Annotated in this window: 110 protein-coding genes, 1 tRNA gene and 1 riboswitch (2 of these 112 running past the window's edge); of the genes, 47 read left to right on the forward strand and 64 right to left on the reverse strand. The window is 68.8% G+C overall.

Features of this window, described 5'->3' with window-relative positions:
• Both BLQ49_RS14025 and BLQ49_RS14030 read right to left on the reverse strand, forming a co-directional pair.
• Positions 1-628 carry the 5' portion of a UbiH/UbiF family hydroxylase gene (locus BLQ49_RS14025; protein WP_091716588.1) on the reverse strand. It extends 587 nt beyond the left edge of the window, so the window shows 628 of its 1215 coding nt (coding positions 1-628); the start codon lies at positions 626-628; its stop codon lies beyond the left edge, outside the window.
• Positions 629-912: 284 nt separating this feature from the next.
• Positions 913-1809, reverse strand: coding sequence for an alpha/beta fold hydrolase (locus tag BLQ49_RS14030; protein ID WP_091716589.1), 897 nt, complete (start codon positions 1807-1809; stop codon positions 913-915).
• Between the two features lie 86 nt (positions 1810-1895).
• Between BLQ49_RS14030 and recG the strand changes: the two genes are divergently transcribed.
• On the forward strand, positions 1896-4112 hold the full coding sequence (gene recG, locus BLQ49_RS14035) for an ATP-dependent DNA helicase RecG (RefSeq protein WP_091716590.1): 2217 nt from the start codon (positions 1896-1898) through the stop codon (positions 4110-4112).
• Positions 4113-4386: 274 nt separating this feature from the next.
• Positions 4387-4713, forward strand: a complete 327-nt coding sequence (locus tag BLQ49_RS14040; protein WP_091716591.1) for a hypothetical protein — start codon at positions 4387-4389, stop codon at positions 4711-4713.
• Between the two features lie 185 nt (positions 4714-4898).
• Here BLQ49_RS14040 and BLQ49_RS14045 read toward each other — a convergent pair whose 3' ends face one another.
• Positions 4899-5690: a DUF502 domain-containing protein gene (locus BLQ49_RS14045; RefSeq protein WP_091716592.1), complete on the reverse strand. Its 792-nt coding sequence runs from the start codon at positions 5688-5690 to the stop codon at positions 4899-4901.
• Positions 5691-5819: 129 nt separating this feature from the next.
• On the reverse strand, positions 5820-6749 hold the full coding sequence (locus BLQ49_RS14050; protein ID WP_091716593.1) for a sugar kinase: 930 nt from the start codon (positions 6747-6749) through the stop codon (positions 5820-5822).
• Positions 6750-7315: 566 nt separating this feature from the next.
• On the opposite strand from BLQ49_RS14050, the gene BLQ49_RS14055 reads away from it, so the two are divergent.
• The gene (locus BLQ49_RS14055; RefSeq protein WP_091716594.1) at positions 7316-8341 is read left to right on the forward strand and encodes a PAS domain-containing protein; all 1026 of its coding nucleotides are present in this window, start codon (positions 7316-7318) and stop codon (positions 8339-8341) included.
• A gap of 362 nt (positions 8342-8703) precedes the next feature.
• Here the strand turns inward: BLQ49_RS14055 and BLQ49_RS14060 are convergent, their stop codons facing one another.
• Positions 8704-9126 (reverse strand): Ros/MucR family transcriptional regulator, encoded by a 423-nt coding sequence (locus BLQ49_RS14060; RefSeq protein ID WP_091716595.1) that lies wholly within the window; start codon positions 9124-9126, stop codon positions 8704-8706.
• A 992-nt stretch (positions 9127-10118) separates the two neighbouring features.
• On the opposite strand from BLQ49_RS14060, the gene BLQ49_RS14065 reads away from it, so the two are divergent.
• Positions 10119-11435: an HdeD family acid-resistance protein gene (locus BLQ49_RS14065; protein ID WP_244507591.1), complete on the forward strand. Its 1317-nt coding sequence runs from the start codon at positions 10119-10121 to the stop codon at positions 11433-11435.
• Positions 11436-11479: 44 nt separating this feature from the next.
• Here the strand turns inward: BLQ49_RS14065 and BLQ49_RS14070 are convergent, their stop codons facing one another.
• Entirely contained in the window at positions 11480-12706 is a 1227-nt protein-coding gene (locus BLQ49_RS14070; RefSeq protein ID WP_091717020.1) for a serine hydrolase domain-containing protein, read from the reverse strand.
• Between the two features lie 326 nt (positions 12707-13032).
• On the opposite strand from BLQ49_RS14070, the gene BLQ49_RS14075 reads away from it, so the two are divergent.
• Positions 13033-13359, forward strand: coding sequence for a DMT family transporter (locus tag BLQ49_RS14075; RefSeq protein ID WP_091716597.1), 327 nt, complete (start codon positions 13033-13035; stop codon positions 13357-13359).
• Between the two features lie 12 nt (positions 13360-13371).
• Here BLQ49_RS14075 and BLQ49_RS14080 read toward each other — a convergent pair whose 3' ends face one another.
• On the reverse strand, positions 13372-15525 hold the full coding sequence (locus BLQ49_RS14080; RefSeq protein WP_425283998.1) for a TonB-dependent receptor: 2154 nt from the start codon (positions 15523-15525) through the stop codon (positions 13372-13374).
• 107 nt (positions 15526-15632) lie between these two features.
• A riboswitch (cobalamin riboswitch) is annotated at positions 15633-15830 on the reverse strand.
• A 205-nt stretch (positions 15831-16035) separates the two neighbouring features.
• On the opposite strand from BLQ49_RS14080, the gene BLQ49_RS14085 reads away from it, so the two are divergent.
• The 3 genes from BLQ49_RS14085 (at position 16036) to BLQ49_RS14095 (ending at position 17704) form a co-directional block, all read left to right on the forward strand.
• Complete coding sequence (locus tag BLQ49_RS14085) at positions 16036-16611, forward strand: cell wall hydrolase (protein WP_091716598.1); 576 nt, start codon at positions 16036-16038, stop codon at positions 16609-16611.
• Positions 16612-16791: 180 nt separating this feature from the next.
• A complete protein-coding gene (locus BLQ49_RS14090) occupies positions 16792-16956 on the forward strand; it encodes a hypothetical protein (protein WP_244507592.1) in 165 nt (54 codons plus the stop codon).
• 331 nt (positions 16957-17287) lie between these two features.
• Positions 17288-17704 carry a hypothetical protein gene (locus tag BLQ49_RS14095; protein WP_091716602.1) on the forward strand — a complete coding sequence of 139 codons (417 nt, stop codon included), beginning with the start codon at positions 17288-17290 and terminating at the stop codon, positions 17702-17704.
• A gap of 33 nt (positions 17705-17737) precedes the next feature.
• On the opposite strand, the gene BLQ49_RS14100 is transcribed toward BLQ49_RS14095, so the two are convergent.
• From BLQ49_RS14100 to BLQ49_RS14185, 18 genes are all read right to left on the reverse strand, one after another.
• Positions 17738-18283 carry a transglycosylase SLT domain-containing protein gene (locus BLQ49_RS14100; RefSeq protein WP_091716604.1) on the reverse strand — a complete coding sequence of 182 codons (546 nt, stop codon included), beginning with the start codon at positions 18281-18283 and terminating at the stop codon, positions 17738-17740.
• Positions 18243-19817 (reverse strand): flagellar hook-length control protein FliK, encoded by a 1575-nt coding sequence (locus BLQ49_RS14105; RefSeq protein WP_091716606.1) that lies wholly within the window; start codon positions 19815-19817, stop codon positions 18243-18245. The genes BLQ49_RS14100 and BLQ49_RS14105 overlap by 41 nt, the downstream gene beginning before the upstream one ends.
• Positions 19814-21139, reverse strand: coding sequence for a chemotaxis protein (locus BLQ49_RS14110; RefSeq protein ID WP_091716608.1), 1326 nt, complete (start codon positions 21137-21139; stop codon positions 19814-19816). The genes BLQ49_RS14105 and BLQ49_RS14110 overlap by 4 nt, the downstream gene beginning before the upstream one ends.
• A complete protein-coding gene (locus BLQ49_RS14115) occupies positions 21136-22476 on the reverse strand; it encodes a flagellar motor protein MotB (protein WP_091716610.1) in 1341 nt (446 codons plus the stop codon). Before BLQ49_RS14115 ends, BLQ49_RS14110 begins: the two co-directional genes overlap by 4 nt.
• A gap of 2 nt (positions 22477-22478) precedes the next feature.
• A complete protein-coding gene (locus BLQ49_RS29690) occupies positions 22479-23126 on the reverse strand; it encodes a hypothetical protein (protein WP_091716612.1) in 648 nt (215 codons plus the stop codon).
• Positions 23126-24784, reverse strand: coding sequence for a flagellar basal-body MS-ring/collar protein FliF (gene fliF / locus BLQ49_RS14125; protein ID WP_091716614.1), 1659 nt, complete (start codon positions 24782-24784; stop codon positions 23126-23128). The genes BLQ49_RS29690 and fliF overlap by 1 nt, the downstream gene beginning before the upstream one ends.
• A 171-nt stretch (positions 24785-24955) precedes the next feature.
• The gene (locus BLQ49_RS14130) at positions 24956-26167 is read right to left on the reverse strand and encodes a flagellin N-terminal helical domain-containing protein (RefSeq protein ID WP_091716616.1); all 1212 of its coding nucleotides are present in this window, start codon (positions 26165-26167) and stop codon (positions 24956-24958) included.
• Between the two features lie 277 nt (positions 26168-26444).
• On the reverse strand, positions 26445-27182 hold the full coding sequence (gene fliP, locus BLQ49_RS14135; protein ID WP_091716618.1) for a flagellar type III secretion system pore protein FliP: 738 nt from the start codon (positions 27180-27182) through the stop codon (positions 26445-26447).
• Between the two features lie 52 nt (positions 27183-27234).
• Entirely contained in the window at positions 27235-27714 is a 480-nt protein-coding gene (locus BLQ49_RS14140; RefSeq protein ID WP_091716620.1) for a flagellar basal body-associated FliL family protein, read from the reverse strand.
• Positions 27715-27891: 177 nt separating this feature from the next.
• Positions 27892-28599: a flagellar basal body L-ring protein FlgH gene (gene flgH / locus BLQ49_RS14145; RefSeq protein ID WP_425284004.1), complete on the reverse strand. Its 708-nt coding sequence runs from the start codon at positions 28597-28599 to the stop codon at positions 27892-27894.
• Between the two features lie 131 nt (positions 28600-28730).
• Entirely contained in the window at positions 28731-29336 is a 606-nt protein-coding gene (locus BLQ49_RS14150; RefSeq protein ID WP_091716625.1) for a MotE family protein, read from the reverse strand.
• Positions 29333-30445: a flagellar basal body P-ring protein FlgI gene (gene flgI, locus BLQ49_RS14155; protein ID WP_091716627.1), complete on the reverse strand. Its 1113-nt coding sequence runs from the start codon at positions 30443-30445 to the stop codon at positions 29333-29335. The genes BLQ49_RS14150 and flgI overlap by 4 nt, the downstream gene beginning before the upstream one ends.
• A complete protein-coding gene (flgA, locus tag BLQ49_RS14160; RefSeq protein WP_091716629.1) occupies positions 30445-30936 on the reverse strand; it encodes a flagellar basal body P-ring formation chaperone FlgA in 492 nt (163 codons plus the stop codon). Before flgA ends, flgI begins: the two co-directional genes overlap by 1 nt.
• A gap of 4 nt (positions 30937-30940) precedes the next feature.
• A complete protein-coding gene (gene flgG / locus BLQ49_RS14165; RefSeq protein ID WP_091716631.1) occupies positions 30941-31729 on the reverse strand; it encodes a flagellar basal-body rod protein FlgG in 789 nt (262 codons plus the stop codon).
• A 60-nt stretch (positions 31730-31789) separates the two neighbouring features.
• Positions 31790-32125, reverse strand: coding sequence for a flagellar hook-basal body complex protein FliE (gene fliE, locus BLQ49_RS14170; protein ID WP_091716633.1), 336 nt, complete (start codon positions 32123-32125; stop codon positions 31790-31792).
• A complete protein-coding gene (flgC, locus tag BLQ49_RS14175; protein WP_091716635.1) occupies positions 32125-32541 on the reverse strand; it encodes a flagellar basal body rod protein FlgC in 417 nt (138 codons plus the stop codon). Before flgC ends, fliE begins: the two co-directional genes overlap by 1 nt.
• Entirely contained in the window at positions 32538-32924 is a 387-nt protein-coding gene (gene flgB, locus BLQ49_RS14180; RefSeq protein ID WP_091716637.1) for a flagellar basal body rod protein FlgB, read from the reverse strand. The genes flgC and flgB overlap by 4 nt, the downstream gene beginning before the upstream one ends.
• Before the next feature lie 225 nt (positions 32925-33149).
• Complete coding sequence (locus tag BLQ49_RS14185) at positions 33150-33833, reverse strand: response regulator transcription factor (RefSeq protein WP_091716639.1); 684 nt, start codon at positions 33831-33833, stop codon at positions 33150-33152.
• Positions 33834-34147: 314 nt separating this feature from the next.
• On the opposite strand from BLQ49_RS14185, the gene BLQ49_RS14190 reads away from it, so the two are divergent.
• Entirely contained in the window at positions 34148-36805 is a 2658-nt protein-coding gene (locus tag BLQ49_RS14190; RefSeq protein ID WP_091716641.1) for a hypothetical protein, read from the forward strand.
• A gap of 312 nt (positions 36806-37117) precedes the next feature.
• On the opposite strand, the gene BLQ49_RS14195 is transcribed toward BLQ49_RS14190, so the two are convergent.
• The 16 genes from BLQ49_RS14195 to BLQ49_RS14270 all read right to left on the reverse strand — a co-directional run bounded on the left by BLQ49_RS14195 (position 37118) and on the right by BLQ49_RS14270 (position 50998).
• Positions 37118-37567: a hypothetical protein gene (locus BLQ49_RS14195; RefSeq protein ID WP_091716643.1), complete on the reverse strand. Its 450-nt coding sequence runs from the start codon at positions 37565-37567 to the stop codon at positions 37118-37120.
• A gap of 6 nt (positions 37568-37573) precedes the next feature.
• The gene (locus BLQ49_RS14200; RefSeq protein ID WP_091716646.1) at positions 37574-37909 is read right to left on the reverse strand and encodes a flagellar protein FlgN; all 336 of its coding nucleotides are present in this window, start codon (positions 37907-37909) and stop codon (positions 37574-37576) included.
• 24 nt (positions 37910-37933) lie between these two features.
• The gene (locus BLQ49_RS14205; RefSeq protein WP_091716648.1) at positions 37934-38407 is read right to left on the reverse strand and encodes a rod-binding protein; all 474 of its coding nucleotides are present in this window, start codon (positions 38405-38407) and stop codon (positions 37934-37936) included.
• Positions 38404-38925 (reverse strand): hypothetical protein, encoded by a 522-nt coding sequence (locus BLQ49_RS14210; protein WP_091716650.1) that lies wholly within the window; start codon positions 38923-38925, stop codon positions 38404-38406. Before BLQ49_RS14210 ends, BLQ49_RS14205 begins: the two co-directional genes overlap by 4 nt.
• Positions 38926-38937: 12 nt before the next feature.
• Complete coding sequence (gene fliR, locus BLQ49_RS14215; protein WP_091716652.1) at positions 38938-39684, reverse strand: flagellar biosynthesis protein FliR; 747 nt, start codon at positions 39682-39684, stop codon at positions 38938-38940.
• Between the two features lie 6 nt (positions 39685-39690).
• The gene (flhA, locus tag BLQ49_RS14220; RefSeq protein WP_091716654.1) at positions 39691-41781 is read right to left on the reverse strand and encodes a flagellar biosynthesis protein FlhA; all 2091 of its coding nucleotides are present in this window, start codon (positions 41779-41781) and stop codon (positions 39691-39693) included.
• A gap of 108 nt (positions 41782-41889) precedes the next feature.
• Complete coding sequence (fliQ, locus tag BLQ49_RS14225; protein WP_091716656.1) at positions 41890-42156, reverse strand: flagellar biosynthesis protein FliQ; 267 nt, start codon at positions 42154-42156, stop codon at positions 41890-41892.
• 16 nt (positions 42157-42172) lie between these two features.
• Positions 42173-42610, reverse strand: coding sequence for a flagellar hook assembly protein FlgD (gene flgD, locus BLQ49_RS14230; RefSeq protein WP_091716658.1), 438 nt, complete (start codon positions 42608-42610; stop codon positions 42173-42175).
• 104 nt (positions 42611-42714) lie between these two features.
• On the reverse strand, positions 42715-43137 hold the full coding sequence (gene flbT, locus BLQ49_RS14235) for a flagellar biosynthesis repressor FlbT (RefSeq protein WP_091716660.1): 423 nt from the start codon (positions 43135-43137) through the stop codon (positions 42715-42717).
• Complete coding sequence (flaF, locus tag BLQ49_RS14240) at positions 43134-43481, reverse strand: flagellar biosynthesis regulator FlaF (RefSeq protein WP_091716662.1); 348 nt, start codon at positions 43479-43481, stop codon at positions 43134-43136. The genes flbT and flaF overlap by 4 nt, the downstream gene beginning before the upstream one ends.
• Before the next feature lie 89 nt (positions 43482-43570).
• Entirely contained in the window at positions 43571-44641 is a 1071-nt protein-coding gene (locus tag BLQ49_RS14245) for a flagellar hook-associated family protein (protein WP_091716664.1), read from the reverse strand.
• Between the two features lie 4 nt (positions 44642-44645).
• Positions 44646-46106, reverse strand: coding sequence for a flagellar hook-associated protein FlgK (gene flgK / locus BLQ49_RS14250; RefSeq protein ID WP_091716665.1), 1461 nt, complete (start codon positions 46104-46106; stop codon positions 44646-44648).
• Between the two features lie 23 nt (positions 46107-46129).
• Positions 46130-47359, reverse strand: coding sequence for a flagellar hook protein FlgE (locus BLQ49_RS14255; protein ID WP_091716667.1), 1230 nt, complete (start codon positions 47357-47359; stop codon positions 46130-46132).
• A gap of 106 nt (positions 47360-47465) precedes the next feature.
• Positions 47466-48785 carry a flagellar protein export ATPase FliI gene (gene fliI / locus BLQ49_RS14260; RefSeq protein ID WP_091716669.1) on the reverse strand — a complete coding sequence of 440 codons (1320 nt, stop codon included), beginning with the start codon at positions 48783-48785 and terminating at the stop codon, positions 47466-47468.
• Between the two features lie 52 nt (positions 48786-48837).
• On the reverse strand, positions 48838-49578 hold the full coding sequence (flgF, locus tag BLQ49_RS14265) for a flagellar basal-body rod protein FlgF (RefSeq protein WP_091716671.1): 741 nt from the start codon (positions 49576-49578) through the stop codon (positions 48838-48840).
• 1 nt (position 49579) lies between these two features.
• Positions 49580-50998: a DUF1217 domain-containing protein gene (locus tag BLQ49_RS14270; RefSeq protein WP_091716673.1), complete on the reverse strand. Its 1419-nt coding sequence runs from the start codon at positions 50996-50998 to the stop codon at positions 49580-49582.
• A gap of 173 nt (positions 50999-51171) precedes the next feature.
• On the opposite strand from BLQ49_RS14270, the gene motA reads away from it, so the two are divergent.
• From motA to flhB, 6 genes are all read left to right on the forward strand, one after another.
• The gene (gene motA, locus BLQ49_RS14275) at positions 51172-52059 is read left to right on the forward strand and encodes a flagellar motor stator protein MotA (protein ID WP_091716675.1); all 888 of its coding nucleotides are present in this window, start codon (positions 51172-51174) and stop codon (positions 52057-52059) included.
• 2 nt (positions 52060-52061) lie between these two features.
• The gene (locus BLQ49_RS14280; protein WP_091716677.1) at positions 52062-52991 is read left to right on the forward strand and encodes a flagellar motor switch protein FliM; all 930 of its coding nucleotides are present in this window, start codon (positions 52062-52064) and stop codon (positions 52989-52991) included.
• Positions 52975-53310 (forward strand): hypothetical protein, encoded by a 336-nt coding sequence (locus tag BLQ49_RS14285; protein WP_091716679.1) that lies wholly within the window; start codon positions 52975-52977, stop codon positions 53308-53310. Before BLQ49_RS14280 ends, BLQ49_RS14285 begins: the two co-directional genes overlap by 17 nt.
• A gap of 73 nt (positions 53311-53383) precedes the next feature.
• Positions 53384-53770 (forward strand): flagellar motor switch protein FliN, encoded by a 387-nt coding sequence (gene fliN / locus BLQ49_RS14290; protein WP_244507594.1) that lies wholly within the window; start codon positions 53384-53386, stop codon positions 53768-53770.
• A gap of 14 nt (positions 53771-53784) precedes the next feature.
• Positions 53785-54813 (forward strand): flagellar motor switch protein FliG, encoded by a 1029-nt coding sequence (locus tag BLQ49_RS14295; RefSeq protein WP_091716681.1) that lies wholly within the window; start codon positions 53785-53787, stop codon positions 54811-54813.
• A 77-nt stretch (positions 54814-54890) separates the two neighbouring features.
• On the forward strand, positions 54891-55952 hold the full coding sequence (gene flhB / locus BLQ49_RS14300; protein ID WP_091716683.1) for a flagellar biosynthesis protein FlhB: 1062 nt from the start codon (positions 54891-54893) through the stop codon (positions 55950-55952).
• Positions 55953-56129: 177 nt separating this feature from the next.
• On the opposite strand, the gene BLQ49_RS14305 is transcribed toward flhB, so the two are convergent.
• Complete coding sequence (locus BLQ49_RS14305; RefSeq protein WP_091716685.1) at positions 56130-58283, reverse strand: malate synthase G; 2154 nt, start codon at positions 58281-58283, stop codon at positions 56130-56132.
• 125 nt (positions 58284-58408) lie between these two features.
• Between BLQ49_RS14305 and BLQ49_RS14310 the strand changes: the two genes are divergently transcribed.
• A complete protein-coding gene (locus BLQ49_RS14310) occupies positions 58409-59308 on the forward strand; it encodes a LysR family transcriptional regulator (RefSeq protein ID WP_091716687.1) in 900 nt (299 codons plus the stop codon).
• Positions 59309-59586: 278 nt separating this feature from the next.
• Here the strand turns inward: BLQ49_RS14310 and BLQ49_RS14320 are convergent, their stop codons facing one another.
• From BLQ49_RS14320 to BLQ49_RS29695, 6 genes are all read right to left on the reverse strand, one after another.
• A complete protein-coding gene (locus BLQ49_RS14320; protein WP_091716689.1) occupies positions 59587-60390 on the reverse strand; it encodes a class II aldolase/adducin family protein in 804 nt (267 codons plus the stop codon).
• Between the two features lie 567 nt (positions 60391-60957).
• Positions 60958-61260, reverse strand: a complete 303-nt coding sequence (locus tag BLQ49_RS14325; protein WP_143012258.1) for a hypothetical protein — start codon at positions 61258-61260, stop codon at positions 60958-60960.
• Positions 61261-62525: 1265 nt separating this feature from the next.
• Positions 62526-63809: an amidase gene (locus BLQ49_RS14330; RefSeq protein WP_091716693.1), complete on the reverse strand. Its 1284-nt coding sequence runs from the start codon at positions 63807-63809 to the stop codon at positions 62526-62528.
• Positions 63810-63860: 51 nt separating this feature from the next.
• A complete protein-coding gene (locus BLQ49_RS14335; protein WP_091716695.1) occupies positions 63861-64640 on the reverse strand; it encodes an SDR family oxidoreductase in 780 nt (259 codons plus the stop codon).
• An 86-nt stretch (positions 64641-64726) separates the two neighbouring features.
• A complete protein-coding gene (locus tag BLQ49_RS14340) occupies positions 64727-64939 on the reverse strand; it encodes a hypothetical protein (protein WP_091716697.1) in 213 nt (70 codons plus the stop codon).
• 148 nt (positions 64940-65087) lie between these two features.
• Positions 65088-65237, reverse strand: coding sequence for a hypothetical protein (locus tag BLQ49_RS29695; RefSeq protein ID WP_167627706.1), 150 nt, complete (start codon positions 65235-65237; stop codon positions 65088-65090).
• A gap of 297 nt (positions 65238-65534) precedes the next feature.
• On the opposite strand from BLQ49_RS29695, the gene BLQ49_RS14345 reads away from it, so the two are divergent.
• Positions 65535-65789, forward strand: coding sequence for a hypothetical protein (locus BLQ49_RS14345; RefSeq protein WP_091716699.1), 255 nt, complete (start codon positions 65535-65537; stop codon positions 65787-65789).
• 43 nt (positions 65790-65832) lie between these two features.
• Here the strand turns inward: BLQ49_RS14345 and BLQ49_RS14350 are convergent, their stop codons facing one another.
• The 3 genes from BLQ49_RS14350 to BLQ49_RS14360 form a co-directional block, all read right to left on the reverse strand.
• Positions 65833-66294, reverse strand: coding sequence for a hypothetical protein (locus BLQ49_RS14350; RefSeq protein WP_244507595.1), 462 nt, complete (start codon positions 66292-66294; stop codon positions 65833-65835).
• Positions 66291-66800 carry a hypothetical protein gene (locus BLQ49_RS14355; RefSeq protein ID WP_091716701.1) on the reverse strand — a complete coding sequence of 170 codons (510 nt, stop codon included), beginning with the start codon at positions 66798-66800 and terminating at the stop codon, positions 66291-66293. Before BLQ49_RS14355 ends, BLQ49_RS14350 begins: the two co-directional genes overlap by 4 nt.
• A gap of 141 nt (positions 66801-66941) precedes the next feature.
• Complete coding sequence (locus tag BLQ49_RS14360; RefSeq protein WP_091716703.1) at positions 66942-67307, reverse strand: RMD1 family protein; 366 nt, start codon at positions 67305-67307, stop codon at positions 66942-66944.
• A gap of 184 nt (positions 67308-67491) precedes the next feature.
• Between BLQ49_RS14360 and BLQ49_RS14365 the strand changes: the two genes are divergently transcribed.
• The gene (locus BLQ49_RS14365; RefSeq protein ID WP_091716705.1) at positions 67492-68436 is read left to right on the forward strand and encodes an SMP-30/gluconolactonase/LRE family protein; all 945 of its coding nucleotides are present in this window, start codon (positions 67492-67494) and stop codon (positions 68434-68436) included.
• Between the two features lie 95 nt (positions 68437-68531).
• Here the strand turns inward: BLQ49_RS14365 and BLQ49_RS14370 are convergent, their stop codons facing one another.
• A complete protein-coding gene (locus BLQ49_RS14370) occupies positions 68532-68801 on the reverse strand; it encodes a glycosyltransferase family protein (protein WP_091716707.1) in 270 nt (89 codons plus the stop codon).
• A gap of 90 nt (positions 68802-68891) precedes the next feature.
• A tRNA-Val gene (locus BLQ49_RS14375) sits at positions 68892-68966 on the reverse strand.
• A gap of 432 nt (positions 68967-69398) precedes the next feature.
• Between BLQ49_RS14375 and BLQ49_RS14380 the strand changes: the two genes are divergently transcribed.
• From BLQ49_RS14380 to BLQ49_RS14420, 9 genes are all read left to right on the forward strand, one after another.
• Positions 69399-71585: a glycosyltransferase family 2 protein gene (locus tag BLQ49_RS14380; RefSeq protein WP_091716709.1), complete on the forward strand. Its 2187-nt coding sequence runs from the start codon at positions 69399-69401 to the stop codon at positions 71583-71585.
• Between the two features lie 156 nt (positions 71586-71741).
• Positions 71742-73073, forward strand: a complete 1332-nt coding sequence (locus tag BLQ49_RS14385; RefSeq protein WP_091716711.1) for an MFS transporter — start codon at positions 71742-71744, stop codon at positions 73071-73073.
• 116 nt (positions 73074-73189) lie between these two features.
• Positions 73190-74410 (forward strand): ubiquinol oxidase subunit II, encoded by a 1221-nt coding sequence (gene cyoA / locus BLQ49_RS14390; protein ID WP_091716713.1) that lies wholly within the window; start codon positions 73190-73192, stop codon positions 74408-74410.
• Positions 74411-74520: 110 nt separating this feature from the next.
• Positions 74521-76521 carry a cytochrome o ubiquinol oxidase subunit I gene (gene cyoB / locus BLQ49_RS14395; RefSeq protein WP_091716715.1) on the forward strand — a complete coding sequence of 667 codons (2001 nt, stop codon included), beginning with the start codon at positions 74521-74523 and terminating at the stop codon, positions 76519-76521.
• 4 nt (positions 76522-76525) lie between these two features.
• A complete protein-coding gene (cyoC, locus tag BLQ49_RS14400) occupies positions 76526-77158 on the forward strand; it encodes a cytochrome o ubiquinol oxidase subunit III (protein WP_091716717.1) in 633 nt (210 codons plus the stop codon).
• A complete protein-coding gene (gene cyoD / locus BLQ49_RS14405) occupies positions 77155-77553 on the forward strand; it encodes a cytochrome o ubiquinol oxidase subunit IV (protein ID WP_091716720.1) in 399 nt (132 codons plus the stop codon). The genes cyoC and cyoD overlap by 4 nt, the downstream gene beginning before the upstream one ends.
• Before the next feature lie 14 nt (positions 77554-77567).
• Complete coding sequence (locus tag BLQ49_RS14410) at positions 77568-78338, forward strand: SURF1 family protein (RefSeq protein WP_091716722.1); 771 nt, start codon at positions 77568-77570, stop codon at positions 78336-78338.
• A 56-nt stretch (positions 78339-78394) separates the two neighbouring features.
• Positions 78395-80560 carry a methylmalonyl-CoA mutase gene (gene scpA / locus BLQ49_RS14415; protein WP_091716724.1) on the forward strand — a complete coding sequence of 722 codons (2166 nt, stop codon included), beginning with the start codon at positions 78395-78397 and terminating at the stop codon, positions 80558-80560.
• Between the two features lie 230 nt (positions 80561-80790).
• Positions 80791-82425, forward strand: a complete 1635-nt coding sequence (locus BLQ49_RS14420; protein ID WP_091716726.1) for an alpha-D-glucose phosphate-specific phosphoglucomutase — start codon at positions 80791-80793, stop codon at positions 82423-82425.
• Positions 82426-82498: 73 nt separating this feature from the next.
• Here BLQ49_RS14420 and BLQ49_RS14425 read toward each other — a convergent pair whose 3' ends face one another.
• The 3 genes from BLQ49_RS14425 to BLQ49_RS14435 all read right to left on the reverse strand — a co-directional run bounded on the left by BLQ49_RS14425 (position 82499) and on the right by BLQ49_RS14435 (position 84177).
• Positions 82499-82870 (reverse strand): VOC family protein, encoded by a 372-nt coding sequence (locus BLQ49_RS14425; protein ID WP_091716728.1) that lies wholly within the window; start codon positions 82868-82870, stop codon positions 82499-82501.
• Between the two features lie 67 nt (positions 82871-82937).
• The gene (locus BLQ49_RS14430; protein ID WP_091716731.1) at positions 82938-83633 is read right to left on the reverse strand and encodes a helix-turn-helix transcriptional regulator; all 696 of its coding nucleotides are present in this window, start codon (positions 83631-83633) and stop codon (positions 82938-82940) included.
• A 52-nt stretch (positions 83634-83685) separates the two neighbouring features.
• Positions 83686-84177, reverse strand: a complete 492-nt coding sequence (locus BLQ49_RS14435) for a GNAT family N-acetyltransferase (RefSeq protein ID WP_091716733.1) — start codon at positions 84175-84177, stop codon at positions 83686-83688.
• Between the two features lie 191 nt (positions 84178-84368).
• Between BLQ49_RS14435 and rpsD the strand changes: the two genes are divergently transcribed.
• Positions 84369-84986 (forward strand): 30S ribosomal protein S4, encoded by a 618-nt coding sequence (gene rpsD / locus BLQ49_RS14440; protein WP_091716735.1) that lies wholly within the window; start codon positions 84369-84371, stop codon positions 84984-84986.
• Between the two features lie 111 nt (positions 84987-85097).
• Here rpsD and BLQ49_RS14445 read toward each other — a convergent pair whose 3' ends face one another.
• Positions 85098-85394, reverse strand: coding sequence for a hypothetical protein (locus BLQ49_RS14445; protein WP_091716736.1), 297 nt, complete (start codon positions 85392-85394; stop codon positions 85098-85100).
• Between the two features lie 101 nt (positions 85395-85495).
• Between BLQ49_RS14445 and BLQ49_RS14450 the strand changes: the two genes are divergently transcribed.
• The 5 genes from BLQ49_RS14450 (at position 85496) to BLQ49_RS14470 (ending at position 89395) form a co-directional block, all read left to right on the forward strand.
• Positions 85496-85846: a DUF2293 domain-containing protein gene (locus tag BLQ49_RS14450; protein WP_091716738.1), complete on the forward strand. Its 351-nt coding sequence runs from the start codon at positions 85496-85498 to the stop codon at positions 85844-85846.
• Between the two features lie 78 nt (positions 85847-85924).
• Positions 85925-86134, forward strand: a complete 210-nt coding sequence (locus BLQ49_RS14455) for a TOBE domain-containing protein (RefSeq protein ID WP_091716741.1) — start codon at positions 85925-85927, stop codon at positions 86132-86134.
• Positions 86135-86493: 359 nt separating this feature from the next.
• Positions 86494-87558 carry a tRNA (adenosine(37)-N6)-threonylcarbamoyltransferase complex transferase subunit TsaD gene (tsaD, locus tag BLQ49_RS14460; protein ID WP_091716743.1) on the forward strand — a complete coding sequence of 355 codons (1065 nt, stop codon included), beginning with the start codon at positions 86494-86496 and terminating at the stop codon, positions 87556-87558.
• Positions 87555-88406, forward strand: a complete 852-nt coding sequence (locus BLQ49_RS14465) for a GNAT family N-acetyltransferase (protein WP_091716745.1) — start codon at positions 87555-87557, stop codon at positions 88404-88406. Before tsaD ends, BLQ49_RS14465 begins: the two co-directional genes overlap by 4 nt.
• Positions 88403-89395 carry an NAD(P)H-dependent glycerol-3-phosphate dehydrogenase gene (locus BLQ49_RS14470; RefSeq protein ID WP_091716747.1) on the forward strand — a complete coding sequence of 331 codons (993 nt, stop codon included), beginning with the start codon at positions 88403-88405 and terminating at the stop codon, positions 89393-89395. The genes BLQ49_RS14465 and BLQ49_RS14470 overlap by 4 nt, the downstream gene beginning before the upstream one ends.
• 14 nt (positions 89396-89409) lie before the next feature.
• On the opposite strand, the gene BLQ49_RS14475 is transcribed toward BLQ49_RS14470, so the two are convergent.
• From BLQ49_RS14475 to BLQ49_RS14485, 3 genes are all read right to left on the reverse strand, one after another.
• Positions 89410-92493: a bifunctional diguanylate cyclase/phosphodiesterase gene (locus tag BLQ49_RS14475; RefSeq protein WP_091716749.1), complete on the reverse strand. Its 3084-nt coding sequence runs from the start codon at positions 92491-92493 to the stop codon at positions 89410-89412.
• 217 nt (positions 92494-92710) lie between these two features.
• Entirely contained in the window at positions 92711-93184 is a 474-nt protein-coding gene (locus BLQ49_RS14480) for a type 2 periplasmic-binding domain-containing protein (RefSeq protein WP_091716751.1), read from the reverse strand.
• A 230-nt stretch (positions 93185-93414) separates the two neighbouring features.
• Positions 93415-95793, reverse strand: a complete 2379-nt coding sequence (locus BLQ49_RS14485; RefSeq protein WP_091716753.1) for an EAL domain-containing protein — start codon at positions 95791-95793, stop codon at positions 93415-93417.
• A 257-nt stretch (positions 95794-96050) separates the two neighbouring features.
• Here BLQ49_RS14485 and BLQ49_RS14490 point away from each other — a divergent pair, with 257 nt between their 5' ends.
• Both BLQ49_RS14490 and BLQ49_RS29015 read left to right on the forward strand, forming a co-directional pair.
• Positions 96051-96467 carry an EVE domain-containing protein gene (locus tag BLQ49_RS14490; RefSeq protein ID WP_091716755.1) on the forward strand — a complete coding sequence of 139 codons (417 nt, stop codon included), beginning with the start codon at positions 96051-96053 and terminating at the stop codon, positions 96465-96467.
• Positions 96468-96607: 140 nt separating this feature from the next.
• On the forward strand, positions 96608-97750 hold the full coding sequence (locus BLQ49_RS29015; RefSeq protein ID WP_143012259.1) for a hypothetical protein: 1143 nt from the start codon (positions 96608-96610) through the stop codon (positions 97748-97750).
• A gap of 126 nt (positions 97751-97876) precedes the next feature.
• On the opposite strand, the gene BLQ49_RS14495 is transcribed toward BLQ49_RS29015, so the two are convergent.
• Positions 97877-99406: a sensor histidine kinase gene (locus BLQ49_RS14495; protein ID WP_091716757.1), complete on the reverse strand. Its 1530-nt coding sequence runs from the start codon at positions 99404-99406 to the stop codon at positions 97877-97879.
• Between the two features lie 269 nt (positions 99407-99675).
• Here BLQ49_RS14495 and BLQ49_RS14500 point away from each other — a divergent pair, with 269 nt between their 5' ends.
• From BLQ49_RS14500 to BLQ49_RS14525, 6 genes are all read left to right on the forward strand, one after another.
• Entirely contained in the window at positions 99676-100131 is a 456-nt protein-coding gene (locus BLQ49_RS14500; protein ID WP_091717028.1) for a (2Fe-2S)-binding protein, read from the forward strand.
• A gap of 61 nt (positions 100132-100192) precedes the next feature.
• Positions 100193-102388: a xanthine dehydrogenase family protein molybdopterin-binding subunit gene (locus BLQ49_RS14505; RefSeq protein ID WP_091716759.1), complete on the forward strand. Its 2196-nt coding sequence runs from the start codon at positions 100193-100195 to the stop codon at positions 102386-102388.
• Between the two features lie 135 nt (positions 102389-102523).
• Complete coding sequence (locus BLQ49_RS14510; protein WP_091716762.1) at positions 102524-103138, forward strand: uracil-DNA glycosylase family protein; 615 nt, start codon at positions 102524-102526, stop codon at positions 103136-103138.
• A gap of 164 nt (positions 103139-103302) precedes the next feature.
• A complete protein-coding gene (locus BLQ49_RS14515) occupies positions 103303-103575 on the forward strand; it encodes an usg protein (RefSeq protein WP_091716764.1) in 273 nt (90 codons plus the stop codon).
• 126 nt (positions 103576-103701) lie between these two features.
• On the forward strand, positions 103702-104394 hold the full coding sequence (gene pyrF, locus BLQ49_RS14520; protein ID WP_091716766.1) for an orotidine-5'-phosphate decarboxylase: 693 nt from the start codon (positions 103702-103704) through the stop codon (positions 104392-104394).
• Between the two features lie 58 nt (positions 104395-104452).
• Positions 104453-104797 carry a DUF1330 domain-containing protein gene (locus BLQ49_RS14525; protein WP_091716768.1) on the forward strand — a complete coding sequence of 115 codons (345 nt, stop codon included), beginning with the start codon at positions 104453-104455 and terminating at the stop codon, positions 104795-104797.
• Positions 104798-104871: 74 nt separating this feature from the next.
• On the opposite strand, the gene BLQ49_RS14530 is transcribed toward BLQ49_RS14525, so the two are convergent.
• Positions 104872-105186: a hypothetical protein gene (locus BLQ49_RS14530; RefSeq protein WP_091716770.1), complete on the reverse strand. Its 315-nt coding sequence runs from the start codon at positions 105184-105186 to the stop codon at positions 104872-104874.
• Positions 105187-105199: 13 nt separating this feature from the next.
• Here BLQ49_RS14530 and BLQ49_RS14535 point away from each other — a divergent pair, with 13 nt between their 5' ends.
• From BLQ49_RS14535 to BLQ49_RS14545, 3 genes are all read left to right on the forward strand, one after another.
• Positions 105200-105709 carry a ferritin-like domain-containing protein gene (locus BLQ49_RS14535; RefSeq protein ID WP_091716772.1) on the forward strand — a complete coding sequence of 170 codons (510 nt, stop codon included), beginning with the start codon at positions 105200-105202 and terminating at the stop codon, positions 105707-105709.
• A gap of 182 nt (positions 105710-105891) precedes the next feature.
• Entirely contained in the window at positions 105892-106536 is a 645-nt protein-coding gene (locus tag BLQ49_RS14540) for a cysteine hydrolase family protein (RefSeq protein ID WP_091716774.1), read from the forward strand.
• A gap of 193 nt (positions 106537-106729) precedes the next feature.
• The gene (locus BLQ49_RS14545) at positions 106730-106927 is read left to right on the forward strand and encodes a hypothetical protein (protein WP_091716776.1); all 198 of its coding nucleotides are present in this window, start codon (positions 106730-106732) and stop codon (positions 106925-106927) included.
• Between the two features lie 63 nt (positions 106928-106990).
• On the opposite strand, the gene BLQ49_RS14550 is transcribed toward BLQ49_RS14545, so the two are convergent.
• A complete protein-coding gene (locus BLQ49_RS14550) occupies positions 106991-107761 on the reverse strand; it encodes an SDR family NAD(P)-dependent oxidoreductase (protein ID WP_091716778.1) in 771 nt (256 codons plus the stop codon).
• Positions 107762-107914: 153 nt separating this feature from the next.
• On the opposite strand from BLQ49_RS14550, the gene BLQ49_RS14555 reads away from it, so the two are divergent.
• The gene (locus BLQ49_RS14555) at positions 107915-108544 is read left to right on the forward strand and encodes a TetR/AcrR family transcriptional regulator (protein WP_091716780.1); all 630 of its coding nucleotides are present in this window, start codon (positions 107915-107917) and stop codon (positions 108542-108544) included.
• Between the two features lie 483 nt (positions 108545-109027).
• Positions 109028-109204 carry a hypothetical protein gene (locus BLQ49_RS29700; RefSeq protein WP_167627707.1) on the forward strand — a complete coding sequence of 59 codons (177 nt, stop codon included), beginning with the start codon at positions 109028-109030 and terminating at the stop codon, positions 109202-109204.
• Between the two features lie 6 nt (positions 109205-109210).
• On the opposite strand, the gene BLQ49_RS14560 is transcribed toward BLQ49_RS29700, so the two are convergent.
• Positions 109211-109810 carry a PAS domain-containing protein gene (locus tag BLQ49_RS14560; RefSeq protein WP_091716782.1) on the reverse strand — a complete coding sequence of 200 codons (600 nt, stop codon included), beginning with the start codon at positions 109808-109810 and terminating at the stop codon, positions 109211-109213.
• A 535-nt stretch (positions 109811-110345) separates the two neighbouring features.
• Here BLQ49_RS14560 and BLQ49_RS14565 point away from each other — a divergent pair.
• On the forward strand, positions 110346-110757 hold the 5' portion of the coding sequence (locus BLQ49_RS14565) for a hypothetical protein (RefSeq protein ID WP_143012260.1). The gene runs 131 nt beyond the window's last position; only the first 412 of its 543 coding nucleotides appear in the window; the start codon lies at positions 110346-110348; the stop codon falls past the right edge of the window.

Here is a 110757-nt window from a genome sequence, read left to right on the forward strand (position 1 = left end):
CCGAGCGGGTGTGAAACTCGGTGGAGACGTCCCGGTGCGGGCGCGTATGCGCCAGGATCGTCGTGATGGCGCTCTGCGGATAGGTCCAGTCGCGGACACGCAGGCCGCTCGCGGCTCGCAGCGGCGAGCGCCCTCCGTCGGCGCCCACCACCAGCCGGGCCTCGACCGTCCCGCCCCCGGCCAGGGCGATGCGGGCGGCCGATTCACCCGCCACCGCACCCGCGCAATCCGCCTCGACCAGGGTCAGGTTCGGCTGGGTCCGGGCGCAGGCGCGCAGGCTCTCTACGAGGCGCGCGCTCTCGACGTTCCAGCCGAAGGCGTCGAGACCGATCTCGGCGGCCTGGAAGCGCACCGGCGGCGGCCGGAACAGGCTACCGGTGTCGTCGATGATCTGCAGGGTGCAGAGCGGGCTCGCCTGCGGCGCCACCGCCGCCCAGGCGCCGAGCGCCTCCAGGAAGCGCACCGACCCGTCGAGCAGCGCCACGGTCCGCCCGTCCGCCACGGGGGCGTGCCGGCCGACGAGGGCCGTGGGGATCCCCTCCCGGGCGATGGCGAGCGCCGCGGCGAGGCCGGCGGCTCCGGCGCCGACCACGGCGACCTCGAAGGGGGTGTTGGTATCCTCGGACATGATGTCCCGCACGATTGAGGCGTCCCGCCCGGAAAAGTCTGGCGTCGGGCTGTTCACGGCTTCGGTTGAGGCGCGTCCCCGTCCTTGCGAGCGGCGCGAAGCGACCCAGGGCAGCGGGACATCAAGAAGCGTGGTGCCGCCCTGGATTGCTTCGCGCCGCTCGCGAGGACGGCGGTGTCGAAGCCATCAACCGGAAACCTGTTCGCGAGCCCGGCGCGCCTCGTATCTGCGCTTTTCGCCGTCCCTGCCAAGAGCAGCGGCGCGGGGCCACGGCGCCGCAGCCCTCATCCCAGGAATGCCGAGAGTTCGGAAAAGACCTCGTCCGGCCGCTCCTCCTGGAGGGTGTGACCGCAATCGAGCGCCCGCCCCGAAACATCGGTGGCCTTCTCGCGCCACGTCTCCAGCACGTCGTAGGTCTGACCGACCGTACCCTTCGCGCCCCAGAGCGCCAGCAGCGGCGCCGTGACCCGTGCTTCCGAATCGGCCGCGTCGTGCTCCAGGTCGATCCCCGCCGCCGCCCGGTAATCCTCGCAGATCGCGTGCCGGCAGGCGGGATCGGAATAGCAGCGCAGGTACTCGGCGAAGAGTTCTGGCGGCGTCGAGCCGGGGGTCTTCGACTGGCCCTCGACGTGGTGGCGCAGGAAATACTCCGGATCGGCCCCGATCAGCGTCTCCGGCAGGGGATGGGGCTGGATGAAGAAGAACCACCAGAAGTAGCGGGTGGCGAAGGCCTTGTCGGTGCGCGCGTACATGGTCGCGGTCGGCGCGATGTCGAACAGGGCGATCCGCTCCACGGCTCGGGCATGATCCAGGGCGAGGCGGTGGGCGACGCGCCCGCCCCGGTCGTGGCCGACCACCGCGAATCGTTCGTGGCCGAGCGCCCGCATCACCGCCACCGCGTCGGCCGCCATGGCGCGCTTGGAATAGGCGACGTGGCGCTCGCCGCCCGGGGGTTTTGACGAATCGCCGTAGCCGCGCAGGTCCATGGCCACCACGGTGCGGGGCTCGGCCAGGCGCGGGGCGACGTGGAGCCATGTCGACAGGGTCTGCGGGTGGCCGTGGAGCAGCAGCACCGGCGGTCCGGAGCCGGCCGAGCGCGCGTGGATCGTCACCCCGGGGGCGGTCTCGATCCGGTGTCGCGCGAAGCCCGGCAGGAAGTCGCTGGCGAAGTCGCTGGCCATGGGGGTCGGTCTCCATCCTGACGCACTGGCGCGCCGGGATGCACCGGATGATAAGGCGCCTCCGGCACCATGTCCGCCGAACCGCCATGACAGATGCACACGCGACTCAGGACCTGTCCGTGAACGAGCTCGACGCCGCCGAGGCGCCGGAGGCGGCGGACGCGCGCGCCGACGCGTCCACGCTCCGCCCGAGCATCCTCGATCCGCTGTTCGCGCCGGCCCGCTCCCTGCCGGGGATCGGCCCGAAGATGGCGCCGATGATCGAGAAGCTGCTCGGCACCCCCGAGCGCGAGGCTCGTGTCGTGGACCTGCTGTTCCACCTTCCTCAGGGCGGCGTCGCGCGCAAGCTGATGGGCTCGGTCGGCGAGGCGCCCGTGGGGGAGCCGGTGACCCTCGGCGTCACCGTGGTGGAGCACCGCCCGGCCCAGATCGGCTCGGGCAAGCGCCCGCACCGGGTGCTGGTGGAGGATGCCTCCGGCCACGACATCACGCTCGTGTTCTTCGGCATGCCCCGCCCCCGGGTGGAGAAGATGCTGCCGCTCGGCGCGCACCGCTACATCACCGGCCGGATCGACCTCTGGGACGGCACCCGCCAGATGGTCCACCCGTCGCGGATCGTGGACGAGGCGGGCTTGGCCGAATTGCCCGCCGTCGAGCCGGTCTATGGCGCCACCGAGGGGCTGACCTCCCGGGCGATCAACAAGCTCGCGGTCGCGGCCCTCGATCGGCTGCCCATCCTGCCGGAATGGCAGGATGCGGCGTGGCTGGAGAAGAACCGCCTTCCGGCCTTCGCGGACGCGCTCCGTCTGGAGCACCGGCCCGAGGAGGCACCGCCGAAGGCCGAGGACCCGCTCCAGCCGCCGCCCGCGACCCCGTCCCGGAAGCGGCTCGCCTACGACGAGCTCCTCGCCTCGCAACTGGCGCTCGCCCTTCTGCGCGCCCGTCAGCGGCGCAAGGCCGGGCGGGTCAATGCCGGCGACGGCACCTTGAGCGCCCGGATCGAGGCCGCCCTCCCCTTCGCGCTGACCGGCGCCCAGGCGCGGGCGGTGGCGGAGATCCGCGCCGACCTCGCCGCGCCCCGGCGGATGCTGCGCCTGCTCCAGGGCGATGTCGGCTCGGGCAAGACCGCGGTGGCTTTGCTCGCCATGGCGTCGGCGGTCGAGGCCGGGCGTCAGGCCGCTCTGATGGCCCCCACCGAGATCCTGGCCCGGCAGCATTTCGAGCGGCTGAAGCCGCTCGCCGGATCTTTACGCCTGCGCCTGATGACCGGCCGCGACCGGGCCGCGGAGCGCAAGAGCACGCTCGCCGACCTCGCGGCGGGCGAGATCGACATCCTGGTCGGCACCCATGCCGTGTTCCAGGAGGCCGTCACCTTCCGCGATCTCGGCCTCGCCGTGGTGGACGAGCAGCACCGGTTCGGCGTGCATCAGCGGCTGGCGCTCGGCGCCAAGGGCGAGGCGGTCGACTTCCTGGTGATGACCGCGACGCCGATCCCCCGCACCTTGGCGCTGACCTTCTTCGGCGACATGGACGTCTCGATCCTCGACGAGAAGCCCGCCGGCCGGCAGCCGATCCGCACGATCACCCTGTCGACCGAGCGGATCGACGAGGTCGTGGCCGGCCTCGCCCGGGCGATCGCCGGGGGTGAACGGGTCTACTGGATCTGCCCGCTGGTCGAGGAATCCGAGTTCATCGACCTCGCGGCCGCCGCCGAGCGGTTCGACGACCTGAAGCAGCATTTCGGCGACGCGGTCGGGCTGATCCACGGCAAGATGCCAGGCCCCGAGAAGGATGCCGCCATGGCGCGGTTCGCCGCGGGCGAGACCAAGCTCCTCGTCTCGACCACCGTGGTGGAGGTCGGCGTCGACGTGCCCGAGGCGACCATCATGGTGATCGAGCACGCCGAGCGGTTCGGGCTGGCGCAGCTGCACCAGCTCCGGGGCCGGGTCGGGCGCGGCTCCAAGGCGTCCTCGTGCCTGCTGCTCTATCGGGGCCCCCTCGGGCAGGTGTCGCGGGCGCGGCTCGAGATGATGCGGGCGAGCGAGGACGGGTTCCGCATCGCCGAGGCCGATCTGAAGCTGCGTGGCGAGGGCGAGGTGCTGGGCACACGGCAATCCGGCCTCGCGGCGTTCCGGCTCGCCCGGATCGAGAGCGACGGCGCCCTGCTGGAGGCCGCCCGGGACGATGCGCGGATGATCGTCGAGCGCGACCCCGGCCTGAAGAGCCCAAGGGGGCAGGCCCTGCGGGTGCTGCTCTACCTGTTCGAGCGGGAGGCCGCGATCCGGCTGATCGGCGCTGGCTGAACGAAGCCGTTCAGGAAAGTCCCCCGTTCAGGAATGGTCCGGCGCCTGCGGTGCGGATCCGCACTTTGGTGCGCCGATGTCACAGATGGTCCGGAATACCGTGCCGGATCAAGGGTTTAACCGCGCTGTGCGGAAGCCTGGCCGGACCCGCCATGGCGCTCTGCGGGGCCCGGACAAGGGCTGTGACCTTGCATCAGCCACAATCTTCCCTTAACTGCAGATGAACGAATGGCCCGGTAAGCCGGGACATCACGGACGAATCTGGAGGACGAACATGTCGAACGGACTGTTCCATAGCCTGCCGGGCTCCAACGAGATGGCCGGTCTTCACGCCCTGCCGACGGAGCCGTGGCTGCTGCCGATCTCGGACCGCGCCGCCGAGGCTGCGGGCAAGACGGCCGAGGAGCTTCAGGCCGCCGTGCGGCGGGCCGCGCGCCCGTTCTGGATGGCCGCCAACGGACTTTGCATCGCCCTCGGCCTCGCCCTGGTCATGCAATGCGCCACCGGCTGGATGCCGACGACGACGCCGCGCAGCGCCGTGACGGTCGCGCAGGCGACACCGCCGACCATCGCGCCGCAGACGGCTTCGCTGCAGCGCTGAGACGTTTCAGACTTCCTGGAGCTTGAGGGCCGTCCCGTTGGGGGCGGCCCTTTTTCGTAGCCGGTGGCGATGCGTGCCGCCCCGTCCTTGCGCGCGCAGCGGCGCAATCCAGGCGGCGCCACGCGCGCCGAGGTCGCGCTGACGCTGGGTCGTTTCGCTGCGCGCGATGACGGGAAGCGGGCCGGTTACGCGTCCTGCGGTTCCCGCTTCGCCGCACTGTCCGCCTGCTGGGCCGCCCGTAGGGAGGCCGCCATACTGTTCAGCCGGCCCTGCGGATCCTCCGGCTGGATCACGCCCGCCGACATGACCAGCTTGGCGGCGTCATCGACGCTGATGTGAAGCTCCACCACCTCGGCCCGGGGCAGGTAGAAGAAGAACCCCGTCGTCGGGTTGGGCGCGCAGGGCAGGAACACGCCGACCAACTCGTCCGCGGCGGCGCCCCGGGCCTTGAGCGCGCCCTCGACCTCCGGCGCCGCCGGGGCCGACAGGAACACCACGGACCACGTCCCCTTCACGGGGAATTCCACCAGCCCGACCGTGCGGAACGAGGTGCCGTTGGCCGAGAACAGGGTCTCGAAGATCTGGCGCAGGCCCTTGTAGAGGCCCGAGATCACCGGGGTCCGAGCGAGCAGCACCTCGCCGAACTCGATCACCGAGCGGCCGACGAGGTTGGCCGTGAGGAAGCCGAGCAGCGTCACCGCCAGGAACGCGATGACGAGGCCGAGCCCGGGGATCGAGAACGGCAGGTAGTGGTCCGGCAGGTAGCTCGCCGGCACCAGGGGCTTCACGAAGGAATCGATCAGCGCGATGAACCACCACGTGATGTAGGCGGTGATCGCCAGCGGCCCGGCCACGATGATGCCGGTGAGGAAGTAGGTGCGCAGCCGGCCCCGGGCGCTGACCCGGGTCTTGGGGGCGCCGCCGGGCGCGGGCGCATCGGGCTCGGGGACCTGGATGGGCGGGGGACTCGACGCCACGGGTGCCCTCTCGGCCGCACGACGCGCGGCGCTTTTGCTGCGGGGGACATCCCGCAATGGCACAGGTAGCGGCTGCGCTTGCCGGTCTCAAGGGCGGCCGGTTTCCAGGGGGGCTGTCCGGCGCCGCGGTCAGGCGCTGGGTCCGGGACGATCGAGGGCCGGCATCGCGTCCCGGGGAATCACGGCGCCGCGATGCCCGATCACCGTGCCGGCGAGGCGGTGCGCCCGGGTCGCCGCCGCCTCCGGGGCCTGGCCGGCGATCCGGGCGGCGAGATAGCCCGCCGCGAAGCTGTCGCCCGCGGCCGTCGTATCGACCACCCGTGCGGCCGGTTCGGCCGGCACCACCGTGTCGGAGGTGCTGTGCAGCACCCGGGCCACGGGCTCGGGACCGGTCGAGGCCTTCAGCACGATCTCGGCCCTGCCGCGGTGGCGCAGCACCTCGCCGTCGCCCGCGTCGCCGAAGAGCCAGTCCAGATCTTCCACCGAGGCGAAGATCAGGTCGGCCTGCGCCAGGGCCGTCCGGAAGGCGGCCCGGGCGACCTCCCGCACGGGCCAGCCGCGCGGCCGGTAATTGGTGTCGAAGGCGACGCGCCCGCCCCGGCCGCGCAGGGCCGCCAGGGTCTCGAACAGGGCGGCACGGCCGGCCTCGCCGTAGAGCGAGAGGCTGATGCCGGACAGGTAGACGAGGTCGTAGGCTGCCAGGGCGGCCCGGGTCTCGGCGGCGCCCGGTTCGGCGAAGAGATCGCGGGCCGCGGCCTGATCGCGCCAGTAGTGGAAGCTGCGCTCGCCGGCCGCGTCGGTGCGGATGATGTAGAGGCCCGGCATCCGGCCGGGCAGCCGGCGGACCCGGCCGAGGCCGATCCCCTCCCGCCCCCACGCCGCCGCCATCTCGTCGCTCCAGACGTCGTCGCCCAGCGCCGTCACGTAGTCGACCGCGACGCCGAGGCGCGCGAGGTAGAGCGCGGTGTTCAGCGTGTCGCCGCCGAAGCCGCGGGCCAAGCTCCCGTCCGATTGCTCAGACAATTCGACCATGCACTCGCCGATGCAGGCGATTCTCATGCGGCTCTCCCGGTTCTCGATCCCGTATCCTACTTTTGGGCCGGGCCAAGTCTCGTGTCGATTGCCCCGTCGATCCTACCCATGGGTCAAACTCGGCGGCGGTATTGGGACCGAACGGGGCGCGTCGATTGACGGAAATCCTGTTCCGGTTCCGTCACAACTGACGCCGGAGGCCCAGGAAGATCGAAATCAGACCTTGGCCGTTCGTCCGGACCGCTGGGCGGAGGTTAGGAAATTCTTGATCGTATCTGGCGCATAGCGATCAGAACGCTTTAATAGGCAATGGTATGAGTTATAGAGTTGGGCAGCCCCATCCGATTCGACGTTCGGCCGCCGGCGCCGGGCTCGGGGGCGCGGCGCGCGGGGCGTCCCCGGCACTGGTGTGAGGCGGCCTCATCGCGTCGCCATATTCGTTGTTGCGAGGCAATAGGTGTCGTGAAATGCTCATCTGCGAAGAACCACCTTTGAATTTCCCTCGCGGGCAGTGATCTATCGCACGGTCGGTTCCTTGGCGGGCCGGTTCAATCCCGACGCAGCGTTCGCGAGAACGCTCTAGGTTTCCTGGTATGTTTCATTCTGCTTTGAGTGCGCTGACATTCTCGGCCGGAGAATTTCTGACGATTACCGAGAGCCGGGGACTCAGTGGGGCCTGGAGTTGGGTTTTCACGGGCGGTGAGCAGGTCTGGTCGCCGGGTTTCTACCGCCTGCTCGGCCTCGTCCCCAATGCCGCGAAGGCGAGCTACGACCTTCTGCTCTCCCTGATCCATCCGGATGACCGGCACCTGCTGCCGTCGCTCGCCGATGTCCGGCAGGGGCATGTCCCACGGGAGGTCATCGTCCGCGTCATCCGCCCGAACGGCACGCAGCGCATTCTGTCGCTCACCATGGAGGTGCGCTTCTCGGCCGAGGGGCGGCCCGTGGCCATCAACGGCACCGCCTTGGACGTGAGCGACCGCGAGCAACTGGCCCATGTCCGGTATGAGGAGCGGCGGCGGCGGGGGGCGCTCTACCTGACCGAGCATATCGCCACGTTCTCGATGGGGCTCGATCAGGTCCGCGAATTACCGTTCGAGATGGCGCAGGTCCACAATGTACCGTTCGGCGACATCTGCATCGACCCCTTCCTGCTGATCGTGCCCGAGGAGCGCGCGGCCTTCCAGGCGATGGCCGAGGCACATATCGAGCAGCGGACGATCTATCAGGGCACCGCCCACGAGCGCCTCGCCAATGGGGAACTCTGGCACTTCCGGATCCTGACGATGCCCGTTTGGGATCCCGACGGCACGTATCTCGGCCGGTGCGGTCTGAAATACCCGGTCGGCGCTGGCTCGCGGGTGCCGGCTCCCATGCGCGCGGGTCTCGAACAATCTGTGACGGGCCATCATCTGCGCGCCGCGCGCGCGCTGCTGGACTGGTCGATGATGGATCTGGCTCAGGCGAGCGGCCTGTCGCACTCGACGGTCCGGCGCCTGGAGGAGGGCAGCGAGCAGCGCGGGAGCCGCTCCCGCCTCCATGCCGTCGAGGCGCTGCGCCGCGCGGGGGTCCGTTTCGTGGTCACGGATGACGGAAGCCTGGCAATCGCCAGGAACTGACGCCAAGGAACTGACGTCAAGAGCCGACACCAGGAGCTGAAGGCCGCTGCTTCCTGACGGGGCGATCCGTGCTGCAGCGCGGGCCGATCCCCGGCTGGTCCTGAATCGTGTCGCGATGCAGCGGGTTTCGTCGTCGCGGACCGCCGATCGTAGGGCCGCCTCCCGGTCGCTCGGCCGCCTCGGCAGCGCAACGGTCGGGCCGGCCGCAGCGCCGGGCACCCTGCCGGGCCCCTGGTCGGCAAGGTGTCGTCCGGATCTTCCGAGCTGGCGTAGTCCGGCTGCGCGCCGCCCGGGTCCGATTTGCCGGCGGCCGAAGCAGGCCGTCGGCCGGTGGCGACGCGACCGTTCAGATCAGGCTGCCCTCAGGCTGCCTTGTGACCGAGCTGGATCGCCTTGGCGATCTGGGAACGCTTGGCGGCGTAGCCCGGGGCGACCATCGGGTAATCGGCCGGCAGGCCGTACTTGGCCCGGTAACGCTCCGGCGTCAGGCCATGGGCGGTGAGGTGGCGCTTCAGGGTCTTGTAGGAGCGGCCGTCGATGAAGCTGATCAGTCCGTCGTGCTGGATCGAGGCCTCGATCTGCGCCGCGCTCGGTCCGGTCCAGCCGGAGCCCGCGGTGCCGTTCTGCAGGACCGAGATCGCCGAGTGCACCTGATCGATCAGAACCGGCAGTTCCCCCACACCCACCGCGTTCCGCGACACGTAGGCCGCAACCAGAGATGCCGTGCACTTGATCAGGTCCGTATTAAGATCTGCGGACTTTTCGTAGAGATCAATCGTGTTCATGAGGTCCCCCGGTTACGCTTCCTTGAAAAACGATCCGGCGGGGATCGAATGACCGATGTTTCAATCGGAATTCCCCCAACCGATCCCCGCCGAATTGCTTCTGACATGCCAAGATTGGCACCTAATGATACAAAATCTGGAACAAATGTCTATAGTTTATCTTAGGATGAGCTTTGAACACAATTGGCTCTTGCCGATCAACATGAGGTTGCTTGCCGGAAGAGCGTAACAAATATTGCGCACCCTTCGCGATTGAGCGGCATCGCCGGTTCGATGACTGCAAATGTGCATGCGATGACCGGCTGTGAGCGTACGAATCAGTCCCCGAGACGTGCGCCGGCCGCCGATGTCCAGCCGCGGGCTGCTCGCACGACCGGCCCGGCCGATGCCGCTACGGCCGCGGTCGCGGCGAATATGTGCGGTGCATCGCCTGCGAGACGACCACTCTCCCCGCAGTCGAACACTGAGTATGGTCGGCGCGTTCGTGGTTGGATATTTCTACAGATCTTCGAATAAACTCTCGTGCAGAGAGGGACTGAAACCTCGTCCTCTTTCAGGGTGCGAGCCGCAGGCCGACCGCCGATGTCCATGATCCAGCGGGTTAGATAGTATTCCTGATGCGCATGGCCGGGCGCCTGCCCGCCCCGACCGCGCGGGCGCCGGCCTCAGCCTGCCGGTGCTGACCGGGACGCCGGTGTTCAGATGTCGTAAAGAATATCCGGGACCAGATCGCGCGCGCGGCCCGGTTTCCAGAATCACTTAAGGAAATTCTCAGGGCCGTCAGGGATGTTGTCGCCGGAGAACCTTCTGGGACTCCCGATCATCGCACCGTTCTGTGTCCCGCTGTTTCGGCGCGGTCGCATTTGTGCGAGAGGCATTGCGATGCGCAGTTGCGAGGGCGAAAGCTCATGTCCGGACCGGGTTCGACGTCTCTTCCGCGCGCCGTCCCAGCACTGGCCGAGCCGGCGAACGCGGATCTGATCGGTGGCCGGATGGCCCCCCTCTGGCTGCTGCTCGTCGGGCGTGCGGCGGTGGGACGGCACTGGCACCTGATCCTGTCGGTCGGCCTGCTGTGGGCGCTGCTCGGTATCGTTGTCGTGGTCGATTCCCTCGACGGGGCGATCCATGTCCCGGACCGGTGGTTCGGCCTCGTCCTCCTGGCCGACGGCGTGATCTCCCTCGCGGTCGGCGCGACCATCACCGGGACCGCGCGCCGGATGCGCGTCTTCCAGGGCGTGCTCCTGACGATCATGGCTGTCCTGATCCTGATGGCGACGCGGCACAGCAACTTCCTGCTCGCCATGATCTTCGGCATCGCCTTCACGGTGGATGGTCTGGTCCGGATCACGATCGCGAGCCTGCTGAAATTCGCCGGCTGGCGGATCGCGGTGGCGTTGGGGGCGCTCAGCGTCGCCTTCGGACTGTTCCACCTCCAGCCGTGGCCGACGTGGTATGCCGGCACGGTCGGCTATTGCATCGGGATGTTCCTGATCCTGAGCGGTGCCAACCTGATGTTCATCGGCCTCCGGGCGCGGCACCTGCGCGTCGCCGGGCCGGTGCCGGAGGCGGTCGAGCCCGGCAGCCTGACGGTCTATGTCTGGACCCCGACCGGACAGGCAACCACCCCCGCCAGCCAGCGGCTGATCCGGCGCTACGTCGCCTCCGTCGATCAGGCCGGCCGGTACTCGACGGGCCATGCGGCCCTGGGCCAGGGGGACGATCTCTATATCAGCCACTACCCCGCGGTGGAGATCGACCGCTCCCCCGCCAACTTGCGCTCAAGCCTGCGCGCCGGGCCCGAGAACGACGTGCCGGGGCGCTTCCTGCCCTCCCACGCGGCGGAGGTCGCCGATTGGTGTCCGCCCACCGTCGCGGTCACGTTGCACGGCATCGATGCCGCCCTGCTCCGGGCGTTCTGGGCGGGATACCACCGGGACACGACCTACAACTTCATCAGCCGCAACTGCTCGACCACCGTGGCCCGGGCGCTCGATGTCGCGATCGAAGGCGCGTTCAGCCGCGGCGGCCATCCCTGGCGGCAGCTCGCCACGGCGCTGACCACCCCGGAATTCTGGGCCGCTGCCCTGCTGCGCACCGGCGCCCGGTCGATGACCTGGACGCCCGGTCTGGTGCTCGACTACACGCGGGCGCTCAGTGCCCTCATCGATCCCGGCTCGCCGGTGCCGACCATCGCCTGGAAGCGCGTCGGCTGGCGGCTCCTCCGCAACTGGCGGGCGCGGTCCCTGGCGCGCTTGCACCAGATCACCGGGCGCCCCACCCTGCCGGATGCCGGGCCGACCGAGGCCTGAGCGATCCCGTCCGGCCCCCGGCGGGACCGCACGGCGCCAGGGGCTCAGCGCGCCGGCTCGGCGGCGAGATCGGCCGCGATGGCCTGCATCACCGCGAGCGTGTCGATCTCGTCCTGCTCGGCCCCGTGGTCGCTGAGCTTGACGATCACCGTGCCGGTCCGGCGGTTGACGTAGACGTACTGGCCGTAGACGCCGATCGCCGAGATGTCGTCGTCGTCGCCCCCGGGGGCGTGCCACCATTGGGCCGAGTACGGCCAGCCGTCGACCGCGCGCTTGGCCGGGGTCATGATCCGCTCGATCCAGCGGGCCGGGATGATGCGGGCCCCCCCGGCGCGGCCCTGATCGGCCACGAGCAGCCCGAGGCGGGCGAAATCGCGGGCGGTGGCGTTGATGCAGCAGAACGCCTTCTCGACGCCCCCGGGCCGGTCGAGGTTCCAGGTGGCATCGGCCTGGGCGCCCATCGGCTTCCAGATCCGGTCCGAGAGAATGTCGGCGAGCGGCCGGCCCTCGGTGCGGGCCAGGATCAGGCCGAGGAGTTCAGTGTCGATGCTGCGGTAGCGGCCCTGGCTGCCGGGCTTGAACGCGAGATGCGCGTGGTCGCGCACGAAGGCCGCGATGTCCCGCGTCAGGTACATCCCGGCGGTGCCGGTCAGGGGGCGGCTGGGATCGTAGTTCTCCGGCACCGCGATCCCGCTCGCCATGTCGAGCAGGTTCCGCACGGTGATCTGGCTGAAGACCGCGGCGTTCTTCAACTCCGGCAGCAGGGCCGAGACGCGGTCCGTCTCCGCGAGCTGACCCCGGGCCACCGCCGCGCCGACCAGCAGCGACACGATGGATTTCGCCACCGACCAGGACGGGAACAGCGTCTCCGGTCCCGTGCCGGGCCGCTGCCATTCGTGGATCAGCACCCCATCCTGCACCACCAGGAAGGCGTTGGTTCGGGTTGCCGCCAGCACGTCCATGAGCGGCACGGTCCGCCCCTTCCAGGGGACCCGGTCGAGGATCGGGCGCGCCCGGGACGGCAGGTCCCGGGCCTGATCGGGGGCCTTCACCACCCGGCTCGGGAACCACGGGCCCACCGACGACGGCTCGATCACGGCGAGCGCCGCGAGGGTGACGGGGTTGGGGATGTTCAGCAGCGCGCAGGCCGCCCAGGCGCAGCCCGCGGTCGCGACGGTGCCGGCCGCCGCGATGAGGCCCCGACGGCGGACCCAGGGGCGGTCCCTGCACGGGCGAGCCGGGCTGTCCGGGATCGCGGAGGACGCGGTCATGTCGAATCGGTATCGCTCTGGATCGTTACGGTCGTGGGGCCGGCCACCCTGATCGGGCGAGTTTAACGAAAGCTCCACGCCGCCGGGTGAGCGGTCCGCGATGGTTCGCGCCGGCGGCGTCGGTTCGGGAATGTTCACGGATTCCATGGATGCGGTATCGTGCGGCGGTCCCGCAAGTCCTGACGACGAACCGTGCCGACGAACCGAAGCAGATCTGTTTCAGAGGTTCGGTGCTTCGTCTGCCGGGGCGTCCGATTCCCGACAGGTCTTACACCGGTCCCACGCCGAATTCACGAAGCCGCCAGGCGCAGAAAGTTCACCGTGCCATGAATCCGTTCCTGATCCTCGGGCTCGCCATCGGCGCGGAGGTCACCGCCACCCTGGCCCTGAAGGCCGCCGACGGCCTGACCCGGCCGGTCCCGACGCTGATCGTGGCGCTCGGTTACGGGACCGCCCTGTGGCTGATGTCGACCAGCATGGACATGCTGCCGATCGGGGTCGTCTACGCGATCTGGTCCGGGATCGGCATGATCGGCGCCGCGATCGGCGGTGCGTGGCTCTACGGCGAATCGATGAACCCGACGATGCTGGTGGGCATCGCGGTGATCGCCGTCGGCGTCACCATCCTGGCCGCCGGCCAGGGGCAGCATTGACGGGACCGGCCCTCAGAACCGGCCCGCGATGGTGAGGCGCACGGCGGGGGGCTCCACCGGGTGGAACACCCGGTCGATCAGCCCCTCCGCCGGCTCGCCGGGCAGGCGCGAGACATAGGCGTAGGTGATCTGGTCGGACTTGCTGTTCGTCAGGTTCAGCACGTCGAGCGAGACGCTGACGCCGTTCTCGAAGGCGTAGCCCACCCGGCCGTTGAACAGCGCGGTCGGGCGCGAGCGGATCGAGTTGTCCTCAATCAGCGGGCGCGGGCCGAAATAGCGGAACCGCAGGGATCCGAACCAGCCGAGCGGCTCGCCGAATGTGAGGCCCGCCGAGGCGATGGTGGTGGGCGCCTCCGGCACCCGGTTGCCCACCGGGTCGTAATCCGAGAAGCGGGCATTGGTGATCGTGAGATCGCCCTCCAGCGACAGGAAGGGGGTCAGCGCGTAGCGGTTCGTCCATTCCAGGCCGAAGCGCCGGGTCGGGCGGCTCGGCTCGGTGGTGCCGGTATCCCCCTGGAACAGGTTCTCGGAGGCGAAATCGAGCCGGAACAGGGCGAGGCTCGTCTCCAGCCCGGCGATCGAGCGGTTGCGCAGGCCGATCTCGTAGCCGGTGGACGGGACGAGGAACGGCGAGCGGGTCGTATTGAACAGGGACGACGTCGGATCGACCGTGGCGGTTACCCCGCGCACGTCGTTCGAGTGGAAGCCGCCGCCGTAATTCACGTAGAGCTCGGTGTCGAACCACGGCCCCAGCGTCAGGCCGAGCTTCGGGTTGACGATCCCGTCACGCGCCCGGCCGGAATTCGCCGGCGTGTCCGACGCGACCCGGGCGGAGTAGCCGTCCGCCCGGACGCCGAGGCTGGTGCGCAGCCAGTCAGTCCAGCGCACCCGGTTGTCGACGTAGAACGCGCCGCTCGTCTCCAGAACCCGGTCGTCGAGGACGCCCGAGCGGTATTGCCGGTTCGTCGTGTTGAACAGGCCGACGCGGATCGAATCGGTGCGCGTCTGGACGCCGATCTCGTTCTCCATCGGCATCCCGAACAGGTCGCCCTGGAAGATATGGAGCGCCTCGCCGCCACCGATGATGCGCTGGTCGAGCTGGTGGAATTGATCGCCGTTGACCGGATCGTTCAGAAAATACGTGAAGTCGTTGAACAGGTTGAGCTGCGAGCGGATCACGTAGGCCGAGGCCCGGGTGAGGCCGGTGGCGTCCGTCGCACTGAACCGGCCCGACAGGGAGAAGCGCGACGTATCCCCGCCATCGGTCGGGTTGAGCGTGCCGTAACGGCCGATCAGCCCGGAGACGACGGCGCGCTCGGGAACCTGGTTGGTGGCGGTCCAGCGGGCCGCGTAGGCCATGCCGGTGACCGAGACCCCGTCGAGCGCCGTGCCCTGGCTGTAGCGGGCGACCGTGCTGATCTTGCGCAGCGCATCCGGCACGGTCCAGGGCCCGTCATAGACCTGGGCGTCGGCGGCCACGAGGAGGTTGCCCTCGGCGAGCGGCGCGGAGGCGATGCTGAGCGCGCGCTTGTAGCCGAACGACCCGATCGAGGTCAGCGCGAGGGTCTTCTGCACGCTGTCGAGGTAGTCGATCCGCACCGAGCCCGCCGAGGCGAAGTCGCCGTCGCGCACGAAGTACGGGCCCTTGTGGAACTCCACCGCGCCGACGAGTTCGGGGATCAGGAAGTTGATGTCGGCATAGCCCTGGCCGTGGGCGTGGATGCGCATGTTGAGCGGCATGCCGTCCAGGAACAGGGCGATGTCGGTGCCGTGGTCGAGGTTGAAGCCGCGCAGGAAGAACTGGTTGGCCTTCCCCTCCCCGCTGTGCTGCGTGACGATCAGGCCCGGCACCGCCTCCAGCACCTCGCCGGGGCGGGTCACCGGCCGGTTGTTGATCTGCGCCCCGGTGAGGATCCCGGCGCTGGCCGAATCCACGGTGAGCAGCGGGCCGCCGATCCCGGTCACGCCGCCGACGAAGCCGGCACTGGCCACCGGCCCGCCGGTCGGGATCGGCGCGGCGCCTTCGGCCGTGACTGAGATTTCATCGAGCCGCGCCTCGGCGGGATCGGGGCCGGGCCGCTCCCGAGCCGCAGCGGTCGCGATCAGGGCTGCCGATGCGGCCAGGGCGAGGAGGGGCGGCGTAGAGCGCGCGGATGGACGGGACACGGGGACCTCGGGCGGCGGCAGTGGCACGTCACCGCGAACGAGGCCGCGCCGGCCGCCATGGCGACCGTCTTGGCATCCCCCGGAACACCCCGCCCGATGGACCTCGCGTGTGACCACGGCTGACGGCAGGTCTCCTGGCTCGCGGGTCGCCGCCCTCCCGTCGTCTTCCCGGGCGAGGCCGCCCAGTGACGTGGTGACGAGAGGACTCACCGCTTACAGTTGCGGGGGCAGCCGCGGCTTCGGGACGAATCCCTCACCGCGTTCCCTTTTGATCCCCGAGGGGAACCGTCCCCGCCACCATCGGCCGGGGGGCCGGCCGCGGTCAACAGGCCGGGGTCGGTTGTCCGCCCCTGTGATCCGCCGGCGACAGACGGGTCTCCGGTCCCACGTGCCACATCCTCGCCGCGAATGTCCGGTCAAGCTTGACCGAGGTCCGATCGAGGTGGGCGCCGGCGGAACGCGGGCGGTCGCCGGACGGGACAGGGTTGAAACAGCACGGAGCGCGCCTGCATGCAGGGTAGCGAGCGGACGAAGATCGGTCCTGTCCTGATGGCTGCGGCTGCGGCCTGTGGGCTGGGAGCCTGCAACACGGCCGGCCCGGTGCTCACGACGGGATCGATCCCCGGCCACGCTGCGCCGATGGCGGTCAGCGATGCCGACCGGGATTGCCTGGGCCGCGCCATGTACTTCGAATCGAACCGGAGCGACGAGCAGGGGCTGATCGCGGTCGGTACCGTGGTCATGAACCGGTTGGAGAACGCGATCTTCCCGGGCGGCATCTGCGCCGTGGTCGGCCAGCCGGGCCAGTTCGCCGCGGGCGTCCTGACCAAGCCGATGCAGGAGAAGGACCTGCAGAAGGTGGCCGACGCCGCCGACGCCGTCTTGGCGGGCGAGCGTCACCCGCAGGTCGGGAAGGCGATGTATTTCCACACGGCGGGGCGGCATTACCCCTACACCAATATGCACTACGTCGCCGTCGCCGGCGGCAACGCCTTCTACGAGAAGCGCGACACCCGCACGGCCAAGCCGGCGGCGCCGGCCTCCATCCCGACCTTCGCAGCCGCCTCGATGGTGGCCGCGCCATAGCGCCGCGGAGCCGTCGGGCGGTTCCGGGCCTCCGCCCAAGGGCCGCCCGCACCGACGCGGCTCCGCCGCGATCCACCGTCTCTGCGCGAGCGATCGCTGCGATCAATAGCCTTTAGGTTGTATTCCGCCGGACGATCAGGCTATGGCATCGCCATGCCAGATGACGCTGGTTTTGACCGAATGGTGAGGGCTGCCATCCGCGCGCATCGGCTGCTGCACGCCCACGGGACGCCGGCGATGCAACTCCTGTCGCGGCTGCTGCTGATCCAGATCGGACGCGAGATCGCAGCGCGACCCGATGGCGAGGGGCCGGCCAACGACAACCCGGACGAGACCGAGGATTAGGGCATTGTCCGCCGGAATAGGTGTCGGTTCGGCGTCGGAGAAGGCCGTCCAGACGCATGGACGCGTCCTCCGGCGGAGGGTCTCGGTTCGCCTTTGGAGCGCGGCCGCAGGAGCCTGATCGAGGCGCGTCGAGGGCGCTCGCCCGCCCCTCCCCCCGGTCGCCCCTATCACCGAAGGGCCCGGATCGACTGCCGGTCATCGCGCCCATGATCGCGACCGTCATCGAGAAACTGTTGATTGATCTGCTTCGCCAAACATGCGGCATTTACACCGGGGGACGACGGTCTAGCGTATTGGTAGAAACGACACACGAGTTCCGGATGTCGCGCCGATGATCGCCGACCGGGTCGCGCTCGCCGGCGCGCTCCTCCTGCTGAACATCGCACCCTCGGCGGCCCAGCTGCGTCGTCCCCTGACGTGCACCGAGGCGGCGTCGGTCGGTCTCGGTCTCGACACGGCCGGCGTGCCGGAGGGGGCGAAGCCGCAGCCGCGCAAGGCCCGGACCTTCTCCCTGGTCTCCAGCGGCGGCCTGCTGACCGTGATCTCCGCCGGACGCTCGGACTACTACGAGTGCCAACCCGCTTCGCCGCGCCTGAACGAGCGTTCGCCGCGCAACGCGCTCAAGTGCCAGAACGGCGTCTACTTCCTGCTGATCGATCTCAACACGCTGAACTTCGTCGAGGCGCAGCTCAATCCTGAGGATCTCACGGAGGTCAAGGTCAGTTCCGGAAGCTGCCGGGGTCTGTGATCCCGGTTCGCCAATCGCGGCGCCCGGCCGGGCTTACCGGCAGAACTGGGTCGCGGCCGGGGTCCACTGGCCGAAGCCTGTCGCGACCATGTTGGTCATCACCCGGCAGATATAGACCTTCTGCGCCGCGTTGTTGTTCGGTCCGGCGTGGTAGCGCGCCACCGCCAGCGTCCAGCTGCCCTCCCGCTGCTTCAGCTCCTTGAGGAACTGGGTCGCATATTCGACATTCGCGTGCGGGTCGATCATCGCCTCGACCGAGCCGAACTTGCCGCCGTGGTAATGGTGGTTGATCTGCATGCAGCCGAGATCGATCAGGCGCGCGCCCTTGCGGCGCGCCTCCTTGAAATGGGCGATCACATCCCCCGGGCCGGTCCCGAAATAGGCCGACCCCTCGATGTTCATGGCATAGGGCTGCAGCGAGCCGCGCTTGCCCGTCTCCGTGAGCCCGACCGCGTAGAGCACGCCGAGCGGCACGCCGTAGCGCGCGGAGGCGCGGCCCATCTCGGCTTCGCAGACATTCGCCGCGGCCGGGACCGCGCTACAGATAAACGCCGCTGTCGCGAGGACGTATCGTTTCATCCCCCCGCTCTCCCTCCCGTCTACCGGCGGCCGGGCTCCGGTCCGCCTGTCGCTGCCTGTCGCCGCCCTGCCCTGGACGGGCGCCTCCGTCGGAGAAGCCGGGCTGCCCCTGCGAGGGGGCATTCCCGGAAAAGCCGCCCGAGTCGGACGCGCGCGCTTGGCTGACGGTGACCTCGGGCTGATAATTGGCCTGCTTCAGCAGATCCGTGAGGATCGCCGCATCCCTGTGCAGGAGGGCTGCCGTCTCGGCTTGCGAGGCGCGCAGGTGTGTTTCGAGCTGGCCGTTGGCCAGCCGGAGCTCCACCGTGACGGTTCCGAGGTCGTCCGGCCTGAGCTGGATCCTCAGCACGCGCAGCGGGCCGTCCGGGGCGGCCGGGACCGCCGGATCGGTCTGGGAGGCCCGGGCCGCCGGTTCGGAGGCGGCTGCGCGGTCGATTTCGTCCCGGATGGCCGCCGCGATCGTCGGCAGGGTACCGGCGGGCAGGCCCAACCCGGTCGCGCTCGGCGTCGGCGGGTCGGCGGCTTCCGTCTCCCCGGAGCGCTTGTCGGTTGCGAGGCCGGTCCAGGCGATCCCCGAGACCGCACGGATATCCGAGAGCGCGGTGACGTCCGCCTTCTCCAGCCCGGCGCCGGTGGCCCTGACGGCCGCTCCGGCGGGATCGGACACCGTCTGGGACGGGCTCTGGACTGGGCCCGGGGCCGGCGCCTTGAGCGCCGCAGCGGCGACCAGGGCCGGCACTTCGGTCTGGGCGCGCTGAAGCTTGGCCCCGGCGCCCTCCGCGGGGCCCGGTGCCGGTTCCCGGCCTGACACCGGCGCCGGAGGGGGGGAGAGCGCGGGCTCGCCCGGCGCCGCATTCGGCAGGACGGGTTTGAAGTGCGCCGCGCGGTCGAGCACCGTAACCTTGGGCGGCGCGGCCGGGATCGGGCCAGCAGAGAGCGGGCCGGCGGAAGGCTGGCGCGCAGGGATCTGGCCGCCGAGGGAGGGGTCGGTCGGGTCGGTGCCATCCCGCCGCGGCACGGCCGTGGCGGCCGCGTTCGTCAATCCGAGGACGGTGTCGTCCAGTGGGACGGAGCCCGGTCCGTTGGTCGCGCCCGGCGCGGAGGCGGCGATGCGCAGAGCGCTGCCCGCGGGCGCAGGCCCGTCCGTAGCCGCGCCCGCGGCGCCGGCACGGCCATCCGCACCGGCCACCGGGAGGGCAGCAGCGGCCGGCGTCGCGCTGGCATTCAGGATATTGGCGAGGATCGCCGCTGCGGCGCCCGCCGGATCGGCCGCGGGCGAGGCCGCCGGGATTCCCGGGACCGCCTGCGTGGAGTCGTTCGTCCCGGTGGCATCGTCCGACGCCGCCGGCTCGCTGCCGCCCGTGCCGCCCCGGGGCGAGGCTGACTGTCCTGAGGCCGCGCGCAGGGCGTCCGCGAAGCCGCGCCGGCCACCCGCTTGCGGCGGGTTTTGGACATCGGCCTCCGGCTGGGACGCGTTCACCTCGCGGTCGGGCTGCGGAGCCGGCTGCTTGAGCGTGGCGGAGATCGGGTTCACGGGTTCGCCCTTTTGAGGAGCAGGTCGATCCGGTCGATCGTGGCCTGGGCTCGGGGGATCAGCTTGGCGGGTTCATCGGCGGCGTTCGCCGCGGCCTGCGCCGGCTTCGGCGCGGCCGTGTCGGCCTCCGGCAGGCCGGGCTTGCCGTTAAGCCCACGCCTGATCTCCTCGGCCGTCGCCAGCGCCGTGTCGAGGAGGTGGGCGTCGCGCTGGGGCAGCTTGGCCCTGTCGATGGCCTTCAGCGTCCGCAAGCCCGTTTGAAACGTCGTCAGGCTCACGATCTCGGCGGCGGCCCGGTAGAGCCGGGCCTGGACCGCTTCCGGGCTCTCGGGTCCGCAGAGGGCGAGCGCCCGGTCGGCTGCCATCAGAGCCGAGCCCGTCTTGCCCTCCTGGATCGCCGTCCGGGCGACCGGCAAGTACAGGTCCTTCTGGCTCTCGGTGTTGAGCTCGTCCAGAATCCCGGTGAGCACGGTGAAACGCCCCTCATCCTGGCCCACGTCCAATTTCGTCAACTGATAGGCGAGGCGCTGGCGGAAATTCCCCGCGTAGATCGAATGCGGGAAGCGGCGCAGATACTGGACCGCCAGGGCCTCGAACTTCTTCAGGTCGCCCGACTGCCCGAGGGTGAAGATTTCCCGGCGCAGGGCGCCCTCCTCCGCCAGCGTCCCCGGGAGGAGCAGGCGGACCTGATCGAGGAGGCCGATGGCCCGAGTTGGATTCTCGGTCACGGTGAGCGCGGCCTGCGTCAGGCCGATGGCGCCGGCCAGCGTCAGCGGCAGGGTGGCGATGTCGACATCCTTGAGCAGGCGGCTCGCCTCGGCCTCCCGCCCCTCGACATAGGCGAGGGCGCCGCGCACGAGCGTCGCCTCGGGTTCCCCGAGGCCGTCGCGCTTGGCCAGGCGCCGCAGGATGGCCGGGCCGCCGCCGCTCAGGGCGAACACGATGGCGGCCCGGAGGTTGTGCGGGTCCGTCCACACCTCCGGGGCCGCATTCAGGATATCGCTGTTGATCCGGGCGATCAGCACGGACTGGCCCTCGTGGGCGGCGAGGGAGCCCGCCGCGATCCGGTCCTGGAGCAACTGCAGGGTGCGCACCCACGCGACCGGGCCCTCCTTCCGGGGCTCGGGCGCGGGCGCGGGTGCGGGATCGGACGGCGCCGCGTCGGACGGCGCGGGGTCCGGCGGCGCGGGGTGCTCCGCCTGCGCGGCCGCAACCGGCGCGGCGGCTGGCTCCGTGGCAGCCGGCTCCGCGCGCCCGGTCACGGGAAGGGCGAGGAGACACACGACGAGGAGACCGGAAAGCCCCTGCGGGATCCGCCTCATCCTGGGGCTCCCTGAAGGAGGATCTCGATCCGCCTGTTCTCAGGCGCCTTGGAATCCGCGGTGTTGCGCGGCGTCCGGTCGGCAGCCCCCTCGATCCGCCAGATCCGGCTCTCGGCGATCCCGGCCCGGGTCAGCATGTAGGAGGCCATATGGGCGCGCGCGGTCGAGAGCCGCCAATTGTCGTAGACCTCCGAGCGGAACGGGCGGCTGTCGGTATGGCCGCGGACGACGATCCGGCCCGGGCGCGCGGCGAGCACCTTCGCGAGGCGCTCCATGGCCCGCACCATCTCCGGGCGGGGCTCGGCCGAGCCCACCGCGAACATGCTGAAGTTCAGGTCGTCCGTCACGTTGATCAGGAGGCCTTCCGGCGTCCCCTGGACCTCGACATGCGGTCCAGGGGCGGTCGGCGGGAAGATCTTCGCAATCTCGGCCTTCAGCGCGGCCTGACCCGCCGCCGTGTCCGGACCCTGGCCGATCCGGTTCGCGGACGCCTCCGTGGCCTTGACGTCACCTGTCTTGACCTCGCCCGCCTTCTCCGCCGACGCCTTGATCTCGGCGTTGGTGGTCGCACCCGCCTTGCCCTCAGTCGCCTTGCCCAAAGCTGCCTTGCCCGCAGTCTCCTTGGCTTCGGTGACCCCGGCGCTGCGGGCATCGGGCGTGGTCTGCTCCGGCGGCGGCGTGATCCCGGCGGAGGCCGGCCGGTCAGCCTTCGCGGGCGACAGGGTGGTCACCTGCCAGTAGAGCGGATCGAACGGATCGCGCGGCGCGTCGCCGCCGCGCCGGCCCGGCTCGCCGAGTTCACCGATCGTGGCGCTCTGCGGCTTGTCGGGCTCGGTCTCGGCGGCGAGCGTCGCCAGGACGGAATAGGGGTCCTGGAACAGTTCCCGCTCCCGGGCCACCGATCCCGGCGGCAGGACGCCGGCCTTGTCCTGCATCGCCTCCGACCCGCTCGGCGCCTTGCCGGGAACCGGATCCGATGTCGGGTGGCCCGGGACCGGATCCACGGTGACATGGCCCCCCACCGGGTCCGCCGATGGATGGCCCGCCTCCGGGTTTGCCGCGGGACGCCCCTGTGACGGTTCGGCCAGGGCCGGTGGCTTCGGATCGGCCAGACCCTTCCGGGTCGGCATGGCGTCCGACAGGCTGATCGGATTGAAGTAGTTGGCGATGCTGGTCTTCGTCTCTTCGTTCGAGGCCTTGATCAGCCATAGGACGAGGAAGAGCGCCATCAGGGTGGTCATGAAGTCGGCCAGCGCGATCTTCCAGACCCCGCCGTGATGGGCGTGGTCCTCCTCCGCCACCCGGCGGACGATGATGATCTCTCCACCTTCAGCCATGCTCAGCCCTCCTCGACCAGGGCCGCGATGCGCTCACCCCAAGCCCCGAGCCGCGTCTCGACCAGGGTTCCGTTCAACCGCACCCGCAGGTCGGGGCCGCCATGCGTGGTGACCGCGATTCGGCCGGGCGGCAGGTCGAGGCGCTGCGCGAGCGCCTCCGAGAGGTCCGCCGGGCCTGTCACCGCGAGCGTCCCCGCCTGATCGTCCGCCACCAGGGATGCGAGCGTCGCGTGCAGGTCGCGGATCGCCTCCTGCCGCAGGGCCGCCGTCAGGAAGGGGTGGAGGACGCGCGTTAGACTCTCGGCCAGCCGCTCCTCCAGCGCCCGGGCCTGGTCCGCGATGGCGCTCGCCAGGACTGCCGATTCGGCCTCGACCCAACGCTGCCGGGCCTCGGCGAGCGCCGCTGCGGCCGCCTCCCGCTCCGCCGCAGCGTCCGCAGCCGCAGCCTCCCGGGCGGCGGCCTCACCCTCCCGGTAGCCCTCCGCCCGGGCCGCAGCCGCGATGGCGTCGAGATCCGGGGGCGGCGGTGGCGCTGCCGCTGCCGCTGCCGCCGTCGTATCCGCGCGCTTTGGGGTCAGCGCCGCGAAGGCGGAGGAGGTACGTTGGCCGGTGCCCGAGAAGACGGTCCAGACCGGAGGGGCCGCCGCCATCACGCAGCCTCTTCGCGGGTGAGCCACTGCTTCAGGATGTTGGCGACCTGCTCCTCATCCAGCTCGACCAGCTGTTCCAGCCTGCGGATCGGCGAGCGGGCCATCTGGTCCGTCAGATCCTCGATGAGGTTGGGCGGCGGCGCCGCGGCAGATGCCGCGTCCTGCTCCGCCTCCAGGGCCGCGAGGGCGGCCTCCTCGTCCGGGCTGGCAAGCGCAAGCTCGGTCTCCATCTCGGGCGAGCGGGCCAGGATGGCGTTCACGGCCGGGCGCAGGCCGAACCAGATCAGCAGGCACCCCACGATCAGGATCGTCGCGGCGTTGATCAGGGTCCCGGACTGCCGCATCAGCACTTCGCTGAAGCTCAGGGGCGGCACGGGGGTGAGCGGCTGGCCGTCGTTCAGGAAGCTGACCGCCGCCACCTTGATCTGGTCGCCCCGCGCCTTGTTGAAGCCGGAGGCCGAGGCCACGAGCTGCTCGATCTCGGTGATCTGCGGCTCGATCTCGATCTTGGCCGCGTCCTTCGCCGGATCCTTGGCCCCGCCGGAGAGGGCTTCGAGCCGGGTCCGGTTCACCAGAACGGCGACCGACAGGTTCTTGACCGAATAGCCGTCGCTGATCGTCTCCACCTTCTTCGTGGAGACCTCGAAATTCGACAGCTCCTCGCGGCGCTGGCTTTCGGAGTTCGAACTCTCGTTGCCCGAGGCCTGGACGTTCTGGCCGGGTAGGTTCTGCTGCGCCGTGGTCGGCTTCTGCGGCGCGCGGTTCTGCGCACTCTCCGATTCCTTGACGGTCCGCACCGAGCGCTCGACCTTTTGGTCGGGATTGTAGATCGTCTCGTCGGTCTTGGTCTTGTCGGTGTTCAGCCGTGTGACGACGCTGACCTCGAAGTTGTTTGGCCCGAGATAGGGCGTGAGCGTCCGGCGGATGTTGTCTTGGATCTCGTGGTTGATGGTCTGTTCGAGCCCTGCCAAGCGGCCGGCCGGCGCCGTGGTGGCGTCGTCGCCCGCGAGCAGCACGGTCCCGTCGGTGTTCAGCACCGTGACCTTGTCGGGTTTCATCCCCGGGATCGCGGCGGCCACGAGCTGTCGGATGGCGGGGGCCACCGCGGGGTCGTTGGCCGGCTCCGTGCGCACCACCACCGAGGCCGTGGCGGGCTGCTGCTCCCGGCGGAACGAGCCGGGATCGGGCATCACGATGTGGACCCGGGCCGCCTTGACGCCCTTGAGCGTCTGGATCGTGCGGGCGATCTCGCCCTCCAGGGCGCGGACCCGGGTGATGTCCTGCATGAACGAGGTCAGGCCGAGGGAGCCCAGGTCGTTGAACAGCTCGTAGCCGGCCTTGCCGCTCTGGGGCAGGCCCTTCTCGGCGAGCAGCATGCGCGCCTGGGCGGTCTGCCCGTAACTCACGAGGAGCGAGGTCCCGTCCGCGCTGACGTCGAAGGGGATCCCGGCCTCCTTGAGCGCGGCACCCATGCGGGTGACGTCGTCGCGGTTCAGGCCGGCATAGAGGGTCTCCCGCAGCGGGCGGCTCAGGTAATAGGCGCCCAGGCCCACGGCCAGGAACACGGTGAGCCCGACCAGCCCCAGGGCGATCAGCCGCCGGGGCCCGAGCTCGAGGATGTTCTGCCAAAGCTTCTCGAAATGCGCGCGACCGGGCATCGACGGGACTCAGACCTCCACCGCGGGAGCGGGACGCCAGGGTGGCGCATCAATCTTGTGTGGGGATGGTGACGCCGGAGGCCCGGTGCCACGCAAAAGGCCGCGCGCCCTGAAGCGCGCGGCCGGCATCCGCCCGGGGGCGGATGCTGTTGCTGATGAGCGGAGCCGAACTTAGCTGCGGAAGAGGCTGAGGATCTGCTGCGTGCTCTGGTTCGCGATCGACAGGGACTGGACGCCGAGCTGCTGCTGGACCTGGAGGGCCTTCAGCTTGGTCGACTCGTCTTCCATGTCCGCATCCACCAGGATGCCGATGCTCTTGTCGTTGCCCTTGATCAGGCCATCGACGAAGTTCGACTGCGTCTGGATCTGGTTCTGCACGGCACCGAGCTTGGTGGCGACGGAGGTGATGTTGCTCAGAACCTTCTCGGCCAGGTTGACGTAAGCGCGGAGCTTCGACAGGTCCTGGTTCTGGATCGACGAGATGTCGATGTTGTCGACGCTCAAGGCGTAACCGCGGTCGTAGCCGTTCTCATCGGCGCCGACGACGGCATACTTCTTGTCCAGGAGGCCGCCCTTGCCATCGCTGGCACTCGCGCCGCTCGCGCCGGTCCCGTTCTTGATGAGGGTGGCGTTCGCATCCGACACGGCCTTGGCGAAGGTCTTCTGCGCAGCGGTCCAGGTGTCCTGCGCGTCGCTCCAGGTCTTGACCGCGGTCGCCCCCTTGTCACTGCCGTCAAAGGTCTTCTGGGCCGTGAGGTAGGTCTGGTAAGCGGTGTCGCGGGTCGCGATCGCGGTGCCCGAACCGCCCGTGGCGCCGGCCGCGTCCGCGTAGGCCGTGCCGCCCGTGGCGGCGGCGTCGTAGAGCTTCGTATCGTCGACGTTCACCGTCACGGTGCCGACGGCGATCTGGCCCTGGACGCGGCTGAACGACGCGACGATCTTGCGGTTAGGTGTGTAGTTGCCCGAGCCCGAATCGACCGCGAGCCAGTTTTCACCGTTCGTCGCCGCGCTGGTGGCGATCGTCCGGAGGTCGGTCAGGCGGGCGTTGATTTCGGTCTGGAGCTTGTTGCGGTCGACGTTCGGGTTCAGGGCCGCGGTCAGGCGGTTCTTGATCTCGAGGAACGAGTTCTTGACGTTATCGAGACCGGAAACGGCCGCGTTCACGGTCGCCAGGCCGAGGCCGATGGCGTCCTTCACGGCGCCCAGCGAGCCGTTATCGGCGCGGATGGTGGTGGCAATCGACCAGTAGGCGGCGTTGTCGGCGGCGGTCGCCACCTTCTGGCCGGTGGCGATGCGGTTGCTCGACTTCTCGAGGTCTTGGTTCGTCAGCTTGAGGGTGGTGAGCGCCGTCATCGCGGCGGTGTTGGTCAACAGGCTCGACATAAGGATGTCCCTTCAACAAACATGGAAGTGGGACATGCCGGGTTCTCACCGGCATAGCAGAGCGGCATCATGCCTTTGACCCGTTGCCACGCGGGCGGGAGTCAATCTGCTATGGATCAGGTAAGCAAAAGATCGAAGTTCCTCGTTCAGAGGTTCGATGTTCTGCCCGCCGACAACTCTGGCATGCCTGATGCCGAGGCATAAGTCAACATGGGCGCGGTTTTACGGTTAGCGGGATTCGATATCGTCTGTCAGATTTACTTATGTAACTTGCATATCAGAAGTATGACTTCACAAGACCACTGATTAGCATATTCCAGCCATCGATCAGGACGAAGAACAGGATCTTGAACGGCAGAGAGATCACGGTCGGCGGCAGCATCATCATACCCATCGACATGACGATCACCGCGATGATCATGTCGATGACCAGGAAGGGCAGCGCGATCAGGAAGCCGATCTCGAAGCCCCGGCGCAGCTCGGAGATCATGAAGGCCGGGATCAGCACGCGCAGGTCGGTCCGGCCACCGTCCGGGGCATTGGGGAGGTTGGCCGCCGCGATCTCCGCGAAGGTGTCGAGGTCCTTGGGGCGGACATGGGCCAGCATGAAGTCCCGGAACGGCGCGGTGACCTTGGCGAAGGCCTCCTCCTCGGTGATCCTGTTCTCGGTCAGCGGGCGGACGCCGTCCTGCCACGCCCGGTCGAAGGTCGGCCCCATGACGTAGAAGGTCATGAAGAGCGACAGGCTGATCAGCACGAGGTTGGCCGGGGAACTCTGCAGGCCGAGCCCCGAGCGCAGGAACGAGAGAGCCACGACGAATCGGGTGAAGCTCGTCACCATCACCAGGAGGCCCGGCGCGATCGACAGCACCGTCATCAGCGCGATGAGCTGGATCATCCGCCCGCTGATCGAGCCGTTCCCCGGCGGCAGCACTTGATCGAGGCTGAAGCTCTGGGCGCTCGCGGCCGTGGCGACGAGGAGCAGCAGGCCCGCCAGAGAGATGCGGCGCAACATGGCGTGACCGGTCCTGATGTGTCTCGGCCGAGCCCGGGGGCGGCCGGTCGCCCTACTGGACGACGAGCGTTTCGATGAAGAAGTCGCGGGCCTGCCCGTTGCTGCGGAGCTGGACCCGCTCGGCCAGATCCTCCCGCAAATGGCTCAGGCCACTCGGGCCCTCGATCTGGGCGAGGGACAGGGTCCGCAGGTAGCCGAGGATATCCTGGCGGATCTCGGCCGCCATGGCCGCGGGATTGGCGAAGGTCCCGGTCTTCACGACGACCGACGCTTCGAGGCGGATCCAGACGTCGCTCGGGCTGGCCAGATTCGTCACCACGGCGCCGAGCTCCGTCACGGAGGAGCCCGCATCGTAGGTGACCACCCGCTTGACGTTGGCCTCCTCGGCCTTCTTCCGCTCGTCCACGGCCTTCTCGATCCGGGTGATCATGTAGAAGCCGCTGCCCCCCCCGACCCCGACCGCCAGGACGGTGAGGATTGCGAGGAGCAGGAGCCAGCGGCCCTTGCGTGGAGCCTCGGAATTGGACGCCATCGATCGTCTCCGCTTCGGCGGGGAGGCTTTAGGGCCGGTCTTGTGACGGGTGCTCTTGCACCGCGGAGGATGGAGTCCACGCTCGCGGCGGGTCCCGGGGACCGGAACCGAGACGCTGCGCGCGTGTCCCGCCTCGCCGCATCCCGAAGGCCGGCTCCCACCCTCCGGGACGGCGCTCTAGAACGGGGCGACCAGGTCGTAGACCTGCTGGACCACGCCGGGCTGCTGCACCTCCATGAGGCGACCCCGGCCACCATAGGAGACCCGCGCCTCGGCGATCTTGTTGTAGTCGATCGTGTTGGTGCGCGAGATGTCCCGCGGCCGCACGATGCCGGCGATGTTCAGCACGCGGACCTCGTAGTTCACGCGCACCTCCTGGGAGCCGCTGATCATCACATTGCCGTTGGGGAAGACATGCGTGACCACGGCAGCGATGGAGAGCTTCAGTTGCTCCTTGCGATCGATGCTGCCCTGACCCTTGGTCGAGGTGTTGCCGTTGACCTCGTAGTGATTCTTCGATTCCGGGGTGAGGCCGAACAGATCGAACTGGAGATCCAGGCTCGACTTGGCCCGCGCATCGCGCGACCGGTCGGTGCTGTTGTCGAACTGCGCCTTGTCGTTCATCGCGATCATCACGGTGAGGACGTCGCCGACATTCTTGGCGCGCGGGTCCTGGAACAGGTCGGCGCTCTGCTGGGCCCAGGTCGAGTGGTAGCCCGGTGCCGCCGACGCCACGGCGAGCGGCGGCACCGCGTTGTGATTCGGGTCGATGCCGTAGCCCACGGGGCTGAGGGCCGGCGCCTTGCCGATCTCCTGCACGGGCGTCGCGCAGGCGCCGAGCGCCGTCAGCGCCGCGACGGCGGCAAATGCCAAACCCGATCGTATCAAGCCTGATCGCACCAAGCCTGATCGCACCAAGCCTGATCGCGCGGCGACTAGGATCGGTCTCGACCCCGCGTGACGCGCCCGCTGGCGCGCATCCGGGTTCCTCTGCGGCGAAGGGCGCGGGAGCCGCGTCATCCTGATTTCTCGCTGTTCTGCGGGCGACGATCCCCCGAATCCGGGCGTGCCTCGGGGGGCGTCTTGGGTGTGTCGTCCGGCCGGAATGGCACCGGATCCTTCGGGGGGGTGTTGGTGATGACGTTGGCCAAACGCGCGGCCCGGCCGGGATCCATCTCGTTCATGATCGCGCTGGCCACCCGCGGCTCAAGGCGGGTCAGGATCGCGGCCGCAGCCTCGCTGTCCATGGCGGTCAGCTGCTGGGACGCCGCCTCGGGGCGCATCTTGGCGTAGATCGCCGTGACGCTCTCGTCCGCCTTCGCGAGGAAGGCCTGTCGGCGCTTCAGCCACGCCTCGTATTCGGCGCGCTTGGCCTCCAGCTGGCCGATCCGCGCCTCGACATCCTTGGCGAGCGCGGCGAGCGTGTCCTTCTGCCAGTTGAAGCGGGCGTCGGCGGCGGCGTTGGCGATGCCGGCGCAATATTGCGAGGGCTGCGCCTCCTCGGGGGGCTTCGGCTGGGCACGCGCCGGGGCGACCGGCAGCACGGCCACCGCGAGGGCGAGACCGAGCCGGAAGCGCCGCCCATCGCCGCCGATCCGGCATTCTCGGGCCGAGCCGGTCATTGGATCACAAGCTCCGCCTGAAGGGCGCCCGCCGTCTTCACCGCCTGGAGGATGGCGATCACGTCCGTCGGCTTCATGCCGACATTGTTCAGGCCGCGAATCAGGGTCTGCAGATCGGGTCCCGACACGATGGCCAGCCGGCCGGTCTGCTCGCCCGCCTGGATGTCGGTCCGGGGCACCACGGTCGTCTGCCCGTCCGAGAACGGGGCGGGCTGGGACACCTGCGGCGTCTCCGTGATGCGCACCGTCAGGTCGCCATGCGTCACCGCCACGGTGGAGACCTGGACGTTCCGGCCGATGACCACGGTGCCGGTCCGCTGGTCGATCACGACCTTGGCGGGGATGTCCGGCTGGACCTGCAATTCGCCGATCTCGGCCATGAACCGCGTCCGCCCGACATGGCCGGGGCGGGACAGGACCACGGTGCGGTAGTCGCGCGGGCTCGCCGCCCGCCGCCCGTACTTGTGGAGCGTGTAGGCGTTGATCGCATCCGCAACCAGCACGGCGGTCTGGAAGTCTGGGTTCTTCAGTTCGAGGGACATGCCGGGCAGGTCCCGGAATGCGCCCGCCACCGCGCGCTCCACCAGCGCGCCGTTGGGGATCCGGGCCGCCGTCGCCACGCCCGAGATCAGCGATTCCGCCTGACCCGTGGCGCTGAAGCCGGAGACGACGAGGGCGCCCTGGGCGACCGCGTAGACCTGCCCGTCGCCCCCCGAGAGTGGCGTCATCAGCAGGGTGCCGCCGCGCAGGGAGGTCGCGTCACCCATCGAGTTCACCGCGACGTCGATCCGCGAGCCCGGCTCGACATAGGCTGGGAGATTGGCCGTCACCATCACGGCCGCGACGTTGCGGGTCCGCAGCCGCTGATCGCGCACGTTGATGCCCAGACGGTCGAGCATCGATTGCAGGGACTGCTCCGTGAATTGCGAGTTGCGCAGGGTGTCGCCGGTGCTCTGCAGGCCGGTGACGAGCCCGTAGCCGACGACTTGGTTGTCGCGCACGCCCTGGAGCGCGGCGATATCCTTGATGCGCGTCGCCGCCGCGGGGGCCGGCGAGAGCGCGGGGACGGCCAGGAGGATCCCGGCCAGGCAGAGAATCAACCGACGCATCACGGCTGCCCCGTCCGGACCCGGCCGTCGGGCATGACGATGCCCTGGATCACCCGCCCCGTGGCGGTGTTCCGGACGCTGACCGGCTCGTTCACCGCCGCGTTCGCCAGGGCCATACCCTGGGTCGAGATCGCCACCCCGTGCTCCTCGAACACGATCACGATCGGCGCCCCGCGGGTCACGAGCTTCGGTTCGTCGAGGGCGATCGACGGGATCGGCTCGCCGGGCAGGAGCGTGCGCCGCGCGACCTTGCCGGTCGCATGCGCCACCGAATCGACCGCCGGCATGCGCGGTCGGTAGTTCTCGGGAAACGCCTGCTCGCGCAGCATCGTCGGCTTGATGAGGTCGCCCGCATAGATCGTCGCCACCGGGACCGGCAGGACCTGATCCGTCGCCGCGGCAGGCCTCGGCGCGAGGCCGAGCGCCCCGGCCGCGGCCAGGGCGCGGGCGATCCGCGCCGCGAATCCCACAGGGCGAGCATCCCGGATCATGACCTTAGCGGATGCCCTTCGAGACCGTGCCGGCCATCTCGTCGGCGGCCTGGATTACCTTCGAGTTCATCTCGAACGCCCGCTGGGCCGAGATCAGGTTCGTGATCTCCTTGACCGGATCGACGTTCGACATCTCCAGATAGCCCTGCTGGACCTTGCCGAAGCCCGGATCGGCGGCGAAGCCCGTCACCGGCAGGCCGGAGGCCGCCGTCTCGCGGTACAGGCCGTTGCCCAGGGGCTCGAGTCCGGCCTCGTTGGTGAAGTTGGCGAGCTGCAGCTGGCCGATCGTCTGCGGCAGCTGCTGCCCGTCGACCTTGACCATCACTTGGCCGGTCTCGTTGATCACCACGTCGACGGCGTTCTGCGGGATGATGATCGCCGGATCGACGCTGTAGCCCTCGGCCGTGACCAGGCGTCCGTCGGCGTTCTTGTTGAAGGAGCCGGCCCGGGTGTAGTTGATCTCGCCGTTGGGCATCGTGACCTGGAACCAGCCGCGGCCGTTGATCGCGAGATCGAGGGAATTCGTCGTGTTGGTCAGCGGGCCCTGCCGGTGCAGGTTGCGGATCGCGGTGTTGCGCACGCCGAGGCCCAGCATGGCGCCCTCGGGAACCGCCCCCTCGCCGGTCTGGATCGGGACGCCCGCGGGCCGCTCTGCTTGGTAGATCAGGTCCTTGAACTCGGCGCGCCCCGCCTTGAACGCCGTCGTGTTCAGGTTCGAGATGTTGTTGGCAATCACTTCGACGTTCAGCTGCTGGGCGTTCATGCCCGTGGCCGCGATGGCGAGCGCTCTCATGATCAGGTCCTTGGGCCGGAGAGGGGGAGGCGATTCGTGTTCGGTGTCCGTGCCGCCGCGTCAGATCGCCATGCGGACGATTTCCAGGTAGGCGGCGACGACCTTGTCGCGGATCGCCACCGCGGTCTGGAGCGTCTGCTCCGCCGACATGACCGCCTCCACCACCGATTGGGCGGAGGCCTTGCCCTGGATCCCCGAGATCGCGGCCGCCTCGCCGGTCTTCACGGTGTCCCGCATCTGGCCGGCGACCTGGCTCATCAGATCGCCGAAGGTCGCGGCGCCCGCCGCGGGGGCCGTCTGCCGGACGTCAGGCAGGGCCAAGCCGAATTCGCCGGATCCGAAGATCGAGGCGGTCTTGCCGGACGAGCTTGCGAGGGCTGCGAGAGACTCGATCATCACGGCCTCAGGAGGTCGATGATGCTGGCGACCATCGAGCGGGTCTGCTTGATCATCTGCAGATTGGCCTCATAGGAGCGGTTCGCCTCCCGCATGTCGGCCATCTCGATCAGCATGTTCACGTTCGGCAGCTTGACGTTGCCGTTCTGGTCGGCCGCGGGATTCCCGGGATCGTACTCCACCTTGAACGGCGCCGTGTCCTCGCCGATCTGACGGACCGCTACGGCCGCGGTCCCCGAGGCCCGGTCGAGGGCGGTGCGGAACGTGATCGTCTTGCGGGTATAGGGATCCGAGCCGGCGGTCTGTCCCGTCGACTGGGCGTTGGCGATGTTCTCGGCGATGACGCGCATGCGCTCGGATTGCGCGCCCATGCCGGAGCCCGCGATCCGCGAGGAGGCTGCCAGGGGATCGATCATTGGCCGGACTTCACGCTCAGGGCCAGCATCCGGTTGAACGACTTGACCACGCCGCTGTTCAGGGCCTGGTCCCGGCTCACCTCGCCGGCCTTCATCAGCTGCTCCTCGATATTCACCGAGTTGCCGGAATGCACGACGTCCCAGCCGTCCGAGGCGGTCGCGCGGGCCGGCCGCGCGGCCGGCCCGTCGAGTTCCAGGTGGCCGGCATGCGTCGCCGCCATCGACAAGGCCGTCTTGTTCAGCACGTCCCGGAACGGGGTCACGTCCCGGGCCTGGTAGCCAGGGGTGTTGGCGTTCGCGACGTTGCCCGAGATCACGGCTTGGCGTGCCGCGAGATGCTGCAGCTGCCGGGATGCGAGGTTGAACAGGAAGATCGGGTTCATGGTCTGTCGGCTTTCCGGCTTGGCAAGGACGGCGGCAGGGCAGTTCCGAAGGCTTGGGAACACAGCCCTGGCCGCTGAGTTGGTTTGACGGTCCGCTCCAGCGTGACAGGTGTCTGTCGGCGGATCTTTGCGCGGGCTGTCTTGTCCGAAGCTTGCGGCGGCGCGCCGCCGGCCCTGGCCCTCCCGAATCCCGTGCAATACGGTCCGTGAAGTGCGTCGGTCCGGTCAGCTCACGAAGGCGTAGCCGAGGTAGCGCCGGACCTCGATCGGATCGAAGCTCAGCTTCTGCCGGAGCTTTTTCCGGAGCTTGCTGATATGACCTTCGATCACGCTCTCATCCACGTCGTCCGTGAAGGCGCCGTAGACCGCGTTGAACACCTGTTCCTTGGTCATCCGGCGCCCGCGGTTGCGGACCAGGAATTCGAGGATCTGACGCTCGCGGCGCGGCAGGGCGATCTTCTCCCCGTCGATGTCGGGGTCGCGACCGTCGAAATACACCTTCAGCCGCGCGGTCCGGTCCGCCACGGCCGTGTCCTTGTCGGCCTCGCGCTGCGTGCGCCGCCAGACGGCCTCGGTCCGGGCGAGGATTTCCCGGACATGGACCGGTTTGCGGACCACGTCGTCGATGCCGGACCGGAAGAGCTGCAGCGTCTCCGTCAGGCATCGGGTCTCGATCATCGCGATGATCGGCGCCCGGGACCGCCTCTGGATCAGCTCCGGCCAATCGGCGCGTTGCTCGCACTCGCCCAGGAGGAATCCCTGGACCGCATCGAGGTCGTTCGTGGGTGCGGTCTGCAGCCAGTCTTCGAAATCGGATGACACTAAACCGACCGAAGATACGCCCTCTCTAAAGAAATTGGCGACGTATCCGTCTCTAACAATCGGTCTCTCGTCGACAATGACGTACATTGTCACCAGACTCCTTCCGTTATGGCTCGTGTTGCTTGGTCGATAATGCTGTTAACGAGAGAAATCTTAACTCCACGCTTACGGTGACCCAAGGAGATGAATGGGTCAAGAATTTGTCCAACACTCAAGATCGTGTTCTGGAGTGAAGAGCCGGAGAAAAATTCAGATTTTCTGTCGATCTTGATGTCAGTTTGATACAAATTTTACGGACATACATTGACCATCGACAACTGAACTTCGGCATGCTGCGGTATCCCCGTGATGGTCACCTGCCGATATGGCCGAGGCCGATCCTGCGAGAATTGTCGGATCCGATGCACGAACACCACGCTTCCGCGCCCGCATCGGTGCGGGCGGACCCCGGCGCCACGCTTCCCGCCGCGGATTGCCTCGTCGGCAACAGGAATCGCTGGTCCCGGGCGGTCCTCGCGTTCCCCGGCCTGACCCCGGACACGTGGTATGAGTTCAGCGCATGCGTGCTCTGTGCGGATGCCGAGGCGGCCCCGGGGGCCAAGGATTTCGCGGCGATCGGCTTCGCCTTCCTGGCCCAGGACCGATCCGAGGTCGATTTCGCCCATGTCCCGGGCCTGGGCCGGACCTCGATGGATGCGCACGGGGACTGGCTGGCCGGGCCCGGCGCAGCCGGCCAGGCCACCGGCCAAGCCACCGCTCAGAGCGCGCGTGCCCTCCCCGTCCGCCGCCGCTTCTACCTTCCGGCGCCGGCCGCGGAGGTGACGGTCGTCATCCGGAGCTGGCGCAACACGCAGCCGTTCCGGATCCTCGATCCGGAGATCCGGCCGGCGGGGCCCGTGGCGCCGGATTCGGCCGGATCGCCCCGGCTGAGGCGGGACGGCCGGATCCCCCTCGGTCCCAAGCCAGTCTGGTTCCGGCACGGCCTCGTCCCGGGGCGCCCGCTCGTCTTCAAGGGCCAGATGCTCGCCCGGGGCCGGACGGAGGGCGCGCTCGCGCGAATCGCCTTCCGGGACGCCCGGGGCGTTCCGATCCCGCCCCCCTATCCCGACACGCTGGCGACGCTGTCGATTCCCGCCTTCCTGGATATCCCGGTCCATCGCCAAGCCTATCGCTTCACCCTGAAGGTCACCCCGCCGCCATCCGCCGCGACGCTGGAGATCGGGTTCGCCGTCTGGGAAGCGGGCGCGGAGCTCGCGCTGGCCGGCGTGCCGGAGGTCCTGCTCGACGACGATCTGCGGCTGGCGGACTTGATCGACGGTCTGGCGGACGAGGCGGATCCGGGCGCGGGGGCGTTCCTGGCGCGGCTGATCGGCCGTCTCGGGGGACCCCAGGCGGGGAGCGGCGGCGCCGCGCCGTCGATCCGGCCCTTCCTCGATCCGGCAGCCCTGGCGCAGCGGCCCTCCCCGCTGCGCGGTTTCACACGCCTACGCGACGGGCCCGACGCCTGCAGCCTCGTCGGCGGGGCGATCCGGATCGCACCGCACCCGGCCTGGACCCTGCCGGATGCGCCGGACTGGGCGGCCGACCCGTTCCGATCGCAGGCGTGGCGCCTTGCGTTCCAGTCCCTGACCTGGGCCTGCGCCGCCGCAGAGAGCCCGGATCGCGAGACCCGCGACCGCGCGGTCGCGGCCGCGCTCTCCTGGTCCCGCGCCAATCCCTGGGGCCGGCCGGCGGACGGGCTGAGCCTGCATCCCGCCTGCATGGCCCTGCGCCTGGAGGCGCTGCTGGGTCTGCTCGCCACCGCGGCGCAGGATTCGGCGGACGGCGCCGCCGTCGAGACCCTGGGGGGCGAAGTCGTTCGGCACGCCGCGGCGCTCGCCGAGATCCTCGCCCAGCACACGGTGTCGGGCTCGCCGCTGGAGGTTCAGGTCGGCGCCGCGCTGCTGTCGGTGGGCCTCGCCCTTCCGGCCTTCCCGCTGGCCCGGCACTGGACAGGCCTCGCGACGTTCGCCCTGCGGCGCGGCATCGAGGCGCTGATCGATCCCAAGGGCGGCATCGCGGAGCCCTCGTATCACCGCAGCCTGGAAATCCTCACCCTCGCCCTCGTCCTCATGCCCGTCCTCAACGCCCGGCCGGACCTCGCCGCCCTGGCGGGATTCCTGGATGAGCGGGTCCCCAAGGCCTGGGCCGGTCTCGCCGCCCTGTTCGAGCCGGACGGCGCCCTCCCCCCGTTCGACGACGCGCCCGACCATCCCGACCGCATCGGCTGGCTGAAGCGGCTGGCCGCCTCGCAGGTGCGGCCCGCGCCCGCGTCCCCGCCCGCATCGCCGTCCGCACCGGCGGGGGGCGCCGCGCCCATTCCCGTCCGGGCAGCCCGGTCCGGCGTCCTCAGCCTGCGTCGGCCGGACGAAGGAACGGGCTGGTCGGCATTCACGTCCGACTTCTCCGAGCAGGTCCATCCGCAGGACCATCGGGACTGCACGTCCTTCACCTACGCGTCGGGCGGGCTGCGCTGGATCACGGAGGTGGAAGGCCGGCATCTGCCGGCGGCACGGGCGCACAACGTCGCCGTACCGGATGGCCGCGAGCCGGGCGCCGGTGCGGGCTTCGCCCGGGCCCCCATCCGCCTGGGCGACGCCGTCCTGCACTGCCTCGAGACCAACGTTCACGGGGCGGACTACCGGCACGTCCGGGCCTTCGTGCTGCTTGAGGATCTCTCCGGCCTCGCCGTCCTCGACGGGTTCGCGACCGGGGATCGCCCGCTCGCGGTCGAAGGCTTCCTGCATTTCGACGCCGCGATCATGGTCGCCCTCGACGCGTCCCGGCGCGTCTTCGCCCTGCACGGCGAGCGGCGGCTGCACATCGTGCCTCATGCGATCGCCGGCCGATTCGGTGACGTCGCGGTGTGCCGTGGCCGGGCCGGGCCCAGCCTGCGCTACGGCCTCTCGGGGTTGCGGAGCGTGGCCGGCGGTCTGTTGATCGCCACGTCCCCCGAGAGCCTGGCCCAGCTCGCCGGCGCGGTCGAGGCGGAGGCAATCCGGCGCGCCTTCGCGCACTGACCGGCCCGCAAGCGGGCTTTGGCGCCATGCCCGATCGCGTTGCGATCGAGCCTGGCGCGAGGCCCTTGTTTCGGCTCGCCCCCTTGCGCCGAAGCGGCGTCCGCTTCGGCGGAGGGCATCCAGGTTGGGACGACACGCAAGCGCGTCGCTGCCAGGCGCGCGAGGGCAATCCGGTGTCGCGCTGCCCTGGGTCGCTTCGCTGCGCTCGTGGTGACGCAGGCCGCCGAACGCGGTGGAAAGGGGCCGGGCTCGAGCGCTCGGGACACCCTATCCGGACCGGCGATCGCGGCGAAACGAGACGAAACGGAGCCCTTAGCTCCGGATGTCCTTCTTGGTCACGAAGTTGAAGTTCTCGACCATCACGTCCTTGACCACCTCGGAGCCCAGGCGCTCGTTGACCCGACGCCTGATCTCCTCAAGACGCTTGTTGATGTCGTATTTCTTGAGATTGCGAAAATCGAGATCGCCGTCGCTGTAGATCTGCCGGAACGACTCGTCCGCCACGAACGGCGCCGGCGTGACGCCCATGCCCTTGAGCAGGTGCGAATCGGCCGTGAAGATCATCGTGGCCATGACGTAACCCTGGACGTTGCCCTCCGCGATGATCGGGATGCTGAGGGGCTTCAGCTTCTGGTAGGTCAGACCCTCCAGATATTCCTCGGCCTTCGGCTTGGGCAGGGCCGGCATCCAGGTGATCACCGCGAAGCTGGACAGGGCCGTGATCGCGCAGATCCAGAGGCCGGTGATGACGATCCGGGCCACGGGCGGTCACTCCTGATAGCGTAGGGCGGCGGAGTAGGTGCCGTCGGATTCGGCGCTCTGGATCATGGTCGAGACGATATCCGAGACCTCCTGCATGGCGCGTAGGTGGATGCCGAGGAGTTCGTGGTTGCGCCGGAGCTTGGCGCGGACCCGCTCCAGGCAGTCGATCTCAGGGGCGCTGAGCTGCGCCGCGTCGACTGCCCGGCCGAGCCGCGCGAGCTCCACCAGGCTCTGGCTCTTGCGCCGGTTGAAATCGTCCTGGTCCTGCAGGTCGTGCGCCGTGAGCGCGGCGGTCTCGGCGTCGATGATCGCTTCGAGGCGGCTCAGGGATGACAGCAGCATGGTCCGATCCGTTGAAGAGGAGCCTCAGGCCTTCGTCCGGGTGGTCGGCGCGGGCTCGCCGGTCCCCGGATGCGCCTTGTCGATCATCCGGGCGATGCCGATTCCCCCGGCCTTGGCGAGCTGGCCGCCCAGCTGCTCGGCCAGCATCGACCGCCAGATCGCCCCGGCATTGCCCTTGCCGAACACGGCCGCGGCCCCCTGGGGCAGCATCGATTCGACGAAGCTCTGCAGGATGAACGCCTCGAATTGTTGCGCCGGCGTCCCCTTGGGTTTGGGAGCCGCCTGGGTCGCGGCGGTCCGGAAACGCGTCAACACCGTGTCGGCGCTCGGCTGCGCCATGGCGGGGATGCCGGCCCGCGCGGCCACGGCCTCGCCGAGCGCGTCGGTGAAGGTCGCGGGCGAGCCCTGCGTCAGCTTGGTCGCCGCGGCCTGATAGCGGGCCGGATCGGCGGCACGTGCCACGTCGAGGACGATGTCGGAGGGCGGTTGGACGCTCACGGCGCACTCGTATCCGGATGGGTGGGACCGTGGCCGGTCCGGTCTTCGGGATCGACCGGTCGGGGTGCGGTCGCGGGTCTATCGGGTTCGTCCGCCCCGTTAGCGGGTTTGGCTGGCGGGAGGCTTGCCACCGGGGCGGCGGCGGCCGACAGCAGGTCGAGCCGCTCGGCCCAATCCTGCTTCTCCCGATGACGCCGGTGCTCGGCTTCGAGGCGATCGACCCAGTTCTCGGTTCGCTTGTGCTGCGTCGCCCGGTCGAGGAGCTGTTGCGCCGAGACATCCCGCTCCGCCCGCAGCGCCTGCGCGGTCACCGCGAGGCTCTTCAGGCGGTGGAGCGCTGTCGCGCGAAGCGGCTCGTGGAAGGCCGAGGCCTCGTTGAGCGCGCGAATCAGGTCTGCCTGCGCGGTGTCGGCCGCCTGGACCCGGCGCTCCAGGCCGGCGAGTTCCTGTTCTGCGCGCTGGCGCATCCGGTCCTGCACGCGCATCAGCCGGGTGGCCCTGCGGAGTCGTGTCTGCATGGCGGTCCCTCCTCAACCCCATTTCAGCCAGTGCTCGTAGACTTGGATGAACTGCGCCAGCATGTCGTTGGACAGGAACATCAGCAGGAGCAGGCCGCCGAAGAGGACGAAGGGCGTGGCGATGAAGAAGACCGGGATCTGCGGCGTCAACTTGTTGGCGAGCCCCAGGGCAAGGTTCACGATCACCGAGTAGATGACGAACGGGCTCGTCACCCGCACCGCCATGACGAAGGCCTCGGTGATCCGGTCGACGAAGCCCGCCAGCATCGGCCCAGCGCCGAACGGGCTCCCGGCCGGGATGCGGTCGTAGGAGGCGACGAGGCCGCGCAGCAGCTCCCAGTGCAGGTCCAGGGCGAAGACCAGGATCGTCGCGCCCATCAGGATCAGCGAGCCGGCCAGGGACGCGCCCTCGGTCTCGGCCACCGGGTTGCCCGGAATGCCCCCGAGGCCGATCATCGTCGCCACGCCGGTCGCCAGGGTCTCGAGGGCGAAATAGAAGGCCCGGCCGAAGAAGCCGATGGTGAGCCCGGTGAGCGTCTCGCAGCCGATCCACCACAGGGTGTCGGCCGGCGCGGCGTCGCGCAGCTGCGCGCTGAACTTCGGCAGCAGCAGCGGCGACACCGCGAGGGTCACCGTCAGGGCGATGAACAGGCGGACGCGCTGCGCCACGTGGGTGCTCGACAGGCCCGGGGCGACCATCAGGCAGCCGCCGACCCGGCAGAAGATCACGAACACGCCGAGCAGCGTCTCGGGGATCATCGGGGGTCAGGAGACCGTGCCGAGGGACTTGATCTCGACGCCCCGGGCGATCTCGACATGCGACAGAACCGGGATCGTCGGGAACAGGCGCTCGATGATCATCCGCACGTAGCCGCGCACCTCCGGCGCCGTGACCAGGGCGAATTTGTGGGCGGTCTTCATCCGGGCGCGGATCGCCTCCGAGGCCTCGACGCCGAACTGCTCGATGAGCCGCGGGTCCATGTCGATCTCCGCCACGTCGCCCTTGACGTCGCGCTTGAGCGCCTGGTGGAAGCTGAGGTCCCAGCGGCTTCCGAGGCGCAGGACGCTGAGCACCCCGTTCTCGGCGATGTCGCCGCAGATCTGCTGGGCGATGCGCAGTCGGACATGCTCGGCGATCTGCTCGGCGCGGCGGGCATGGGGGACGATCTCGGCGATGGCCTCGATGATCAGGTGCAGGTTGCGGATCGAGACCCGCTCGGCGAGCAGCAGCTTGAGCACCGCCTGCAGGCCCGAATACGAGATCTGCGATGGGCAGATATCGTCGACCAGCCGCTTGTACTCCGAATCGAGCCGGTCGATGAGCATCCGCAGGTCCTTGTAGGACAGGAGCTGCGGCAGGTTGTTGCGGATGACCTCGCTGACATGGGTCAGCATGACGGAGTGGCTGTCGATCGGGCTGAACCCCTCGCGCCGCGCCTCCGCGGCGTAGGCCTCCGGCACCCAGACGGCCCGCATCCCGAAGGCCGGCTCGCGCACCTCCTCCCCCGCGATCGTGGGCAACGGCCCGTCGCCCACGACGATCAGCATCTCCCCGGGACGCACCTGCTGCGCGGCGATGACGGTCCCGTGGATCGCGATCTCGTAGGTCTTGCTCGGGACGCTGTTCGAGTCGACCAGCTTGATGTCGGGCACCACGAATCCGTATTGCTGCGCGAATTTCCGGCGCATCCGTCCGACCCGGTGAGCCAGCTCCTGCTGGGCGCCCTGCAATTGCACCGCGAGGTGCTTGCCCAGCCGCAATTCGATCTCGGCGGTCTTGAGCGAGTCCTTGACGGCCTCGCTCTCGCGGCTCTCCAGAAGGCGCTGCTCCTCCTGGGCCTGCGCCTGGGCGTCGACCTTCGACTGCGCCTCGGCGATGCGCCGGGGGATCAGGTAGGCGATGGTGCCCATCAGGGCGCTCAGCAGCGCGAAGGGTACGAACGGCATCCCCGGCATGATCGCGAACAGCGCCATCATCCCGGCGGCGACGAACAGCGCCCGCGGATAGGCGCTGAGCTGGCCCAGCACCGCCTTCTCGGTCGTCCCCCGTGTGCCGCCCTTGGAGACCAGCAGGCCCGCGGCCAGCGACACGATCAGGGCCGGGATCTGCGCGACGAGCCCGTCGCCCACCGAGAGCTTGGTGAAGATGTCGGCGGCCTTCGCCAGCGGCAGCCCGTGGCGGGTGACGCCGATGATGATCCCGCCGAAGATGTTGACCGCGATGACGATCAGGCTGGCGACCGCCTCGCCGCGCACGAATTTCGAGGCGCCGTCCATGGAGCCGAAGAAGGCGCTCTCCTCCTCCAGCTCCCGTCGGCGTTGCTGCGCCTCCTTCTCGTCGATCAGGCCCGCGGAGAGGTCGGCGTCGATCGCCATCTGCTTGCCGGGGATCGCGTCGAGGGTGAAGCGGGCCCCGACCTCGGCGATGCGGGTGGCGCCCTTGGTGATCACCAGGAAGTTCACCGTGATCAGGATGGCGAACACGACCAGACCGATCACGAAGTCGCCGCTCATGACGAACTGCGAGAAGCCCTCGATCACGTGGCCGGCCGCGTCGACGCCCGCATCGCCGTTGGACAGGATCAGGCGCGTCGTCGCGATCCCGAGCGCGAGGCGCAGCAGGGTCACGATCAGCAGGATCGTCGGGAAGGATGAGAATTCGAGCGGCTTCTGGATCCAGAGGGCGACCATCAGGATCAGCACGGACAGCGATATCGAGAGCGCCAGCCCGATATCGATCAGCACCGCCGGAACCGGCAGGAACAGGACCGCGAGGATCGCGATGATCCCCAAGGCGAACCACACGTCCCGCCGGACCCTGCCCTCCGGCGCGAGCGTCTCTACGGCCGCTGCCACGCTCTCACCCCTCTCTGTGTCGAGGCCGCTTCTGGATCAGCAAGCTTGCGCCTGGGTTGCGCCGGCCACGCCCACCGGTCCCCCGGGCGGGCTGTTCCCCGGCGCCGCTCAGAAGCCGGTGATGATCCGGCCGTAGACCAGCTCGGTGAAGGCGTAGATCTGGCCGCCGACGAAGGACCCGGTGATGATCATCACCACCAGGACGACCACGATCTTCGGCACGAAGGTCAGGGTGACCTCTTGGATCTGGGTCAGCGCCTGGAACAGGGCGATCAGAATTCCCACCAGCATGGCCGCCCCGACCGCGGGTCCGGAGGCGACGATGATCGTCCAGATGGCGGTCCGGACGAGCTCAAGGGCATCGATCTCGTTCATGGCGCCGGATCGGCCGCTACGAGACGGTCATGCCGGCCTCGTACGGCACGTCCTGGCCGCTATCGAGATGCGCGAGCAGCCCGTCCTTGGTCATCTGGACGGAGGTGACCATCCCGGTGATCTTCTGATCCGCCGCGGTGACGGTGTGGCCGACGAGGTTCCCGGCTTGGGACATCGCCGAGGAGGCGAGCAGCGCGTCGAGCTTGCTGTTCATGTTGACGCTCTGCTCGACCTGCGAGAACGTCGCCAACTGGCCCATATACTCCGTCGACTTCATCGGGTCGGTCGGATTCTGGTTCTTCATCTGAGCCATGAGCAACTTGAGGAAGTTGTCGTAGTTCAGGGTCGACTGCTTCGCCGCGGTCTTGGCGGCGGCCGCCTTCCGGGCCTCCGCCTGGGCCGTCGTGTCGGCTGGCGGGGTCGAATATCCGGTGTTGGTGGACGGTACAGACATCGCTCAATCTCCAACCGATAAGGGGTTCGGGCCGTCGCGGCGTGCGGGCACGCAGGGGGCAAGCCGGCCCCCGCAGCGCCACCCGGCTCGTCTCGGGGGCGCCCTCAGGCGACCTGATGGGTGATCGCGCCTGCCGTGTTGGCGGCCCGCGACGTATCCGCTTCGAACAGGCCCCGCAGGATCCGCAGGACCTCGAAGGGCCGGCCGGCGGAGAGGAAATTCCGGGCCGCCGCCAGGGCGGATGTGACCTGCGGTCCCGGCTCGCTCGCCACGATCGAGCTGTCGACTTCGGCGTAGGCGTGCCGGACCCGGTCCGCGTTGCTGGGGTCGATCAGCATGGCCTGCGCGATGAAGTAGAGCTGGCGGATCGGCGTCGTCGCCTGCTCCGCCTGCAGCACATGCGCCTCCAGGAGGAACGTGGCGTCGTTGAGCAGCTCGATCGTGACCTTGCGATCGACGCGCAGGACTGCGCCGTTGATGAAGATCCGCTCGTGGCCCCGCAGGCTCAGGTTGATGGAGCGGCTCATTGCAGACCGTCCCGGACGAGCGTGTTGACGTAGATCAGGGCTTCGAAGCCGGCGGCATCGCCGCGCAGGATCTGATCGGCGCGGCTCATGTTCCACAGGCCGATGGAGATCAGGTCCGCCCGCAGCTCCGTCGACAGGGCGTTCTCCGGATTGGCGAGATCGTCGATGAGCAGGCTCCAGAGGCGCTGCAGGAAGCTGGTCGCCTCCTGGCGCAGCTCCGGCGGCGCGTCCGCGGCCTCGGCCCGCTTCATCAGGTCGATGGCCTGATCGAAGGCGGCCCGCTCCCGTTCTCTGGCGAGTGCGGGGGATTCATCCATGATCTCTGCGTAAGACGCGCCGTACATCGCAGAAGTGCCTCTTGTGTCGCTTCGGTATGCAGGCTCGATACGGACGGTCTTCCGTCCGCCTCAGGCCCGTTCAAGACAGCTCTGGATTATCGAACGTAGTCCATGAGACTGAGTCTGTTGACCTGGTTCGTCAGGGAGTACGAAATCTCGAGCTGTGTCGTCAGGCTCTTGACGCGCGCTGCGGCCTCGACGGGGTCGCCGTACTCCAAATTCCTGACGCCGGTTTCGAGGATGTTCTTCTGAACATCCATCTGCTTTCCGACATCGGTGATGCGGGCCTGGACGGCGCCCACATCCGCCTGGATGTTCGTGACGCCCCAGGTCGCGCTGCCGGCGAGGCCGCGCAGCTTGTCGTAGACGACTGCCTGCGTGTTCGAGGAAAGGCTCGGCAGGCCGATGGAGGCGCCCAGCGTGTACAACATCGCCAGCTGCCGCAGGGGCTGGGCGTTGGCGCTTACGGAACTGTCGACCGTCTCGTTGCGGGCGATCTCGCTGCGGACCGGCGTGTCGGACGCTTTGGACCACTTGTCTTTCCACTGCGCGTCGGAGAAGAGCGCCGCGAAGGGGCCGCCATCCGCCAGGAAGCTCTGCATCTGCGCGGGGGTGATGTCGCTGGATTGCGGCTGCGTGCCGGGCTCGAAATGGAACTGGGTTTTGAACGCGTCCACGAAGGCCTGCTTGGCGGGCGAGGGCGTCCCCGAAGTCGTCTCGTAATCCGCGATCGGGACCTGGCTCGTGTTGATCCCGCCGAACAGGTATTGGCCGCCCGTCTGCGTGTTCAGCTCCGCGATCAGCGCCGTGAGCTTGGCGGACGAGGCCTGCGCGATCGTGGTGGCGCTGGTGTCGTTCAGCTTCCCGGGCGTCAGCGTCGCCATGAAGGCTTCCCCGTCGGTCCGGGCTCGGTCGAGGGCTTGGTAGGCGCTGTTGATCCGGGTGCTCGTCAGGCCGTTGCGATCCTGCTGCGCCTTGAGGTCGTCGAGACCCTGCCGGAGATCGAGGGTGAGCCCGGTCCGGTAGCCGAGCTGGAGACCGACATCCGCGTAGCGGCCGTCATTCGTGCTCTCGGCATTGGCCTTATTCAGGTCCGACTGGAGACGGTTCATGGACGCGCGCGGCGTGTTCAGGAAACTGACCGTCGAGATGTAGTTCGTCCGCATCGGACTACCTCACCGCATCGAGGAGGGATTGGAGCATCGCGTTGACCGTCGCGATGAGCTTGGCGGAGGCCGCGTAGGATTTCTCCAGCTGGAGCATCTGGGCGATCTCGTCGTCCCGGTTCACGCCGGTGGCGTTCGAGAGGGCCGTGGAGGCGCTGCTGAGCACGGCCGATTCGGTGTCGACCCGACCCGAGGCGGCCTTGCGGGAGGCTTCCAGCCAGCTCGCCGAGGCCTGGGCGGCCGTCATCACTGAGGTCGAGAGCGGCAGTTCCGAATTCGCCGGGAAGGTCCGATCCAACCGGAAAGCCGTCTGAAGCGCGCGCAGATGGTCCGAGAAGGCGGCTGCGCCCGAGGTGTTGTACTGGTACTGCGACCCCGCATTCATGCCGCCGTCCCGCAGGGTGAACGAGTCTCCCCCCTGGGCGGGATCCGCCTTCGGGTTCACCTGGATGCTGGCGGCGAGCCCCGCCTTGCCCAGAGCCGGCAGGGTCGGCCCCCCGGCATAGGTCAGGAGGCCCGCCAGGGCGGTCCCGGTCGTGGGGTTGTCCTTGTCCGTCTCGGCGAAGGCCGCGATCAGCCCGCCGGCGACCGCGTCGAGCTGCGCCTGATACGTGACCGCGATGTCGTCGCGCACCGCAATCTGCCCGACGATGCGCCCGGCCTGGAGCGGCATCAGCGAGGCGCTGCCCGTGACCTGCACGCCGTCGATGAACACCGCGTTGCCCGATAGGCCTGCCGCGAAGGCGGCGGTCGGCGCGAAGGTCACCGGCCGCGCGACCTTGTCGAAGAGCGGCGAGCCGTTATCGGCATAGATCGCCATGTCGTTGTTGGCCCGCACCACCGTGGTGATGCTGATCTCCTGCGACAGCTGCGCGAGGATCTTGTCGCGGTTGTCCAACGCGTCGCTGATGTCGGCCCCGGTGACCGTTCCGGTCATCACGGCCTTGTTGGCCTTGTCGAACTGCGCCAGCAGGTCGTTGATCGTCTGGACGGAGGCGCCGATCTCGTCGTCCGCGATCTTGCGGGTGGCCTGCACCGTGCCGCTGGCCCGGTTCAGCGCCAGCGCCAAGTCCTTCGCCGCCGCCACGGCGGCCTTGGCCAGGTTCTGGTCGTTGGGCTGGTTCGCGGCATTGCTCAGCGCCTGGTTGAGGACGCTGACCTTGGCGGCCACGGAACCGTCCTCCTGCGTGTCGCCGACCGTCTCCTGCAGCTTCGTCAGGCCGTCCAGGATCGCTTGGCGCCCCGCCAGTTCCGACGTGCTGCCGATCATCTTGTCGAACAGCGCCGTGTTGCTGACGCGGGCGACCACGACCCGGACCGCCCCGTCCGTCGTGATCAGGGACGCGGTCTTGCGCGAATAGGACGCGTCGCCGACGCCCGAGACGTTGCGGGATACCGTATCGGTCTGTGTCCCGTTTGACAGCAGCGACCCGCGCGCCGTGTTCAGGGCAACGGAGAGACTCATCCTGCGCGTCCTCTAATCCCGAATCAGCGCTTCAGGTTGACCAGGGTCTCGAGCATCTCGGTGCCGGTCTGGAACACCTTCGAGTTGGCGCCGTAGCTGGTCTGCGAGGCGATCATGGTCGCCAGCTCGTCGCCGAGATCGACCGTGGATTGCTCGAGCATGCTGCTCAGGATCGAGCCGCGTCCGTCGATGTTGGGAAAGCCGGTGCGCACAAGACCGGACGTGTTGCTCACGTCGTAGACGTTGCCCGCGCGCGGGGTGAGGTTGTCCGGGCTCGCCACCGTGGCCAGCGGGATCTTGTAGGCCGCGTAGCGCGAGCCGTCCTCGTAGACCGCGTAGACCGTGCCGTCCGTGGCGATATTCGTGCTCTTGACGGCACTCGGGAGGTTTCCGTCGATGGCCGTGGTCTTCATGCTGTAATCGCCAGCATTCTGCGTGATCGCCGACAGGTCGAGGGTGAAGGACTGGCCGTTTGGTACGGTCCAGCTCAGCTTCGGGGTGGAGGTCGGTTTGCCGCTCCCGTCGAAGGTCATGGGCACGGTGCTGCCGAGCTGGCCGCCCTTTGCAGTCGGGGTGTCGCGGCTGAAGGCTGCGGCCTCCCACTGGCCGTCAGCCTTCTTTATGAAATTGATGTCGACATTCGACGGTCGACCGGCATTGTCATAGGTCGTGATCGAGTAAGTCTTCGTATAGTTGGTCGAGCTTATGGGCTGCCCGTTGTTCGGAGCGTCGATGTACAGGTTGCCCGCCAGCGTTCCAGCCGTCGAGGGGCTCGTCTTCCCGGCCAGGCTTGCGATGTTGACCGGCACGAGGCCGTCATAGCTGTTCAGCGACACCTTCGGATCGCCGTTGGCCAGGCTGTAGCCCTGCAACGTCATACCGGCGGCATTCACCATGTTGCCCGACGGGCCATCGACCACGAAATTCCCCGCCCGGGTGAGGTGCGGGGTGCCGCCCCGGTCCTTCACGATGAAGAACCCCTCCCCCTGGATCGCCATGTCGGTGCTGGACGTCGTCTGCTGCGTCGTGCCCTGGTTGCTGCTGCCACCGATCCCGTACCGGACTGTGGTGCTGACCGATCCGGCATTGTAGGAGCCGGCGTTCGAATCCGTCAGCATGGAGGAGAACTGCGTGTTTCCGCGCTTGTAGCCGACCGTGTTCTGATTCTGGATGTTGTCCGCAACAACGCCCAGCCGGTTCGTCTGCGCGTTCATTCCAGACACGCCGGCGTTCAGCACTCCGTACAGACCCATGGCCAGAACTCCTCGTCGAAAGACCTAGTGTATACTCAGAGCAGGGTTCGCTTGCGCGAGGCTTTCCCCGCTCTGCGACCCCGATCGTCAGGCTGCCCGATCCGCCTCAGCCCCGGAGGGCGTTGGCCAGATCCAGGAAGGCGTCGTGGCTCTCCGGCTCGCTCGGGTCCTGCCGGAGGGCGGCGTAGATCTTGGGGATCAGCGCGACCGCCTGATCCAGCTCGGGGTCGGTCCCCGCGTGGTAGCCGCCCATCAGGCGCAGGTCCCGGGAATCCTCGAAGCGGGCGATCATGCCCTTGAGCGTGCGCACCAGCTCCCGCTGCTGCGGCGTCCAGACCAGATCGGCGAGGCGCGAGATCGAGCCGAGCAGGTTGATCGCCGGGTAGCGGCCCTGGTCGGCGATCGCCCGGTCGAGGACGATGTGCCCGTCCAGCGTTCCGCGGATGCTGTCGGCCACCGGGTCATTGTGGTCGTCACCGTCGATCAGCACGGAGAAGATGCCGGTGATCGAGCCCCCGCCCTCCAGCCCCGGCCCCGCCCGCTCCAGAAGGCGCGGCAGGTCGCCGAACACGCTCGGTGGGTAGCCCCGTGCCACCGGCGGCTCGCCCGCCGCCAGGGCGACCTCCCGGGCGGCGTGGGCGAATCGGGTCACCGAATCGAGCACGAGCAGCACCGACTGACCCCGGTCGCGAAAGTACTCCGCCACCGCGACCGCCAGCTTCGGCGCCTGCCGGCGCATCATCGGGCTCTCGTCGCCGGTCGCCACCACCACCACCGAGCGCGGCCGGCTCTCCAGGATCGGGCCCTCCAGGAATTCCCGCACCTCGCGCCCGCGCTCGCCCACCAGGGCGACCACCACGGCGTCGAAGCCCGAGCAGCGGGCGAGCATCGACAGCAGCGTCGTCTTGCCCACGCCCGAGCCGGCGAAGATGCCCATGCGCTGCGCGGCACAGAGGGGGGTGAACAGGTCGATGGCCCGCACCCCGGTCCGCAGCGGCTGGTCGACCCGGGCCCGGCGCATCGCCGGCGGCGGATCGGCGTCGAGCGGCATGGCGCGCTCGCCCCGGGGCAGTTCGCCCTTCCCGTCGATCGGCTGCCCGAGGGCATTGATGACCCGATCCTTCCACCCCTCGCAGGGGCGGGGCGCCGCGGCCGCCATCCGGTAGGCCGGCGCTCCGAGGCCGGCCTCGATCCGGCCCTCGAACGGCTTGAGGATCACGCCCTCCTCGTCGATCCGCACCACCTCGCCGTCGATCGGCCGCCCCGCCGCCTCGATCCGCATCCGGTCGCCGAGGCGCAGCAGCGGCGTGGCGATGCGGATCCGGCAATGCCCGAACCCGATCTCCCGCACGGCGCCGCCGACCCGGACGAGGGGATGCTCGTCCCGGTCCCCCAGGGCGTCGGCGAGCCGATCCAGCGCGTTCATGATGATTCCCGCAAGCGCCTGTGCCGTAAGCCGCCGGTCTCGCGCCGGCCGCTCAAGAGGCCGGGCCGAGGCCGCGGATCGCGTCCTGCAGCGAGGCTTCCGCTTCCGACACCGCGGAGGCCGCACTCTGGAAGGTGCGGGTGATCTCGATGAGCCGCGCCATCTCCATCACCGGATTGACGTTGGCGCCCTCTTGGAAACCCTGCTGCACCCGGACCGTCGTCTCGCCGCGCTGGTTGAAGTCGAGGATCGGAACCCCAGCCCGATCCGAGGTCACCGCGCCGCCGGCGACCCGCGTCAGCTTCGCGGCCGGGTCGAGGCGGAACACGCCGAGCGCGCCGATCTGGTTGGCGCCCTGGGTGATGATCCCGTCCTGGCCGATCGTGAGCGCCGGCCCCTCCGGGTCCACCGTCAGGGGCGAGCCCCCCGGATCCAGGACCGGTCGCCCGCTCAGATCCTGCAGGTCGCCGGCCGCCGAGATCTGCATGCGGCCGTCCCGGGTGTAGACCGGGCCCTGCGGACCCCGCACCGCCAGCCAGCCGTCGCCGTTGAGCCCGACATCGAGGGGCGAATCCGTCTTGGTGAGCGGACCGCCCTTGCGCGACAGGAAGGTGTCCCCCGGTGTCGCGAAGGCGACCTCGCGCTTGCCCGCCTCGGACAGGATCGTCCCGAACTTCACCTCCTCGGCGCGGTAGCCCGCCGTCCCGAGATTGGCGACGTTGGTCGCCACCGTGTTCAGGCGCTGCTCGAGCGCCATCTGGGCCGACAGCGCGACGTAGAGCGACGATTGCATGTCACAGGCTCCCCGTGCGGATGCTTTGCAGCCTGATCAGCACGTCCGAATCGAACACGGAACCACCGGTATCCGTGAGCATCGACAGCGCCGGCGCCGGCGCTGTGTTGTTCTTGGCGTCCCACAGGATGGTGAAGCGCTTGATGAACTGCTCCAGCTTGGCCGGATCCCTGAAGCTCGCGAGATCGACCTTGCGTTCGATCAGGCGGGCCTGGGTGTCGATACTGCTCTTGGCCGATTCCGGTGGCAGGCCGACCGCCGTCCGCACCACCTCGGCCAGGGCCGGATCGGCCAGGAGCCCGTAGGCGGATTTCACGCTGCCGACCTTGCGCCGGAAATACAGGGCGAGCCGGGTGCCCTCGTTCTCGGCGCCGGCATCCGTCTCCAGCGACTGTTGGATGTAGGCGTTGACCGTCGCCGCCTGGGCGTCGCTGCGCAGGGCCTGGAACTTGTCGAGGAAGGTGTTGAGCGTCTTGCCATCCCGCAGGCTCGCGACATCGAGCTTCTGGCTGATCAGCTTGGCCTGCTCGTCCGGCGCGCGCCCGGTCAGGTCACCGGGAAGCGCCAGGATGGTTCCGATGGCGCCGGTCAGGGCTGCGTCCTTGACGATATCCTGGGCGGAATTCATCGTCTTCAGCTTGGTGCGGACGTAATTCGTCAGCTTGGTGATCTCCGCGTCGGAGGCCGCGTAGGTCCCGGCCGCGCGGTAATAGGGATCGATGATGGCCTGGCGGCCGTCCAGGCGCGCCGTCCGATAGTGATCGAACACGTCGACCATCCGCCCTGGATCCTGGAAGGTGGTCGCGTCGAACTTGCTCTCGATCTGCCGGGCCTGCGTATAGGCGTCGTCATCCTCCGAGGCCGGGGGCAGGCCGACCGCCGTCCGGACGAAGTCCGATACCTTGGAATCCGCGACGATGTCGTCGACCGTTTTGATGTACGGCGCGATGGAATCAATGTAGTTCGCCGTATTTTCGGTCTGTGTATCGTATTCGGCCTTCCTCTGCTGCACGGTCTTGATGCCGCCGATCTGCTCGATCAGGGCCTGCGTCTCGTCGTCCAACTTCATCGGCTGGGTCGGATCGTTGCCGTACTCCCGGAAATTGAACGCCGCGGCGAAATCCTGGTACCGGGAATCCTGCAGGCGGTTGACCAGGACGCGTCCATTGGCGTCGGCCTCGCCCATCAGGACCTTCCTCATGAAGCCCTTCGAGGAGATCATGTCGTCCAGGCCGTAGGCCTTCATCGCGAAGGTGAAGAGACGGTTGTTGCCGAGGAAGTCGTCGATCGTCTTGACCTTGCCGATGTTGTCCTGAAAGTACTGTATTTCTTTTTTTGTAGCCGAATCGGAGGCTTTTCTTTCGATGGTTGCAGAGTAATTTGAGGTTAAAATTCGATAATCAGTGAAGGTCGAAGTCATGGTGCGAGCCCTTCATCTGCGGGAGGTCCGGAAATTCTACGGGCGAGTTTGACAGAAACTTGCCGGAATCGAAAGGCCGAATGTGCGGATCGCCGAAGATGCTGCTCCAGCCTTGCGCAAGCATGGCGCTCTAGGAGCCGGATTCTGTCTGCCCGGGTTTGAGGACGTCGCGTGTGAGTATCATCGTCGGCTTGCTGATCGCGATCGTGTGCGTCGGCGGCGGTTTCGCGGCCATGGGCGGCCACCTCACGGTGATCTGGCAGCCCTTCGAATTCATCATCCTCGGGGGGGCGTCCGTCGGTGCCTACGTGGTCGCCAACTCGACCAAGGTCGTCCTGAGCACGGGTGGTGCGATCATGGACGGGGCGCTCAACCGCGTCCCGAAGAAGGAGGATTACCTCCAGCTGCTCGGCCTCATGTTCGCCCTCACGCGGGAGCTGCGCTCCAAGCCGCGCAACGAGGTGGAGGCGCATCTGGAGGATCCGGCCAATTCCGAGATCTTCAAGGCTTATCCGAAGGTGACGCGCGATGCGGAATTGCAGCTGTTCATCTGCGACTACGTGCGCCTCATCCTCATCGGCAACGCGCGCTCCTACGAGATCGAGGCGCTGATGGAGGAGGAGATCAACACCCATCGCCACGACAAGTTGAAGGTCTACGGGGCGCTGATGGGCATGGCCGACGGGCTGCCGGCGCTGGGGATCGTCGCGGCGATCCTGGGCATCGTGAAGGCGATGGGCGCCCTCGACCAGTCGCCGGCCCTGCTGGGCGGCCTGATCGGCTCGGCCCTGGTCGGCACCTTCACCGGCATCTTCGTGTCCTACGGGCTGATCGGGCCGCTGGCCAACAAGATCAAGGCGGTCCGCGAGACCCAGGGGCGGGTCTACATCATCGTGAAGCAGACCCTGCTGGCCTACATGAACGGCGCCCTGCCGCAGATCGCCGTCGAGCACGGCCGCAAGGCGATCACGGCGGCCTACCGGCCGACGATCGACGAGGTCGAGCAGGCGACGATCACGGGCGGGCCGCGCGGCGGCGACGCGGAACGCGAGGCGGCCTGACCATGGACAAGCAACAGGCCGCTGCCGATATCCGCGACCGGCTGCTGGACGCGGCCGGCCTCTCCCTCGAACGCCTGCCGATGCTGCACGTGATCCTGGACCGGGTCGCGACCGCCTGCGCGGATCAGCTCCGGCACTTCGCGGCGTCCCCGGTCTACTTCTCGCTGAGCAACGTGGAGAGCAAGCGCTTCGGCGACATCCTCGAACCCTACGAGTCGAACGCGATCGCCGGCATCTTCCACGCGGCGGAATGGGACAGCCACATCCTGGTCGGCTTCGACCGGGACTTCATCTTCACCATGGTGGAGGTGCTGCTCGGCTCCGACGGCTCCGAGCCGCCGCTGAACGAGGAGCGGTCGTTCTCAAGCATCGAGATGCGGATCGCCCAGCGCCTGTTCGATCAGATCGGCAAGGCGATGCAAACCGCCTTCTCGCTGGTGGCCGACACGCCGTTCAAGCTGGAGCGGACCGAGCTGCGGATGGATTTCGCGGTGATCGGCCGCCAGAACAACCAGGCGGTGGCGGCGAGCTTCCTGCTGCAGGCGCTCAACCGCGGCGGCGAGATGTTCATCGTCATCCCGCAATCCGTCCTCAATCCGATGCGGCAGAGCCTGGGGCGGATCCTGGTCGGCGAGACCACGGCCCGGGATTCCAAGTGGACCAAGCAGATCGCCGGCGAGGTGCAGAAGACCCCGGTGACCCTGAAGGCGATCCTGGAGGAGAGGCCGCTGACCCTGGGCGAGATCGCCGACCTGCAGGTCGGTCAGGTTCTGGAACTCAGGGCCACCCCGCGCAGCCGCGCCAAGCTCGTCGGCAACGATCGCGACCTGTTCTGGTGCGACGTCGGGCAGGCGGAAGGCGGCATCGTCCTGCGCGTGGACCGCTTCATCGATCAGGACCAGGAGTTTATCGACGATGTTCTCGCCCGCTGAGGCCCTGCTCTTCGCCGCGCTGGTCGCGACGACCGCCTGCCTCGTGCCCATGTATCTGCGGTTGAAGCGCCTGGATCGATACCACGCGCAATATCGCGACATGGTCGATTGGAGCGCCACCGCCCTGGTCGGTGCGAGCAACGCCGTGCAGGCCTTCGCGCAGGACGGGCGGATGGTCCTGGAGGATCTGAGCCGCGAGATCGAATCCGCGAAGGCGGCCCTCGACGAGCTCAAGGCGGAGCGGCTCAGGCTGACGAGCGCGGCCCAGCCCGCTGCGGCGCAGGAGCCCGGGGCCGGCCCCAGCCTGACCGGCGCCTGAGGCCGTCGGCCCGGCCTGCCGCCGCGCCCCCACCAAGCGGCCCCGCGGCCGTACTTTTCAAGAGGAGTGCCCGATGTCACCGCCCCCAGACCAGTCGAACCTCGATTCCGGGACCGGCCACAGCGAAGGCCTGTTCGCCAAGATCGAGGCCCAGGCCACCGAGCAGGGCGCGCGGGACGAGCGCCTGGGCACCGGGCGCAACCTCGATTCGATCCTGCGGATCCCGGTGCTGATGCAGGTCGTCCTCGGCTCGGCGACGATGCCGGTCTCCAACCTGATGAAGCTCGGCCGGGGCGCGATCGTCCCCCTCGATCACCGGGTCGGCGAGCCCGTCGACGTCGTGGTGAACGGCCGTGTCATCGCCCGGGGCGAGGTCGTGGTGGTGGAGGATGACAATTCGCGCTTCGGCGTGTCCCTCACCGAGATCGTCGGCTCCACCGCGGCCGAACCCAACGGCTGACAGGACGCACCGCCATGGCCGTAGGTCCCGTGTCCAAGCCGAGTGTGCGCGTCCTGACGCCGTCCGAGGAGGTCGCCGCCGTCCTCATCGCGATGAGCAAGCCCACCTCCAGCCGGCTGGTCAAATACTTCGACGCCGCCGAGCTGAAGCAGATCACCCGCGCCGTGGCACAGCTCGGGCCGGTGCCCCGCGATCAGCTGGAGGTGCTCATCGAGCAGGTGGCCGCGATGTTCGCCGACGGCGCCAACCTGGTCGGCACGGCCCGGGAAATGGAGAAGCTGCTGGATGGGGTCCTGCCGCCGGAGCAGATCGCCGAACTCATGTCCGATGTCCTCGGGGCGGGCGAGCGCTCGATCTGGGACCGGATCTCGAACGGTTCGGAGGCCGCCCTGGCCACCTACCTGTTGAAGGAGCACCCGCAGACGATCGCGTTGATCCTCTCGAAGGTTAAGCCCGCCTGCGCCGCCAAGGTGATGGCCCAGCTTCCCGCCCCCGTGCGCAACGGCGTCATGCGGCGGATGCTGACGTTCAAGCCGATCGTCGACGCGACGATGAAGATGATCGAGCAGACGATCCACGAAGACTTCATGATCAACCTCGCGCGCAACGCTGCGGCGGATACCCATTCGCGGATGGCGGACATCATCAACAAGATGGAGCGCCAGAGCATGGAGGAGGTCCTCGACAACCTCTCGCAGTCGCGGCCGAAATCGGCGGAGATCCTGAAGAGCCTGCTCTTCACCTTCGACGACATCATCAACTTGACGCCGCGCGCGCGCACCACCCTGTTCGACCAGATCCCGCACGAGAAGGTGATCCTCGCGCTCAAGGGCACGAACCCGCAACTGCGCGGCGTCGTGCTGAGTGGCCTGACCGCCCGCGCGCGCCGCCTCGTCGAGCATGAACTGGACGGTGGCGAGCCGGCCTCCCAGCGGGACGTGCTCGAGGCGCGCCGCTTCATCACCGACCAGGCCCTGGAGATGGCGGCGCGCGGCGAGATCGAACTCAACGCGACCGACACGGAAGACACTTACATCCGCTAGTGCCGTGCCCGATTGCCCCCTTCCCCGCCGAGCCGGCCGCCCCCGCGATGGCGCGCACCGGAGACTGAGCCGCCGCGATGTCCGACGACAAGGAGAGCAAGACCGAGGCCGCGAGCGACAAGAAGATCAGCGACGCGATCGCCCAGGGGAACATCCCGTTCTCCCGGGAGGCCCCGATCTTCGTCTCGATCCTCGGCCTGCTGCTCTTCCTGGTGTTCCTGGCGCGCGATCAGGGCGTCCCGTTCCTGCAGCGGCTCGCGCTGCTCCTCGAACAGCCGCGCAACTTCTCGCTGGAAACCAGCCGGGACGCCACGCACCTCGTCTACGCGCTGTCCCTCGAAATGGGACGGTTCCTGTTGCCGGTGCTGCTGATCCTGCTCGTCTCCGGGATCGCCGCCTCGATCTTCCAGAACGCGCCCCGCATCGTGCTTGACCGCATCCAGCCGCAATGGTCCCGGATCTCGCCCGTCAGCGGCTGGAGCCGGATCTTCAGCGTACAGGGTTTCATCGAGTTCGGGAAAAGCCTGTTCAAGTTCCTGGCCATCGGCAGCATGTCGTTCATGGTGCTGAGCGCCGACCGGCACGAGATCGTGAATGTCATGTTTATGGATCCGATCGGGCTGCCCGAATTCCTCCTGACCCTGTCGGTCCGCCTCGTCTCGGCGGTCAGCGTCGCGACCATCGCGCTGGTGGCCGGAGACCTGGTCTGGACCCGGGTGCGGTGGCAGCGCGACCTGCGGATGTCGAAGCAGGAACTCAAGGACGAGTTCAAGCAGATGGAGGGCGATCCGCTGGTCAAGGCGAAGATGCGCTCCATCGCCAAGGACCGCCTGCGCAAGCAGATGATGGCCGCGGTGCCCCGGGCCACGATGATCCTGGCCAACCCGACGCACTATGCGATCGCCCTGCGCTACGACCAGAGCGAGAACGACGCCCCGATGGTGCTGGCCAAGGGTACGGATCTGATCGCCCTGCGCATCCGGGAGATCGCCGAGAAGAACCGGATCGAGGTGGTGATCGACAAGGCCCTGACGCGGGCGATGTACGATCATGTCGAGATCAACCAGACCATCCCGGCGGAGTTCTACCGGGCGGTGGCGAATCTCCTCGTCTACGTGATGACGCGCAAGCGCCGCTGAGTTCCCGAAGGGCTTCAGCCCTTTGGTGGGGCGTCAGGGCGAAGCCCGACCGTCGGGCTTCGCTCGACCATCGGGCTCTGCCCGACAGCAGGGCGCCGCCCTGCACCCGCAAAAGGTCACGGACCTTTTGGATCCGTGACCTCCGATCGTCTCACCTGAGCCCAATGGCGCGCCGGTTCAGGCCGCAGCCTTGGCCTCCCGGCGGAACCGGTGCAGCACGAACTCGGTGTAGCCGTTCGGCTGCTGCGCCCCCTCGAAGATGAGGGCCTGGGCCGCCCGGAAGGCCGGGCCGTCGAAGCCCGGGGCCATCGGCCGGTAGGCCGGATCACCCGCATTCTGGCGATCGACCACGCCGGCCATCCGCCGGAGCGCTTCCTCGACCTGATCGCGGTCGACGATCCCGTGGCGCAGCCAGTTGGCGATGTGCTGGCTGGAGATCCGCAGGGTGGCGCGGTCCTCCATGAGGCCGACCTCGTGGATGTCGGGCACCTTCGAGCAGCCGACGCCCTGGTCGATCCAGCGGACCACGTAGCCCAGGATCCCCTGGCAGTTGTTGTCGAGCTCCTCCCGCACCGCCTCCGGCGCGAAGGGACCCTCGGCCAGCGGCAGGGTGAGCATGGCCTCCCGGGTCGCGGGCGTCCGGCCGGCGAGGTCCGCCTGGCGGGCGCGGACATCGACCTGATGGTAGTGCAGCGCGTGCAGCGTCGCGGCGGTCGGCGACGGGACCCAGGCGGTGTTGGCGCCGGCCTCCGGATGGGCGCCCTTGGCGTCGAGCATCGCGGCCATCCGGTCGGGGGCGGCCCACATGCCCTTGCCGATCTGCGCGTGGCCCGGCAACCCGCAGGCGAGGCCGGCATCGACGTTGCCGTCCTCGTAGGCCTTGATCCAGGCGGTCGCCTTCATGGCATCCTTGCGGACCACGGGGCCGGCCTCCAGCGAGGTGTGGATCTCGTCGCCGGTCCGGTCGAGGAAGCCGGTGTTGATGAAGAACAGCCGGTCGGAGGCCGCCGCGATCGCCGCCTTGAGGTTGAGCGTCGTGCGCCGCTCCTCGTCCATCACGCCGATCTTGAGCGTCCGCGGCGCCAGCCCGACCAGGGCCTCGACCCGGCCGAACAGCTCCACCGCGAAGGCGACCTCCTCCGGCCCGTGCAGCTTCGGCTTGACCATGTAGGCCGAGCCGGTCCGGCTGTTGCGCCGGGGACCGTCGAGGTCGTGCCGGGCGATCAGCGCGGTCACCGCCGCGTCGAGGAGCGTCTCGGGGATCTCGGCGCCGTCGAGGGTCACGGCGTCGGTGTACATGTGGTGGCCGACATGCCGGACCAGCATCAGCGAGCGCCCCTTGAGGGTCAGGCTGCCGCCGTCAGGCGCCGTGTAGGTGCGGTCGTCGGCGAGCCGGCGCTCGATCGTGCGGCCGCCCTTGGACAGGCTGGCGACGAGGTCGCCGCGCATCAGGCCGAGCCAGCTCCGGTAGACCGCGACCTTGTCGGCCGAATCCACGGCGGCGACCGAATCCTCCATGTCCATGATGGTCGAGAGGGCGGATTCGAGCACCACGTCGGCGATGCCGGCCGGGTCGGTGCGGCCGATCGGGCTCGTCCGGTCGAGGACGATCTCGATATGCAGGCCGTTGTGGCGCAGCAGCAGCGCGGTCGGCGCCGCGGCGTCACCGGTGAAGCCCGCGAAATCCGCCGTGCCGGTCAGGCCGGCGCTGCGGCCTGCGCCGAGATCGACGGCAAGCCGCCCGCCCGTCACCGAGAAGCCAACGGCATCCGCCCAGGAGCCAACGCTGAGCGGCGCAGTCGCGTCGAGGAACGCCTTGGTCTTGGCGACGACGGCGGCGCCGCGGGCCGGGTTGAAGCCTTTGCCGGGGGCGAGGTCGCCGTCCTGCGGGATCGCGTCGGTGCCGTAGAGGGCGTCGTAGAGGCTGCCCCAGCGGGCATTGGCGGCGTTGAGCGCGTAGCGGGCGTTCGAGATCGGCACCACGAGCTGCGGGCCGGCGATTTCGGCGATCTCCGCGTCCACGTTCTCGGTGGTCACCCGGACGGTGCCGGGCTCCGGCTGGAGGTAGCCGATCTGGATCAGATAGGCCGCGTAGGCCGCCGGGTCGTGGGGCTGGCCGCGATGGTCGCGGTGCCAGGAATCGATATCGGCCTGCAGACCGTCGCGCCGGTCGAGCAGCGCCTGGTTGCGCGGGGCGAGATCCCGCACGATGGCCGCGAACCCAGACCAGAAGGCCTCGGCCGACACGCCCGTTCCGGGCAGCGCCTCCTCGGCCAGGAAGGTGCGAAGGTCTTCGGCGACGACGAGATTCGACATGTCGGTCTCCTGAATGGGGCGCCGGCCGTCAGAAAAAATCGAACAGCGGGTGAAATTTTTTTGAGTTCACCCGCGATAGACCCCTTGGCACCCGCGAAAAAGGCGGCAAAACGGATTTGATTCTTTCCGCAGCGTTGAGAATGCGCGATCAGAGCGATCTGGAGATCTTCGCCCGGGTGGTCCGCACCGGCAGCCTGACCCAGGCGGGGTCGGAGCTCGGCCTGTCGGTGGCGGTGGTGTCGAAGCGGCTGAAGCGGCTGGAGGAGCGGCTGGCCGTGCGCCTCCTGCACCGCACCACCCGGCGGGTGGCGCCGACCGATGTCGGCGCGGCGTTCTTCCAGCGGGTGGCGCCGATCGTCGACGCGATCGCGGAGGCCGAGAGCCTCGTGTCGCAGAATGCCAGCCGGGCGCGCGGGACCCTGCGGGTGACGGCGCCGAGCTCCTTCGGGCGGCTGCACATCGTCCCGCATCTGCGGGCCTTCTTCGCCCTCCACCCGGATCTCGTGCTGAACCTGGAGCTGAGCGACGAGTTCGAATCCCTTGTGGAGCGCGGCTACGACCTCGGGATCCGGGTCGGTGCCCTGGAGAGTTCCGGGCTGACGGCGGTGCGCCTCGCCCCGGTGCGCCGGGTCTTGTGCGCGCGGCCGGGTTACCTCGACATCGCCGGGCGGCCGGAAAGCCTCGACGACCTGCGCCACCATGTCTGCCTCGCCACGGAGAACCAGAATCCCTGGCGGCTGGTCGGGCCGGACGGGCCCTGCACGGTGAGCGCGTCCGGCCCCCTGCGGACCCATTCCAACGAGGTGGTGCGGGAGGCGGTGCTCGGCGGCCTCGGGATCGCGCTCCGCTCCACCTGGGACGTCCATGCGGAGCTGCGCGACGGCTCGCTGGAGGTGGTGCTGCCGGCCTATGCGGCGGCGGCCTCGGCGGGCATCTTCGCGGTCTATCCGAGCCGGGCCTTCGTGCCGGCCAAGACCCGGGCGTTCATCGCGTTCTTCAAGCAGGTCTACCGGTCGAGCGGGGACTGGGCGGAGGGGTGAGGCCGCTGCGCGATCCCGCCCCCCTGCGGGCTCGCGGAGTTACAGATCGTCGTCGGACAGGGCTGGCGGGAACCGCGCGTCTCCCTCCCCCCTCTGCGGGGGAGGGTGGCCCCTGCGTCAGCAGGGGTCGGGAGAGGGGGACCCGGGTTCCGGATGTGGCGCGACTGTCATGACAGCCAGCGTCCTATTCTGCACCGTCGCTCCCCTCTCCCGACCCGCTTCGCGGGCCACCCTCCCCCGCAATGGGGGGAGGGAGACAAGCGGCCCCCTCCCCGCTCTCACCCTTCCGCAAAGAAATCCGGATCGGTGCGCGCCAGCATGCGCTTGAACGCGGCCCACTCGTTGTCGGGCGCGCCCTGGAGTACGACGCGGTCGTAGCCGGCGGCGTATTGCCCGGCGGTCTTGGTGGCGACGGCGGCCGAGGGCCGGGTCACCGGTGCGCCCGCGGCCTGGATCGCGAGCTGCGCCCGGCACGAGCGCTCCATGTTGTGCATCAGCCGGAACGCCTCGCCGACGGTGCGTCCGCAGGTCAGCAGCCCGTGGTTGCGCAGGACCATGACGGGCTTGTCGCCGAGATCGGCCACGAGGCGCTGGCGCTCGTCGAGGTCGAGGGCGATGCCCTCATAGGCGTGGTAGGCGAGGCGGCCGGTGAACTGCATCGACCACTGGTTCAGGGGCAACAGCCCCTCCTCCTGGCAGGAGACCGCGACGCCCGCCACCGTGTGGGTGTGGAGCACGCAGACCGCGTCGTGGCGGGCGGCGTGGATGGCGCTGTGAATCGTGAACCCGGCCGGGTTGATGCCGAGCCCCATCGGATCCTCGATCACCCGCCCGTCGATATCGACGGTGACGAGGTTTTGGGGCGTCACCTCCTCGAAGCGCATCCCGTAGGGGTTGATGAGGAACCGGTGCCCGCCCCCCGGCAGCCGCGCCGAGATGTGGGTGTAGATGCTGTCGTCGAGCCCCAGCCGGTGGATCAGCCGGTAGGCGGCCGCGAGATCGACCCGCATGGTTTGGATCTCGGCGGCGAGGTCGGATTTTTTGTGATCGTCCGCGACGAGGGCGGGTGAGGCGGCGTTCATGCGACGGCTCCCTGAATGGGGCTTGGGATCGCGAGGCGACGCGGGCGGTCCCGGGGGGGGCCGGCCGGACGGCGTACAGAGGGGTTTGCAATCGAGACAGCCAGAGAGTGTACTAGACGGAGGCGTTCGGCAATACACAGCGCATGGGAAGGCGCTAACAGAAAGAAAAACGGCAGGCACAGCCGGCCAACAGATCGCATCTTGTATAATCGCGGGAATGTGGAAGAGGACGCCAGCGCTTGGTGAGATTATTACCGTGCACACATGGTTATATATATCGGGCCTTTTTCTCAAATCTTTGTAAAATGAGGTATTTTACTCGACTTACGCATTAGAAATTATAATCAAGAGGTAAAAAATCTAGACCCCAGGCACTCAACTCTACCTCAATAAAGTTTAGCTGCGCGGCTGTCCAGCCCACAGTTTCAGTGGGTCGAGGAATAAAGAAGCTAAAGTTCCTCGTCCTGTGCGTAAATAGCATGGACACCGGGGTGCTCCCGGTGTCCTGGTATTCACAGTCTTGCTGTAGCAGGCGCACTTTAATTGCACGCTCGAAAGTATAGCGGTTCATGCCGCCTTTCTATGCCAGTCCACCTCGCTCTTCAAGCGAGGCCGGACATGCGGATTAGTCGGTTTTGGAACCGAAGCTACCAACGCCGCAAATTCCTCAAACGTGACTAGTGATTCCACCTCTGTCTCTATGTCATGGTTGAGTTTGAGCAGGGTTTTCAGCTGGATGGCCGTTTCCTCGAAGGCCGTCTTTAAATCCTGGTGTCCAACTAGAAGACCACAGGCGAACTTATCGTCCGATGTAAACATATGCGCGCCATCCACGAACGCATAGTCGACCGTAATAACTTCGTCGGCCATAACGTACTCTCCCATATACTCACCGCGCCGAGCGCGAAGTGATCCTTTCGTCTGTTCGCTCAGGTCGGCAGGCACGTGCGCCCATGAGCAAGACATGACAAAAATGCATCCTTAAGATGCGCCGCCTGCCTGAGCTGATATGGGTTCCCTGAGGCTCACTTACCATCGACAAGCTCGCGAAGCCTCGCTTGTCGATGGTAAGTGAGACCTACAGCGTGCTGTGGAAAGCGTGTCAAGATGGCCTTTGCGCTCGTTGACAAATAGGAAAAAATCTGATACGCCGCACGCGGCTATATGACACGAGCGCCGCATCAGGCGATGCGGTGATCCCAATAAAAATTGGGGACTAGGATTTTTGCTCGGCCAATATAGATGATTATTGGCCTGTTAGTGGTTGTTTGGTGCTGTCAGTTTGCTGATTGGTGAGTCGTTTGCCTGCCGTGCCCTCTGGCGAAACGGTAAAAGAAGCTTGGCGCTTTGTCGTCACCACGTCCACTTCATGATCTGGGACGCTGTCTACCCGCGCCTGACTTGACAAAATTCCTAATCCATGCTCCAAGTCTCTCACCCCGCCGCGACGCGTCGTGAGACGCTTCGGGGCGTCGGTCCGGTCAGCCGCCGGGCCGGCGGCGGTGGGGCGGTGCCCGCGTCTGCCGTCGGCTGCGGCAGCCCCGGGCGCGGGAGCTCGACACCCCCCGGCTCGGGCTGGGCGGCGGCCGGCGGAGGAAATGCCCCGGTCGTTCAGGCCAGAGGCCGACCCTGTCCTGGGCGGTGCGGCGGTTAGACGGCGCCCTCCACGACGAGAGGGCGTGCGACGAAGGCTCGCTCGGAAGCCGCCGGGGTGCCGCAGGGCAACCCGGAGGACTTAGCGTCTGCGAGCCCCCCGCGTGACGGACACCGGATGCAGGATCGGACGCGGGGTCGAGACCGGCCCCGGCGTCCGCGGGACGCCGGGAAGCCGGCTTTAGCAACGTTGCGTTCGGGCTTCGCGGCGTCCCGCGTCACCCCGGAAGCAGGTTCGGCCATGTTCCCGGCGGCACGCCGCGCGGGGCCGCGCCCGCGCGTCTCCCTCCCCCCTCTGCGGGGGAGGGTGGCCCCCAGAGGGGGTCGGGAGAGGGGAGCGACGGTGCAGGATGAAGCTCTGCCCTGTGTGAAGGCTGCGCCCTGTTCGGAAGCGGGGTTCCCCTCTCCCGACCCGGCCTGACGGCCGGCCCACCCTCCCCCGCAGAGGGGGGAGGGAGACCCGCGGAGCCGCGGCCCACCCCCTACCCCGCCAGAACCGCCTCGATGCCGGCGCCGAGCGCCAGGAGGCGGCGGTCCTGCCCGTTCCGGGCGAGGAGCATCAGCCCCGCCGGCCGGGCGAGATCCGGCATCGGCAACGACAGGCCGGTCAGGTCAAAAAAATTGCCGAAGGCCGTGTTGCGCAGCATCAGCCGGTTGGCCGCCAGGAAGGCCGCATCGTCGGCCTCCAGCGGGGCGGTGAGTGGCGCCGTCGTGGCGGTCGCCGGCAGCGCCAGCAGGTCGAGGGGCGCGAGCCGGGCGTCGAGGGAAGCGATCAGCGCGGCGCGGCGGCGCAGCGTCCGGATGTAGCGCGTCGCCGGGGCCGCCCGGCCGGCCAGGATCCGGCGGTGGACCCGCGGGTCGTAGCGGTCGGCTTGCGCGTCGAGCCAGTCGGCGTGGATCGCGGCGGCCTCGATCGCCGCCAGCGACCCGTCCGGCAATGCCGCGTCCATGGCGGCGAGCAGATCGTCGATCGGGTGGTCGATCACCCGGGCGCCCGCCGCCGAGAGCTGCGCCAGCGCCCGCTCGAACGCCTCGGCGACCATCGGCTCGGTCTCGGTGAACAGCAGGCCCCGGGGCACGCCGATCCGCAGGCCCGCGACCGGGAGGGCGTCGAGGGGCGCGGGCTCTTCGCCCGCCATCACGGCATCGGCGGCGGCGCACTCGGCCACGGTCCGGGCGAGCGGCCCGAGGGAATCGAGGGCGTAGGAGAGCGGGAAGGCGCCGGCCAGGGGCACCCGCCGGGCGGTCGGCTTGAACCCGACCACACCGTTGAGGGAGGCCGGGATCCGCACCGAGCCGCCGGTGTCGGAGCCGATCGAGACGTCGCTCGTCCCCTGCCCCACCGAGACCCCGGCCCCGGCGGACGAGCCCCCCGGGATACGGGCCGGATCGGCGGCGTTGCCGGGGGCGCCGTAATGCGGGTTGAGCCCGAGGCCCGAGAAGGCGAATTCCGACATGTTGGTCTTGCCGAGGATCACCGCCCCGGCCCGGCGCAGGCGGGCGACCACCGGGGCGTCGGCCGAAGCCGGGGGCGCCCCCGCGAGCAGGACCGAGCCGGCCGTGGTGGTCTCGCCCGCCACGTCGAACAGGTCCTTGATCGAGACGATCGCGCCGTCGAGCGGCCCGAGGGAGAGCCCGTCCCGGCGGCGGGCATCGGCCGCGTCCGCCGCCGCCCGGGCGGAGTCCGGGTAGAGGCGGGTGAACACCGCCGGGTCCCCCGCCCGGATCCGCTCCAGACGCTCCTCGACCGTATCGCGTACGCTCATGGTCCTCACCGCATGCTGTCCCGGCGCGCCCCTGCAAGCCGGGGGCCGGTCTCAGAGCGTGCCCGGGTAGGCGCCACCATCCATCAGCAGGTTCTGGCCGGTGATGTACCCGGCGTGGCGGCTGCACAGGAACGCGCAGGCCGCCCCGAACTCGTCGGGATCGCCGAACCGGCCCGCCGGATTCTCCCGGGCGCGGGCTTCGAGGAACGCCTCCACGCTGAGGCCGGCCTTGGCGGCGAGCGCCCCGGCATTGCCGCGAATCCGGTCGGTGTCGAAGGGGCCGGGCAGCAGGCCGTTGATCGTCACCCCGTGCCGGACGGTCTGCCGGGCGAGGCCTGCCACGAAGCCGGTCAGCCCGGCACGGGCGCCGTTCGACAGGCCGAGATGGGCGATCGGCGCCTTCACGGCCGCCGAGGTGATGTTGACGATCCGGCCGAACTTCCGGTCGATCATCCCGTCGACGGTGGCCTTGATGAGCGCGATCGGCGCCAGCATGTTGGCGTCGAGCGCCCGGATCCAGGCGTCCCGGTCCCAGTCGCGAAAATCGCCGGGGGGCGGGCCGCCGGCGTTGTTGACCAGGATGTCGGGCTCCGGGCAGGCGGCCAGCGCCGCGGCCTGGCCGGCCTCGGTGGCGATGTCGCCGACGGCGGTGGTGACGGTGGCGCCGGTCTCCCGGCGGATCTCCTCCGCGGTCCGCTCCAGGGTCTCCGCGTTGCGGCCGGTGATCGTCACCGCGACGCCCTCCCGGGCGAGCGCCAGGGCGCAGCCCCGGCCCAGCCCCTTGCTCGCCGCGCAGACGAGCGCCCGGCGCCCGCTCAAGCCGAGATCCATCGTGAAGCCTCCCTGAGTCGGCCCCCTTGGCGGGGCGTCCCCGGAGTCATAGCGCGCGGCGGGGTGCTCCCGAAACCCGCCCGCGCTCAGGCGCAGGCGCGCAAGCCCGACCGCTCGGCCTCCTGGCGGGCGAGACTCAGGACGCGGCGGCGCGCCTGACCGTCGTCGATCGCCAGCCAGTGGCGCACCAGGGTCAGGAGCTCGCCGGCATCCGTGTCCAGGGAGGCCGTGTCCGGCGTCGCATCGGTGAAGAAGGCCTCGACCGGCAGATCGAGTTCGCGGGCGAGGCGCTCGAGCATGGCGCTCCGTCGGACCGTCGGGCGCTGCCGTGCGGATCTGCCGGGCTGCGGTCGAGCCGGAGTCACGATCGTGAGCTGGGTCATACCCCGCGAAACCGGCAACGGCCTCTCGGAGTTCTCGCCCCCTGGCGACAGGGTGAAAACGGGCTTAACGGCTCCCGCCGCCCTCACCCGATGCGCGGGGCGCCGCGGGCAGGTCGGCGCCCCTCTCCCGCTCCGGGGCGACCCATTCGGCCCACAGCAGGGCCATCGCCCCGGTGAGGAGCGGAAGCGCCGCGCTGAGGACGAGGCTGAGCATCGGGGCGAACCTGCTGGACGATCTCGGGACGATCCGGAGACCCTTGCTTAAGCGGCGTATGCGTGGGCTTAAGGCGGTCGCTCGCTTTGCGGAGATCCCGGGGCCAGAGGGGGACAACTCCCATCGGCTTTCCGCCCACAGTCCCGGGCAGCCAGCTTCATCGGGCTGTTACACGGCCCGGCTAGCGTTGCATCCACGGCTCCAGACCGCCGCCGCGCCGCGCACGCCTCGCGCAGGCCGGTATCGCCGGAGCGCGCTTTCGGCGCGGCCGTCAGGGCTGGTGGGAGAAGGGCTCCGATGACGCCGCAGTACTGCAGCGATCCGCTCGATCCGTCGGGCGCGGCGCGGGTGCTCGTCACCTACCGCGACGGCCGGCCCCTCCCGGTGATCGCGTCCGTTCTCGACGGCCGGGGGAACGACCTGCTGCCGGGCCTGTCCGAGGCCTGCATCCGGATCCTGCAACTCGAGATCGCGGTCTATTACGGTTCCGGCGACCCCTTCGCCTGGACGCGGCACGCCGTCGACGTCGCGGCGGCTCCGGCGTTCGGTTAGGCCACGTCCCGGCCGATGGCGAGCGACGTCCGGAACGGAGGGGTCAGGCCAGGGTCGGTTCCTGGGTGAGGGTGCCGAACTCACTGACCATGCATTCGTGCATGCGCCGCAGCCAAGCCCGCGCCTCGGCGGTCTGGGCCTCCGCCCGCTCGATCCGCTCGGCCGCCGCGCGGACCTGCGCCTCGGCTCGCTCCGCCCGGTCCACCGCCTCGCGCAGCAGGGCCTCGGCGTGCCGGGCCCGGTCCTCGGCGGCGCGCGCGGTGGTCTCCGCCTCCCGCACCGAGCGCTGGGCCTCCCGGATCGAATCCTGGGCGTTCTTCTGCAGGCCGCGCACCCGGGCCGCGACGCCGCGCACGGCGGTCAGGGAGGCCGACCAGTCGTCGGGCTCCGGGGCCGGGCTCGGTGCAGAGCCGGAGAACAGCGCCACGACCCGGTCGATCGGGGCGTAGCGCTCGTCAAAGGCCCCGGGCGGCGCGACGCGCGCCGCGTTGCCGGCGCCGCTCATGCCGCGGCCTGATCGGTCATGTCGGAGAACTCGGACAGGATCGCCTCCTGGACGCGCCCGAGCCACTCTTCCGCATGCCGTGCCCGCTCTTCGGCCGCGCGGGCGCGCGCCTCGGCCGCCTTGACGCGCTCCTCGGCGGCGATGACCTGTGCCTCGGCGCGCATCTGGGCCTCGCGCGCCTGCATCTCCGCGATGCGGGCGCGCTCGTTGGAGGTGTGGATGTCCTCCCGAACCCGCTCGAGCACATGCTCGATGCGCTCCTCGCGCTCCCGGGCCTGGGCCTCGATCACCCGCGCCTGACGGGCTGCGGCCTGGACCCGGTGGATCAGCCCATCCCAGTCCTGCGGCGCGGTGGACGTCGTCGGGAGCTCGACCGGCTCCTGCATCGACGAGACGACCCGCAGGACGCTGCCGAGGCTGGCCTCAGACGGAGCGCCGGGCTCCTGCTTGGCCCTGTCCGTGGGCCGGAAGCGCGGGTCGTTCAGAAGCCTCTGCAGCTCGCTCACGGACCTACTACTCCCTGCCGGCCGAAATCTGATCCAACTAAACTGGTAACAATGGTTAACGGATCGTTAAAACGCGCTCAGTTCGTGGGGATGTTGCCGTGGTTCGGGGTCGTCATGGGCTTTGGTGCGCGGGGCCAGGGTCTATCTCCGGAAGAGGTTCAACAACGGCTGGGCGTTGATCACGATCTCCAGGGCGATGAGTGGGACGACCACGATCACCAGGCGCAGCGAGCGGTTCGTGTGAATCTGGTCGGCGAGGGCGGTGGTCGTCTCGCCGATCACCGCGCGCTTGCGGTGCCGCGTGGTCGTGCGCTCGCGCAGCTCGTCCGCGTCCTCGATCCGCGCGTCGAGGCGTTCGCGGCCCGCCGTATCGATGCGATCTGCGAGGATGCGAGCGCGGGCAACGAAGCGTTGCGGTTTGGCCCTCCGGATATCCTGGTTCCGCTGACCTCTCCACCAAACGCGCGCGGCCGGGCTGCGGGCCGCGAACAGGCGCGGCTCCGACACCCGTGTCGCCCCCGAACGCGCTCGGCCGGAGCGGAGATCCGGCCTGCCCCGTGCCCGCATTCCGCCTGGTCGCGTCGGCCAAGCCCGTGCCGGGCGGCCCGCCGAACAAGCTCGGGCGCCGCTGGTTGCCGGATCGGAGGGGGCCGTAGCCCATCCGTCGAGACATCCCATTCGCCGAGCGTTCATGTCCGCCCTGCCCGCTTCGAACCTGCTGCGTCGGCCCGGCCCACCGGAGCCCGTGCCCGATGTCGATCCGCCGCGGGCCTTCGACCCGCGTTTCTCCCAGGTGGTGCCCCCGGAGGCGCGCCTCGTCTCCCTCTACAATCAGGCGACCTTCAGCGAGGGGCCGACCTGGTGGCCCGCCCCCGGGATCCTGGTCTGGTCGGATATCGAGGGCCGCCGCGTACTCGGCTGGCACACGGACGGCTGCGTGCGGGTCGTGATCGATGCCACGCCCTTCATCAACGGCAACACGGTCGATCGCGACGGCAACCTCATCCACTGCGAGCACGGCAACCGCCGCTTGTCCCGCACCACGCCGGACGGGCACTACGCGAGTCTGGTCGAGACCTACGAGGGGCGCCGCTTCAACGCGCCCAACGATGTGGTCTGCGCGGCCGACGGCGCCCTGTGGTTCACCGACCCGGACTACGGCCTGCGCCAGCCCAAGCAGGGGGCACTGGACGAGTCCGATCTCGGCCATCACAGCGTCTACCGCTTCGACCCGGCCACCGGCGGCGTGCGGCGTATGGCCGATCTCGGCCAGCCGAACGGGCTTGCCTTCGCGCCGGATGGGCGCACCCTCTACGTCAGCGACACCGCACGCACGGAGGGGGGCGACGGCCACTCGATCCACGCCTTCCCGGTGGCAGAGGATCAAACGCTTGGCGAACGGCGCCTGTTCGCCGCGGTCGAACCCGGCGTGCCCGACGGGTTCCGCGTGGACCGTCGCGGCTGGATCTGGACGAGCTCGGAGGCTGGGGTGCAGGTCTTCTCGTCGGACGGGCACCGGCTCGGGCTGATCCCGACGCCGCAGGTCTGCTCGAACTGCTGCTTCGGCCCCGGCGGGGGCCAGCTATTCATCACGTCGATGCAGCACCTCTACGCCCTCGACCTCACGCCGGACTGAGCCGGGCCACGGACGCCAGGGTCGGCACGCCCGTGCAACGGGACGTCCGCAGCAGACATCCAGACGGTGGAGGGCCGCACGGCGGCGGGCGCTCCTCAGCGCCACCGCTCCTTCATGCAGGCCAGCACGTACACGGTGCGCATGCAGCGCTCCTGATCGGCCTGCGAATGTGCGCTGCCCATACAGGCATCCATGCCCGACGTGAGTAGCACGCGGTCGATGTCCTTCTCGGACTCGCAGTTGAAGATCGGCTGGAAGCCTTCGAACTGGCTGACCTGCCAGAAGATCGCGACGAACAGCAGCAGGCAGAAGGCGCTGACCAGGATCCGGTTATCGTAGAACCAGTGCCTGCGCTCGGCGGTCATACGAACCCTCGGCTGCGATTCGCTGGAGCCGCTTTGGGCTCGCCGAACCTCAAGACCCTTGCGTCATGAACGGCTGGGTCGTCGGACGAGTGGTGGAGACGACAGGGATCGAACCTGTGACCTTTCCCATGTCAAGGGAATGCACTACCGCTGTGCTACGTCTCCCCGTCGAAGCCGTCAGGTTCCATGAACCTGAAAGCCATCGAAATAGCCCAACCTTCTCAGCGGCTTATGAGGATTGGCAACCGCCTTGTCAAGGTGGCGCTGTCCCGCTGAGCTGTGCGCCCGGGCCGGAGCCGTTTGGGCTCCGATGGGCCGGGCCTATAGCCCCTGCTCGGCGGGGGCGCAAGCGGAACCTATTTTTCCCAAGACGCCGGAAACGGGTCCCTTCGGCGAGACTCCGGGCGAGGTGCACGGTCGCGAGAAAATGCGCTATGGCGCTGCCGCTCGCCCTCCGGCCCCGCACAGGGCGCCAGCCCGTCGCCTCACGCTTCGAGATATGCGCCGTTCCAACGACCCCGATCAGGCTGATTCGACCCGCGTCTTCGGGGGCCTGCGGGCGCCCGGGATCATTATGGCCGACGGGAGCCGGCGCTGATGTCGTCTGCGGCCCAGACCGAGATCGCCGAGTCCCGCCTGCCGCCGGCGCAGGTCATCGGGCTCGCCCGCAAGCCCCGCCCCCTGCCGACCCGGGCGGCCTCAGACGGGCTGCACGTCGCCGTGCCGGGCCTCGCGGGGCGCTGGGTCGAGATAGTTTTAGCGAACGACCCCGCCGAGGGCCGGGACACGGTCCCGGATATCAGCTTCGTCGGGCCCGACGGGCGCCCGGGCTCCCTCCTGCCCCAGGAGGCGCGGGGCGGGGGCGCCTTCGCGTGGGTTGGCCGCCTGCCGGAGGACGTGACCGAACTGCGCGTCGCCGACCCATCCGGACGGGTGCCGGCCCGGCTGCGCCGGATCGCCCTGCGCCGCCTCGCCCGGCCGATCCTGGCCGGGCGCGGCCTTCTGCGCGAGCCGGGCCTGACCGTGCAGGCCCTCTACTGGCGCGTCCTCGGCAAGAAGGTCCGGGCCCGCGGCTTCCTCGGCCGGGCCCTGCGCCACCGGCGGGTGTCCGGCTACGAGGCGTGGCTCGGTACCCACACCCTGCGCCGGACCGAGCGCGACGGGATCGCCGCCGAGATCGCCGCCTGGGCCGATCCGCCCCTGATCTCCGTGCTGATGCCGGTCCACGACCCTGACCCAAAGGTGCTCAGGGCCGCCCTCGCCTCGCTCGGCGCGCAGCTCTACCCCCACTGGGAACTCTGCGTCGTTGACGACGCCTCCACGCGCGCGGCGATCCCGAAGATCCTTGCCCGGGCGGCCGAGGCCGACCCGCGCATCCGCGTCCTGACCCGTTCCGAGAACGGCCACATCGCCCGGGCGACCAACGACGCGCTGGGCCTCGCCCGGGGCGTCGCCTGCGCCTTCATGGACCACGACGACGCGCTCACCGTGGACGCGCTCTATGAGGTCGCCCGGGCGTTGCGCCGTGATCCGGACCTCGTGCTGATCTACAGCGACGAGGACAAGATCGACGGCCGCGGCCGCCGCTTCGACCCGCATTTCAAGGCCGGCTTCGACCGGGAGCTGCTCTACGCGCAGAACTACATCAACCATCTCACGGTGGTGCGGACCGAATCCTTGCGCGCCGTCGGCGGCCTGCGCCCCGGTTTCGAGGGCAGCCAGGACCACGACCTGCTGCTCCGGCTCACCGACGGCCTCGATCCGGCCCGCATCCGCCACATCCCGCGGGTCCTCTACCATTGGCGCGCCGCGCAGGGCTCCGGCACCTTCTCGGACCGGTCGCTCGCCCGGGCGGAGGCCGCGCGCCTGCGCGCCCTGGCGGAAATCGTCGCCCCCTGGGGCGGGCGGGCGGAGCCCGGGCCCAACGGCTTCAACCGCCTGATCCGGCCCCTGCCGGAACCGCCGCCCCGGGTCTCGGCGATCATCCCGACCCGCGACCGTGCCGAGATCCTGTCGGTGACCCTCGACGGGTTGCTCACCACCACCGACTACCCCGACATCGAGGTCGTCATCCTCGACAACGACAGCCGGGAGCCCGAGACCGCCGCCCTGTTCGCCCGCTACCGGGACGATCCGCGGGTGCGCGTCGTTCCGGTCCCCGGCGCCTTCAATTTCTCCGATCTGTCCAACCGGGGTGCGGCGGCGGCCACCGGGCCGGTGCTCCTGTTCCTCAACAACGACATCGAGGTGCTGGAGCCGGGCTGGCTCACCGAGATGGTCCGCCACGCGGTCCGGCCGGAGATCGGCGCCGTCGGAGCCAAGCTCCTCTATCCGGACCGGACCATCCAGCACGGTGGCATCGTGCTGGGGATCGGGGGCGTCGCCGGCCACAGCCATCTCGGTGTGCCCGACGCGGATCCGGGTTACTTCTGCCGCATGGTGATCGCCCACGAGGTCTCGGCGGTGACGGGCGCCTGCCTCGCCATGCGGGCCGACGTCTTCGCCGAGGTCGGCGGCTTCGACGCGGTCGCCCTGAAGGTCGCCTTCAATGACGTGGACCTGTGCCTGAAGATCCGCCGGGCCGGCTACCGGATCGTCTGGACGCCGTTTGCCAAATTGATTCACCACGAGTCGAAGAGCCGTGGGGCAGAGGACACGCCCGAGAAGCAGAAACGCTTCGAGGGTGAGGTGCTCACCATGCTCGACCGTTGGGGCCCGGAACTGCGCGCCGACCCGTACTACAACATCAACCTGTCACGGAATTCCGGTCACTACCGCGTCTGAACGGCTCGGCCGACTCGGCGGGGCGGGCACGGTGGTATGCATGCGTCAGTGGGTGAACTTGCGTCCAGGGCCGGTTGCGATACCTCTGGACATGCCGCAAGAGGCGGTTCCGGCCAAGGCGCCCAAATCGGCGCGCGGCGAGGGCGACAATCCGAGATGAGTGTGAACACCCCGACGGTCACAGGCCTTGAGCGCGATGCCCAGCAGGCGATGGGGGACCATAAGGTCCATCCCAACGAGATCGCCATCGGTGTCGTGATCGGGCGCGCCTCCGAATACTTCGACTTCTTCGTGTTCGGCATCGCCTGCGTGCTGGTCTTCCCGAAGGTGTTCTTCCCCTTCGTCGACCCGCTCAAAGGGACGCTCTACGCCTTCGCGATCTTCGCCCTCGCCTTCATCGCCCGCCCGATCGGCACCGTGATGTTCATGGCGATCGACCGGCGCCATGGCCGCAGCGTCAAGCTGACGACGGCCCTTTTCCTGCTCGGCGGATCGACGGCGGCAGTCAGCTTCCTGCCGCGCTATGACAGCATCGGCATCTCGGCGGTCTACCTCCTGGCGGGCCTGCGCGTGCTGCAGGGCCTCGCCCTCGGTGGCGCCTGGGATGGGCTCGCCTCGCTGCTCGCCATGAACGCGCCCCGGGAGCGCCGCGGCTGGTACGCGATGATCCCGCAGCTCGGCGCGCCGCTGGGCTTCATGGTCGCGAGCGCCCTGTTCGCATTCTTCCTGGTGAATCTCGACGAGGCGGACTTCATTGACTGGGGCTGGCGCTTTCCGTTCTATTGCGCCTTCACGATCAACGTGGTCGCGCTGTTCGCCCGGCTGCGCCTCGTCGCCACCGACGAGTTCGCACGGATGATGGACCTCGACCGGCTCCGCCCGGTCCCGGCGCTGGAACTGTTCCGCCACCATGCGGGCGACGTGATCCGTGGCGCCTTCGTGCCGCTGGCCGCCTTCGCGCTGTTCCATCTCGTGACGATCTTCCCGATCGCGTGGCTGGCGCTGAACAGCACCACCCGCTCGCCGGGCGAGTTCCTGATCGTGCAGTTCTCCGGCGCCATCGTTTGTGCCGGCGCGGTCGCGGCCTCCGGGCTGATCGCCGACCAGATCGGCCGCCGCAACAGCCTGATCATGAGCGCCTCGCTGATCGCCTTCTTCGCCATCGGCAGCATCATCGCACCCCTCCTGTTCGGCGAGAGCGCCATCGGCCAGACCATCTACGTCACGATCGGCTTCATGCTGCTCGGACTCGCCTACGGCCAGACCGCGGGTGCGGTGACCGCCCGGTTGGGCAACCACTACCGCTACACCGGGGCCGCACTGACCTCCGACTTCGCCTGGCTTCTCGGTGCGGGCTTCGCGCCCCTCGTCGCGCTGTTCCTATCGCAGCGCTACGGGCTGGCCATGATCGGAGTCTACCTCCTCTCCGGCGCGGTCTGCAGCCTCTTGGCGCTGTTCACCGACCGCTCGGAAATGCGTCAGATGTGATTGGTCGCGGCGCGCCACGAAGGCCGCGCTGCGCTTTCCAGGGCTGACAGGACCGCCGCCTCGCGCGGCACGGCAGAAGCGCCGCGGCAGCGGCATGGGATAACGAGACGCGTGCTGTGACCTCTTCGACCCATCGACCGGACAGGACCGCCACCGCGCGCAGCCGGGGACGGAGCCTCCTGCCTCTCCTCGCGCTGCCGCTCCTGACGCTGCTGGGCGGCTGCAACTTCGTGGTGCTGCACCCGGCCGGCTACGTGGCCGAGCAGCAGCGCAACCTCGTGCTGGCCGCCACCGGGCTGATGCTCCTGATCATCGTGCCCGTCATCGCCTTCACGCTGATCTTCGCGTGGCGCTACCGCGCCACCAACGAGGACGCGGTCTACGATCCCGAATGGCACCACTCGACCCAGCTCGAGGTGCTGATCTGGACGGCGCCGCTGATGATCATCATCGCGCTCGGCGCCCTGACCTGGATCGGGACCCACACCCTCGATCCGTTCCGGCCGCTGAGCAAGATCGACGCGAAGCGCGATGTCGCGGCGGGCACGCAGCCGCTGGAGATCGAGGCGGTGGCGATGGATTGGAAGTGGCTGTTCCTCTACCCGCAATACGGGATCGCCACGGTCAACGAAGTCGCCGCGCCGGTGGACCGGCCGATCCGCTTCAAGATCACCGCCACCGACGTGATGAACACGTTCTACGTGCCGACGCTCGCTGGCATGGTCTACGCGATGCCCGGCATGCAGACGCAACTCCACGCGGTGATCAACCGTGAGGGGGCCTGGGAGGGACGCTCGGCGCATTACAGCGGCGCCGGCTTCTCCAACATGTTCTTCAAGTTCCACGGCCTGACCAATGACGGCTTCGACCAGTGGATCGCCCAGACCAAAGCCAAGGGCGGCGAGCTGACCCAGGAGGCCTACCTGAAGCTCGAGGAGCCGAGCGAGGCCGAGCCGGCGCGCTACTACAAGTCCTATATGCAGGGCCTCTACGACCGGATTATCGGCATGTGCCCCCGCCCCGACCAGATGTGCGTCGGCGAGATGACGAAGATCGACGCGCAGGGCGGCGCCACGGGCGAGGAGGCCGAGGCCAACTACAAGCGGCTGCAATACGATAACCGCCTCGCCGAGCGGGGTGTCGAGGCGCCCGGCGCCACCGCACCGGCCTCGGAGACGGGACCGCACGGGCAGACGCAGCCCGAGGGCATGAAGCCGCGGCCCGACATGGGCAACCCGGATGTCCGGGGTCAGAAGTCGCCCGACAGCCAGGGCAAGGGCTCCGGAGAGGGCCAGAGCGAGGGCGGCCAGATCGCCCCCAAGCAGCTCAACCAATGATTCGACTGAACCCGCGATGCAACCCGAACCGATGATGCCGCTCCCGTCGCGAGCGGACCCCACACACGAGACCGGCGGTCGCCGTCGAACCCACTGAACGGGCCGATCCCATGTTTTCAAACCTGGACCTACAGCAACTGCTCTTCGGCCGATTTACGATCGAGCAGATCCCCTATCACGAGCCGATTCTACAGGCGACGTTTGCAGGCGTCGCCGTGGTCGGCCTCGCCGTGCTCGGCGTCATCACCTACTACCGCTTCTGGGGGCCGATGTGGCGTGACTGGATCACGTCGATCGACCACAAGAAGATCGGCATCATGTACTGCATCTTCGCGGCCGTGATGCTGCTGCGCGGCTTCGCCGACGCGATCCTGATGCGCTCGCAGCAGGCGGTGGCGTTCGGCAACGAGCAGGGCTTCCTGCCGCCGCACCATTACGATCAGATCTTCACCGCCCACGGCATGATCATGATCTTCTTCGTGGCGATGCCGTTCGTCACGGGGCTCATGAACTTCGCCGTGCCGCTGCAGATCGGCGCCCGCGACGTCGCCTTCCCGTTCCTGAACAACTTCAGCTTCTGGATGACGGTGGCCGGCGGCATGCTGGTGATGGTCTCGCTGTTCGTCGGCGAGTTCTCCCGGGCGACCTGGCTCGCCTACCCGCCGCTCTCAGAGGCCTCCATGAGCCCCGGCGTCGGCGTCGACTACTACATCTGGGCGCTGCAGATCGCCGGTATCGGGACGCTGCTCTCGGGCATCAACCTGATCGCCACCATCGTGAAGATGCGGGCGCCCGGCATGACCATGATGAAGCTGCCGATCTTCGTCTGGTCGTCGCTCTGCACCAACATCCTGATCGTGGCAGCCTTCCCGATCCTCACGGCCGTTCTCGCGATGCTGTCGCTCGACCGCTACGTCGGCACGCATTTCTTCACGAACGACCTCGGCGGCAACGCCATGCTGTACTTCAACCTGATCTGGATCTGGGGTCACCCGGAGGTCTACATCCTGATCCTGCCGGCCTTCGGCGTGTTCTCGGAGATCACCTCGACCTTCTGCGGCAAGCGCCTGTTCGGCTACACCTCGATGGTCTACGCGCTGGTGGTCATCACCATCCTCGCCTACCTCGTGTGGCTGCACCACTTCTTCACGATGGGCTCGGGCGCGGACGTGAACTCGTTCTTCGGGATCACGACGATGATCATCTCGATCCCGACCGGCGCGAAGATCTTCAACTGGATGTTCACGATGTACCGCGGCCGGATCCGGTTCGAGGTGCCGATGATGTGGGTGGTGGCGTTCATCGTCACCTTCGTAATCGGCGGCATGACCGGCGTCCTCCTGGCGGTGCCCCCGGCCGACTTCGTGCTGCACAACTCGCTGTTCCTGATCGCGCACTTCCACAACGTGATCATCGGCGGCGTGCTGTTCGGCATGTTCGCCGGCGTGACCTTCTGGTTCCCCAAGGCCTTCGGCTTCAAGCTCGACGACTTCTGGGGGAAGGTGGCCCTCGGGTTCTGGGTGACCGGGTTCTACGTCGCCTTCATGCCGCTCTACGTGCTCGGCCTGATGGGCGTGACCCGGCGCATGCAGCACTTCGACGACCCGTCGCTGCAGATCTGGTTCGTGATCGCGGCCATCGGCGCGGCGCTCATCGCCTGCGGCATCGGCTCGCAGATCGTGATGTTCGTGGTCTCGATCCGCAACCGCGACAAGCTGCGGGACCTGACGGGCGATCCGTGGGGCGGCCGGACCCTCGAGTGGTCCACCTCCTCGCCGCCGCCGGACTACAACTTCGCGTTCACCCCGGTGGTCCATGATTCCGATGCGTGGTGGGACATGAAGAACCGCGGCTTCGCGCGGCCCATGACCGGCTACAAGCCGATCCACATGCCCAAGAACACCGCGACCGGCGCGATCCTGGCGGGCCTGAACTTCGCGTTCGGCATCGCGATGATCTGGTACGTGTGGTGGCTGGCGGCGCTCAGCTTCCTGGCGATCTTCGTCGTGGCGATCGCCCATACCTTCAACTACAAGCGCGACTACTACATCCCGGCCGACACCGTCAGTCGGACGGAAGGTCAGCGGACGCGCGAACTGGAGATGGCGTGATCCGATGATGCACGCAGACACCGCACCCCCCGGCGCCGCGGCGCCGGTTTTCTACCAGACCGACGAGGAGGGCCATCATTCCGAGGGCTCGACCATGCTCGGGTTCTGGCTCTACCTGATGAGCGACTGCCTCATCTTCGCGACCCTGTTCGCGACCTACGGGGTGCTCGGGCGCAGCTACGCGGCCGGCCCCACCCCGAAGGAGCTGTTCGACCTGCCGGGCATCGCGGTGAACACCGCCATGCTGCTGTTCTCGTCCATCACCTACGGCTTCGCCATGCTGGAGATGGACCGGGACCGGGTGAAGCAGACGCAGATCTGGCTGGCGGTGACCGGCCTGTTCGGCGCGGCCTTCGTGGCGTTGGAGATCCGGGAGTTCGTCCACCTGTTCCATGAGGGCGCGCCGCCCTGGCGCAGCGCGTTCCTGTCCTCGTTCTACACGCTGGTGTCGACCCACGGCCTGCACGTCTCTATGGGCATCCTGTGGTTGATCGTGCTGATGGTGCAGGTCGGCAAGCACGGCCTGATCGTCGAGAACAAGCGCCGGCTGATGTGCCTGTCGCTGTTCTGGCACTTCCTCGATCTCATCTGGATCGGTGTCTTCACGGTCGTCTACCTGATGGGAGTGCTCGAATGAGCGCCGACGCGCACCACGTGGCCGCCGCGGGGCACGGCCACCACGACGCCCATAGCGAGGGCGGGCACGGTTCCTTCCAAAGCTACATGACGGGCTTCGTCCTGTCGGTGATCCTGACGGTGATCCCGTTCTGGCTGGTGATGGGCAACGTGCTCGACAACAGCCTCGTCACCACCCTGGTGATCCTGGCGCTCGGCGGCGTCCAGATGGTCGTCCACGTCATCTACTTCCTGCACATGAGCACGAAGTCGGAGGGCGGCTGGACCTTCATGGCGCTGATCTTCACCATCACGCTGGTGGTGATCATGCTCGCCGGCTCGGTGTGGGTGATGTACCACCTCAACCACAACATGATGCCGATGGATGCCCACGACGTCATGAACAACGCCCGCTGAGCGCGCGTCCGGAGATGAGGCAAGCGGGGTCGGGAGGGGGCTTAGGTCCCTCCCCGGCCCCGATTTCGTTGCTGCGACGCATCGTGTTCGGCGTCGGCGCGGCGCTCGTGTTCGTGGTCCTGCTCGGGCTCGGCACGTGGCAAGTGGAGCGCCGGGCGTGGAAGCTCGACCTGATCGCCCGGGTCGATGCCCGAGTCCACGCGACGCCCGTACCGGCCCCGGGGCCCGCCGACTGGCCGCGCGTCGGCCCCGACGAAGCCTACCGGCACGTCCGGCTCTCGGGCACCTTCCTGCACGATCGCGAGACCCTGGTGCAGGCCGTCACCGAGCGCGGTGGCGGCTTCTGGGTGCTGACGCCGCTGCGCCGGCCGGATGGCAGCCTCGTGCTGATCAACCGCGGCTTCGTGCCCGGCGACCGGCGGGACCCGGCGATCCGGGCGGCCGGGCAGGTCACGGGCGAGACCACGATAACCGGCCTCCTGCGGCTGACCGAGCCCAAGGGCGCGTTCCTGCGCTCCAACGATCCCAGGGATGACCGCTGGTACTCCCGGGACGTCGCCGCCATCGCGGCCGCGCGGGGCCTCACCGACGTCGCCCCTTATTTCGTGGACGCCGACGCGACGCCCAATCCCGGCGGTCTGCCGGTGGGCGGCCTCACGGTGATCAGCTTCCCCAACAACCACTTGGTCTACGCGATCACGTGGTACGGGATGGCGCTGATGCTGGCGGGGGCGGTGATCTACGTCCTGCGGGGCGGCCGCAAACCTAGACCGGCGGGGGAGTAGCCCAGCCCGGGGGCGTCTCTATAATGGCGTAACAAACGCCATAACGAGTCAACGCCATGACCTCCCGCATCCCGAACTTCGCCGAAATCCCGCTCGCCGGCGAATCGCTCGCGGTCACGGCCCCAGCGCCCGGCGAGCCCTGGATGACGCCGGAGGGCATCCCGGTGAAGGGCCAGTACGGGCCGGAGGACCGGGCGGGCATCGAGTTCCTGAACACCTATCCGGGGATCGCGCCGTTCCTGCGCGGCCCCTACCCGACCATGTACGTCACCCAGCCCTGGACGATCCGGCAATACGCCGGCTTCTCCACCGCCGAGGATTCGAACGCCTTCTACCGCCGCAACCTCGCGGCCGGGCAGAAGGGCCTGTCGGTGGCGTTCGATCTCGCCACCCACCGGGGCTACGATTCCGACCATCCCCGCGTCTCGGGCGATGTCGGCATGGCGGGGGTCGCGATCGACTCGATCTACGATATGCGCACGCTGTTCTCGGGGATTCCCCTCGACGAGATGACCGTGTCCATGACGATGAACGGCGCGGTGCTGCCGATCCTCGCCCTCTACATCGTCGCCGCCGAGGAGCAGGGCGTGCCGCCCCAGAAGCTCGCCGGCACGATCCAGAACGATATTCTCAAGGAGTTCATGGTCCGCAATACCTACATCTATCCCCCCAAGGGATCGATGCGGATCATCTCGGATATTTTTGCGTACACATCCAAAAATATGCCGAAGTTTAACTCGATCTCGATTTCCGGCTACCACATGCAGGAAGCCGGGGCGACGAACGACCTGGAACTCGCCTACACGCTGGCCGACGGTGTCGAGTACATCAAGGCGGGGCTGGCGGCCGGGCTGACCATCGACCAGTTCGCTCCGCGCCTGTCGTTCTTCTGGGCGATCTCGACCAACTTCTTCATGGAGGTCGCCAAGATGCGGGCCGCGCGCCTGATCTGGGCGAAGCTCGTGAAGGGGTTCGATCCGAAATCCGAAAAATCGCTGGCGCTGCGCACCCACTCGCAGACCTCGGGCTGGTCGCTCACCGCGCAGGACGTGTTCAACAACGTCACCCGCACCAACATCGAGGCGATGGCGGCGACGCAGGGGGGCACGCAATCGCTCCATACCAACGCACTGGACGAGGCGCTGGCGCTGCCCACCGACTTCTCGGCCCGCATCGCCCGCAACACCCAACTGTTCCTGCAGCAGGAGAGCGGTACCACCCGGATCGTCGATCCCTGGGGCGGCTCCTACTACGTGGAAAAACTCACCGCCGACATGGTCGCCCGGGCCTGGGAGCACATCCGCGAGGTCGATCAGCTCGGCGGCATGGCCAAGGCGATCGAGGCCGGCATCCCGAAGCTCCGGATCGAGGAGGCCGCAGCCCGCGCGCAGGCCCGGATCGATTCCGGTCGCCAGACCATCGTCGGCGTGAACAAGTTCCGGGCCGACGACGACATGGCGATCGACCTCCTGCGGGTCGACAACGGCAATGTCCGCCGGCTCCAGATCGACAAGCTCAAGCGCCTGCGCGCCGAGCGCGACGAGGCCGCCGTGACGGCGCGGCTCGATGCGCTCACCAAGGCCGCCGACGGCACCGGGAACCTGCTTGAACTCGCCGTCGAGGCGGCCCGCGCCAAGGCGACGGTGGGCGAGATTTCCGAGGCTCTGGAGAAGGCTTGGGGCCGGCACCGCGCCGAGATCCGCTCGATCTCCGGCGTCTACAAGCGCGAGGTGGGGGGCATGTCGCCTGTGGTCGAGGAAGTCCGGGCGCTGGTCGAGGCGTTCGAGGAGAATGATGGCCGCCGGCCGCGCATCCTGGTCGCCAAGATGGGCCAGGACGGGCACGACCGCGGCCAGAAGGTGATCGCCTCGGCATTTGCCGATCTCGGCTTCGACGTGGATATCGGGCCGCTCTTCGCCACGCCGGCGGAGGCCGCCCGGCAGGCGGTGGAGAACGACGTCCACATCGTCGGCGTCTCGTCGCTGGCCGCTGGCCACCTGACGCTGGTGCCGGAGTTGAAGGCGGCGCTCACCGAGCAGGGCCGGGACGACGTGATGATCGCCATCGGCGGCGTCATCCCGCCGGGGGATTACGCGGCGCTGACGGCGGCCGGCGCGGCGGCAATCTTCCCGCCCGGCACGGTGATTGCCGAGGCGGCGGCCAAGCTGATCCGGGCGCTGAACGCGCGGCTGGGGTATGAGACCCGGCAGGCGGCGGAGTAGCGTTACGACGCACCGCGATGCCGCCGTCATCGCGAGCGTAGCGAAGCGACCCAGGGCTGCGCGACCACGATGCGCGTGGCGCTGCTGGATTGCTTCGCTGCGCTCGCAAAGACGGTTCCGTTACCCGGTCCCTGAAACACCGTGAAAAAAGTCCGCTCCTGTCGCCCGGGCTGGTGACGCCGCGCCTCTGGGCGGGCATTGAGGCGCAGGATTCCGGGAGACGCCCGCTCATGACGACTCCGACAATTGTCCCCACGACCCCCTTCCCCGACCAGAAGCCGGGCACCTCCGGCCTGCGCAAGAAGGTGCCGGTGTTCCGGCAGCCGAACTACGTCGAGAACTTCGTCCAGGCGATCTTCGACACCCTGCCCGACAAGGTGGGCGCCACCCTGGTGCTCGGCGGTGACGGTCGCTTCCTCAACCGCGAGGTGGTGCAGAAGACGCTGCGGCTGGCCGCCGGCAACGGCTTCGGCCGGGTGCTGGTCGGGCAAGGCGGTCTGCTCTCGACGCCGGCCGCTTCCTGCGTGATCCGGAAGGCTAAGGCCCTCGGCGGCATCGTGCTCTCGGCGAGCCACAACCCGGGCGGGCCGGAGGGCGATTTCGGTATCAAGTTCAACGCCGCCAACGGTGGGCCGGCGCCGGAATCCGTCACCAACGCCATCTTCGAGCGGGCCAAGGCGCTGACGGAGTACCGGCTCGTCGAGGCCCCGGATCTCGACCTCGACCGGCTCGGCCAGACCAAGCTCGGCGCCATGACGGTCACGGTGATCGACCCGGTGGCCGACTACGCCGAGCTGATGCGCACGCTGATCGATTTCGACGCGGTGTCGCGGCTGTTCGCCTCCGGCTTCCGCATGCGCTTCGACGCCATGAGCGCGGTGACCGGGCCCTACGCGACCGCGATCCTTGAAGGGATGCTCGGCGCGCCGGCCGGCACGGTGGTCAATGCGACGCCGAAGGAGGATTTCGGCGGCCATCATCCGGATCCGAATCCGGTCCACTGCCACGACCTGTTCGACCTGATGCAGGGGCCGGACGCGCCGGATTTCGGCGCGGCTTCGGACGGCGACGGCGACCGCAACATGATCGTGGCACCTAGCCTGTTCGTGACGCCGAGCGACAGCCTCGCGCTGCTGGCCGCCCATGCCCACCGGGCGCCGGGCTATGCCGGGGGCCTCGCGGGCGTCGCGCGCTCCATGCCGACGAGCCGCGCCGCCGACCGGGTCGCGGCCGCCCTCGGCATCAAGGCCTACGAGACCCCCACCGGCTGGAAGTTTTTCGGCAATCTCCTCGATGCCGGGCTGATCACCCTGTGCGGTGAGGAGAGCGCCGGCACCGGCTCGAACCACGTGCGCGAGAAGGATGGGCTCTGGGCGGTGCTGCTCTGGCTCAACATCCTCGCCGCCACCGGCGAGCGGGCCGACGCGCTGGTGCGGGCCCATTGGCGGACCTATGGGCGCGACTACTACGCCCGCCACGACTACGAGGAGGTCGATTCGGACGCCGCCAACGGCCTGATGGACGGCCTACGCGAAAAACTCGCCGGGCTGCCGGGCACGCGGATCGGCGACCTCACCGTCTCGACCGCCGACGAGTTCGCCTATCGCGATCCGGTGGACGGCTCGCTCACTGAGCGCCAGGGCATCCGGATCGGCTTCGCCGAGGATGCGCGCGCCGTGTTCCGGCTCTCGGGCACCGGCACCGCCGGGGCGACGCTGCGGGTCTATCTGGAGCGCTACGAGAACGCGCCGGACCGGCTCGATCTCCCCGTGGCCGAGGTCCTGGCTCCGGTGGCGGCGGCGGCCCGCGCCATCGCCGAGATCGAGCCCCGCACCGGCCGGGCCGAGCCGAGCGTGGTGACCTGAGCGGGGTTTCCAAAGGGCCTCGGCCCTTTGGCGGGGTGTCGGGGCAGCGCCCCGACGTGTCGTTCACGAGGCGCTATCGATCCTCGGCCCGAGCATAGACGCGGAGGCGGTGCCCATCCGGATCGACCGCCATGAAGCTCCGGCCGAAGCCGAGATCGGTCGGCTCCAGGATGATCGTGGCGCCCTTCGCGGCCCAATCGGCGTGGGTCGCGTCCACGAGCGCCGCCCGGTCCACCCGGAAGCCGATCTCGCAGCCGCCGCCCGCGGTGGCCGGGGCTGGGACGATCTCGTGCCGCGCCCACAAGCTCAGCGCCGGTCCTTCGGGGGGCAGGAACAGCACGAAGGTTGGGCTCGCCTCGACGGGCTGCTGGCCGAGCAGGCGTGCGTAGAAGCGCGCGCTGGCCTCCGGCTGCGTCACATAGAGAAGGATGTTGGTCCGGGTCATCGGTCGCTCCTGTCGGTCGCTGGACAGGGACCCGGATATCCGGCGCTGCTGCCAGATTCCGGCAGCATCATGCGTGCGGTTCGCCGATCCCCTCCGCGCGCCGCCAGTCCTTGAGCAGGGCCTGCCGGCGTTTCGGATAGCGCCCGTCGAGCAGCGCCGCCGCGGCGATCCGGTCGGTGCGGAAATGGCGGACATCCTGGCGCAGCTCGCACCACGCGAGCAGGATGCGCACCGCATCGAAATAGGCCAGGGCGAACGGCCAGACGACCCGCTCCGAGGCGGAGCCCGCCCCGTCGCGATAGGACAGGACCAGCTTGCGCTCGGCGCGGATCGCTGTCCGCAGCAGGCCGGGATCGACTGCGTCGGCCGGGACCGGCGTGCCGGGGCCGATCAGCAGCGGCGCGGTCTCGGCCGTCTCGCGGAGCGACTCGGGCAGGATCGCGGCGATCCGCGCGAGCGCGCTCCGGGCCGCGCTGCTGAGCCGGCCGTCGGCGCGGTCGGCGACCCAGCGTGAGCCGAGCACCAGCGCCTCGATCTCCTCGGGGGTGAACATCAGCGGCGGCAGCAGGAAGCCGGGCTTCAGGACGTATCCGACGCCCGGCTCGCCCTCGATACAGGCGCCCAGGGCCTGCAGGCTCGCGATGTCCCGGTAGAGGGTGCGTAGGCTGACACCGATCTCCCCGGCCAGCACCGCCCCGCTCACCGGCCTTCGGTGCTGCCGCAGGGCGTGGAGCAGATCGAACAGGCGTTCCGAGCGCGACATGGCGGGTCTCTCTGTGCCCACGCTACGGCCGCGGAATGACAGCTTCGCGTGGCTATGGAGCGGCGCGACCGAGTTCCTTCACCATGTGCACCGTGATGTCGTCGTCCCGGGTCCGGCCCGGGCCGGCATAAAGCTCCTCCCGCTCCACCCCGTAGCCGAGCGATGCGTAGAGGCGCAGGTTCGCGACGTACTTCTTGTTGGTGTAGAGGCGCAGCTGCCCCAGCCCCGCCGCCGCGGCGATGTCCTCGGCGAGGCCGAGCAGCCGGGTGCCGAGGCCCCGGCCCTGGAAGGCCGGATGCACCGCGACGTTGACGATCAGCAGATGGTTGGCCTCGGCCTTCGTCTCGATCAGCGCGGCGAGGTTCCCACCGGCCTGCAGCAGGTCGAACCGGTGGGCCAAGACGGACGCAGCATAGTCCGCCTGCATCGGCGTGGGCAGGCGGCCGATCAGTGGGATCCACTTGGTGTAGGCCGCCTCGACCAGCGCCCGGATCGCCTCCGCATCTGCCGGCCCGGCGCGCCGGATCGTAAACCCCTCGTCCATCCCGAAACCCCCGGTGGTTGACCGCACAGCCGCTGTCCCCTATGAAGCAGCCCGTCGATGGGGCTCCGCACGGGGCCCCTTGGCGTTTTCACGCGCACCCGTGGGCGGGATCCTCCCGCCCTGTCGTCCCGGGCCTTTGCCCGGGAAAAGGAGGGCGCGTTCCTCAATCCCGTCACGCGAGGACGCGAAACATGTCGAAGCGGATTCAGGCCAAGCACAAGCTCGACCGCCGCATGGGCCAGAACATCTGGGGCCGCCCGAAGAGCCCCGTCAACCGCCGCGAGTACGGCCCGGGCCAGCACGGCCAGCGCCGCAAGGGCAAGATGAGCGACTTCGGCACGCAGCTGCGCGCCAAGCAGAAGCTCAAGGGCTATTACGGCAACATCACCGAGAAGCAGTTCCGCCGCTACTACGCCGAGGCGATCCGCCTGCGCGGCGATTCCGGTGAGAACCTCGTCGGCCTGCTCGAGCGCCGCCTCGACGCCGTGGTCTACCGGGCGAAGTTCGTCGCGACCCCGTTCGCCGCGCGCCAGTTCGTCAACCACGGCCACGTCAAGGTGAACGGCGTGCGCGTCAACATCCCGAGCTACCAGGTGAAGGCCGGCGATCTCATCGAGGTCAAGGAGTCGTCCCGCCAGCTCGAGATCGTCATCGTGGCGACCCAGCTCTCCGAGCGTGACGTGCCGGATTACATCGAGGCCGACCACGCCAAGATGACCGCCCGCGTCACCCGCATTCCGACCCTGTCCGAGGTGCCCTACCCGGTGCAGATGGAGCCGAACCTCGTCATCGAGTTCTACTCCCGCTGATCCTGTCGCCCCGGCGACCGGTGGAGGGGCTGCCCGCAGGGGCGGCCCCTTCGCGTTTCCGGGGCCGCCGTCCCGGACGACGGCCTCCGGCTTTCGCACGCCGCCGGGGCGTCAGCAGCCGTGGCAGATGGACCCCATGGTGTTGCGCATCCGGCTGTCCCAGGCCTTCGAGCGGGCTTCCGCCGCCTTCTGCGCCTTGATCATCTCGGCCTCGTTCACGGGCCGCGGCATCCCAGTCGCTGCGGGGGGCGGTGGCTTGGTCTGGCCCGTAGCCGTCACCCGGCGGCCACCCACGATGGGGCCGGTCGGGGCGACGGTGGGGGCCGCGCCTGGCGCCGGGCTCTGGGCGAACGCAGGCGCCGGTCCGAGCAGGAGGCCCAGGATCACCGCGTGACGAAGACTTGCCATGGACCTGCTCTCCCGGCGGAGGATCCCGTGTCCGCTCCACCTCATCCGGCACCGACCCTAGCCGATCCGCGCGGTGAAATCATGCTGTCGGCAGGCCCTTGATGAGCGACGTGTCACCGCCCCGGAACCGCCGCGAGGCCGTCGCCCAGGCCCTCGCCCGCCTCGCCCCGCGCGTGCCGGATTTCGAGGCCGAGGCCGCCCTCGACCGGGCACTGGCGAGCCCCGGCCTGCGCGGGGCCGCCCCCGAGACCGCCGCGCGCCTCGCCCTCGTGGCCTATGCCCGCCACGTCTTCACCGACTACGACGACCTTCTGGACGAGGGCTACGACCGGGACAGCGCCCGGCACTTCGTCCTCGACGCTCTCAACGCGGTGCTCACCGCCTGGGGCGCCGCGCCGATCCCTGAGGAAGAGGCGAACGAGGCCGGCGATCCGGAGGACGATCCGCGCTGAGGTTATCGCGCGGGCCCGCGCCATGCTGTAGGAGACGCGCCCACAGCCGCCCGGCGCGGCGAGGGGAATCAGCACATCATGAAGATCAGCGCGCGCAACGTCATCAAGGGCACCGTCGTCTCCGTGGACAAGGGGGCGACCACGTCCCACGTCAAGATCGAGATCAGCCCCGGCCAGGTGGTCACGGCCTCGATCACCAACGAGGCGGTCGATTCCCTCAAGCTCGTCGCCGGCGGCTCCGCCTACGCGGTGATCAAGGCCTCCGACGTCATGGTGGCGGTGGACTGAGGGCGCGCGCGGCGCGATGGACGCGTTCGCTGCCCTCTGCGGGCGACCGGATGCACAGATCGGGTTTGGGATCATCGTCCGGTTGATGGGTTCGGCGGTCCAGACGTCTCACCCTGTCCCCCGCCCGCACGGGAGAGGAAACCCGCGCTCGATCCTGAAACCTTATGTCCAGACCCGATGCGTGAATCCGCGAGCGCAGAGGAGGGCAGACAGGCGGATCGCGATCTGCGGATCCTGTGACCCGCAAGGCGTCCGCCTTCGTGGGGCTGACCGTTGACGCCTCGACACAGGATGCCGCTATGACATCCTGAGCACCATGGCCCGGTGCGATCCCGCCCCGGACCGGAGGAGTTTCACCCGTGCAGAAGACCGTGCTCGGCATCGAGACCACCTGCGACGAGACCGCCGCCGCGGTGGTGTCGCTCGATGAGGAGGGCGTCGGCCAGATCCGCGCCAACGAGGTGCTGAGCCAGATCGCCGAGCACGCGGCCTATGGCGGCGTCGTGCCGGAGATCGCCGCCCGCGCCCATGTCGAGGTGCTGGACCGCCTGATCGCCCGCGCCCTCGAGAAGGCGGGGACCGGCTTCCAGGACCTCGACGGGATCGCCGTGGCGGCCGGGCCCGGTCTGATCGGCGGCGTGCTGGTCGGTCTCGTCACCGCCAAGACCCTGGCGCTGGTGACGCGCAAGCCGCTGCTCGCCGTCAACCATCTGGAGGCCCACGCCCTCACGGCCCGGCTGACAGACGGGATCGCCTTCCCGTACCTGCTGCTGCTGGTCTCAGGGGGGCATACCCAGCTCGTGGCCGTGCGCGGCGTCGGCGATTACGTCCGGCTCGGCTCCACCATCGACGACGCCATCGGCGAGGCTTTCGACAAGGCCGCCAAGCTGCTGGGCCTGGGCTATCCCGGCGGCCCCGAGGTCGAGCGCATGGCCGAGGTCGGCGATCCCGAGCGCTTCGCCCTGCCCCGCCCGATGATCGGCCGGCGCGAGGCCGACTTCTCGCTCTCGGGCCTCAAGACCGCCCTGCGGATCGAGGCCGAGAAGATCGCGCCGCTGGCCGAGCGCGACGTCGCCGATCTCTGCGCGAGCTTCCAGGCCGCCGTGGTCGATGTCGTGGTGGACCGCGCCCGCGTCGCCCTGCGCGGCTTCTCGGGCCTCGCCGGCCGGCCCACGGCCCTGGTGGCGGCGGGCGGCGTGGCCGCCAACGGTGCCGTCCGGCGGGCGCTGGCATCCCTGGCGGGCGAGGCGGGCCTCGGCTTCGTGGCCCCGCCCCTGCCCCTCTGCGGCGACAACGGCGCGATGATCGCCTGGGCCGGGCTGGAGCGCCTGCGCCTCGGGCTGGTGGACGACCTCACCGCCCCGGCCCGGCCCCGCTGGCCGCTTGCGGCCGATCCGGCCCGCGCGGCGGTCCCGGCCGGGTGAGCACGGCGGCGCGGCGCGCGCAGTGGCGGGATCTGGTGGAACGCCGCCTGCCCGATGCCGCCCGGCCGGACTGGCCGGTGCGGCTCGACCATTGCTTCGCCCGCATCCTCCTCGACCACGCCTGTGGTGGCCCGTGGCGTGACCATGTCCGCCCGCCCGCCCACGCCAACCTGCCCCTCGATCAGCTGGAAACGGCGATCGTCCTGGGCGAGGCTGTCCTCGCCGGCCAAGCGGATCTTGCGCTCCTGAACCGCCGTTCGCTCGCGTGGCGCGGCAAGATCGCCACCGCCCCGGTGCCCGACGCTCTCCGGGAGGGCGACCTGACCCTGCGCCGCTGGCGGCCGGACGACGGGGCGCCCTTCGCGGCGCTCAATGCCGACCCGGCGGTGATGGCCTACTTCCCCCGGCCGCGGACGGAGGCGGAGAGCGCCGTCGAGGCCGGGCTCTGTGACCGACGCTTCGTGGCGGACGGGTTCGGCCCCTGGGCGGTGGAGCGGGACGGGCGGTTCGTCGGGTTCGTCGGCGCCTTCCGGATCATGCAGGCCATGCCGTTCCCGGGCGGCGCGCGGATCGGCGACACGATCGAGCTGGGTTGGCGCCTCGCCCGGGACGCCTGGGGACACGGCCTCGCCACCCGGGCCGCGCGGCTCACCCTCGCCGATCTGGCCGGACGCTGCGGCATCCGGGCGGTCGTGGCCTACACGGCCCAGGGCAACGACCGCTCCCGGGCGGTGATGGAGCGCCTCGGTATGGTTCCCGCTGGAACCTTCCCGCATCCGGCCGTGCCGGACGGGCCGCTGCGCACCCACTGCCTCTACCGGCTCGAACCCGCGGAGGTTTCGGCATGACTGCGCCCATCAACGTCGTCGGCGGCGGTGCCTGGGGGACCGCGCTGGCCAACGCCGCTGCCGGGGCCGGCCATCCCGTGACCCTCTGGCTCCGCGACGCCGAGGCCGCCGCCGCTCTCGAAGTCACGCGCGAGAATCCGCGTTACCTGCCGGGTGTCCCGCTCCATCCGGCCATCCGTGCGACTGCAGAGCCCGAAACACTCGCCGGCGCGCAGGCGACCCTGCTGGTGGTGCCGGCCCAGACCGTCCGCGGCGTGCTGGGCTCCCTGCGCGAACCGCTGGCCTCAGCCGGTCCGGTGATCCTGTGCGCCAAGGGCATCGAGCGCGGTAGCGACAGCTTCATGAGCGCGGTGGCCGAGGAGGTCCTACCGCCCGGAATGCCGGTGGCGGTCCTGTCCGGCCCGAGCTTCGCGGCCGATGTCGCCCGCGCCCTGCCCACCGCCGTGACGCTGGCGGCGGCCGATGCCGGCCTTGCCGCCACCTTGAGCGCACTGCTCTCGGGGCCGAGCTTCCGACTCTACCACACCGACGACGTGCGCGGCGTCGAGATCGGAGGCGCCGGCAAGAACGTGCTGGCCATCGCCTGCGGGATCGTGTCGGGGCGGGGTCTCGGCGAGAGTGCCCGGGCGGCGCTGATCGCCCGGGCCTTCGCCGAGCTGATGCGCTTCGCCCGGGCCTTCGGCGGCCGACCGGAGACGCTGATGGGACTCTCGGGGCTGGGCGATCTGGTGCTCACAGCCTCCTCGTCGCAATCGCGCAACTTCGCCTTCGGCCAGCGGCTCGGCGCCGGGGCGAGCCCGGAGGCGGCGTCGGGCGGCAAGCTCGCCGAGGGCGCCTTCACGGCCGCGGCCTTGGCGGGCCTCGCGGCGGCGCGGGGCGTCGAGATGCCGGTGGCGCAGGCGGTCGCGGCGATCGTGGCGGGCGCGGCCGGGGTCGACGACGTGGTGGCCGGGTTGCTGGCGCGGCCCCTGCGGGGGGAGACGGATTAGGGGCTGCCGGACGTTCAAGCCGCACTCGGCCTGATCGTCGGAATAGCTGCCGGGGGTGGATTCCTGTCGTTCCGCTCTCGGGCAGCAGATGCCTTCTGCGCCCGTCCACTCCGAGCAAATGCGCGTGCCTCGACGGCGGGCAGCGGCTTGCTGAAGAGATATCCTTGCACCTGCTTGCAACCCTCCCGGCGTACGAGTTCGAGCTGCTCGGCGGTCTCGACCCCCTCGGCGATGATGCCCATGCCGAGGCGCTCTCCGATGCCCACCATCGCCCGCACGATCGCCGCCGCGTCCGGGTCGGCGATGTCGCGGATAAACGCGCGGTCAATTTTCAGCAGATGGAAGGGGAAACGCCGCAGGTAGCTCATGCTGGAGTACCCGGTGCCGAAATCGTCGAGGGCTATGTGGACATCGATCGCGCGCAGGCGGTGCAGCACGGCCACGGCCTGCTCGGGGTTCTGCGCCAATAGGCTTTCAGTCACTTCCAGCTTCAATCGTTGCGCGGCCAGCCCGCTGCTGGCCAGCGCGGCGATGACCGCCTCCTCAAGGCCGCCGCGGAACTGCACCGTCGAAACGTTCACGCTCACGCACAAGGGCTCGGGCCAGTAGACGGCCTCGCGGCATGCCTCTTTCAGCGCCCAGGCGCCGAGAGGCACGATTAGGCCGGTCTCCTCGGCCACTGCGATGAACTCACCGGGTGAGATGAGCCCGTGCTCGGGATGCCGCCAGCGCATCAGCGCCTCGAAGCTGACCACCGACCCCGTGGTCACGTCGATAATCGGCTGATAGACGAGGAAGAAGTCGCCCCGCCGGATCGCCTCCTTCATATCGAGAGCGAGCGAGCTTCGCGCGGCGGTGCGCGCGTGCGCCTTGGCCTCGAACATCCAGTGGGTGTTGCGACCTGCGGCTTTGGCCTCGAACAACGCCATGTCGGCGCGTTTGAACGCCTCCTCATCTGTCAAGCCATGGTCCGACAGAACCGCGGAGCCGATACTGACACCGATGTCGATTACCTTGCCGTCGAGCCGCATCGGCTCGCCTACAGCGGCGATGATGCGTTCGCAGACCTGCGCCGCTGCGGCCCCGCCATCGATGTCGGACAAGATCACCGCGAACTCATCGCCGCCGAGCCGCGCCACGGTGTTTGGCTCCGGGACGATCGCTCGAAGGCGGTCGGCCACGAGGCACAGGACACGGTCTCCGGCCATGTGACCGTAGGTGTCGTTGACCGCCTTGAAGCGATCGAGGTCGAGCGCGAGCACGGCGTGGCGGTCGGGCTCGCGGGCGGCTCGGCGCAATGCACGATCGAGGCGCTTGCGGAACAGGTTACGGTTGGGCAGGCCGGTCAGCGAATCGTGAAGCGCCATGTGCGCGATGCGCGCTTCGGCTTCTTTGCGCTGCGAGATGTCGATCAGCGTGCCGACCAGCCGCACGGCTTGCCCATCCGGGGCGCGGCTGGAGACGCGAGCGCGGGCAAGCACCCAGAAGGCGGATCCGTCCGCGCGGCGCACGCGGTACTCGCATTCGAGAGAGGAGGTTTGACCCTTGAGATGCGCGCGTGTGGCGGACATGACGCGCTCGCGGTCCTCGGGGTGGATTGCGGCGATCCAGACCGATGTCGTGGGTTGCGCCAAACCGCCGACGAGGCCGAGCTTGTCCCGCCAGCGCTCGGTCACCCACAGGCTGCCGTCGACGAGATCCCAGTCGAAGAGGCAGTCCTCACCGCTGTCGAGTGCCAGCGCGAGGCGCTCCTCGCTGACACGCAGGTGAGCCTCGCTCTCGCGCAGGGCCCGTTCTGCGCTGCGCCGGGTGGTCACGTCGGTCAAGGTACGTACAACGCCGCCCGTCGTCACCGGCAGCGTGCGGACTTCGAGGACGGTGCCGTTTGGGCGCTGGCGCTCGTAGTTGTCGACGCGCAACGCCGGCTCGCCCAATTCCAGCCACCGCCTGAGGCGATCTGGCAGGTGGACGAATTCGCCGTTCTCAAGCTGATGCCTCCGCACAGCCTGGAAGGGCGCGCCGTCATAGAGCAGGCTTTCAGGTACGCCCATCATCGCGGCGGCGCGGCCATTGTGCACGCGGACGCGATCGTCAGCGTCAGTCATGAGGAGGCCCTGATCCATCGCTTCCAGGGTCGCGCGCAGTAACGCCCCCGTGTCGCGAAGTTCCCGCTCCGAGCGGGTCAGATCGGTTACGTCGAGGCACACGCCATGCAGCGAGACGACACGACCCACCTCGTCGCGCTCGGCTACGCCACACACGGATACGTACCGCACCTCGCCATCCCGCCGCAGGATGCGCGAACGGTGGTCGTAGCCGCCGCGCGGTAGAGCACTGCGGTCGGCCATCGCTGCCTCCATGCGCCCGCGCACCGCCGCACGATCGTCGGGATGGTAGAAGCCGAGATGCTCCTCCAGATCGAGTACGTCGAGTTCCGGGTTGCGACCGAAGACGCTCGCGATGCCCGCCGACCATTCGATCGTCCGATTGGCCACATCGATGCGCCAATGGCCGAGGCGAGCGGTCTCCTCGGCGATGGCTTGGAACTCATCCGCTGCCAGGAGTCGACGCTCGACGCTCATGCGCTCGGCGATCTCCACCTCCTGACCCTTCTGTGCCTCACGTAAGCGAAGGTGGGCGACGAGGATCTCGGCGAGATCGCGAAGCTGACGGACCTGCTCGGGCGAGAAAGAGCGCGCCACCGTGTCCTTGATGCAGAGCGCCCCGACACGGATCCCGGGTCGGAGTATCAACGGCGCCCCGGCGTAGAACCGTATGGCTTGCTCGCCATGCACCAATGGGTTCGTGGCGAAGCGACGGTCGCGCGTCGCATCGTCGACGACGAACACCTCATCGGAGCCGATGGTGTAGTTGCAGAAGGCGATGCTTCGCTCCGTACCGTCGAGATCGATGCCGCACTTGGCCTTGAACCACTGTCGGTCCTCGTCAACCAACGAAACCAGGGCGATTGGAACGGAGAATAAGTCACGCGCCAGACGGCAGACGGCGTCGAAATGCGCCTCGTTCGGCGTGTCCATGATCGCGAGATGGCGCAGGGCAGCCAGCCGGTCCGCTTCGTTCGATGCAACCGCCAACATCTACTCACCTACCTAACCGGCTGGGAGGCGAAAATTACCCCAGTCGATGCGCGTTAGGGTTGTAACGATGGCGTTTTAACGAACCATTCCTGACAAGCCGCACTCACTTGCGCTCACACCAGCGTCGAATAGCTGTCGTCCTGTAGCGTTGAAGACTTAACCGCAGGTCTGCTCTCGCGCGTGACCCTAACTTTCGCTGATCACCCCGAGCGAAAAGTCACCGAACGGCTGATGAACGTCCGCTTCGGAAAAGCGCCGGGAGCCCTTCTGGCGGCTGGGTTGGATTGAAAACTGGCGCGTCAACGCCCGTTCCGCGCGGGTCGGAATGGGCGGCGTGCAGCACGATCGCCCGCGTGGGCAGCGGGGGCAGCTCCAGCGCCGGGCCGACACCCACGACATCGGCCGGTGCCAGCCGGTGCAGGAAAACCACCACCGGCCCCGCCGACGGGGCCGCGACCGTCCCGCCCGAGAAAACCTCCGTCCAGGTGATCACGCCCTGGTCGAGCAGGCCGCCCGCCACGTCGCGGACGGCGCAGCAGGGCGCGGTCGCGGCCAGCCGCAGCGGCTCCCCCGCCCGGTGCGCGAAGCCCGGCACCGCGAACCAGCCGAACGGCTCCGGCCGCAGGATCTCGCCCGGGCGCCGGTCATCGTCGCTGCGGATGATCGCCGTATCGCGCCGGCCCGGCCTCAAAGCCCTCGAGCCGGGCTACGACAGCGTCGCGGTGCCTTCGTGCTCCTCGCCTACACTCGGCCGGCAGGGTGCGGCCGGCTGAAAGCTTGCGCGACCGCCCGGTCCGGGTTTCCAGAGGGCTGAAGCCCTTTGGCGGGTGCTCAGGGTGGAACCCTAAGATGGTCTCCAGGGCTCTGCCCTGGACGCGCGAAAAGGCTCGCCCTTTCGGAACCCGGACGGGATCCGGCCGCTCACGCCACGGAGGCGACCGGATCCTGTGCGTTCCCGTGGGTGTATTCGGCGAAGATTGCGATCGGCGCGGGTCGGCCCATCAGGTAGCCCTGGGCGAGGGTGCAGTGCTCCGCGGCCAGGAAGGACAGTTCCTCGTCGGTCTCGACGCCCTCCGCCACCACGGCGAGGCCGAGACCCCGCCCCAGGCCCAGCACGGAGCGCACGATCGCGGCGCCCTGCGGGTTGCTGTGGACCGCCTTGATGAACGAGCGGTCGATCTTGATCCGGTCGAACGGGAAGGACCGCAGGTTCGACAGCGAGGAGTAGCCGGTGCCGAAATCGTCCATGGCGATCCGCACGCCGAGCGCCTTGAGCTGGCGCAGGGTGAGCAGCGCCCGGGCCGGATCGCGGATCAGCGCGGTCTCGGTGATCTCGATCTCCAGGCGCTCCGCCTTCAGGCCGCTCTCGAACAGCGTGCCGTGGACGAACTGCACGAAATGCGGGTTGTGGAGCTGCACCGCCGAGACGTTGACGGCGATCGCCAGCGGCTGCGGCCAGAGGGAAGCGGTCCGGCAGGCCTCGCGCAGCACCCAGGCGCCGATCTCCAGAATCGCCCCGGTCTCCTCGGCGATCGGTATGAACTGGTCCGGGGAGACCGGGCCGCGCTCAGGATGGCGCCAGCGCAGCAGCGCCTCGAACCCCGTCACGGCGCCGGTGTCGATCCGCGTCTGCGGCTGGTAGACGAGGTCCAGCTCGCCCCGCGACACCGCGTGGCGCAGGTCGTGCTCCAGCATGCGCCGGTCGCGGATCTGGGCGCCCATGCTGGCGTCGTAACGGCGGTAGGTGCCGCGCCCCTCGGCCTTGGCCCGGTACAGGGCGGCATCGGCGTGGCTCAGGAGCGCGCGCTGGTCCTGCGCGTCGTCCGGATAGACCGCGATGCCGATGCTGGAGGCGATCACCGGGCCGGAGACCGCCGGCACCGCCGCGAGCATCGCCAGGATCCGCTCGGCCAGCCGCTCGGCCGATCCCTCCGCGGATCCGTGCCCCTGGGGCGTCAGAATCGCGAACTCGTCGCCGCCGAGCCGGGCCATCAGCTGCGTGGGTTCGAGCAGGCCACCGACGCGCAGCGCGAGGTCGCGCAGCATCGCGTCGCCGGCGGCGTGGCCGAACAGGTCGTTGACCTCCTTGAACCGGTCGAGGTCGAGGCACAGGACGGCGAGCCGGGTGCCCTGGCCATCTGCCGCGCGCATCTCCCGCTCCAGACGCGCATGGAAGCTCGTGCGGTTGGCAAGCCCCGTCAGGGCGTCGTGGTGGGCGAGGTAGTGGATCTGGCTCTCGGCGCGGCGGCGGGCGCGCAGGTCGCGCACCGCCACGGCATGATGCGGCTGGCGGCCATATTCCGCCATCGGCCGCAGGATCACCTCCACCGGGATGGTCCCGCCGCCGGCCGGGACGAGTTCGGACTCGAGGGCCTCTCCGGCGGTGCCGGCCGTCGCCGTGAGCCCGGGCAGGTAGGTGGACAGGCTGGCGCCCATCAGGGACGCGGCCTCGGTGCCGGCGAGCCGGGCGAAGGCCTCGTTGGCACTGACGATCTGGCCGCCGCGGCACACAACGAGGCCCTCGACGGCCGCGTTGGCGAGGCTGCGCAGGCGCTCGCGCTCGGATTCGGCGCGCCGACGCTCCCGCAGGTCGATCAGGAGGGCAGCCCCGGCCAGCAGCAGGATCAGCGAACTCGCCAGGGCGACGGCGGCGGCGAGCCACTCGGTCCGGATCGCGCTCGCCGGGATCGTCACCGTGGGATCGGGCTGGATGGTCACCGCGCCCATCCCGGTGAAGTGATGGCCGCAGATCGCCAGGATCAGCAGCCCGGCGCCGAGGCCCCGGCCCCGGAGGGTGCCGGCCAACAGGCCCGCCACCAGCGCCAGGGCGCCCAGGACGGCGCCGACTGCCACCGAGACGGCGACCACTCCCGGGTTCCAGATCAGATGCCCCGGCACCTCATAGGCCGCCATGCCGGTGTAGTGCATCGCCGCGATGCCGCCGCCCACGACGGCACCGCCGATCGCCGCCCGCACCCGGCCTCCCATGGTCGCCAGGGCGAAGCCGAGCCCGGTGATCGCGACGGCATCGGCGTAGGAGAGGAGCGTCAGGCCGACCCCGTAGCCCGAGGGCAGCCCCGGCGCGTAGGCGAGCATGGCCAGGAAATGCGTGGCCCAGATCCCCGAGCCCCCCGCCACCGCCGCGACCGCGAGCCAGAGATAGCGGCCGCGCCTGCCGGCCTGCCCGGCATGGGTGAGCAGCGCGATCGCCGTCGTGCTCGCCAGCGTGCAGACCAGGGCCGCGAGGGCCACTAGCCACAGGTTGTGTTCCCCGACGAAGCAGCCGATCACGGTCAGCATGTGGACAATCAGCGGTGTTATGCGACGGTATTCCTTGAGATTACTAGTGAACAGATATTAATATTTAACCAACAGACGTAATTTGCTTCACATCGCCGGGAACATCGCTGGGTATAGACGACGTCACCGCTGCCGCGGCGGACGCGCTGCGGGTGGGATTCCGGTCACAAGACACGGCGCGCGATTGAGCTCGGGCGGTCAAACGGTCTCTAAGGCGGCATGCGCCGCCGAACCGGGCGGCCGGTGGGGATGCGACGATGGCGTACTGGCTGTTCAAATCCGAGCCCGCGACCTGGTCATGGGAGCAGCAGGTCGCGGCCGGCGTGGCGGGCACGTTCTGGAACGGGGTGCGCAACCACCTCGCCAAGAAGCACCTGATGGCCATGGAGGTCGGCGAGCGGGGCTTCTTCTACCACTCGAACGAGGGGAAGGCTGTGGTCGGCATCGTGGAGGTGATCCGACCCTATTACCCGGACCACACCGACGAGACCGGCCGCTTCGGCATGGTCGACGTGCGGGCCGTGGAGGCGCTGCCCCGTCCCGTCTCGCTCGATGCCATCAAGGCCGATCCGACGCTCGCCGCCATGGTGCTGGTGAACAATTCCCGCCTGTCGGTGCAGCCGGTGACCGAGGCCGAATGGGCCCGGGTGCGCGCCCTCGGTGGACTCGGCTGAGTGTGACTTGCGGAATAGGTGCAGTCGCCTGAAACTGGCTCGCTCTGTGAAGTCGAGACGCGTTACAAATCTTTTTCGGCGTGCCTGAAATTATTATAGGCTGTATGTCACTGGGTCTCCCGGGATTATGTGGGCTGGATATGTCTGATCAATCGGGTGTATTTCTTATACAAAACGACGAGACGCTTGTTGCTATGCAGCCCGCTGAATTCTCAAAAGAATTAGATTTCCAGCGTCTTTTATCAAGGTTTCCTGAGTTGCTGGTTGGCGGTCAAATCGATCCTGACCAGCCTCGGCGTTTCGTCCTGGTGAAACAGGAGCAAGCAATTGGACATGAAGACAATGAGGCGCGGTGGTCGATTGATCACCTGTTCTTGGATCAAAATGGAATACCCACTTTAGTCGAGGTTAAGCGTCAGAGCGATACGAGATTGCGGCGCGAGGTGATCGGACAAATACTCGATTACGCCGCGAACTGTCAGGTCTCTTGGACCTGGGAGAGTATCAGGTCGGCATTCGAGAGCACCTGCGCAGACAATGAAGCACAACACGACGTGGTGTTGGCTGAATTTCTAGACAAGGACGTAACGGTAGATCAGTTTTGGTCCAACGTGAAGACAAACTTGCAAGCCGGTAAAATCCGTATGCTGATTGTCGCCGACCATATCCCGACGGAGGTTCGGCGCATTGTCGAATTTCTGAACAGGCAAATGGATCCGGCGGAATTCCTTGCGGTTGAGCTCAGGCAGTACACAGCCGGAAATCTGAGAACGCTCGTTCCAATGGTATTCGGACAAACACAAGAAGCAACGAAGAAGCAAGTGTCTTCTTCAGGTCCGCGCTGGACGGAGGGGCGCTTCATCGAGGCTTTGGCATCGAAATGCTCATCTGCGGAAGTTGATGTTGCTTGCGCATTGATTGCCTGGATGAAGACCAGTGGTTTTCCGCTGATTTACGGGGTCGGTCGTGAATTCGGATCTGTTTATCCCTTGATGAAAGTGCAGAATGTAACGATCAACCCAGTTTATCTGTCCACTGACGGAAAGATATGGTTCCAACTTAAATCTCTATCGAACAAACCAATATTTGATGATTTAGATATGAGGCGCGAATTGCTTCATAGATTTGCCGCCGTCAACAACTCTAATCTAACCCAACAAATGTTGAATGGTTACGGTTCGTTGCCTTATGGCGTGGTCGCGCGCGACCCTGACGGCACCAAGAAGCTCACCGACGCTTTTGAATGGATAGCTGAGAAGGTCAGATCCGTACCTCAGGCCTGATGGGTCTGCGTACTGTCCATCCGTCATGAGCGGCGCGGCGACATCCGCGAGGCCTTCGCCCGCCGCGCTGTAAACCTCATCACACTCAACCAGTTCGGGCAGTTCTGCCAGTCGTTCTCAGCGGGCTCACGCCGCCCGGTTGAGGGTCGTTTGGGCCGGGGGATCAGCGTCGATCTCGACCGGCGGCAGCGTGTCCATCACCCGGGAGGCCGGCAGGGTCACCACCACCTCGGTGCCCTCCCGGGGCTTGGAGGTGAGTTGGAACTGGCCGCCATGCAGCTCCACAAGCCCCTTCACGATCGGCAGGCCGAGCCCCGAGCCCTGCTCGGCGGTCTTGATCGCGAGCGAGCCGCGCCCGAACGACGACAGGACCGTGCCAAGTTCGTCCTCCGGGATGCCGGGTCCGCTATCCTTGACCGAGACGTACTGCCCGCCCGAGGCGGTCCAGCCGACCTTTAGCCAGATCTCGCCGCCGGGCGGCGTGAACTTCACGGCGTTCGACAGGAGGTTCAGCACGATCTGGCGCAAAGCCCGCTCGTCCGCCCAGAGCCGCGGCAGCGCATCGTCCACGAGGTCGTGGAAGGTCTGGTTCTTGGCCTTGGCGCGCAGGCCCATCATGTGGCGGCACTCCTCCACCACGTGGGCGAGCTGCACCGGTTCCTCGTTCAGCTCGTAGCGCCCCGCCTCGATCCGCGAGAGATCGAGGATCTCGTTGATCAGGTTGAGGAGATGCAGCCCGCTATCGTGGATGTCGTTGGAGTATTCCCGGTAGGATGGCGCGATGTGGGTGCCGAACACCTCGTTCTTCATCACCTCCGAGAAGCCGAGGATCGCGTTGAGCGGCGTGCGCAGCTCGTGGCTCATCGTGGCCAGGAACCGCGACTTGGCGAGGTTCGCCTCCTCGGCCCGGCGGCGGGCCTCGTCGGAATTGGCCTTGGCCTGCTCCAGTTCGCCGAACACCGCGTCCTTCTCGGCGCGCGAGCGCAGGGCGCCCATCGTTGCCGCATAGAGGCGACGGGACAGGCCGAGGAAGAACAGCTGCGCGCCGCCCGCCATCGTCACGAGCAGGAGCCCGTCCGCGGCGGGGGAGAAGGTGGCCAAAGACGCGGTGGCCAGCGCCAGCGGCACGAGTGCGGCGATGGCCGCGAGCGGCACCGTCGCGGCCAGCATGGTGGTGACCGCAGAGGCGATGACGAGGCCGATCAGGGCGAAGGTCCAGCCGCCGGTGGCGCCGAGCCCGATCATCGCCGACCACGACAGGCTCTGCAGCACCTCCCCGATCAGGAAGCGCCGCCGCCAGCGCCCGAGGGGGATCGTCCCGGGGTCGGTGTTCAGGAAGCGCCGGCTCAGCGTCGTGTTGAGCGTGATCATCAGGAACACGCCGAGCGCCCAGGCCGCGGCCACGGGCGGCGCGATCCAGAAGGTCGCCGCCGCCGCGAGCGCCGCCGCGAAGCCCACCAGCGGGATCCCGGCGCCGGCCCGATACTGGGCGTAGTGGCGCAAAAGCTCGTAGTCGAAGGCCCGCTCCAGGCCGGTCTGCGAGGTCAGCTTCTCGCGCGCCGAGCGGATCTCGCGGGCGACCCCGAGGCGGCGGGCGGCCTCCTCCGTCGAGGGACCACGACCGCGCTGGACCATCTCGACGGTGAGATCGGGCATACGCGCACTGAAACTCGAAAAGGGTGGTGTCGGTCGGGAATCACTCCGTGAGAATGAGGAGGATATGTTAAGAAGGGGCTGCCGGCATCTCTAGGATCTTAATCATCGCTGCCTGTGGCGAGGCTGACCTCCTCTCCGGTTTGAAGTGCGATGTCGCACATCACGCGAGCGGTCTTGCTTACTAGGGTCGAGAGCCCGGCCGGCCCTCACCGCACGGCGCGCCGGCATCCGGAGCGTCCGGGCCCACGTTGCGATCAGGGGTGCCGATCATGCCGAAGCTCACCGTCAACGGCGTCGCGCACGAGATCGACGCCGATCCCGACATGCCGCTGCTCTGGGTGCTGCGAGACCGGCTCGACGCCACCGGCACCAAGTACGGCTGCGGCATCGCGCAATGCGGCGCCTGCACGGTCCATCTCGACGGCCAGCCGGTCCGCGCCTGCCAGACGAAGCTCGGCGATGTCGGCACCGCGCAGGTGACCACCATCGAGGGCATCAACGGCCGGGTGGCCGAGGCCGTCCAGGCGGCATGGCGCAAGCTCGACGTGGTCCAGTGCGGCTACTGCCAGTCCGGCCAGATCATGTCGGCGATCGGCCTGCTCGCGGGCAACGCCAAGCCCAGCGATGCCGATATCGACGGCGCCATGGACGGCAACATCTGTCGCTGCGGCACCTACCAGCGCATCCGCGCGGCGATTCACGAAGCCGCGCGCAGCCTCGCCTGATCCGTACCGGTACCCAACTTCCCCCGCCCTGCCCTGCGGTCCCGACCGGAGCCTCGCCGCCATGCTGAACGCCCGTCGACCGAGCCCCCTCCCCGTCCGTCCGAGCCGCCGTGGTCTGCTGGCGGGCGCCGGCGCCCTCGTGGTGGCGTTCCGGCTCGATCCGAAACCCGCCCGCGCGGCGTCCGGCCCGAACCTCGCCGACGTCAAGGCGCAGCCCAACGCCTTCGTGCGGATCGGCGCCGACGACACCGTCACGGTGGTGATCAAGCACCTCGACATGGGCCAGGGGAACACGACCGGGCTCGCCACGATCCTGGCCGACGAGCTCGGCGCCGACTGGCGACAAGTCCGCACCGAGTTCGCGCCTGCCGACGCGACGCTCTACAACAACAGCCTGATGGGTCCGATCCAGGGCACCGGCGGCTCGACCGCGGTGGCCAATTCCTGGTTCCAGCTGCGCAAGGCGGGTGCGGCCGCCCGCGAGATGCTGATGGCCGAGGCCGCCTTCCGCTGGAAGGTGCCGGTCTCCGAGATCACGGTCGCCGACAACGTCGTGCGCCACGGCCCGTCCGGCCGGCAGGCCCGGTTCGGGGAACTTGCGGCCTCGGCCGCCTCCCTGCCGGTGCCCTCCGAGCCGCGGCTCAAGGACCCGAGCGAATGGAAACTGATCGGCGCGAAGCTGCCGCGCCTTGATTCCGTCGCCAAGACCAACGGCACGGCCATCTACTCCCTCGACATCCGCCGTCCCAACCAAGTCACGGCCGTGGTAGCCAGGGCGCCGCGCTTCGGCGCCACTGTGAAGGGTTTCGATGCCACGGCCGCCCGGAAGGTCGCGGGCGTGCTCGACGTGGTGCAGGTGCCGAGCGGCGTGGCGGTGATCGCCCGCGACACCTGGGCGGCCATGAAGGGCCGCGAGGCCCTCACCGTCACCTGGGACGACAGCACCGCCGAGACCCGCTCGTCGGAGGCGATCCTCGCCGAGTACCGGGAGCGGGCCAAGGGCCCCGGCCTCACGGCCTCCGAGCGCGGCGACCCGCAGGCGGCGCTGAAGGGGGCCGCTAAGGTCGTGGAGGCCGAATTCACCTTCCCGTACCTCGCCCACGCGGCGATGGAGCCCCTGAACGCCACGATCGAGAAGGGGGCCGACGGCGGCTACGATGTTTATGCCGGCTTCCAGTTCCAGACGGTCGAGCAGGCCACGATGGCGGCGATCCTCGGCGTGACGGCCGACCGGGTCCGGCTGCACAGCAACTGGGCCGGTGGCTCCTTCGGGCGCCGGGCGACGCCCACCGCCGACTACCTCGCGGAAGCCGCCGCCGTCTTCAAGGCGTCCGGCGAGAAGGCCCCGCTCCACCTCGTCTGGACCCGCGAGGACGACATGGCCGGCGGCTATTACCGCCCGACCGTGCTCCATAAGGTCCGGGCCGGCATCGACGGCAAGGGCGCGGTGGTCGGCTGGGACCACGTGATGGTCGGCAAGTCGATCATGATCGGCTCGCCCTTCGAGGCGATGATCGTCAAGAACGGCATCGATTCCACCACCGTCGAGGGCGCCTCCGACACGCCCTACGCGCTGCCGGCCTACCGGTTCGGCGTCCATAATGGCCGCGAGGGCGTGCCGGTCCTGTGGTGGCGCTCGGTCGGCCACACCCACACGGCCCACGTGATGGAGGTGATGATCGACGAACTGGCCCACGCCGCGAACGTCGATCCGGTGGCCTACCGGCTTTCCCTCCTCACCCAGGCGCCGCGGCTGTCCGGCGTGCTCAAGCTCGCCGCCGACAAGGCCGGCTGGAGCGCCAAGCTCCAGGAGCCGGGCCGCGGCCTCGGCGTCGCGGTCCACGAATCCTTCGGCTCCTACGTCGCCATGGTGGCGGACGTGACCGCGCAGGATGCGGCGATCCGGGTGAACCGGATCGTGGCCGCGGTGGATGTCGGCGTTCCGGTCAACCCGGACGTGATCCGGGCGCAGGTCGAGGGCGCGGTGGGCTTCGCCCTGTCGGCGGTGCTGCGCAACCGCATCACCCTCAAGGACGGACAGGTGCAGGAGCACAATTTCGACGCCTACGAGCCCACCCGCATGAGCGAGATGCCGCAGGTCGAGGTCCACATCGTGCCGAGCCAGGTGGCGCCGACCGGCATCGGCGAGCCGGGCGTGCCCGTGCTCGGGCCATCGATCGCCAACGCGGTCTTCGCCGCGACCGGCCGGCGCCTGCGCTCCCTGCCGCTCGACCTCTCGGGCGTGAAGGGCGCGTGAGGAATCGCACCTCCCCGCGCCGCGTATCGGCGTAGGAAGGACGGGTCTTCCCCCAAGGCAAGAGACCAACTGACAACGGCGCGGCGCGACACCGCGCCGTTTCTTTTTTGGGCGCCGCCGCGCCATCTCGGGGGCATGCCGTTCGACGACACAGCCGCCTGCCTGCGTGCCTGCCGCCTCTGCCGGGACAGCCCGCTCTACGGCCCGCCCCTGCCCCAGGAGCCCCGGCCGATCGTCCAGGGCAGCACCGGCGCGCGCCTCTGCATCGCGAGCCAAGCCCCCGGCACCCGCGCCCACCGGACCGGCATGCCGTTCATGGACCCGTCCGGCGTCCGGCTGCGGTCCTGGCTCGGCCTCGACGAGGCGCGGTTCTACGACGCCGCCAAGGTCGCCATCCTGCCGATGGGCGCGTGCTTTCCCGGCCTTGACGCCAAGGGCGGCGACCGGCCGCCGCGCCGGGAATGCGCCGAGCGCTGGCGGGCGGAGCTTTTTTCCGGGCTGCCGGATCTCGAGCTGATCCTGGTGATCGGCCAGTACGCGCAAGCCTGGCACCTGGGGAGGCTGGAGGATGGGCTCACCGGCACGGTGCGGCGCTGGCGGGCGATCCTCGCCGAGCCCCGGCGCCCCCGGGTGCTCCCCCTGCCCCACCCGTCCTGGCGCAACAACGGCTGGCTCAAGCGCGAGCCCTGGTTCGAGGCGGAGCTGCTGCCGGTGCTGAAGGCGGAGGTGGCGCGGGTGCTGGCCAAGTGAGCCGGGCCAGGGCGACGCATCTTAGGAAGAACACCCTGCAGCAGCGATGCCACAGTGCAGGAGCCTTCGCCGGGGCGGTGGATTATGGCGAAGCATTCTCTTGAGTGAGCCGGCTTACTGAGACAGGATATTGCATCAGCCAAACCTTCGGAGTGGGTTGATCAATGTCAGATGCGAGACCCCGCCGCACGTGGCTCGAAGGCTACAGCCTGACGACCGCAGAAATTCTGTATCATCTGCCGGATTATCCGCATCTGCTGCAGACCTTCATCTGGCAGCAGCATGATCTCTTTCCGCAACTGCCGGAGCTGCGGAAATTCCTGGCCTTCTGGCAGAGCAGGCTCGACGGACCGCTGCATTCCGTGAAGGTCATGCACTGCAAGCTCCTGAAACCGGCCGAGTTGCGCGCCGTGTCGGGCGACTTCCTGCTTCACTGAGTGCGGCTCCGCGATCCAGGCCGCCGCCAACGCCTGAGCTCGTCCGTTGAAGGTGGGCGGGTGCCGGTCGCGCATTGACAGGCCTCGCCCGGCCGTGATCCGTGCCGCGACCCCGAAGGACGCCCAATGCCCGAGATTGCCGACCCCCGCGACCGCCTGATCGTGGCCCTCGACCTGCCGGGCGTGCCCGAGGCCGAGGCGCTGATCGACCGGATCGGCGACGCCGCGACCTTCTACAAGATCGGCTACCAGCTCGGCTACGCGGGCGGGCTGGCCCTCGCCGAGCGTCTGGCGGCCCGCGGACTCAAGATCTTCCTCGACCTGAAGCTCCACGATATCGGCAACACCGTCGAGGCGGGGGTGCGCGCGGCCTCGGGCCTCGGCGCCACCTTCCTCACCGTCCACGCCTATCCGCAAACCATGCGGGCGGCGGTTCGCGGCCGGGGTGCCGGCCTGAAGATCCTCGCCGTGACCGTGCTCACCTCCTACGACGATGCCGATGCCGCGGAGGCCGGCTACGGCCTGCCGGTGGCGGATCTCGTCGCCCAGCGCGCCGCCCAGGCCGCCGAGATCGGCATCGACGGCTTGGTCTGCTCGGCGGCGGAGGCGGCCTCGGTCCGGCGGATCGTGGGGCCGGACCGTCTGGTCGTTACCCCGGGAATCCGCCCGGCGGGCACGGAGGCCGGCGACCAGAAGCGGGTGATGACCCCCGGCGAAGCCCGGAAGGCCGGGATCGACCATGTCGTAGTCGGGCGCCCGATCACCGGCGCCGCCGACCCCCGCGCGGTGGCGCAGGCGATCGTGGCCGAGATGGCCTGATCGGGATTGCCTTCGCGCGGCCCGGAGCCACTTCGCTCGGCAAGGCAGGAGACGCAGCATGACGAAGGGCTACTGGATCGCGCGGGTCGATGTCCGCGACGCGGAGGCCTACAAGGACTACGTGGCGGCCAACGGCGTCGCCTTCGCCAAGTTCGGCGGCCGCTTCCTCGTGCGCGGCGGCGCCCACGAGGCGGTGATGGGCCCGGCCCGGTCCCGCAACGTGGTGATCGAGTTCCCGAGCTACGCCGACGCCCTCGCCTGCTGGAACTCCGATCTCTATCAGGCGGCCAAGGCCAAGCAGCGCGGTGGCGTCGAGGCCGAGATCCTGGTGATCGAGGGCTATGACGGCCCGCAGCCCAGCGCTTCGGAGCCCGCGCCGGAGGTGGGGCCGGCGTCCGAGTAGGGCTTTCGCCCGAACGGAGCAGTCCGTGGCGCCGCCCCGATCGGAAGCCTGGAACCATCTCCCGTGGACAAGTCTCAACCGTCCCGGGACGGATGCAGGATCGAGAGCGCCCGGACGACGCCGTTGCCCGCGTCGATGGCGTAGAAGATCCGGGATCGGACACTCGGCGAGACGGCCTTGCCCACGGCCGCCTTGTCCCGCTGGAGTCCGCTGCGCGCCGCCGGGGCCGCCATCTCGGCGACGCGCCGGGCCAGGAACGAGCCCGGTCGCGGCCGCGCGGCGCGGAATGCGGCGAGGCCTGCGACCTCCTGGCGGGAGACCCGGCCCGGAACTTGGCCGTGCGGACTCTGCGTTCCCAGGTTGAATGAGCCATAGGGCTCGCAACTCAACAGAGGTATCGCCATGACCATGGACGCGCGCGAGATCTACGTCACGGCGCTGAAGAACACCCATGCCCTCGAGATGCAGGCGCTGCAGATCATGGAGCGGCAGGTCGAACGGCTTGAGCGCTATCCGGAGATGGAGCAGGCCCTGCGCCGCCATATTGAGGAGACGCATGGCCAGCGCCAGCGCCTGGAGGAGGCGCTTCAGGGCCTGGGCGATAGCCCCTCGGCCCTCAAGGAAGGCTTTTTGGGCTTCGTCGGCAACATGATGGCGCTCGGCCACGCCCCGGCCCAGGACGAGATCCTGAAGAACACCTACGCCAATCACGCCTTCGAGAATTTCGAGATCGCGGCCTACGAGTCGCTCCTCGTCATTGGCGATGCCGCCGGCCAGCAGGGACACCGGACGGCGTTCCAGCAGTCGCTCAAGGAGGAGCAGGGCATGGCAGAGGCGGTGCGGCGTTTGATCGGACCGACCACCGAGCGCTACCTCCAGTTGACCACCTCCGGCGCGAAGGCCGACCGGTAGGGCGCTCTCCACCAAAGCGGACGCCGGCTCCGCGAGGGAGCGCACGTTTAATCGCGACCTCAGGACGCGCCCGGTCGCCAAGCGATCGGGCGCTGTCGTTCGAACGCCCCGGCCCAACGAGTCGGCGCGGCGCCCTCCACTCTGCCGCAGGAACTCCCCCCGTCCTGCCTGATTGCGCGGTCATGGGAACTGGAAACGCCCGACTGACGAACAGCCATGCTCAGGATGGGGGGCCCTCCGCCGAACCCTTCGGCGACAGGTGCGTCCACCTGTGCGTGGACATGCAGCGGATGTTCGCCGAGTCCACCGACTGGCAGACTCCGTGGATGCCGCGGGTCCTGCCGCATGTGCATCGCCTCGCCGAGGCGCATCCGGAGCGGACCATCTTCACCCGCTTCATCCCGGCCGCCCGGCCGGGCGAGGGGCGCGGCACCTGGGCGACCTACTCGGAGCGCTGGGCCGACATGACCCGCGAGCGCCTCGCCCCGGACCTGATCGACCTCGTCCCGGACCTCGCCCGGTTCGTCCCACCCGCACAGGTCATCGACAAGGCTGTCTACTCGCCCTGGCTCGACACGGATCTCGATGATCGTCTCCGGGCGCGGGCGGCCGACACCCTGATCGTCACTGGGGCGGAGACCGATGTCTGCGTGCTGGCCGCCGTGCTCGGCGGCGTCGATCTCGGCTACCGCATCGTGCTGGCCACCGATGCCCTGTGCAGCTCCTGCGACGAGGCGCACGACGCGCTGCTGCTGATGTACCGCATGCGCTACGGCCATCAGGTCGAGACGATGACCACCGCCGAGATCCTCGACCGCTGGCGGTGAGCGGCGCAGGCCGCGCAGGGCTCCAGGCCGTTTGCGGCCAAGCTTAGGCGAGATCAGCGCTGGTCAGTTCCACCGGCCTCCGAGTTCCGAACGCGCGAGACCTCCGAAATCGAGCACGAAAAACAGTCGGACCGCGCGAACCTGCGGCCGGTGTGACCGTTATGTCTCCAAACACCGTTCCGGAGGACAGATTATGGCCAAGCACGAGATCCTCGGCTACTTCGAGCACCGCCGCGACGGGGCCTGGATCTGCGTCCGGCCCTTCACCCTGACCACGCGGGATGCCAGCATCGACATCCGCCAGGGTATGCGGTTCGATTACGGCAAGCGGATCGGCGGCGTCGATCTGGCCGAATACCTTGAGCGTCTGGGCTCGCAGTTCGGTTCGTAAGCGCGCCAGCTATCAAAGCATCACGCATGAAAGGCGCCGGACCGGGTCCGGCGCCTTGCGCGTTCAGGCGCCGCCCCACTGCATCGTCAGCCCGCCATCGACCACCAGGGTGTGGCCCGTCACGTAATTGGAGGCGTCCGAGGCGAGATAGTGGATCGCCCGGGCGATCTCCCCCGGCTGGCCGGCCCGGTGGAACGGGATCCGCTCCAGGGACTGATCGAGCACCTCCGGCTTCTCGAACCGGTCCGCCGTCATCGGCGTCTCGATCAGGCCCGGGGCGACATTGTTGACGTTGATCCGGTCCTCGGCGAGCTCCCGCGACAGGGAGCGGCACAGGGAGCCGAGCCCCGCCTTGGACATGCCGTAGGGGGCACTCTCGGGTGTCGGCAGGTGCTGGGCCACGGAGGAGACGAACACGATCTTGCCGTTGCCCCCTTGCGCCTTGCGCATCCTGATGAACGGGCGGGCGCAGAACAGCGGGCCCATCAGGTTCACCCGCAGGATCCGCTCCAGCAGCACGTCGTCCATCTCGGCCACCGGCACGCCGCTCATGGCCTGTCCGGCATTCGCCACCAGGATGTCGAGGGTTCCGAACTCGCTGCCGATCCGGTCGAAGGCCGCGTTCACCGCCGCCGGATCGCCGACATCGAGCTGGAGCACCAGCGCCCGGCGTCCGGCCGCCTCGACCCGGGCGGCGGTCTCGCGGATGCTGGCCTCGTCGGTGTGGTAGGTGATCGCCACGTCGGCCCCCTCTCGGGCGAACAGCTCGGCGGTCGCCTGCCCGATGCCGGAATCGGCCCCGGTGATCAGGGCACGGGTGTCGGTCAACGTCATCGCTCATCCCTCGCAGGTGCCGCGGTCGCGGCCGGATGCCGGGGCAATGGGTGCCGCCGGACCCGGTTCCGCGCGGCGCGCACCGGCCGCAGGGGAACCTCCGTCGGACCAGCGTCTTTGACGCTCCGCGCCCGCATGCCCTAGTGAGGACGCATGTCCCTGGCTGACACGATTCCCTGCCTGAGCGAGGAGACCGCGCCCGATACGCGCAGCCGCATCCTCGCGACGGCGGACGCGTATTTCCGCGAGATCGGCTACCAGAAGACGACGGTGGCCGATATCGCCCGGGCGCTGAAGATGAGCCCGGCCAACGTCTACCGCTTCTTCGATTCGAAGAAGGCGATCAACGAAGCGGTGCTGGAGCGCCTAATCGGCGAGGTCGAGGCGTTGATCTCGGAAATCGCCGACCGGCCGGGCCTCGACCCGACCGAACGGCTCGTGGCGGCGATCGAGACCCTGCACCGCGACTGCACCCGGCGCTGCGAGGCCTTTCCGCGAGTCCACGAGATGATCGAGGCCGCGATGGCGGAGAGCTGGGACGTCTGCCGCCACCACGTCGCCCGGATCACCGCCGGGTTCGAGCGCATCATCCGCGACGGCGTGGCCCGCGGCGTCTTCGAGGCCGCCGATCCCGCCGAGGCGGCGGCCTGCGTCCACGCGGCGATCGCCCGCTACACGCACCCGGTGCTGGTCGGGAAGTCACCGCTCCAGCCGGCGCCGTCCGTGGAGGCCATGACGGCGTTCCTGCTGCGGAGCCTGGCGCCGAGGGGGCCTCGTCCGTAAGTTCATGGGTGACGATGGGCGGGGCCGGGGTACCGCTCGCCGGCACGTCGTAGAGTTCCACGATCGATCTTACGGATGTGGGTCCGCTGCACGGATCGTGTAAAGCGGGGCGCAGTGTGAGTAATCGAGCCGATCGGATGATGTGATAAGAAGCGTCTCTGGGCGCTGATGACAGAAATTACATCGCTCTGGCCCTGCATCATATCGCTGAAGGACACGGCGGCGGGCATCTCGCAGCGGATATTGATGCCGGATCTCCACGCCCTCAGCCAGGGTCGCATATGCCCTGACCGAGGACGGGATGCGGTTGAAGACGGTCGTGGTGGCGGTGCGGGTTTCCGGCCTCTGATTGAAACAGCACCGCTCGGCGCCCGGATCTTCACCGGGCCTGGGCGGTTCCCCCTCGACCGACAGCACCCGGTCCCCGGACAAGCACGCCGCGGATAGAGCCGGAGCGACGCTGTCGCGCGCCAGGAGGGCCCGATGGAGCAGGATCGCGACATGCCGAAGGAGCCGCCGATCTCGGACGGGCAGAGCGGCCGCCCGCGCGACGAGACCATCGCGCAGACGGGGCGCGGCCTGCCCAACGATACCGGGCGGCCGGTGGAGGTCGATGAGGCCGAGGCCGAGCGCATCGAGAAGAAGATCCGGGAGCTGTGACCCCGGTCAGTGCAAGGCGCTGCCGTGCGTGACCCGCTGTCGTGCCGCCAGGTGCCGGCCGATCTCGAGGAGCAGGGCCTCGGTCAACGCCAGCATCGGCGCGTCGTCGAGGTCCGAGACCGCGTTGTGCAGGGACAGGCACAGATCGGCGGTTCGATTGAGGGCATCCAGGCTGTCACCCTCGCGCTGCGCGAAGGCCGTACCGGCGGACTTGCTGTCCGAGATCTCGACGATCACCCCCCGGCCCGTGGTCGGCTGGCCCTCGGCGTCGAGGTAGAAATGCCCGCGGGTGAACAGCCAGCGCAGCCGGCCCGCAGGCGAGCACACACGGTACTCGGCCGTGTAGGAGCTGCCGGACTGCACGCAGTCCAGGATGGCCTGCGAGATGTGCGGCTGGTCGTCCGAATGGATCGCCGCCAGGATCTCCGAGAGGCTGACCCCGGCGCGCGACCGGGCGGGGCTGATGTTGAACAGCAGGGCGCTGACCGGATCGGCGCGTGCCTCGTCCTTGCGGATGTCCCACATCCAGAAGCCGACACCGCCGGAATTTTCGAGGGCCGCGATAAGTGCCGCCTCCGATACGACGTCGTCCGCCGCCTCGTCCATCTGACCTATTCCTCGCTCGTCACGGCCGTTCGACGCCGGATCACCCCGTATTCGTGCGTCGCGCCGGCTTGTTCAACTTTAGATCGACGATTGAGAAATCTGTGTCTACCAGTAAGCACATGATCCTCCTGCATCCGGCCCGCGCGCCCGGCGCCGGGCTCGCCGTTCGCACGTCGGTTCCAGCGGAACGTCTCGCCTGATCCAGGCGGCGCGGAGCGGCCTCTCTCAGCGCCGATGCGCCCCCGCGGCCCGGGCGAGGCGGGCAGAATGTCAACGGCAACGCTTTGCGGACATGCTGCTCTTTACCCACAGAGCGAGGCTTCGGATCCGGCATGAACGGGTCCCGGTCGCCTGAGGGCGACGCTTGTGCCTGTCCAGTCTCCGCATTCACTGCTGAGGCTTGACCACATTATTGCTGTTGACCACGGGTCCTCGGCCTTGCTGCCTGCAGAATGATATTCGGGAGGAAAATTATTTGTATGGACGGGGCTGTTTTAAGGCTATGTCAGGTCGTCCACGCAGCTCGGAGACCAGGATGCGCCGCTTAGCACTCGAATCCGCAGTGCTGTCCCTGCTGGCGTCTATGATCGTGTTCCCCGTCGCGTGTTACGGCAAGCCGAAGGCGATCCGGCTGCCCATGCTGGAGGTGCCCGACGATCTCGGGGTAATCCTCAAGAGGCCCAGTCTCGACAATCGCGCGGCGCTGTTGCGCTCCCCGGTCGAACTGTCGGACGCGAATGACCGGCGGGTCCTGGCCCGGGAGCGGCGCATGTGGAGCCGCCTCAACGGATCCCTGTGCGTCGGGTGCGGCGAGGCCCCGGCCCTGCGCAAGGTCAGCTATGTGGATCCGGTCGCCGTCCTGAACGCCAAGTCCACCGTCGTTGCGCAGCCGGCCGTGGCGAGCCGCACGGCCGCTCCGGCGCGTGCCGCCCGTGTCCACCTCGCCC

This window comes from Methylobacterium phyllostachyos (assembly GCF_900103445.1).
In the GTDB taxonomy this organism is placed as follows: Bacteria; Pseudomonadota; Alphaproteobacteria; order Rhizobiales; family Beijerinckiaceae; genus Methylobacterium; species Methylobacterium phyllostachyos.

Bases quoted from the DNA above. Each gene is read 5' to 3' on its own strand.
- BLQ49_RS14495 (WP_091716757.1), bottom strand. From the start codon at position 99,406: ATGCCCGATCTCACCGTCGAGATGGTCCAGCGCGGTCGTGGTCCCTCG.
- scpA (WP_091716724.1), top strand. From the start codon at position 78,395: ATGACCTCCCGCATCCCGAACTTCGCCGAAATCCCGCTCGCCGGCGAA.
- BLQ49_RS14065 (WP_244507591.1), top strand. From the start codon at position 10,119: ATGGCCCCCCTCTGGCTGCTGCTCGTCGGGCGTGCGGCGGTGGGACGG.
- BLQ49_RS14325 (WP_143012258.1), bottom strand. From the start codon at position 61,260: ATGGCCGACGAAGTTATTACGGTCGACTATGCGTTCGTGGATGGCGCG.
- BLQ49_RS14475 (WP_091716749.1), bottom strand. From the start codon at position 92,493: ATGTTGGCGGTTGCATCGAACGAAGCGGACCGGCTGGCTGCCCTGCGC.
- fliE (WP_091716633.1), bottom strand. From the start codon at position 32,125: ATGATCGAGTCTCTCGCAGCCCTCGCAAGCTCGTCCGGCAAGACCGCC.
- BLQ49_RS14435 (WP_091716733.1), bottom strand. From the start codon at position 84,177: ATGGACGAGGGGTTTACGATCCGGCGCGCCGGGCCGGCAGATGCGGAG.
- BLQ49_RS14150 (WP_091716625.1), bottom strand. From the start codon at position 29,336: ATGACCGGCTCGGCCCGAGAATGCCGGATCGGCGGCGATGGGCGGCGC.
- BLQ49_RS14320 (WP_091716689.1), bottom strand. From the start codon at position 60,390: ATGAACGCCGCCTCACCCGCCCTCGTCGCGGACGATCACAAAAAATCC.
- BLQ49_RS14350 (WP_244507595.1), bottom strand. From the start codon at position 66,294: ATGAGCGGCGCCGGCAACGCGGCGCGCGTCGCGCCGCCCGGGGCCTTT.
- BLQ49_RS14455 (WP_091716741.1), top strand. From the start codon at position 85,925: ATGAAGATCAGCGCGCGCAACGTCATCAAGGGCACCGTCGTCTCCGTG.
- BLQ49_RS14410 (WP_091716722.1), top strand. From the start codon at position 77,568: ATGAGGCAAGCGGGGTCGGGAGGGGGCTTAGGTCCCTCCCCGGCCCCG.
- flbT (WP_091716660.1), bottom strand. From the start codon at position 43,137: ATGAGCCGCTCCATCAACCTGAGCCTGCGGGGCCACGAGCGGATCTTC.
- BLQ49_RS14270 (WP_091716673.1), bottom strand. From the start codon at position 50,998: ATGACTTCGACCTTCACTGATTATCGAATTTTAACCTCAAATTACTCT.
- BLQ49_RS29695 (WP_167627706.1), bottom strand. From the start codon at position 65,237: ATGCTCAGCCTCGTCCTCAGCGCGGCGCTTCCGCTCCTCACCGGGGCG.
- cyoB (WP_091716715.1), top strand. From the start codon at position 74,521: ATGTTTTCAAACCTGGACCTACAGCAACTGCTCTTCGGCCGATTTACG.
- BLQ49_RS14340 (WP_091716697.1), bottom strand. From the start codon at position 64,939: ATGCTCGAGCGCCTCGCCCGCGAACTCGATCTGCCGGTCGAGGCCTTC.
- BLQ49_RS14030 (WP_091716589.1), bottom strand. From the start codon at position 1,809: ATGGCCAGCGACTTCGCCAGCGACTTCCTGCCGGGCTTCGCGCGACAC.
- BLQ49_RS14450 (WP_091716738.1), top strand. From the start codon at position 85,496: ATGAGCGACGTGTCACCGCCCCGGAACCGCCGCGAGGCCGTCGCCCAG.
- BLQ49_RS14190 (WP_091716641.1), top strand. From the start codon at position 34,148: ATGCACGAACACCACGCTTCCGCGCCCGCATCGGTGCGGGCGGACCCC.
- flgK (WP_091716665.1), bottom strand. From the start codon at position 46,106: ATGAGTCTCTCCGTTGCCCTGAACACGGCGCGCGGGTCGCTGCTGTCA.
- BLQ49_RS14100 (WP_091716604.1), bottom strand. From the start codon at position 18,283: ATGAAACGATACGTCCTCGCGACAGCGGCGTTTATCTGTAGCGCGGTC.
- BLQ49_RS14245 (WP_091716664.1), bottom strand. From the start codon at position 44,641: ATGCGGACGAACTACATCTCGACGGTCAGTTTCCTGAACACGCCGCGC.
- BLQ49_RS14140 (WP_091716620.1), bottom strand. From the start codon at position 27,714: ATGGCGTCCAATTCCGAGGCTCCACGCAAGGGCCGCTGGCTCCTGCTC.
- BLQ49_RS14285 (WP_091716679.1), top strand. From the start codon at position 52,975: ATGTTCTCGCCCGCTGAGGCCCTGCTCTTCGCCGCGCTGGTCGCGACG.
- BLQ49_RS29690 (WP_091716612.1), bottom strand. From the start codon at position 23,126: ATGGCGGCGGCCCCTCCGGTCTGGACCGTCTTCTCGGGCACCGGCCAA.
- BLQ49_RS14185 (WP_091716639.1), bottom strand. From the start codon at position 33,833: ATGTACGTCATTGTCGACGAGAGACCGATTGTTAGAGACGGATACGTC.
- BLQ49_RS14330 (WP_091716693.1), bottom strand. From the start codon at position 63,809: ATGAGCGTACGCGATACGGTCGAGGAGCGTCTGGAGCGGATCCGGGCG.
- flgD (WP_091716658.1), bottom strand. From the start codon at position 42,610: ATGTCTGTACCGTCCACCAACACCGGATATTCGACCCCGCCAGCCGAC.
- flgC (WP_091716635.1), bottom strand. From the start codon at position 32,541: ATGATCGATCCCCTGGCAGCCTCCTCGCGGATCGCGGGCTCCGGCATG.
- BLQ49_RS14425 (WP_091716728.1), bottom strand. From the start codon at position 82,870: ATGACCCGGACCAACATCCTTCTCTATGTGACGCAGCCGGAGGCCAGC.
- flhB (WP_091716683.1), top strand. From the start codon at position 54,891: ATGTCCGACGACAAGGAGAGCAAGACCGAGGCCGCGAGCGACAAGAAG.
- cyoD (WP_091716720.1), top strand. From the start codon at position 77,155: ATGAGCGCCGACGCGCACCACGTGGCCGCCGCGGGGCACGGCCACCAC.
- BLQ49_RS14280 (WP_091716677.1), top strand. From the start codon at position 52,062: ATGGACAAGCAACAGGCCGCTGCCGATATCCGCGACCGGCTGCTGGAC.
- flgA (WP_091716629.1), bottom strand. From the start codon at position 30,936: ATGATCCGGGATGCTCGCCCTGTGGGATTCGCGGCGCGGATCGCCCGC.
- BLQ49_RS14200 (WP_091716646.1), bottom strand. From the start codon at position 37,909: ATGCTGCTGTCATCCCTGAGCCGCCTCGAAGCGATCATCGACGCCGAG.
- BLQ49_RS14500 (WP_091717028.1), top strand. From the start codon at position 99,676: ATGCCGAAGCTCACCGTCAACGGCGTCGCGCACGAGATCGACGCCGAT.
- BLQ49_RS14345 (WP_091716699.1), top strand. From the start codon at position 65,535: ATGACGCCGCAGTACTGCAGCGATCCGCTCGATCCGTCGGGCGCGGCG.
- BLQ49_RS14560 (WP_091716782.1), bottom strand. From the start codon at position 109,810: ATGGACGAGGCGGCGGACGACGTCGTATCGGAGGCGGCACTTATCGCG.
- BLQ49_RS14540 (WP_091716774.1), top strand. From the start codon at position 105,892: ATGGGAACTGGAAACGCCCGACTGACGAACAGCCATGCTCAGGATGGG.
- rpsD (WP_091716735.1), top strand. From the start codon at position 84,369: ATGTCGAAGCGGATTCAGGCCAAGCACAAGCTCGACCGCCGCATGGGC.
- BLQ49_RS14490 (WP_091716755.1), top strand. From the start codon at position 96,051: ATGGCGTACTGGCTGTTCAAATCCGAGCCCGCGACCTGGTCATGGGAG.
- BLQ49_RS14090 (WP_244507592.1), top strand. From the start codon at position 16,792: ATGGTGAGGGCTGCCATCCGCGCGCATCGGCTGCTGCACGCCCACGGG.
- fliR (WP_091716652.1), bottom strand. From the start codon at position 39,684: ATGATCCCCGAGACGCTGCTCGGCGTGTTCGTGATCTTCTGCCGGGTC.
- BLQ49_RS29015 (WP_143012259.1), top strand. From the start codon at position 96,608: ATGTCTGATCAATCGGGTGTATTTCTTATACAAAACGACGAGACGCTT.
- BLQ49_RS14420 (WP_091716726.1), top strand. From the start codon at position 80,791: ATGACGACTCCGACAATTGTCCCCACGACCCCCTTCCCCGACCAGAAG.
- fliQ (WP_091716656.1), bottom strand. From the start codon at position 42,156: ATGAACGAGATCGATGCCCTTGAGCTCGTCCGGACCGCCATCTGGACG.
- cyoC (WP_091716717.1), top strand. From the start codon at position 76,526: ATGATGCACGCAGACACCGCACCCCCCGGCGCCGCGGCGCCGGTTTTC.
- pyrF (WP_091716766.1), top strand. From the start codon at position 103,702: ATGCCCGAGATTGCCGACCCCCGCGACCGCCTGATCGTGGCCCTCGAC.
- flaF (WP_091716662.1), bottom strand. From the start codon at position 43,481: ATGTACGGCGCGTCTTACGCAGAGATCATGGATGAATCCCCCGCACTC.
- BLQ49_RS14485 (WP_091716753.1), bottom strand. From the start codon at position 95,793: ATGCTGACCGTGATCGGCTGCTTCGTCGGGGAACACAACCTGTGGCTA.
- BLQ49_RS14515 (WP_091716764.1), top strand. From the start codon at position 103,303: ATGTCAGATGCGAGACCCCGCCGCACGTGGCTCGAAGGCTACAGCCTG.
- flgI (WP_091716627.1), bottom strand. From the start codon at position 30,445: ATGCGTCGGTTGATTCTCTGCCTGGCCGGGATCCTCCTGGCCGTCCCC.
- BLQ49_RS14055 (WP_091716594.1), top strand. From the start codon at position 7,316: ATGTTTCATTCTGCTTTGAGTGCGCTGACATTCTCGGCCGGAGAATTT.
- BLQ49_RS14255 (WP_091716667.1), bottom strand. From the start codon at position 47,359: ATGGGTCTGTACGGAGTGCTGAACGCCGGCGTGTCTGGAATGAACGCG.
- BLQ49_RS14115 (WP_091716610.1), bottom strand. From the start codon at position 22,476: ATGGCTGAAGGTGGAGAGATCATCATCGTCCGCCGGGTGGCGGAGGAG.
- fliN (WP_244507594.1), top strand. From the start codon at position 53,384: ATGTCACCGCCCCCAGACCAGTCGAACCTCGATTCCGGGACCGGCCAC.
- BLQ49_RS14510 (WP_091716762.1), top strand. From the start codon at position 102,524: ATGCCGTTCGACGACACAGCCGCCTGCCTGCGTGCCTGCCGCCTCTGC.
- flgF (WP_091716671.1), bottom strand. From the start codon at position 49,578: ATGCAATCGTCGCTCTACGTCGCGCTGTCGGCCCAGATGGCGCTCGAG.
- BLQ49_RS14335 (WP_091716695.1), bottom strand. From the start codon at position 64,640: ATGGATCTCGGCTTGAGCGGGCGCCGGGCGCTCGTCTGCGCGGCGAGC.
- BLQ49_RS14040 (WP_091716591.1), top strand. From the start codon at position 4,387: ATGTCGAACGGACTGTTCCATAGCCTGCCGGGCTCCAACGAGATGGCC.
- BLQ49_RS14295 (WP_091716681.1), top strand. From the start codon at position 53,785: ATGGCCGTAGGTCCCGTGTCCAAGCCGAGTGTGCGCGTCCTGACGCCG.
- BLQ49_RS14550 (WP_091716778.1), bottom strand. From the start codon at position 107,761: ATGACGTTGACCGACACCCGTGCCCTGATCACCGGGGCCGATTCCGGC.
- BLQ49_RS14445 (WP_091716736.1), bottom strand. From the start codon at position 85,394: ATGGCAAGTCTTCGTCACGCGGTGATCCTGGGCCTCCTGCTCGGACCG.
- BLQ49_RS14085 (WP_091716598.1), top strand. From the start codon at position 16,036: ATGCAGGGTAGCGAGCGGACGAAGATCGGTCCTGTCCTGATGGCTGCG.
- fliP (WP_091716618.1), bottom strand. From the start codon at position 27,182: ATGTTGCGCCGCATCTCTCTGGCGGGCCTGCTGCTCCTCGTCGCCACG.
- BLQ49_RS14095 (WP_091716602.1), top strand. From the start codon at position 17,288: ATGATCGCCGACCGGGTCGCGCTCGCCGGCGCGCTCCTCCTGCTGAAC.
- BLQ49_RS14505 (WP_091716759.1), top strand. From the start codon at position 100,193: ATGCTGAACGCCCGTCGACCGAGCCCCCTCCCCGTCCGTCCGAGCCGC.
- BLQ49_RS29700 (WP_167627707.1), top strand. From the start codon at position 109,028: ATGGAGCAGGATCGCGACATGCCGAAGGAGCCGCCGATCTCGGACGGG.
- BLQ49_RS14070 (WP_091717020.1), bottom strand. From the start codon at position 12,706: ATGACCGCGTCCTCCGCGATCCCGGACAGCCCGGCTCGCCCGTGCAGG.
- BLQ49_RS14545 (WP_091716776.1), top strand. From the start codon at position 106,730: ATGGCCAAGCACGAGATCCTCGGCTACTTCGAGCACCGCCGCGACGGG.
- recG (WP_091716590.1), top strand. From the start codon at position 1,896: ATGACAGATGCACACGCGACTCAGGACCTGTCCGTGAACGAGCTCGAC.
- BLQ49_RS14380 (WP_091716709.1), top strand. From the start codon at position 69,399: ATGTCGTCTGCGGCCCAGACCGAGATCGCCGAGTCCCGCCTGCCGCCG.
- BLQ49_RS14555 (WP_091716780.1), top strand. From the start codon at position 107,915: ATGTCCCTGGCTGACACGATTCCCTGCCTGAGCGAGGAGACCGCGCCC.
- fliI (WP_091716669.1), bottom strand. From the start codon at position 48,785: ATGAACGCGCTGGATCGGCTCGCCGACGCCCTGGGGGACCGGGACGAG.
- BLQ49_RS14210 (WP_091716650.1), bottom strand. From the start codon at position 38,925: ATGCAGACACGACTCCGCAGGGCCACCCGGCTGATGCGCGTGCAGGAC.
- BLQ49_RS14370 (WP_091716707.1), bottom strand. From the start codon at position 68,801: ATGACCGCCGAGCGCAGGCACTGGTTCTACGATAACCGGATCCTGGTC.
- BLQ49_RS14060 (WP_091716595.1), bottom strand. From the start codon at position 9,126: ATGAACACGATTGATCTCTACGAAAAGTCCGCAGATCTTAATACGGAC.
- flgG (WP_091716631.1), bottom strand. From the start codon at position 31,729: ATGAGAGCGCTCGCCATCGCGGCCACGGGCATGAACGCCCAGCAGCTG.
- BLQ49_RS14430 (WP_091716731.1), bottom strand. From the start codon at position 83,633: ATGTCGCGCTCGGAACGCCTGTTCGATCTGCTCCACGCCCTGCGGCAG.
- BLQ49_RS14310 (WP_091716687.1), top strand. From the start codon at position 58,409: ATGCGCGATCAGAGCGATCTGGAGATCTTCGCCCGGGTGGTCCGCACC.
- BLQ49_RS14075 (WP_091716597.1), top strand. From the start codon at position 13,033: ATGAATCCGTTCCTGATCCTCGGGCTCGCCATCGGCGCGGAGGTCACC.
- fliF (WP_091716614.1), bottom strand. From the start codon at position 24,784: ATGCCCGGTCGCGCGCATTTCGAGAAGCTTTGGCAGAACATCCTCGAG.
- BLQ49_RS14050 (WP_091716593.1), bottom strand. From the start codon at position 6,749: ATGAGAATCGCCTGCATCGGCGAGTGCATGGTCGAATTGTCTGAGCAA.
- BLQ49_RS14110 (WP_091716608.1), bottom strand. From the start codon at position 21,139: ATGAGGCGGATCCCGCAGGGGCTTTCCGGTCTCCTCGTCGTGTGTCTC.
- BLQ49_RS14470 (WP_091716747.1), top strand. From the start codon at position 88,403: ATGACTGCGCCCATCAACGTCGTCGGCGGCGGTGCCTGGGGGACCGCG.
- BLQ49_RS14525 (WP_091716768.1), top strand. From the start codon at position 104,453: ATGACGAAGGGCTACTGGATCGCGCGGGTCGATGTCCGCGACGCGGAG.
- BLQ49_RS14385 (WP_091716711.1), top strand. From the start codon at position 71,742: ATGAGTGTGAACACCCCGACGGTCACAGGCCTTGAGCGCGATGCCCAG.
- BLQ49_RS14365 (WP_091716705.1), top strand. From the start codon at position 67,492: ATGTCCGCCCTGCCCGCTTCGAACCTGCTGCGTCGGCCCGGCCCACCG.
- flgB (WP_091716637.1), bottom strand. From the start codon at position 32,924: ATGAACCCGATCTTCCTGTTCAACCTCGCATCCCGGCAGCTGCAGCAT.
- BLQ49_RS14130 (WP_091716616.1), bottom strand. From the start codon at position 26,167: ATGTCGAGCCTGTTGACCAACACCGCCGCGATGACGGCGCTCACCACC.
- BLQ49_RS14535 (WP_091716772.1), top strand. From the start codon at position 105,200: ATGACCATGGACGCGCGCGAGATCTACGTCACGGCGCTGAAGAACACC.